This window comes from Quyinboa mangrovi (assembly GCF_042219825.1).
Lineage (GTDB): Bacteria > Bacteroidota > Bacteroidia > Bacteroidales > UBA5342 > JBHJHP01.
In genome coordinates this window covers 288,357-403,699 of sequence record NZ_JBHJHQ010000005.1, presented here as the reverse complement: position 1 = coordinate 403,699, position 115,343 = coordinate 288,357, and the positions used below count along the sequence as shown (strand labels likewise).

The 115,343-nt window shown below is 39.6% G+C and carries 86 protein-coding genes and 2 tRNA genes (2 of these 88 cut by a window edge); 40 read left to right on the top strand and 48 right to left on the bottom strand.

Annotated features, from left to right (window positions below):
• The 5 genes from ACE1ET_RS12880 to ACE1ET_RS12860 all read right to left on the bottom strand — a co-directional run.
• Nucleotides 1–1,197, bottom strand: partial view of a DUF3857 domain-containing protein gene (locus ACE1ET_RS12880; protein ID WP_375728820.1) — the 5' portion only. Its footprint begins 711 nt before the window's first position; 1,197 of the gene's 1,908 nt are visible here — the first part of the coding sequence; its start codon is at nt 1,195–1,197; the stop codon falls past the left edge of the window.
• Nucleotides 1,198–1,224: 27 nt separating this feature from the next.
• Nucleotides 1,225–3,114, bottom strand: a complete 1,890-nt coding sequence (locus ACE1ET_RS12875) for a DUF3857 domain-containing protein (protein ID WP_375728819.1) — start codon at nt 3,112–3,114, stop codon at nt 1,225–1,227.
• Nucleotides 3,115–3,529: 415 nt separating this feature from the next.
• Nucleotides 3,530–5,443: a hypothetical protein gene (locus tag ACE1ET_RS12870; protein WP_375728818.1), complete on the bottom strand. Its 1,914-nt coding sequence runs from the start codon at nt 5,441–5,443 to the stop codon at nt 3,530–3,532.
• A gap of 119 nt (nt 5,444–5,562) precedes the next feature.
• Nucleotides 5,563–8,148 carry an ATP-dependent chaperone ClpB gene (clpB, locus tag ACE1ET_RS12865; RefSeq protein WP_375728817.1) on the bottom strand — a complete coding sequence of 862 codons (2,586 nt, stop codon included), beginning with the start codon at nt 8,146–8,148 and terminating at the stop codon, nt 5,563–5,565.
• Between the two features lie 227 nt (nt 8,149–8,375).
• Nucleotides 8,376–8,951: a hypothetical protein gene (locus ACE1ET_RS12860; RefSeq protein ID WP_375728816.1), complete on the bottom strand. Its 576-nt coding sequence runs from the start codon at nt 8,949–8,951 to the stop codon at nt 8,376–8,378.
• 158 nt (nt 8,952–9,109) lie between these two features.
• On the opposite strand from ACE1ET_RS12860, the gene ACE1ET_RS12855 reads away from it, so the two are divergent.
• Nucleotides 9,110–9,184, top strand: a tRNA-Val gene (locus ACE1ET_RS12855).
• A 118-nt stretch (nt 9,185–9,302) separates the two neighbouring features.
• On the opposite strand, the gene ACE1ET_RS12850 is transcribed toward ACE1ET_RS12855, so the two are convergent.
• The 3 genes from ACE1ET_RS12850 to ACE1ET_RS12840 form a co-directional block, all read right to left on the bottom strand.
• Complete coding sequence (locus ACE1ET_RS12850; protein WP_375728815.1) at nt 9,303–10,871, bottom strand: DHA2 family efflux MFS transporter permease subunit; 1,569 nt, start codon at nt 10,869–10,871, stop codon at nt 9,303–9,305.
• Between the two features lie 6 nt (nt 10,872–10,877).
• Nucleotides 10,878–11,924, bottom strand: a complete 1,047-nt coding sequence (locus tag ACE1ET_RS12845) for an HlyD family secretion protein (RefSeq protein ID WP_375728814.1) — start codon at nt 11,922–11,924, stop codon at nt 10,878–10,880.
• A 169-nt stretch (nt 11,925–12,093) separates the two neighbouring features.
• Complete coding sequence (locus ACE1ET_RS12840) at nt 12,094–12,702, bottom strand: TetR/AcrR family transcriptional regulator (protein ID WP_375728813.1); 609 nt, start codon at nt 12,700–12,702, stop codon at nt 12,094–12,096.
• 327 nt (nt 12,703–13,029) lie between these two features.
• Between ACE1ET_RS12840 and ACE1ET_RS12835 the strand changes: the two genes are divergently transcribed.
• Nucleotides 13,030–14,139 (top strand): MBL fold metallo-hydrolase, encoded by a 1,110-nt coding sequence (locus tag ACE1ET_RS12835; RefSeq protein ID WP_375728812.1) that lies wholly within the window; start codon nt 13,030–13,032, stop codon nt 14,137–14,139.
• Nucleotides 14,140–14,148: 9 nt separating this feature from the next.
• Here ACE1ET_RS12835 and ACE1ET_RS12830 read toward each other — a convergent pair whose 3' ends face one another.
• Entirely contained in the window at nt 14,149–15,462 is a 1,314-nt protein-coding gene (locus ACE1ET_RS12830; RefSeq protein ID WP_375728811.1) for a multidrug effflux MFS transporter, read from the bottom strand.
• A 147-nt stretch (nt 15,463–15,609) separates the two neighbouring features.
• On the opposite strand from ACE1ET_RS12830, the gene ACE1ET_RS12825 reads away from it, so the two are divergent.
• Nucleotides 15,610–18,393: a glycoside hydrolase family 2 protein gene (locus tag ACE1ET_RS12825; protein WP_375728810.1), complete on the top strand. Its 2,784-nt coding sequence runs from the start codon at nt 15,610–15,612 to the stop codon at nt 18,391–18,393.
• Between the two features lie 49 nt (nt 18,394–18,442).
• Here ACE1ET_RS12825 and ACE1ET_RS12820 read toward each other — a convergent pair whose 3' ends face one another.
• The gene (locus ACE1ET_RS12820) at nt 18,443–19,378 is read right to left on the bottom strand and encodes a hypothetical protein (RefSeq protein ID WP_375728809.1); all 936 of its coding nucleotides are present in this window, start codon (nt 19,376–19,378) and stop codon (nt 18,443–18,445) included.
• A 242-nt stretch (nt 19,379–19,620) separates the two neighbouring features.
• On the opposite strand from ACE1ET_RS12820, the gene ACE1ET_RS12815 reads away from it, so the two are divergent.
• Together ACE1ET_RS12815 and ACE1ET_RS12810 are read left to right on the top strand one after the other, a co-directional pair.
• Entirely contained in the window at nt 19,621–23,511 is a 3,891-nt protein-coding gene (locus ACE1ET_RS12815) for a BNR-4 repeat-containing protein (protein WP_375728808.1), read from the top strand.
• Between the two features lie 99 nt (nt 23,512–23,610).
• The gene (locus ACE1ET_RS12810; protein WP_375728807.1) at nt 23,611–26,190 is read left to right on the top strand and encodes an alpha-L-arabinofuranosidase C-terminal domain-containing protein; all 2,580 of its coding nucleotides are present in this window, start codon (nt 23,611–23,613) and stop codon (nt 26,188–26,190) included.
• A gap of 317 nt (nt 26,191–26,507) precedes the next feature.
• On the opposite strand, the gene ACE1ET_RS12805 is transcribed toward ACE1ET_RS12810, so the two are convergent.
• The 8 genes from ACE1ET_RS12805 to ACE1ET_RS12770 all read right to left on the bottom strand — a co-directional run bounded on the left by ACE1ET_RS12805 (nt 26,508) and on the right by ACE1ET_RS12770 (nt 37,376).
• Nucleotides 26,508–27,428, bottom strand: coding sequence for a pectinesterase family protein (locus tag ACE1ET_RS12805; protein ID WP_375728806.1), 921 nt, complete (start codon nt 27,426–27,428; stop codon nt 26,508–26,510).
• A 100-nt stretch (nt 27,429–27,528) separates the two neighbouring features.
• Complete coding sequence (ftcD, locus tag ACE1ET_RS12800) at nt 27,529–29,223, bottom strand: glutamate formimidoyltransferase (protein ID WP_375728805.1); 1,695 nt, start codon at nt 29,221–29,223, stop codon at nt 27,529–27,531.
• Between the two features lie 5 nt (nt 29,224–29,228).
• Nucleotides 29,229–30,464 (bottom strand): imidazolonepropionase, encoded by a 1,236-nt coding sequence (hutI, locus tag ACE1ET_RS12795; RefSeq protein ID WP_375728804.1) that lies wholly within the window; start codon nt 30,462–30,464, stop codon nt 29,229–29,231.
• 219 nt (nt 30,465–30,683) lie between these two features.
• On the bottom strand, nt 30,684–32,354 hold the full coding sequence (hutU, locus tag ACE1ET_RS12790; RefSeq protein WP_375728803.1) for a urocanate hydratase: 1,671 nt from the start codon (nt 32,352–32,354) through the stop codon (nt 30,684–30,686).
• Nucleotides 32,332–33,906 (bottom strand): histidine ammonia-lyase, encoded by a 1,575-nt coding sequence (gene hutH / locus ACE1ET_RS12785; protein WP_375728802.1) that lies wholly within the window; start codon nt 33,904–33,906, stop codon nt 32,332–32,334. Before hutH ends, hutU begins: the two co-directional genes overlap by 23 nt.
• Nucleotides 33,907–34,280: 374 nt before the next feature.
• The gene (locus tag ACE1ET_RS12780) at nt 34,281–36,140 is read right to left on the bottom strand and encodes a glycoside hydrolase family 2 protein (protein WP_375728801.1); all 1,860 of its coding nucleotides are present in this window, start codon (nt 36,138–36,140) and stop codon (nt 34,281–34,283) included.
• A 136-nt stretch (nt 36,141–36,276) separates the two neighbouring features.
• On the bottom strand, nt 36,277–36,879 hold the full coding sequence (locus ACE1ET_RS12775) for an SET domain-containing protein (RefSeq protein WP_375728800.1): 603 nt from the start codon (nt 36,877–36,879) through the stop codon (nt 36,277–36,279).
• A gap of 62 nt (nt 36,880–36,941) precedes the next feature.
• Nucleotides 36,942–37,376, bottom strand: a complete 435-nt coding sequence (locus ACE1ET_RS12770) for a cupin domain-containing protein (RefSeq protein ID WP_375728799.1) — start codon at nt 37,374–37,376, stop codon at nt 36,942–36,944.
• Between the two features lie 206 nt (nt 37,377–37,582).
• Between ACE1ET_RS12770 and ACE1ET_RS12765 the strand changes: the two genes are divergently transcribed.
• From ACE1ET_RS12765 to ACE1ET_RS12745, 5 genes are read left to right on the top strand one after another with little or no spacing between them, the layout of a single operon-like run.
• On the top strand, nt 37,583–38,272 hold the full coding sequence (locus ACE1ET_RS12765) for an ABC transporter ATP-binding protein (RefSeq protein WP_375728798.1): 690 nt from the start codon (nt 37,583–37,585) through the stop codon (nt 38,270–38,272).
• A gap of 2 nt (nt 38,273–38,274) precedes the next feature.
• Nucleotides 38,275–39,543, top strand: coding sequence for an ABC transporter permease (locus ACE1ET_RS12760; RefSeq protein ID WP_375728797.1), 1,269 nt, complete (start codon nt 38,275–38,277; stop codon nt 39,541–39,543).
• A 3-nt stretch (nt 39,544–39,546) separates the two neighbouring features.
• Nucleotides 39,547–40,830: an ABC transporter permease gene (locus ACE1ET_RS12755; RefSeq protein ID WP_375728796.1), complete on the top strand. Its 1,284-nt coding sequence runs from the start codon at nt 39,547–39,549 to the stop codon at nt 40,828–40,830.
• Between the two features lie 41 nt (nt 40,831–40,871).
• A complete protein-coding gene (locus ACE1ET_RS12750) occupies nt 40,872–41,999 on the top strand; it encodes an efflux RND transporter periplasmic adaptor subunit (protein WP_375728795.1) in 1,128 nt (375 codons plus the stop codon).
• 7 nt (nt 42,000–42,006) lie between these two features.
• Nucleotides 42,007–43,323 carry a TolC family protein gene (locus ACE1ET_RS12745; RefSeq protein WP_375728794.1) on the top strand — a complete coding sequence of 439 codons (1,317 nt, stop codon included), beginning with the start codon at nt 42,007–42,009 and terminating at the stop codon, nt 43,321–43,323.
• 17 nt (nt 43,324–43,340) lie between these two features.
• On the opposite strand, the gene ACE1ET_RS12740 is transcribed toward ACE1ET_RS12745, so the two are convergent.
• Nucleotides 43,341–44,813, bottom strand: coding sequence for a glycoside hydrolase family protein (locus ACE1ET_RS12740; protein WP_375728793.1), 1,473 nt, complete (start codon nt 44,811–44,813; stop codon nt 43,341–43,343).
• Between the two features lie 388 nt (nt 44,814–45,201).
• Between ACE1ET_RS12740 and ACE1ET_RS12735 the strand changes: the two genes are divergently transcribed.
• The 4 genes from ACE1ET_RS12735 to ACE1ET_RS12720 all read left to right on the top strand — a co-directional run bounded on the left by ACE1ET_RS12735 (nt 45,202) and on the right by ACE1ET_RS12720 (nt 49,670).
• Entirely contained in the window at nt 45,202–45,675 is a 474-nt protein-coding gene (locus ACE1ET_RS12735; protein WP_375728792.1) for a T9SS type A sorting domain-containing protein, read from the top strand.
• Between the two features lie 10 nt (nt 45,676–45,685).
• The gene (locus ACE1ET_RS12730; protein WP_375728791.1) at nt 45,686–46,774 is read left to right on the top strand and encodes a fibrobacter succinogenes major paralogous domain-containing protein; all 1,089 of its coding nucleotides are present in this window, start codon (nt 45,686–45,688) and stop codon (nt 46,772–46,774) included.
• Between the two features lie 159 nt (nt 46,775–46,933).
• A complete protein-coding gene (lysS, locus tag ACE1ET_RS12725) occupies nt 46,934–48,670 on the top strand; it encodes a lysine--tRNA ligase (protein ID WP_375728790.1) in 1,737 nt (578 codons plus the stop codon).
• Nucleotide 48,671: 1 nt separating this feature from the next.
• Complete coding sequence (locus ACE1ET_RS12720; protein WP_375728789.1) at nt 48,672–49,670, top strand: NAD(P)H-dependent glycerol-3-phosphate dehydrogenase; 999 nt, start codon at nt 48,672–48,674, stop codon at nt 49,668–49,670.
• Between the two features lie 94 nt (nt 49,671–49,764).
• Here ACE1ET_RS12720 and pgi read toward each other — a convergent pair whose 3' ends face one another.
• Both pgi and ACE1ET_RS12710 read right to left on the bottom strand, forming a co-directional pair.
• Nucleotides 49,765–51,414 (bottom strand): glucose-6-phosphate isomerase, encoded by a 1,650-nt coding sequence (gene pgi / locus ACE1ET_RS12715; RefSeq protein WP_375728788.1) that lies wholly within the window; start codon nt 51,412–51,414, stop codon nt 49,765–49,767.
• Nucleotides 51,415–51,620: 206 nt separating this feature from the next.
• Nucleotides 51,621–51,980 carry a hypothetical protein gene (locus ACE1ET_RS12710; RefSeq protein ID WP_375728787.1) on the bottom strand — a complete coding sequence of 120 codons (360 nt, stop codon included), beginning with the start codon at nt 51,978–51,980 and terminating at the stop codon, nt 51,621–51,623.
• Between the two features lie 188 nt (nt 51,981–52,168).
• On the opposite strand from ACE1ET_RS12710, the gene ACE1ET_RS12705 reads away from it, so the two are divergent.
• Both ACE1ET_RS12705 and ACE1ET_RS12700 read left to right on the top strand, forming a co-directional pair.
• Complete coding sequence (locus ACE1ET_RS12705) at nt 52,169–52,903, top strand: LytR/AlgR family response regulator transcription factor (protein ID WP_375728786.1); 735 nt, start codon at nt 52,169–52,171, stop codon at nt 52,901–52,903.
• 10 nt (nt 52,904–52,913) lie between these two features.
• On the top strand, nt 52,914–55,028 hold the full coding sequence (locus ACE1ET_RS12700) for a sensor histidine kinase (protein ID WP_375728785.1): 2,115 nt from the start codon (nt 52,914–52,916) through the stop codon (nt 55,026–55,028).
• Nucleotides 55,029–55,256: 228 nt separating this feature from the next.
• Here ACE1ET_RS12700 and ACE1ET_RS12695 read toward each other — a convergent pair whose 3' ends face one another.
• A complete protein-coding gene (locus ACE1ET_RS12695; RefSeq protein ID WP_375728784.1) occupies nt 55,257–56,627 on the bottom strand; it encodes a T9SS type B sorting domain-containing protein in 1,371 nt (456 codons plus the stop codon).
• A gap of 192 nt (nt 56,628–56,819) precedes the next feature.
• Between ACE1ET_RS12695 and ACE1ET_RS12690 the strand changes: the two genes are divergently transcribed.
• Nucleotides 56,820–58,898, top strand: coding sequence for a putative porin (locus ACE1ET_RS12690; RefSeq protein ID WP_375728783.1), 2,079 nt, complete (start codon nt 56,820–56,822; stop codon nt 58,896–58,898).
• A 91-nt stretch (nt 58,899–58,989) separates the two neighbouring features.
• On the opposite strand, the gene gldB is transcribed toward ACE1ET_RS12690, so the two are convergent.
• Entirely contained in the window at nt 58,990–59,997 is a 1,008-nt protein-coding gene (gene gldB, locus ACE1ET_RS12685; RefSeq protein ID WP_375728782.1) for a gliding motility lipoprotein GldB, read from the bottom strand.
• Between the two features lie 235 nt (nt 59,998–60,232).
• Between gldB and gdhA the strand changes: the two genes are divergently transcribed.
• Nucleotides 60,233–61,570, top strand: coding sequence for an NADP-specific glutamate dehydrogenase (gene gdhA / locus ACE1ET_RS12680; RefSeq protein ID WP_375728781.1), 1,338 nt, complete (start codon nt 60,233–60,235; stop codon nt 61,568–61,570).
• 29 nt (nt 61,571–61,599) lie between these two features.
• Here the strand turns inward: gdhA and ACE1ET_RS12675 are convergent, their stop codons facing one another.
• Together ACE1ET_RS12675 and ACE1ET_RS12670 are read right to left on the bottom strand one after the other, a co-directional pair.
• Entirely contained in the window at nt 61,600–62,262 is a 663-nt protein-coding gene (locus ACE1ET_RS12675) for a DUF3267 domain-containing protein (RefSeq protein WP_375728780.1), read from the bottom strand.
• Complete coding sequence (locus ACE1ET_RS12670) at nt 62,259–62,651, bottom strand: hypothetical protein (RefSeq protein WP_375728779.1); 393 nt, start codon at nt 62,649–62,651, stop codon at nt 62,259–62,261. Before ACE1ET_RS12670 ends, ACE1ET_RS12675 begins: the two co-directional genes overlap by 4 nt.
• A 301-nt stretch (nt 62,652–62,952) precedes the next feature.
• Here ACE1ET_RS12670 and porU point away from each other — a divergent pair, with 301 nt between their 5' ends.
• The 9 genes from porU (at nt 62,953) to ACE1ET_RS12625 (ending at nt 77,708) form a co-directional block, all read left to right on the top strand.
• Nucleotides 62,953–66,771 (top strand): type IX secretion system sortase PorU, encoded by a 3,819-nt coding sequence (gene porU / locus ACE1ET_RS12665; RefSeq protein ID WP_375728778.1) that lies wholly within the window; start codon nt 62,953–62,955, stop codon nt 66,769–66,771.
• Between the two features lie 86 nt (nt 66,772–66,857).
• A complete protein-coding gene (gene porV / locus ACE1ET_RS12660; RefSeq protein ID WP_375728777.1) occupies nt 66,858–68,012 on the top strand; it encodes a type IX secretion system outer membrane channel protein PorV in 1,155 nt (384 codons plus the stop codon).
• A gap of 136 nt (nt 68,013–68,148) precedes the next feature.
• On the top strand, nt 68,149–68,643 hold the full coding sequence (ispF, locus tag ACE1ET_RS12655; RefSeq protein WP_375728776.1) for a 2-C-methyl-D-erythritol 2,4-cyclodiphosphate synthase: 495 nt from the start codon (nt 68,149–68,151) through the stop codon (nt 68,641–68,643).
• Nucleotides 68,644–68,649: 6 nt separating this feature from the next.
• Entirely contained in the window at nt 68,650–69,393 is a 744-nt protein-coding gene (locus ACE1ET_RS12650) for a polyprenol monophosphomannose synthase (protein WP_375728775.1), read from the top strand.
• A gap of 1 nt (nt 69,394) precedes the next feature.
• Complete coding sequence (locus tag ACE1ET_RS12645; RefSeq protein ID WP_375728774.1) at nt 69,395–70,753, top strand: dihydroorotase; 1,359 nt, start codon at nt 69,395–69,397, stop codon at nt 70,751–70,753.
• Nucleotides 70,754–70,786: 33 nt separating this feature from the next.
• Nucleotides 70,787–71,689: a 1,4-dihydroxy-2-naphthoate polyprenyltransferase gene (locus ACE1ET_RS12640; protein WP_375728773.1), complete on the top strand. Its 903-nt coding sequence runs from the start codon at nt 70,787–70,789 to the stop codon at nt 71,687–71,689.
• Nucleotides 71,690–71,818: 129 nt separating this feature from the next.
• The gene (locus ACE1ET_RS12635; RefSeq protein WP_375728772.1) at nt 71,819–73,468 is read left to right on the top strand and encodes a diphosphate--fructose-6-phosphate 1-phosphotransferase; all 1,650 of its coding nucleotides are present in this window, start codon (nt 71,819–71,821) and stop codon (nt 73,466–73,468) included.
• A 161-nt stretch (nt 73,469–73,629) separates the two neighbouring features.
• A complete protein-coding gene (locus ACE1ET_RS12630; RefSeq protein WP_375728771.1) occupies nt 73,630–74,007 on the top strand; it encodes a YccF domain-containing protein in 378 nt (125 codons plus the stop codon).
• Between the two features lie 230 nt (nt 74,008–74,237).
• Nucleotides 74,238–77,708: a PPi-type phosphoenolpyruvate carboxykinase family protein gene (locus ACE1ET_RS12625; RefSeq protein WP_375728770.1), complete on the top strand. Its 3,471-nt coding sequence runs from the start codon at nt 74,238–74,240 to the stop codon at nt 77,706–77,708.
• Nucleotides 77,709–77,794: 86 nt separating this feature from the next.
• On the opposite strand, the gene ACE1ET_RS12620 is transcribed toward ACE1ET_RS12625, so the two are convergent.
• From ACE1ET_RS12620 to folE, 9 genes are all read right to left on the bottom strand, one after another.
• A complete protein-coding gene (locus ACE1ET_RS12620; RefSeq protein WP_375728769.1) occupies nt 77,795–79,405 on the bottom strand; it encodes an OmpP1/FadL family transporter in 1,611 nt (536 codons plus the stop codon).
• A gap of 149 nt (nt 79,406–79,554) precedes the next feature.
• On the bottom strand, nt 79,555–80,028 hold the full coding sequence (locus ACE1ET_RS12615; RefSeq protein ID WP_375728768.1) for an ExbD/TolR family protein: 474 nt from the start codon (nt 80,026–80,028) through the stop codon (nt 79,555–79,557).
• 1 nt (nt 80,029) lies between these two features.
• Nucleotides 80,030–80,608: an ExbD/TolR family protein gene (locus ACE1ET_RS12610; protein ID WP_375728767.1), complete on the bottom strand. Its 579-nt coding sequence runs from the start codon at nt 80,606–80,608 to the stop codon at nt 80,030–80,032.
• Between the two features lie 48 nt (nt 80,609–80,656).
• Nucleotides 80,657–81,106: a hypothetical protein gene (locus tag ACE1ET_RS12605; protein WP_375728766.1), complete on the bottom strand. Its 450-nt coding sequence runs from the start codon at nt 81,104–81,106 to the stop codon at nt 80,657–80,659.
• Nucleotides 81,107–81,122: 16 nt separating this feature from the next.
• The gene (locus ACE1ET_RS12600) at nt 81,123–81,953 is read right to left on the bottom strand and encodes a MotA/TolQ/ExbB proton channel family protein (RefSeq protein WP_375728765.1); all 831 of its coding nucleotides are present in this window, start codon (nt 81,951–81,953) and stop codon (nt 81,123–81,125) included.
• Between the two features lie 81 nt (nt 81,954–82,034).
• Nucleotides 82,035–82,122 (bottom strand) — tRNA-Ser (locus tag ACE1ET_RS12595).
• 373 nt (nt 82,123–82,495) lie between these two features.
• Complete coding sequence (locus ACE1ET_RS12590; RefSeq protein WP_375728764.1) at nt 82,496–83,533, bottom strand: asparaginase; 1,038 nt, start codon at nt 83,531–83,533, stop codon at nt 82,496–82,498.
• Complete coding sequence (locus ACE1ET_RS12585; protein WP_375728763.1) at nt 83,533–84,300, bottom strand: TatD family hydrolase; 768 nt, start codon at nt 84,298–84,300, stop codon at nt 83,533–83,535. Before ACE1ET_RS12585 ends, ACE1ET_RS12590 begins: the two co-directional genes overlap by 1 nt.
• Nucleotides 84,301–84,912, bottom strand: a complete 612-nt coding sequence (gene folE, locus ACE1ET_RS12580) for a GTP cyclohydrolase I FolE (RefSeq protein ID WP_375728762.1) — start codon at nt 84,910–84,912, stop codon at nt 84,301–84,303. It lies immediately after the preceding gene.
• Nucleotides 84,913–85,070: 158 nt separating this feature from the next.
• Between folE and rfaD the strand changes: the two genes are divergently transcribed.
• Both rfaD and ACE1ET_RS12570 read left to right on the top strand, forming a co-directional pair.
• Nucleotides 85,071–86,039, top strand: a complete 969-nt coding sequence (rfaD, locus tag ACE1ET_RS12575) for an ADP-glyceromanno-heptose 6-epimerase (RefSeq protein WP_375728761.1) — start codon at nt 85,071–85,073, stop codon at nt 86,037–86,039.
• Nucleotides 86,040–86,101: 62 nt separating this feature from the next.
• Nucleotides 86,102–86,830: a hypothetical protein gene (locus ACE1ET_RS12570; RefSeq protein WP_375728760.1), complete on the top strand. Its 729-nt coding sequence runs from the start codon at nt 86,102–86,104 to the stop codon at nt 86,828–86,830.
• 3 nt (nt 86,831–86,833) lie between these two features.
• Here the strand turns inward: ACE1ET_RS12570 and buk are convergent, their stop codons facing one another.
• Together buk and ACE1ET_RS12560 are read right to left on the bottom strand one after the other, a co-directional pair.
• Nucleotides 86,834–87,901 (bottom strand): butyrate kinase, encoded by a 1,068-nt coding sequence (buk, locus tag ACE1ET_RS12565; RefSeq protein WP_375728759.1) that lies wholly within the window; start codon nt 87,899–87,901, stop codon nt 86,834–86,836.
• An 87-nt stretch (nt 87,902–87,988) separates the two neighbouring features.
• Nucleotides 87,989–89,296, bottom strand: coding sequence for a sensor histidine kinase (locus tag ACE1ET_RS12560; protein ID WP_375728758.1), 1,308 nt, complete (start codon nt 89,294–89,296; stop codon nt 87,989–87,991).
• Nucleotides 89,297–89,406: 110 nt separating this feature from the next.
• Between ACE1ET_RS12560 and ACE1ET_RS12555 the strand changes: the two genes are divergently transcribed.
• Both ACE1ET_RS12555 and ACE1ET_RS12550 read left to right on the top strand, forming a co-directional pair.
• The gene (locus tag ACE1ET_RS12555) at nt 89,407–90,651 is read left to right on the top strand and encodes an aminotransferase class I/II-fold pyridoxal phosphate-dependent enzyme (RefSeq protein ID WP_375728757.1); all 1,245 of its coding nucleotides are present in this window, start codon (nt 89,407–89,409) and stop codon (nt 90,649–90,651) included.
• Between the two features lie 9 nt (nt 90,652–90,660).
• Entirely contained in the window at nt 90,661–91,644 is a 984-nt protein-coding gene (locus tag ACE1ET_RS12550; RefSeq protein WP_375728756.1) for an aldo/keto reductase, read from the top strand.
• A gap of 52 nt (nt 91,645–91,696) precedes the next feature.
• Here the strand turns inward: ACE1ET_RS12550 and ACE1ET_RS12545 are convergent, their stop codons facing one another.
• The 7 genes from ACE1ET_RS12545 to ACE1ET_RS12515 form a co-directional block, all read right to left on the bottom strand.
• Nucleotides 91,697–93,301: a fumarate hydratase gene (locus ACE1ET_RS12545; protein ID WP_375728755.1), complete on the bottom strand. Its 1,605-nt coding sequence runs from the start codon at nt 93,299–93,301 to the stop codon at nt 91,697–91,699.
• Between the two features lie 280 nt (nt 93,302–93,581).
• Complete coding sequence (locus ACE1ET_RS12540; RefSeq protein WP_375728754.1) at nt 93,582–94,406, bottom strand: ion transporter; 825 nt, start codon at nt 94,404–94,406, stop codon at nt 93,582–93,584.
• 47 nt (nt 94,407–94,453) lie between these two features.
• Nucleotides 94,454–95,095, bottom strand: a complete 642-nt coding sequence (locus tag ACE1ET_RS12535) for a TatD family hydrolase (protein WP_375728753.1) — start codon at nt 95,093–95,095, stop codon at nt 94,454–94,456.
• Nucleotides 95,095–95,574, bottom strand: a complete 480-nt coding sequence (locus ACE1ET_RS12530) for a WbuC family cupin fold metalloprotein (RefSeq protein WP_375728752.1) — start codon at nt 95,572–95,574, stop codon at nt 95,095–95,097. Before ACE1ET_RS12530 ends, ACE1ET_RS12535 begins: the two co-directional genes overlap by 1 nt.
• A 238-nt stretch (nt 95,575–95,812) precedes the next feature.
• Nucleotides 95,813–97,138, bottom strand: coding sequence for a THUMP domain-containing class I SAM-dependent RNA methyltransferase (locus ACE1ET_RS12525; protein WP_375728751.1), 1,326 nt, complete (start codon nt 97,136–97,138; stop codon nt 95,813–95,815).
• Nucleotides 97,139–97,149: 11 nt separating this feature from the next.
• Complete coding sequence (locus ACE1ET_RS12520) at nt 97,150–98,076, bottom strand: serine O-acetyltransferase (RefSeq protein WP_375720816.1); 927 nt, start codon at nt 98,074–98,076, stop codon at nt 97,150–97,152.
• Nucleotides 98,077–98,279: 203 nt separating this feature from the next.
• Complete coding sequence (locus tag ACE1ET_RS12515) at nt 98,280–99,170, bottom strand: T9SS type A sorting domain-containing protein (RefSeq protein ID WP_375728750.1); 891 nt, start codon at nt 99,168–99,170, stop codon at nt 98,280–98,282.
• 181 nt (nt 99,171–99,351) lie between these two features.
• Here ACE1ET_RS12515 and ACE1ET_RS12510 point away from each other — a divergent pair, with 181 nt between their 5' ends.
• The 5 genes from ACE1ET_RS12510 to ACE1ET_RS12490 all read left to right on the top strand — a co-directional run bounded on the left by ACE1ET_RS12510 (nt 99,352) and on the right by ACE1ET_RS12490 (nt 106,313).
• A complete protein-coding gene (locus ACE1ET_RS12510; RefSeq protein WP_375728749.1) occupies nt 99,352–101,757 on the top strand; it encodes an FtsK/SpoIIIE family DNA translocase in 2,406 nt (801 codons plus the stop codon).
• Between the two features lie 172 nt (nt 101,758–101,929).
• Entirely contained in the window at nt 101,930–102,562 is a 633-nt protein-coding gene (gene lolA1, locus ACE1ET_RS12505; RefSeq protein ID WP_375728748.1) for an outer membrane lipoprotein periplasmic chaperone LolA1, read from the top strand.
• A gap of 23 nt (nt 102,563–102,585) precedes the next feature.
• Nucleotides 102,586–103,584, top strand: a complete 999-nt coding sequence (trxB, locus tag ACE1ET_RS12500) for a thioredoxin-disulfide reductase (protein ID WP_375728747.1) — start codon at nt 102,586–102,588, stop codon at nt 103,582–103,584.
• Nucleotides 103,585–104,127: 543 nt separating this feature from the next.
• Entirely contained in the window at nt 104,128–105,936 is a 1,809-nt protein-coding gene (locus ACE1ET_RS12495) for a sensor histidine kinase (RefSeq protein WP_375728746.1), read from the top strand.
• Nucleotides 105,933–106,313 (top strand): VanZ family protein, encoded by a 381-nt coding sequence (locus tag ACE1ET_RS12490; protein WP_375728745.1) that lies wholly within the window; start codon nt 105,933–105,935, stop codon nt 106,311–106,313. Before ACE1ET_RS12495 ends, ACE1ET_RS12490 begins: the two co-directional genes overlap by 4 nt.
• A 120-nt stretch (nt 106,314–106,433) precedes the next feature.
• On the opposite strand, the gene gcvH is transcribed toward ACE1ET_RS12490, so the two are convergent.
• The gene (gcvH, locus tag ACE1ET_RS12485) at nt 106,434–106,811 is read right to left on the bottom strand and encodes a glycine cleavage system protein GcvH (RefSeq protein WP_375728744.1); all 378 of its coding nucleotides are present in this window, start codon (nt 106,809–106,811) and stop codon (nt 106,434–106,436) included.
• Nucleotides 106,812–106,956: 145 nt separating this feature from the next.
• On the opposite strand from gcvH, the gene ligA reads away from it, so the two are divergent.
• The 4 genes from ligA (at nt 106,957) to ACE1ET_RS12465 (ending at nt 111,575) form a co-directional block, all read left to right on the top strand.
• Entirely contained in the window at nt 106,957–108,966 is a 2,010-nt protein-coding gene (gene ligA, locus ACE1ET_RS12480) for an NAD-dependent DNA ligase LigA (RefSeq protein WP_375728743.1), read from the top strand.
• Complete coding sequence (locus ACE1ET_RS12475; protein WP_375728742.1) at nt 108,966–109,508, top strand: DUF6913 domain-containing protein; 543 nt, start codon at nt 108,966–108,968, stop codon at nt 109,506–109,508. The genes ligA and ACE1ET_RS12475 overlap by 1 nt, the downstream gene beginning before the upstream one ends.
• Nucleotides 109,509–109,546: 38 nt before the next feature.
• The gene (gene dapA, locus ACE1ET_RS12470; RefSeq protein ID WP_375728741.1) at nt 109,547–110,428 is read left to right on the top strand and encodes a 4-hydroxy-tetrahydrodipicolinate synthase; all 882 of its coding nucleotides are present in this window, start codon (nt 109,547–109,549) and stop codon (nt 110,426–110,428) included.
• A 265-nt stretch (nt 110,429–110,693) separates the two neighbouring features.
• Complete coding sequence (locus tag ACE1ET_RS12465; RefSeq protein WP_375728740.1) at nt 110,694–111,575, top strand: hypothetical protein; 882 nt, start codon at nt 110,694–110,696, stop codon at nt 111,573–111,575.
• Nucleotides 111,576–111,749: 174 nt separating this feature from the next.
• On the opposite strand, the gene ACE1ET_RS12460 is transcribed toward ACE1ET_RS12465, so the two are convergent.
• The 4 genes from ACE1ET_RS12460 to ACE1ET_RS12445 all read right to left on the bottom strand — a co-directional run.
• Nucleotides 111,750–112,346, bottom strand: a complete 597-nt coding sequence (locus ACE1ET_RS12460) for a ribonuclease HII (RefSeq protein WP_375728739.1) — start codon at nt 112,344–112,346, stop codon at nt 111,750–111,752.
• Nucleotides 112,346–113,359, bottom strand: a complete 1,014-nt coding sequence (locus ACE1ET_RS12455) for a M28 family peptidase (RefSeq protein WP_375728738.1) — start codon at nt 113,357–113,359, stop codon at nt 112,346–112,348. Before ACE1ET_RS12455 ends, ACE1ET_RS12460 begins: the two co-directional genes overlap by 1 nt.
• The gene (cysS, locus tag ACE1ET_RS12450) at nt 113,344–114,819 is read right to left on the bottom strand and encodes a cysteine--tRNA ligase (protein ID WP_375728737.1); all 1,476 of its coding nucleotides are present in this window, start codon (nt 114,817–114,819) and stop codon (nt 113,344–113,346) included. The genes ACE1ET_RS12455 and cysS overlap by 16 nt, the downstream gene beginning before the upstream one ends.
• Before the next feature lie 96 nt (nt 114,820–114,915).
• Nucleotides 114,916–115,343 carry the final stretch of an ATP-binding response regulator gene (locus ACE1ET_RS12445; RefSeq protein ID WP_375728736.1) on the bottom strand. Its footprint extends 1,066 nt past the window's final position, so 428 of the gene's 1,494 nt are visible here — the last part of the coding sequence; the start codon falls outside the window, past its right edge; the stop codon is at nt 114,916–114,918.

Below are 115,343 nucleotides of genomic sequence, written 5' to 3'. Positions count from 1 at the left end.
GGAAAGATAACCAGCCGGCATTTTCATATCTGTACATTCCAACCATATTGTATCGTTTTGATTGGGAATACAAAGAATGACATGATTAAACTGGTTGCTCACAAAATCTGCATTAAAATCCGGCATGTCCTCACCTGCTTTTATGACCGTATAATAGGATTTTATTCCGATTACATCCAGTAAACTTTTGGTGTAATTTGAAAGTGCTTTACAGTCGCCATAGCCAACTTCATCCACTCTTTTGGCTTCAATGGGCTGCCACCCTCCAATATCTTCCGACACATTTACGTAATGACATTTATCCTGCATATACCGGTACACGGTTTCAACTTTTCCCCTTACATCTTTTTTATCTTTTGTAAGATCCGTAATTTCGGTGACCGTTTTTTCCGGGAGTTCATTTCTTCCGTCTATTAAGGTATATCTCCACCGGGCAAAGGAATCCCAGTCATGAGAATTCCCCTCAACATGGTATGCTTCGAATTCATTTAATGCAGTAAATACTGTTGGAAACTCTTTTGTGATGCTCGTTGATAAAGGTTCATATTTAGGCGCCGGCTGATTGGTAACTTCCCAGTAGTAACTTGTTGAGTTATTCAACGCTTCAATTTTTGCCGGTTTAGTTACGGCTTGTTCTTTGTATTTAAAATCCAGGCCTTCGTTTACAATTACTTTGAATACTGATTTTTCCAAAGCAACATTATATCCTTCGTAAGAGGTCCAGGTTGGGAGAAACATGGTTCCATCATACGTTTCTTCATATGAATAGGCTATAGTAAATGGTGTCGTCTTCAGCGGTGGTTCATAAATTTTTATTCTGCTGTCATCATATAATGATGTTTCGGTTATGGCGCTTACATCATACACGTCACCGGCTTTGATTGATTTATATTTCTTTCCATCTGCTTTGTAAATAGCACCTGAAGGATACGAAACCTTAAACAGCGATGAATAGGGAAGCATAATGTTCGCTGCTTCCAGCCCTCTTTCATTTAGTATGGTTATTACCCTGTTGTATTTGATTTTAACTCTGGTTTTGGAATACACCATACATTCCGTTTCATCCAACCTGATGACTACATCTGCATTCTCCTTCAGGTTATCCGGAATTGTGCGGATGTCATAATCTGGATCTGTTCCCAACGCATGATTTGTGGTTAGCAGGATTGCCAATATTACTATAAATAATGATTTCATAATTCAGAATTTATTTGTCCCCGGATTTTATAGATCAGCAGATTCACTTCCTTCTTCCAACTTAATAATCAGATTTTCAGAATGTTTTTCGAGCAGTAATGTGAAAAAATTCTTTATATAGGTATAATTTTCCTGACTTATTACAGGATTATTGACGTTGAACTTATACAAAGCCTGAATCATACTACCATTTTGTATAACATTGTAAATTGCTGTGACGCTCTTGTCAGGCATAACCAGTTTTAAAGGTTTTGGTAATTCCTCAACAACCGCATTTGGTGGAAGCTGCATAGTCACAATTAGCTTTTTTTCAAAGGGATAGGTAAAATCAATCGGGTATAAACGTTTTTCAAGCTTAAATGGATTTTCACTTATCTTCTCTTCAAACAGGGGATTTAATAATACCATTGATCCAACCATACTACCTCGCGTATCAATTTCAATGTTGTATTGTTCCTGAGTAGCGTCTTCCGAATCTCCGAAACCTTTTAAATCATAATCTTTTACAGAAAAAGTTGAATTTCTTTTCTCAAAATCGATTACATAATCCTCTTCTCCATTAAACGAATAAAACCTGTTTCGTTTATCACGAGCTGAATATCCGGATGACACTAAAGTTATTTTACCATCAATTTTTCCTGTAGAATCCATTTTAAGGTTGTATATCGAACTTTTTTTGTCAACCGCTCCTGCATTCAGACTGATCCACTCATTACTTATGTCAGTTATTAACCTTCCACGGGTGTTCAAACAGTACTTCGGAATCAGGAAGGGATGAAGGTATTGATCTGTTGCATCAAGTAAAAGGTCTCCGTGTTCATCTGTAACTCTTGCCACTACGTAGTTGAGTTTGTCAAGGCTTGGATTGAATAATGACAACATGCCATTGTCTCTTGTGCTCAATACAACAGGATTGGCTTCAATTCCCAGTTCATTAAGCAGGTTAATAAGCATAATATTAATTTCTGCTGAATTTGCAAGCTTTTTATCGTATCGGTCTTTAAGCGAAAATGATGTACAACCTAAACGTTTTGTTTCATCCCATTTTACTTCTTTTATACTGCTTACCGCCATCATTATTTTTTGTTCCCTCGTAAGCTCCTGACTATTGATTTCTTTAGCAATATCTTTTATGAATCCGTTACCTCTCATTTTACCACCGAAGTAGGAGGATTTGTTCAACAGATTTGCAATTGCATCCCACGATGTTGCATAAATTTTTCTATAACCGATTTCAGGAATGATGATTGAGGTAATTTCGAAATAGAACTTTGAAACATAGTTTGAAGGATCGTTCATATATTTTTCGGCTCTGAAAGCAGGTACATCAAACATGGCCCAGCGATTTGGTTGATATACATCCAGTTTCTCAAACCCGGTATATGACTTTGTATAGTTAACATAAGGATTATCATATATTACCAGTTCACTGTGAGCAACCGGTATTTTGTATTGAAACTTCCATGTATCAGGTAGTCCGAACACTCCATATTCTATATCTATGACCGAGCCCACTTTTACATTGGGCATTGAAACTCTCAACTGATAATAATCATCGTAAATGTGTTCTTTGTACACATCGTCGGATTTGTTGAGTTTGGTTTCCTCAATTTTGCCATCAACAATATTGAAAGTTTTACCCCTGATCATTCCTTTTTCGCTGGTTGGAAATGTCCAGTTTGCCCAATCGAGACCATCCTTTTTTAATATTTTTACTCTTAGTATCCTGTTAAACTGATATTCATCCGGATCAAATTCTCCATAGTCACAAAGGATCACGGCGGAAGCTGTTGTATCTTTTTCATAGACAGTCATTTTAAGGATATCCATTTCAACTTTGCCAAACTTAATAGGTGCTTTGGCGGAAAGAAAGAGGGTGAACACCATAAAAATTGAAACCCCAATTAGTTTTTTCATTTTAATCATATTTTGTTGTGGTTAATGTATTGGATGCTTAGTGTTCTGATCAGTTGTAATAATCTGATATTATGAAGATAAATAACAGGTGTGAAACTAATTTTCATATATTCTTTAAAACAGGTTATTCAAAGGTAGAAATTTAAGGCATAAAAAAAAGCCGCAAAACGTGGCTTTTATGAATTTGTATCTGTTCTAAATAAGAAGTGTGTCGATATTTTCAAAGTCACACCATGCGTTTTTCTGATCACATGTTCTCTTGTTAGGATATTTTTTGATTAAGAGCTAAAGAAGCAGTGTTGTTTAGATATATTACTGGATGCTGGTTGCTATAATGAGCTATTTAAAAGGTTTTCAGTCCAGCATTGTCAAATGATGATAAATCATCCTTTTCCTTATATAGCAAATAGTAGTATTAGGAATTTATAGTCAGAACATTTTGTTTATTCACTTTTGCCTTCTTTTCATCCTGAAAATTTATAATCAGTTTTTCAGCATGTTTTTCGACCAGAATCCTATAGAAATTCTTGATATTTTCATACTTATCCTGGTTGATAAATGGCTCTTTTACACTTAGTTGGTATAATACCTGTACCGTGTTTCCTTTTTGGTCAACACTGTAAAATGCGGTAATACTTTTATCAGGCATTTCAAGTCTCAGTGCTTTCGGTAGTTCTTGAATAACCGCATTATCAGGTAGTTGTATATTTACAAGCAGATTTTTTTCAAAGGGATATATAAAATCAATCGGGTATAAACGTTTTTCAAGTTTAAATGGGTTTTCATCGATCTTTTCTTCAAACAAAGGATTAATTAGCAATACTGATCCAATCCTGTTGCCTTTGTTTTCAATTTCAATAGAATATTTCTCAGTAGTTGCCGATTCTGAATCCTCAAATCCCAGTAAATCATAGTCTTTTACCGTAAATGAAGTGTTTCTGTTATCAACGTCAATTACATAATCTTCAGCTGAATTATATGAATGGTATCTGGCTTTTTTGTTACGTGCTGAATAGCCTGCAGCCTGGAGCTTTACTACTCCATCCATTTTTCCTGTTGAATCCATTTTCAGGTCGTAGATGTAACTACTCTTATCAATAGCTGATGCACCTACATAGATCCAGGAATTTGTATGCATTTCCAACAGCCTGCCCTTACCGTTAATGCAATACTCAGGAACCAGATATGGATGAAGGTATGGATCCGTTGCGTCCAGCAGTAGATCACCATATTCATCTTTTACATGCGCTACAACATAGTTAAGTTTATCGAGGCTGGGATTAAATATGGGCAGCATTCCATTGTCTCTTGTACTTAGCACCACCGGCGATGCATTTATTCCAAGCTCATTTAAAAGGTCAATCAACATTATGTTAATTTCAGCTGAATTTGCCAGCTTTTTCTCATATTGGTCTTTCAGAGTATATGCGCTACAGTATAGGGTTTTATTATTATCCCATTTGACATGTTTAATGGATTTGACTGCTGCTTTTATCTTTTCAGCCTGAGTTAATTCCTCCTGATTTATTTCATCTGCCAGATCTTTGATGAAGTTTTCACTTTGTAATTTCACTCCAAACCGTTCTGAGTGTTTGAGGTGATCTGCAATATCATTCCATGAATTAGCATAGATTTTTCGGTAATTTAATTCGGGAATTATAACAGATGTTATTTCAAACTGAAATTTTGACAAGTAATTTGAAGGATCGTTCATGAATTTTTCAGACCTAAAGGCTGGCACATCAAACATGGCCCAACGGTTAGACTCAAGTACATCCAGTGTTTCGAAACCTGTGTAAGATTTGGAAAAATCAATGTATGATGACTCATAAAATTGTAGTTCACTGTGAACTACCGGAATTGTATTTTGAAAGTACCAATATTGAGGGATACCGTTCATGTGATATTCAATGTCAATAACTGATCCGACCTTTACATTAGGCATAGAAACCCTTAGTCGAAATTCATCATCGATTATATGTTCTTTAAATACATCTTCCGTGCGGCTTAGTTTGGTTTCCTCTATTTCACCGTTAACAAGATTAAATGTTTTTCCCTTAATATCGCCTTTGGCATTGGTAGAAAATGTCCAGTTTGCCCATTTCAGACCATCTTTTGATAAAATCTTAATTCTTAAGGTGCGTTGAAAGTTGAATCCATCGAGTTCTCCATAATCACAAAGTATCACAGCTGCTGCTGTTGAGTCTTTTTCATAATGCGTCATTTCAAGCATTTCAATGGTTACATCACCAAACTTGATAGGAGATTTTGATGATGCCGAATAAGCCCCCCAGAGCAGGAATATTAAAATTGATAATTTTTTCATCATAGTTAATTTAGATGCAGATTGCTTTATATCTGATTTAAATAAAACAGGTTATTCAAAATTATAAAATTAAGGCATAAAAAAAAGCCGCATAAAGCGGCTTTCGAAAATTTGTATCCGTTCTAAATAAACCGGATTTCACCATTTTTATAATCCACGGTTATTTCCTCGGTATCACCAAGGCTTCCTTTCAGGATCTCTTTCGATAACCTGTTAAGAATTTCATGTTGTAGCATACGTTTTATAGGCCTTGCTCCAAACTGCGGATCAAACCCTGCTTTTGCAATATGCTCAATAGCAGCGTCTGTAAATGACAGGGTCGTATTGTTGCGGGACAACAGTTTATTAATGTGTTTCACCTGCAATTTTACAATTTCCTTAATCTCGCTCAGATTAAGCGGTGTAAACATAATGAGTTCATCAATCCTGTTCAGAAATTCCGGCCTGATGGTTTGTTTCAGCAGACTGAATATCTCATTGCGTGTGGATTCAACTAATCTGTCCCTGTTCTCATCGTTTAATCCCTCCAGTCGTTCACGAATAATGTTCGATCCTATATTTGACGTCATGATAATGATGGTATTTTTAAAATTGGCTACCCGGCCTTTATTGTCAGTTAACCTTCCATCATCCAGCACCTGCAGCAGAATGTTAAATACATCCGGATGTGCTTTTTCAATCTCATCGAACAGGATCACGCTGTATGGCTTACGACGAACAGCTTCGGTCAGCTGACCTCCTTCATCATACCCCACGTATCCGGGAGGTGATCCTATCAGCCTTGTAACTGCAAATTTTTCCTGGTATTCGCTCATGTCGATCCTGGTCATGGCATTTTCATTGTCGAACAAATACTCAGCTAACGCTTTGGCCAACTCTGTTTTACCAACACCTGTAGTTCCAAGGAACAGAAATGAACCGATCGGTTTATTCGGATCCTGTAATCCCGCACGACTCCTTCTTACAGCATCAGAAACAGCTGCGATAGCCTCTTCCTGACCGATGACGCGCCTGTGTAGCTCATCTTCAAGATGAAGCAGTTTTTCGCGTTCTCCCTGCAATAAACGTGTGACAGGAATGCCGCTCCAGCGGGACACCACTTCTGCAATATCTTCCGCATCAATCTCCTCTTTAATCATCGGATCATCGCCCTGTAGCGTAACCAGTTCCTGCCGGGCTTTTTCAATACTGGCCTCTTCCTCTTTGATTTTGCCATACCTGATTTCAGCTACACGACCATAATCACCGCCACGTTCAGCACGTTCAGCTTCCAGTTTCAGTTCTTCAATACTGGCCTTGCTTTTCTGAATTCTGTCAATCAGGTCACGCTCGCTTTGCCATTTGGCTTTCAGTTCCGTTTCCTGTTCTTTCAGGTTTTCAATTTCCTGCGTCAGGTTGGTCAGTTTTGCCTTGTCGTTTTCACGTTTAATAGCTTCACGTTCAATTTCAAGTTGTTTGATTTTACGGCCAAGTTCGTCCAGCGATTCCGGCAGAGAATCCACTTCCAGACGCAGTTTTGCAGCTGCTTCATCCATAAGGTCAATGGCTTTATCCGGCAGGAATCGTTCGGTAATGTACCTCTGACTAAGCTCGACAGCAGCAATAATGGCCTCATCCAGAATCCTGACTTTATGATGGTTTTCGTACCGTTCTTTTAAGCCTCTTAATATAGAGATGGAGCTCATGGTATCCGGTTCGTTCACCATAACCGTCTGAAAACGACGTTCAAGTGCCTTATCCTTCTCAAAATACTTTTGATACTCGCTCAATGTGGTTGCTCCGATGGCGCGCAATTCTCCACGGGCCAGGGCAGGTTTCAGAATATTGGCTGCATCCATGGCACCTTCACTTTTCCCGGCTCCCACCAGGGTATGGATCTCATCAATGAATAGGATAATCTGTCCATCAGATGCAATAACCTCGTTGACAACGGCTTTCAGACGCTCTTCAAATTCACCTTTGTATTTGGCACCTGCTATCAGTGCACCCATATCCAGCGAATAGATCTCTCGTGTTTTCAGATTTTCCGGCACATCACCTCTGATGATACGATGGGCCAGACCTTCTGCAATTGCAGTCTTACCGGTTCCGGGTTCTCCAATTAATACCGGATTGTTTTTGGTTCGTCTGGAAAGAATTTGAAGAATACGCCTGATCTCTTCGTCCCGTCCAATAACCGGATCCAGTTTGCCGGATCTCGCTTTTTCATTCAGGTTGATTGCAAACCGATTCAGTGAATCGAAGGTGTTCTCAGCATTCTGATCTTCTACTTTTGATCCTTTTCTCAATTCCAGAATAGCTTTCTTCAATTCTACTTCGGAAACACCTGCGTCTTTCAATAATCTGGCTGCCCCGTCTTTAGAGTGCAAGATACCAAGTAACAAGTGTTCCACCGATACATATTTATCGCCCATTTTTCCGGCATGATCCGAAGCTTTTTGGATCACTTCAGATGATTCGCGGGATAAATAGGGTTCTCCGCCCGAAACTTTCGGGTAGGATTCTAAATGGCTTTGAAGAGCCGATTTTATGGCAGTTTTATTCACTCCCAGCTTGTTGAACAAAAAATCAGTCATGTTTTCTGCATGTTGCAGTATGCCCTGCAAAATATGTCCTGGTTCAATGGCCTGCTGATGATATGACTGAGCAATCTGTACAGCCTGCTGAACCGACTCCTGTGCCTTAATGGTTAAATTATTCAGATTCATAACTCAATTGTTTTTTTACGCCATGAATCCACCAAAAGGTTTGCCATATTTTTAAACCGTTTTATAAACTATTGATAGTCAGTGTAAATGTTAAATGAGAGATTTTGGAGGTTGTCAAATTGACATTTTATTTATCGAAAAAAGGACTTAATGTCATGATATTGAGTCTCTTAGGTGACAAAAAGTCCGGTGCGTTAACCTAGGCAATCACCTATGAATTAAAATGCTTACAACTGATGGGTTTGAAATATGATGAACCCGTAAACAATAAATCTCAGAATTCGGAAGAATGCGACATATAAAAACCGGTTCAAACGATATTCAGTTGAGCCAACAAGAATACTGATGGCTGCCCAGGGAATGGGGGTAAGCGCTGCTGCAATGATTAATGCCGAACCGTATTTCTTAAATTGCGGCCAGTACCGTTGAAAAAATTTTCGCCCCATATATTTAAAAATTACAGTCTTTCGCAAAAAACGACCGATCATAAAACCAAGAACGCCAGCACCGTATGACACTCCTGCAAAAAAGGCTACATTCAGAATATATCCAACAAGATCATTATTCCCATAAGCCCAGAGCATAAAGAACTCAGGTGGAATGATACCAAAGAAAACCTCTGAGCCTATATATATTAGATAAATCACTGCAGGGTTGCTGTAAAAAATACCCTGCCATAATTCTTCGTTGGTCCGGATGAAAAATTTATTAAACAACAAGTAGGCAGCTGCAATGATGAGTGAATAGATAAAACCCCTAAACAGGTTTTTTAACAGGAAATTTATTTTGGTATCGTTTTTCATGAAAAGCAAAAGTACAAAGACAGAAGGGATAATTGTATACTTTTTGTATAAAAGTATGGTCTAATATTAATTATCAAAAAAATGTGGCCTTATATTTTTACAGGGCGGTTTTACTATTTTGAAAATCAAAATTTCCTTCTACTTTTGTAGCTCTTTATGGGACGTTAGCTCAGTTGGTTCAGAGCGCTTGCTTGACAGGCAAGAGGTCACTGGTTCGATTCCAGTACGCCCCACAACTAAGTTAGTCCTGTATTTAATTCTATTTAAGGCAAGAGGTCACTGGTTCTCCCGATACTTCGGGACAGTACGCCCCACAGCGTTAATTAAACCAAGCCAAATAACTTTTTAAAATTATTCAATTACTTGTTCTGTTTTCAATGCAGCATTTTCTCCTTTTTTCCCTTTCGTCCTGAAAAGTAATAAGAAGGGTATACAGGCGGCAAAAAACACGCCTACAATTATAAATACATCGTTGTAAGTCAGGATCATAGCCTGTTTCATCAGACTGCCTTTTAGGGCTGCTGCTGCTTTTGTGTAAGATGTCGCCAGATCACTGCCTTTGGACATAAACAAATGTGCGTATCCCTGTAAGCGTTCATAAGACACAGGATTGTATTTGCTGATGTGTTCACTCAGAATGCTATAATGGAATACACTGCGAATGCTGATGTAGGTGGTTGCCATGGCTATCCCAAATGCGCCGCCAAGTTGTCTGACCATGGTGGTAAATGCGGTTGCCTGTGGCACATCTTTATTATGTAACGGGTAGATTGTAATGGTAAGTAAGGGGATAAACAATAAACCCAAACCAACACCCCTCAGGATTAAAGGCCAGAAAAAGTCTCTGGCTCCGGTATCCTGGTTCATTCCCGAAAGTAACCATACAAAAAGTACAAAGGACGAAAATCCTATTCCTGCAAGGACAACCGGAGAAATTTTCGTTTTTTTCATCACTGTGGCTACTACCGGCATCATAACACCTGCTGCAAGACTTCCCGGAAGCATTAACCATCCGGTATCTTTGGCCGTGTAATCGAGCATGCTCTGGCAAAAGATCGGGATCACAAATACGGAAGCATACAAGCCAATGCCCTGTACAAATCCGAAACTCGTGCCGATGGCATATTGCCTGTTTTTCAACAGGCGCAGGTTAAGAATTGGATTTTCAACCTTTAATTGTCGGAACACAAAAAGAATACCTGCTACTATTGAAATAGCGGTTAGTGCGGAGATAAATGAAGATTGAAACCAGTCTTTTTCCTGACCTTTTTCGAGTATTATCTGTAATGATCCTATGGTCAATATCAGGAGTATCAGGGCTGCCCAGTCCATTTTACCTGTTTTTAACCGGTATTCTGAATCTTTTACATACAGGATTGAAAGGATGGATGCTACAATGCCAACAGGAATGTTGATGAAGAATATCCAGTGCCAGGACAGATGATCTGTGATATAACCTCCCAGGGTTGGACCTATTGACGGGCCAATAATAACACCCATGCCGAATATTGCATTGGCCGTTCCCAGTTCTTCACGTGGAAATGTATCAATCAAAATCGCCTGTGCGGTAGTCAGCAAGCCTCCGCCACCAATTCCCTGGATAATTCTGAACAGGATCAACTGCGAAATGGAAGTAGACAAACCACAAAACACAGAGGCGACTGTAAAAAGAATGATGGATGCCGTAAAATAAACCTTGCGTCCAAGCTTCGCACTCAACCACCCCGAAAGGGTTATCATAATAATGGTTGATGTGGTATAGCCTGTGACTACCCAGCTGATATCTCCCAGTGTCGCGCCAAGGTTCCCCATCATCTGCGTCAGCGAAACATTTACGATGGATGAATCGATGAGTTGCAATAGCGCACCGGCAACAACTGTTATGATTACTAATATTTTGTTGAGCCCAATTTTTGACATTCAGGATCAGTTTAAAATTACCTTTACAAAAACATTCATGCCCGGTTTGATGTGTTTAAATAATGGATTGTTTTTGTCCAGATCAATATGAACCGGGATTCGCTGCACCACTTTTACATAATTGCCGCTTGCATTATCGGGAGGAATCAGAGAGAATTTAGAGCCTGTTGCCGAAGAGAACGATGCGACTCGCCCTTCAATAATTTCATCCGGATAGGCATCCACGCTGACATCCACTTTCATCCCTTCTTTGATATCTTTTATTTTGGTTTCCTTAAAGTTTGCGGTCACCCAGATATTATCGTTGGAAATAATGGAGCACAATGCCTGACCTGCCTGAATCAGCTGTCCTTCCACAGCATTCTTTTTTGACACAATGCCGTCAAAAGGTGCTGTAATAAATGCGTAGGAATGATTAAGTTTTGCATATTTCAGTTCAATGCGACGCTGTTCGACCACTGTTTCAGAAACAGAAATCTGCTGGTCTGCTGCACTGATCCTCGAGTCCACTTCTTTCGCAGTTTGTTGGGCTGCCTCAATACGTTTTCCCAGAGTTTCTTTTTCTGTCCGGATTTTGTCAAACTGTTGTGGTGTTACTGTCCCTTCTTCATATAATTTCTTATACCTTTCAAAATCTTTGGTGGTGTTTTCCATAAGGATCCTGAGTTCATCGATCTTAATTGTGCTGGTCTGGCCACTTTGTCTGACAGAACGTGTATTTTCCCGGGTTGTATTAAGCAGCGCTATGGCATTCTCCAGTGACACTTCGGCCTGCGCTTCTTTTAAAGCCAGCTCCCTGTCATCAAGAATGATCAGGGTATCGCCCTTATGTACATAGGCGTTGTCATCAAATCTTACCTGCGCGATGTAACCCGGTACATGCGAGGTAAGTGAAGTAATATCGGTATCTATCTGCGCATCGTCGGTTGTCTCGAATCGTAAAGAACGATAATATACCGCTGCGGCAATTACAGCCCCAATACCCAGGAGTGCAAATACAATGATTCTGCTCTTTCTGCTCTTCTTGTTTTTATCAGGCGTTTCCTTTTCCATATATTATTTCCTTTTCCTTTGTTGAATCCTATATGTATCAACAGTGATTTGATTTTTGTTTATTAATACTTTTTGGGGGTAAAAAATGTGTATTTGTGACTGGTTGCTTGTTCAGTTATCCGGACAATTCAGGATAACCACAAATGTTTGCGATTCTGTTGCCTTCATGTTATACTGAAATACCTTTTATAAATACTTCGGTAAACAACTGAGATTGTTGTTTTACCTGTTTTATGGCTTCAAATTGCAGATTATTCAATGCAACTTTTCCTGAACTATAGTAAGCATTCTTACGCAAGCCCATAAGCACATCAAGGTAGAGCTCTGCAAATTCCGGTGGATTAATGTCACCTATTTCCTTTTTTTCAATTGCAATAGACAGGATTCTGGTTACCAGATCAGTTTCCTGCTTCCGGAAATCAGTCAGAATTGAAGAAAACAATGTTTTTATGGATGAATAGGTTCCTATATTCATGCTGCTTAACGTGAGATGGCGCTGTAATAGTTCCACACGTTTCCCCGCATAGGAAAGAAGTTTTTCCTTCGAACTTGAAGCCCCGGCGGTAATCGTTTGTATTTCATTTATGAACTGCTCCTGTTCTCTTATTGCAAGCGATTTAATAATACTCTCTTTATCTGTAAAATAATAATAGAGCGATGCTTTGGAAATTCCCAGTCGTCTGGCAATGTCAGTCATTGTCGTTTTCTCAAATCCAAAAGTTGAGAACAGTTCCTGAGCTGCATTAATAATCTCAGATTGTTTGGTTTCCTGTTTCATTAAAGATCTAATATCTGACTAATTTACTTTATTGGTCAAAATTACAGTTTTTTATTTTATCGGCAATCAGGAAATGAGTTTGTTCTAAAGGTTATTGATTTAAATATCAGTATATCAGACGAATACCCATATTTTAAAAAAGGTTAATAATGGAGGTGTTATTTTAGAATACAATTTATTCAGTAATTAAGGTAGGTAAAACTGTAATGCAGATAGTTTAATTTGATTAAAGATAACAATATTTGCAAGGCTTTAATCAATGAACTGTTAAATAGAATTTCTGTTATAAAAGGGGAATTAACTATTGATAGTCGGGAAATACATCATATGAAGAGGCTTTTAATAATACTGTTTTCACTTGCATTAATTATAACACTAACGGGTATGACACTATTGAATCTTTCCAGGTTCGGACAATCACCTAAAGGAGAACGCCTGGAACGGGTAAGAAAATCTGCAAATTACAAAGATGGGGAATTTAAAAATCTGAGTGAAACGCCTACATTTACATCTGATAAAAGCAGGTTTCAGGTAATGAAGGATTTTATGTTCCGAAAGAAGATTCGCGTTACTCCTGAAGACAGTATTCCTGTAATTAAAACAGATATAAAAGCCTTAAATCCTGATGATGATGTGTTGGTTTGGTTCGGGCACTCTTCGTATTTTATCCGTTTAAAAGGGAAAACATTTTTGGTTGATCCGGTATTTAGTCCGTATGCTTCACCGTTTTCATTTATCAACAAAGCATTTAAGGGGACTTCGGTTTTTAAGGCTGAAGATCTTCCTGCTATTGATTATTTAATCATTACGCACGATCATTGGGATCATCTGGATTATCAAACCGTACTCGGTTTGAAGCCAAACGTGAAACATATCGTCTGTGGTTTAGGAGTAGGGCAGCATTTTGAGCACTGGGGATTTGATCCGGAGCTTATTTCCGAACTGGATTGGTATGATGGAATGGATATAGGTGCTGGTTGGAAATTAACAGCCACACTGGCACGGCATTTCTCCGGAAGAGGATTAAAACGCAACAAAACCTTATGGGCTTCATTTGTGCTTAAGGCTCCGGACTATAACTTATTCATAGGTGGTGACGGAGGGTACGATACACATTTTTCTGCAATAGGCGAGAAGTTTGGGCCGTTTGATCTGGCGATAATAGAACAGGGACAATATGATGAGAACTGGAATCTGATACACTTGCTTCCGGATCAGGTATTTAAGGTTGCAGAGGATTTGAGAACTAAACAGATCTTACCGGTTCATAATTCAAAATTTGCTTTGGCAAACCATCCATGGGATGAACCTTTGAATAAAATAACGGAAAATCAATCCGGCTCAGATATTCCTGTGTTAACACCACAAATTGGCGAACCGGTTTTTCTGAATGACAGTGCACAAACCTTCACCAAATGGTGGAAAGGACTTAAGTAAATACGGTTACTATTTCTCCACTACTTCCACTCCTATGGACTTCATTCGTTTTAGTCCGAAGGTCATGATGATAAGCGATACAAATGCCGTGGCAGAGATCATGCCGGCAACAGGAATACTGTTGGTGGCATTGAGCAGGCCGATGCTTGCAGAGGTTAGACCTGCAACGCCAATACGAATCATTCCAACCAGGGCAGAAGCACTTCCCAGATTTTTATGAATGGGGGCAAGCGCCAGTGCTATGCCGTTCGGTGATGTAAAACCAATACAGAGCAATACTAAGAATAGAAATGCGATATTCAGGTTCTCATCAAACCATTGATTGGCAACACCTGTAAAGTAGATTATGCCAATTATAAACTGACTAATCAGGGCAAAACGAAATATTTTCTGACTGCTGAAATATTTAAGCATCAGGATATTTAACTGACTGCCACCGATGAACCCAATCGCCAACCCTGCAAATACATAGCCAAACGTTTTAGGTGTAAAATGGTAATGTTCCATAAATATAATGGGTGAACCAGCCACGTAGATAAATAAGGAGGCAAACGAAAATGCTCCTCCAATGGCATAAATTAAAAACTGTGGATTGGTAATAATATCTCTGTAATTTATGAGGACAGTTTTAATTCTTAGGGTCGCAGTATCGTTGGGAATATAACCGGTTGGTAGTGCAAATTTTACCAGTAACATCACAGCAATCCCCATTAGTATAAGAAATGCAAATATCCAGTGCCAGTTAAAAAATTGCATGATATGGCTCCCTATATACGGCGCCATAAGAGGAGAAGACCCGATGACAAGAACCAGTAAGGAGAATATTTTTGAGCTTTCTTCCGGAGGAAAAAAATCACGAACCATGGCCAGCGCAGATACTGAAGCTACCGACGCACCCAGGGCTTGTAAAAACCTGAAAAGGATAAACGAGGAGGCACTCCATGAAAAGATGCAGGCAATACTAGCTATAATACTGATCGTTACACCAAAGTAAAGCGGCTTTTTTCTGCCAAACCGATCGAGGAGTGGACCATAAATAATCTGACCAAGCGAGAATCCAATAAAGAAAGTTGTGAGGGAAAATGTCATACGGGCTGTACTTGTTCCAAAATATTCTGCAATATTTGGTACAGCAGGTAAATAAGAGTCGATAGAAAACGGGACATAAGCGGTTAGAATGCCCAGAATAAGTATGGTTTTAAACCTGTTTTTTACTTTTTCGTTGCTTAAGCTTTCCGGTATATTTGTCATTCTAAACATAACAATAAGTGCGTTTAAAAGTTTTGATCCGGACAGATATATCCATTTTATATTTTTTGTCATGTATTAGTCGTATATTTAAAAATTTCGAATTAATTTCAGGGAATCGTACTAACTGTATTCGGGTAAGACTTAAATATTTTATGGTAAAAAGTATTTAAATGTGAATGTTATGTATTTTTACATCTTGATCTTTATAAATTCATTCAAATGAAAAAATTTTCTATTATTCTTTTTCTGGCCTTTTTCTATGCTGTAAATGTTGCTTATGCGCAGGAAACCGGGAAAATGATGTTGTCCGGCAACAGTACAGAGGATAATGTGACTTGGGATTTCTTTTGTACTTCGGGAAGAAACAGTGGAGAATGGACAAAGATCAGGGTTCCGTCCTGTTGGGAGCTGGAAGGTTTCGGAGAATATAACTATGGCTACGAACGACATAAATCTTCAGAAAAAGGATTATACAAAACCACATTCTCTATTCCGGATGCCTGGAGGAATAAACGCGTTTTTATTGTTTTTGACGGTTCAATGACCGATACAAAGGTTTCAATCAACGGCAAGCAGGCGGGCGATATTCATCAGGGAGCATTTTATCGGTTCAAAAGAGAAATAACCGATTTACTGAAGCCGGATTCAGAGAACAAACTGGAGGTTGAGGTGAGCAAGCAATCCGCGAATTCAAGCGTAAACAGTGCGGAACGTGATGCCGATTTCTGGGTGTTTGGAGGTATTTTCAGACCGGTATACCTGGAAGCTGTTCCGGAAACTTTTATTGAGTACACTGGAATTGATGCCAGACATGACGGTACGATCAACATGAATGTCTTCCTGGATAAAGAAGTATCCGGCGCAGATTTTACTGTTGATATTTTAGAAGCAGTATCCGGAAATAAGGTCGGATCATTCCATTCGGAATCAAAAGGTAAGCATAAAAAACTAACAGCTTCTTCAGTAATAAAGGATATTAAACCGTGGTCAGCAGAAACGCCAAACCTGTATGATGCTGTTATCACAGTGAGAAGGAAAGGGAAACAGCTTCATTCTGTTACAGAACGGTTTGGGTTCAGAACGATAGAAGTACGTGAAAGAGACGGGGTTTATATTAACAATAAGCGCATCATGTTTAAAGGCGTAAATCGTCATTGTTTCTGGCCTTCTACAGGACGTACAGTCAGCAGAGCACACAGTCTGGAGGATATTAAGCTGTTAAAGGAGATGAATATGAATGCGGTTCGTATGTCGCACTATCCACCGGATAAGGATTTTCTGGAAATGTGTGATTCTGCAGGGATATATGTTATTGATGAGCTTTGTTCCTGGCAACGTCCGCCTTATGATACTGAGGTGGGTACCATACTGGTTCATGAAATGCTGAAAAGAGATCTGAATGATCCTTCCGTCATATTCTGGGCAAATGGGAATGAGGGCGGATTTAATTTTGATCTTGATCCGCTTTTCAAGGAACTTGATTTGCAGAAACGTCCCGTGATACATCCGTTTGGATTGCATGATGACATTAATACGGTGCATTACATATCCTTTAATTCAGGGATTAAAAACATGTTTAACGGACGCGATATTTTTATGCCCACAGAATTGTTACATGGATTATACGATGGCGGTCATGGTGCCGGCCTCGATGATTACTGGAATCTGATGCTTTCCAACCCCTTGTCTGCGGGTTTATTTTTATGGGATTTTTCTGACGAAGGTGTTGTGCGAACCGATAAAGAAGGCATACTTGATACCGATAACGCTTCAGGTGCCGATGGTATTCTAGGGCCTTACAGAGAAAAGGAAGGCAGCTTTAACACCATTAAGGAAATCTGGTCGCCGGTTTACATTGAAAAGAAATACATAACACCCGCCTGGGATGGGACACTGAATATTGAAAACAGGTATGATTTTACCAATACAAAGCAGTGTGGTTTTTCGTATGCCCTGAAAAAGTTCAGTTCTTTGAATAGCTCTGTCAATGAAGTGGAAGGTGAAATTGAGGCTCCGGATATCGAACCCTGGAACAAGGGCAAACTGAATATTTCGTTACCTGATGACTGGAAAGATTATGATGTGCTTTATGTCACGGCAAATGCCCCCGATGGCAGTGAACTGTTCACCTGGAGTTTTGAATTAAACTCCCCTGCATTTTTTGCACACAGAATGATGAAGAAGCAACCTTCCGGGCAAAAGGATGTGCTCATTAGCGAAGATGATTCTTTATATACTTTGTCTGCATCCGGCGTATCTGTTAAAATAAGTAAGACTTCCGGTTTGCTTCAACAGGTTGACAATGCTGATGGGATGATTCCACTTTCTAATGGTCCTGTTTTCATCACGGATCAAAAGTTAAGATGCAAGAGCGTAAAGCTGAGAACTGAAGATGGAGTTTCCTCAATAGATGTTGTTTACAGTTATCCAAACAGATGGGATGCCTATCGTTTTTCGTGGACTATGCAGAAAAACGGAATCCTGCAGCTGGATTACAGTTACCGGCCTGCCGATAAGATTAAGATGAGCGGGATAACCTTCAGTTTCCCCGACCAGGAAATAACCGGAGCAAAGTTGTTTGCCAATGGACCGTATCGGGTTTATAACAACCGGTTAAAGGGTGGTTCGCTTAATATATGGGATAAAACTTACAACGATGCCATAACGGGAGAGGTATGGGAATATCCTGAATTTAAAGGGTACTACTCCCTGTTTTACGGTATGAAACTGGAATGCCCGACACCGTTTGAAGTATACTGTGCCTCAGAAGATGTTTTTCTGCATTTGTTTACACCGACTATTCAACAGCATTATGATCCGAAACGGAATTTCACATTTCCACCGTATCCTTCCGGTGATATCTCATTTTTGGATGCCATACCCGCTGTAGGGACTAAATTTCAGACCGCAGAAAATTTTGGTCCGCAATCTCAGCTGCACCGTTTTAAGGGATTCAGTGCGACGCCCGACATGCAAAACAGGTTATATTTCAAATTTAATTAAACAGCCAGTTCTGATATAGCCGGAAGTAATTGTAGATCACTGTCTGTATTTAATTATTGAGTTCGGGATGAACCGTTTTAATGCGCAACTGCTTAACCAGTATAAAGATCCAGACCGCAACAATGGCACTGATAATTCTTGGTATTGTGACCCAGAATAAGGGGGCTCCGATGACAACAAATATCAGGGTTTCCTGGATTAAGGAGTGGCTGATGCCAATGGAAATATGCAGTTTATTCAAATCATAGACCGACAGCTTTTCCTTATCCTGTGAGAGGATTATTCCGGATCCGTAAACCAAACCAAACAGGTTTGCTGCAAGCCAGACAACAGTTGTCTCAGATGAGATGCCAAACAAAGCCATTAGTGGTTTAAATAGTCCTGATATTGTTCTGATGATGCCGTAATGATCCAGAATGCGGTTTAGTACAGTCAATACATTAATGATGACCAGAATTTTCAGAATAAGTATTGAATTGGTACTCAACCATAACAGCAAAGTTCCTGTGAGGCTTAAAGTGGCTTCCGGGGAAAAATTGCGGTGCAGAATTTCACCGCTCTCCGGGATAATAAGATTCAGGATATAACCAAGAAAAATACTCATTACCAGCCGGATAATTGTAATAAGCAGAGCATTTGCACCTGCTTTTTTCTGGATCATGGACTCAATGGGCATATTATGCGCAATCAGCAGAATGGCGGCAAGAATGGTAATCTCCTTTAAGGTGAGTGGCATGGTTATCACAATGGCAATAGCTGAATAACAGTTTACCAGAACGCCGGTAAAATATACGATCACTGTTTCACCAGATAAACCCAGATGTTTGAAGAGTGGAGTAAAAGGAACAGCCAGTTTATCGATGATGCCGTAAAACTGCAGGACGGTTATGGCAAAAGATATTGGGATCATAAACAAAAGGATACTGCCCGATATTTTTAATCCGGTTTTAAAGCCTTCCCATATGATGTGCTTCAGATTTGCCAAATGATGCCTGTTTATTCCGTGCGGCTAAAATAGAAAATATACTGCGAATCATTTCATGAATATTGTATAAATAAGCGATGGACTTTTTAACGGTTCATTATTACAGATTCTGCAAAAACTAGCATGAAATTGTAAATTCAAGACTTCAGTTTTATTTCTCATCCGGTAGTGGTTATATTTGTATGTTGTTAAAATACATCCCTTTAATTGAGAGGAATAAGAACAGGATAAAACAGATAAAAATGAGACTTAAGTTATTTATAAGCAGTGCGCTGTTTGCTGCATATTCAGTATTGAGTTTTGCACAGACAAACCTTGTTGCGGACTGGGACGGAAACGGTGATACAGATCAGTCTACATCATATCCCGACCAGTATGGCTGGGCTGTGATTCCGGGTGAGTTTAACTATGCCAATTCGAATGGAGGTGTTCGTTATATGGATGTAAGCTCCGTTCATACTTTAGATGGTTCAAATTACATCGGGCGTCTGATGATGATTCGCTGGGATGGTGCAGGAGCCACAACTTCAGGCTCAGTGTTTAGCTATCCTGTAAACCTTGAACAGGGCAAACGCTATAATTTTTCCTGGATTTACGAATGGTGGAATAACGGAGCTTCTCCAACGCTGACCGTTGGAATCAGTAAGGATAAACAGGCGACAGTAAATGAAACAACGAAAGACTTTACCTGTAGTCCGACACGGAATGTATTACTGAACGGTGAAATGGATTTTAGCGTCTCGGAAACAGGAACATACTATATTACAATAACAGGAGGATCCGGTACGCTTTGTGCTTTGGGAGAGCTTTCTGTAAAGGAAATTCCACCCGCGTTGAACTGCAGTGTGTCATCTTTAAGTTTTAACAACTTTGTCAGCGAAGCCGAAATCAGCGTATACCCAAACGGATCAGCCGATATAATTACTATTGATGCTCCGGCTTACGTGACCGTAAATCCGGCAGAACTTCCTGCTGAAGGTGGTACACTTACAGTGAGTTCAGGTAACAGTTCTGATTTTTCCGGAGATATCCTTATTGCTCAGGGTGATGAACAGATCACTGTACCTGTTACCGGAACCTATTCAGCCAGTGATGATCCGGTTGAGGTAAACGTGGTTGCTGAAGAAGGTGCCTGGTGCTGGTTTGCAGATCCCAGGGCGCTGCATTATGAAAATGAAAGCGGAACCATTAACAGCACCTACATCGGATATATAGATGTGCACGGAGCCATTAAAGCAACACAGGTTGATCATCTGAAAAATGAGAGCAATGAAGTTTTGGTACGTTCTTATTTTCAGCCTGATGATCATGATAATCCAACGTTTCTGGTACTCCCGGATGAACGAATCATGATTTTCTATACCCGCCATACGGATGAAGCCTGTTTCTACTACCGTATTTCACAAAAACCCGGAGATATAACAACGCTTGGAAGAGAAGTCCGGTTGGAAACCTCGGCCAATACAACATACCCTTCACCGTTTATTATGTCAGATGATCCGGACCATATTTACATCTGCTGGAGAGGTATTAACTGGCATCCGACAATTGGGCGTATCACTATTCCTGATGAAAATGATGATGCTTCATTCGATTGGGGACCAAAACAGATTGTGCAGTCCACAGCAGCCCGGCCATACGCTAAATATGCGTCAAACGGTAAGGATAAGATCTATGTGACCTATACCACCGGCCATCCGGATAATGAGGCCGTCAACTATGTGTATTTTAATTATATTGATATAAATGATATGACTCTGCACGATATTACCGGGACGCAGTTGTCATCCATTGAAAACGGAGTGCACAATATTGCTGCTACTACCACATATTACAATGCACATCCCAATGCTGTTGTGGATAATTCGCCTTACCGTAACTGGGTCTGGGAAGTATCGATGGACGACAATGATAATCCTGTCATTGCCATGGTTCGTATCAGTAACGATAAGTCTTCTCACGATTATTATTATGCCAGATGGACGGGCAGTGCATGGCAACGCACATTCCTGGAGAACGGAGGTGGTCATTTTCATCAGTCAGCCGGGCTGGAAGAGTGTTACAGTGGCGGCATGGCACTGGACGATGCAAATCCTGATATTGTTTATTGTTCTGTACCGGTTGACGGGAATAACGGTAAGGTGTATGAGCTTAAAAAATACACTGTAGGGCAGGATGGAACCTTGTCTGCAGTAGCGCAGGTGACAGGTGCTTCAGCGAAAAATAATGTCCGGCCATATGTTATTCCCGGTTCAGGAGATAAACTGGTATGGATGAACGGTGATTATTATGACTGGATTGTAAGTTCGGCAAGACCTGAAGGATTTGCTACCGGCATTCGCGCCAGTTTCGATATTCCACACCAAGCGGTTGAACTGGAGAAAGATCTTATCAATCATGAGACGTTTGATACATCTGATGGGTTCACGGGTGATGCTTCTGTTCGAAATGGTTTGTTGTTCGTTAATGAAGGTCAGGATGCAACGTTTGCCATGAATCAACAGGACTCATTCTCGATTGTATTGTCTCCATATGTGGACCACAGTAGCTATTACGGTGATCTGCTGACAACGGACAATCTGACCTGCGGTTTAGCCGTTAACGGGAATACATACCCATACATTAAAATAGGAGATGATACCTATACCAGCAGCAATGTGCTCGGAAGCTCGGATGTCTGGCAGACCCAGAGCAGAGGTACAGGCGGAAACTGGCCCACACCGACGAAATTTGATTTTTTCAGTCTGGCTGTTACCTACGGAGACGGAGTGCTGAAAACCTACATCAATGGTCTTCTTGATCAGTACATTGAAGTAGATGGTTTAACACTTTCTGACATAACCATTGGTGGGTTTACCGGAGCCGTTGATGATTTACGAACATACAGCCGTGTATTGTCACAGGATGAAATCAAGAACATTTCAGCAGTAAACAAGGTAAATACAGAGAATAAGGGCAGCCTGGTGGAATTTGGAATGCTTACAATACCGGAAGATGTGTACACGGATATCGTTCTTCCTGACCTGGGAAATTCTGTTACCTGGTCCTCTTCCAATACTGGTTTGATCACGAATAACGGACTTGTAAATCTTCCTGAACAGGAAACAACTGTTGTACTTACCGCGACACCCGATGAAAGTGGACTTGAGCCGCGGACATTTAATGTCACGGTTCATCCCAGGAGCATTACCCATAATAAAATGCTGTACTATGGTTTTGAGGCTTCTGATGTCTATACTTCTGCCGGAATCAGATATGTGACGGATAAAACCGGAAACGGGAATGATGCGGCCATATACGGCAGTGCCGGTGTAAATGGAGTTTTGGATTTATCTGCCAATACCAATACAGGGTTTTCTACAAATGGTTATGCTGTTGCACCGGCTGGTTTACTGGATAATTTAAGAAGTTACACCTTTGTGATGAAAGTTAATCCTGTCAGGCTTGAAAACCAACCCAGAATTTATGATTTCGGAACCGCGGCATCAAACAGTGTGTTTGCTCGTCTGAATACCTTTGTGGCAGGTCTGAAATACAATGGCGGAACTACAGTCATGATAAATTCTTCAGTAGCACTTTCTTCAGGAATTGATTCAGGACTGGCGTTTACTTATGATGCCAAATCGGGTACAACTAAAATTTACGTTAATGGTGAAGAGAAAGGCAGTTCGACAAGTATTCAATACGAACCGTATCAGCTGGTATTGTCAGGTTCGGATAACAGGAATTACATCGGTAGAACACAATGGTGGGATTCAGGTGTAGCCAATGATAATGCAGATTACTGTGGAACCGTAGATGATTTTTACCTGTTTGATATTGCCTTAACCTCATCAGAAATCAAATCACTGGAACAGGCTACCTCACTTTATACGCCAAAAAATAATCTTATTTCTGTCTATCCCAATCCGGTTCTTAAAGGGCAGAATATGGTTATACATTCTTCGTCTGTAGCTAAAGAAAAAAATGGAATTGCAGTAAAGATGCTAAACATGGAAGGACAGATCCTCCTGTCTATGCATGCCGATAATTTTCCCCTGGAATTAAAAAATGAATTTGACGGTGGTGTTTATTTCGTAAGGGTAACTACGGATTCCGGCAATGTAATGCAGGGTAAATTTATTGTGCGGTAATGCTTTCCCGAATGGATACAAAAAACATTGTTACGTTTCCTCATTTATCATAAAACAGCTATCTTAACCACGGATATTGATCAACTAATTATGGTATTCATGAAAATAAAATCTTATCTTTTTGTTATAGTATTGGCAATCAGTTCTTTCATATATGCAAATGAACCGGATTCTGCCTATGTGTTTTCTTACACAAACGCCGATGCAGACGGACGGAGTGGTTTGCATTTTGCGTGGAGTATTGACCAGGAAAACTGGCATGCTATTGGTCCCGATTTCAGTTTTGTAAAAAGTGACTTTGGTAGCTGGGGTTCGCAAAAGCGTATGTTTGATCCCTATGTCTTCCTTGATCCGGATGGGAAGTGGCATGCCGTATGGACTCTAAACCACAGGGTTAATCAGTTTGCACATGCAGCATCTGATGATCTGTCTTTCTGGTGGAGACAGTCGTATCCATATGTGATGGAATCAGGGAACTGCCTGCTTCCGGAAGTATCCTACGATAAGGCCAACGAAAGGTTTGTTGTGACCTGGATGAGTGACAGAGGCGATGAACAAGGAATATACATGGTTACCACACCGGATTTTGTCAATTACAGTGATACTCAAAAAGCATCAGAAAAAGATCGGATCAATAACAGGAGGGAGTTTAAGGTTAATGAAAAGCCTGAGACCGGAACAGTATATAAAGTGGCATGGTCAACCATAGATGGCTTAACAACTGATATGGAAGCTCAGAAATACCGGGATGAACTGAATAATGAACGTGCTGAGGATGATCCGGAAAGATTCAGGTATTTAAAAGCAGTGGATGCTGAGATTAAAGTAAAAGCCGACGACAACAAGCAGATTTCAGACATGCTGATCGGTATCTTTTTTGAAGATATCAACTATGCTGCTGACGGCGGTTTATATGCAGAGCTTGTACAAAACAGGGATTTTGAATACAATTCAGGCATCAGACGGGAATGGAATCATAAATCATACTGGTCGCTTGAAAATGAGGCTGATGTGGAGTTTTCCATTGATACCGTAAATCCGATTCATGCGCATAACAAATATTATGCTGTGCTTGATGTGAAGAAAACAGGAGCCGGACTTGTAAATCCCGGATATGATGGGATGGGTATAACAGCCGGTGAAAAATATGACTTCTCTGTTTTTGCTAAAAGTCTGGATGGCTCAAAAAACAGTTTGCTGATTCAACTGCTTAACCAGAATGATGAAGTGATTGGAGAAGCCAGAACAAAACCATTATCTGCCAAATGGAAGAAACTGAGCGCGGTAATTAAGGCAAAGGAAAACTGCGTTAAAGCTAAAATTGTCGTAAAACCAGCCAAGGTTGGTAAGGTCGGTTTGGACATGATTTCACTGTTCCCTGAGAATACCTTTAAAGGAAGACAAAACGGTTTGCGTCAGGATCTGGCTCAGACGATTGCTGATATGCATCCCCGGTTTGTCCGTTTCCCGGGTGGTTGTGTGGCTCACGGAAATGGCATAGACAATATTTATAAATGGAAAAATACAATTGGTCCGCTGGAATCGCGTATACAGCAAAGAAATACCTGGGGCTATAACCAGTCGGGTGGTTTGGGTTATTTTGAATATTTTCAGTTTTGTGAGGACCTGGGTGCTGAACCCGTTCCTGTACTTGCAGCCGGTGTGCCATGTCAGAACTCCAGTATCGGTGGCGACGGACAACAAGGCGGAATACTAATGTGCGATATGGATGATTATGTACAGGATGTGCTTGATCTGATAGAGTGGGCCAACGGAGATAAAAACAGTGAGTGGGGCAGAAAAAGGGCTGAAGCCGGACATCCGGAACCTTTCAACTTAAGATATATCGGTATAGGGAATGAGGATCTGATTACAGACATTTTTGAGGAACGCTTTACCATGATCTATAAAGCAGTGAAAGAGAAGTATCCTGAAATGAAAGTGATCGGGACAGCCGGACCGTTTTATTATGGTACGGATTATGAAGAAGGCTGGAAAATTGGGAAGAAACTTGGTGTGGATCTGTTGGATGAGCACTATTATGTGCCACCGGGATGGTTCATTTACAACCAGGATTATTACGATAAATACGACCGCTCCGGTCCGAAGGTATATCTGGGCGAATATGCATCACATCTGCCGCGCAGACCTTTGAATATTGAAACAGCTCTGTCTGAAGCTTTATATCTGACAGCCATAGAACGGAACGGGGATGTTGTACACATGACCTCTTATGCACCGCTTCTGGCAAGGGAACACCGGACGCAATGGAATCCGGATCTGATATACTTTAACAGTTCTGAAGTTAAGCCAACAACCGATTACTATGTACAGAAAATGTACGGGCAAAATTCAGGGACAACCTATTTTGCATCGGATGTAAAACTGTCTGATCAGAATGTGAAAGTACAAAACAGGGTTGGCGTGTCAGTTGTAAAAGATGAGAAAAATAATGAGCTGATCGTTAAACTGGTCAACATGCTGCCGGTTGAGGTGAATTCCAGCCTGGACTTATCGGATTTTGATCTGGCAGCAGCAAATGCTAAACTGTCGGTGCTTGAGGGTGATCCGAAAGATCGTGATGCCAAACCTGCCGATAGTTCCATTGAAGTGGATAAACAGTTCACTTATAAAATGGATCCATACTCGTTCTCTGTGATCCGTATAAGTTTGAGATAAAGGGTTAAAACTCATAGATAATATACTATGAATAACTCCGCCCTGATGGGCGGAGTTATTTAAATGATGACAGTTCTATGTAAGGATATAATTTGATTATTACTGTTTATAACTGGTGAAAAATCCCCCGTCATGATGTTCCATTCATGACACCCCCTTTTTCAAAGGGGGACTTTGAAATCCGCAATTCATTAGGTGAGTGTCCTCCTTGCCCGAAAGGAGGTGGATCCCGACCAAAGCGTCGGGAGACGGAGGATTTAACGCTATTAAGATCTAATTTTTATGTCGAACTCACATTAATTATTTCTTACCGGACTTTAGTCCATATCGTGTACTGCTTCCCAGTCAGGGAATACCTTTTCCAGCGTGATCTTTTTAGCCTTTGATTTTTTGAGTTCACCTGACCATGCCACACGTTGTGACCGATCGGCACCGGGACCATTGTTGTTATATTCCAGATACCGGGTTGTTTTTTCCCGTTCAGGATCACCCCAGTTATGCCAACCTTCTGGACGGATATGGTTGCCCATATAGCTGTTCATGAACAACACGGCAGCATATTTGCGCCAGGGACGACCGAGATAGACCTTGTCAATCCCTTCTGCTGCGGTCAGCATACATTTATTAAAGATATAGCCATAAGGTCTGAATTCCGGTGTTGAGGCAGCGGTGATATAAGAATTCTTTTTGCTGTGAATATGGCAGTTTTCAAACCAGACTGTGGCCGGGCCAAAAATAAAGTCCGTAGTTCCTTCAATGTAGCAGTCTTTGAAAAATTCAGTACCATATTCATTGCCCGTAAACAAGGTGTCCTGATTACCCAATAGGTTACAGTTAATAACCATCAGGTTTTTACCTTCCACATGTAGCGCCACAGCCTGTCCAAGCATTGGGGCATTATTCTCTATTGTTAAGTTTTTCAGGGTGATCCGGTCTCCGTCAATCCGTAACGTTGACGTTTTAAAGGTTCCCATGTCGTTCATATTGGCATGATCTGCCCAGGTAATGATGGTGTTGTCCCTGCTTTCACCGATCAGTGTTATATCGCATTTATCACTTGAAATCAGAATTTTTTCTTTGTAAATGCCATTTTTAATGAAAATTGTTTTGGGTTCCGGGGTATATGATCTGACGGACTGAATCGCTTCCCGTATAGATGTAAAATCGCCGCTGCCATCTTTGGCGACCGTGATATCATATTCTTTGGCTTGAACCGCAACTGAACATAAAAGAAACATTGAAAGGATGATTTGACTTATAACTCTCATAGTAAATTCTGATTTCTTTGGTATATAGTGCAAGGTAGCAATATAAACGGTAATGAAGAAACGAATTTATTCAGGCATTTATTTTCCTATCTACTATCTCCATAATTTCAACTTCCAAACTTTCGGCGGCCCTGTCAAGTTCTTTAGCTTTCTTCAGAATGTCGTCCACGAATGCTTGATCCGAAAAATTCTTTGCATTGATCTTTACATTCAAGTAGGCTCCACGGACGCCGGCCCGTGCAGCCAGTGCACCTACGCTGGCATCAGATACACTGTTAGGATTGCCGGTTTCAGTCATGGCTTTCATTACTTCCATGGATTTGTAGCACAGATTCATAACCTTAAAAGGTACTTCTATGGCATATTTAGTAGCGTCATCAACAGCTTTTTGGCGGGATTTTTTTTCAGCTTCTGTCGTTTTAGGTAATCCAAATGCATCCATTATAGCATTAAATGCATTCGTGTCCTCGTCCACCAGCTTCAGCAGCTCATCGTGGTAATATTTGCCTTTATCAGCCCAGTTTGAAAACTCTTCCCAGCGTTCATCCCAGCCGCGTTTGTGCGCAGAAAGATTGGCCACCATGGTTCCCAGTGCTGCACCCATTGTACCCATGTAGGCCGAAATGGAACCACCACCCGGTGCGGGTGATTCAGATGCCGTTTCTTCTGCGAAGGCTTTCAGGTTCATGTCAATCAGCTTTGGCTTGTGTTCAGCAATTATGTATTCAATGATCTTTTTCTTCGGATCAAAAGGATTCAGTTCATCCAGGCCAAGTGATTTAACAGCGATTTTTATGATTTCATCATCCGAAATACCGGTGGAGCGCTGTTGTTTTTTCAGGAAATACTTCCCGGCATCCAACATCGCTTTTAACGGAATCACCCCAACCAGTTCTGAACCTGTAACACGTAGTCCCCTTGCCTGAGCTCTCTGGCAGGCAGCATCGAATACTTCATGAACAGAGGTTACTGTAGTATCGGTCAGGTTAAACGAAAGTTGCGCAATGCCATATTCCTCAATGAACCATCCGATACCTTTTACACACTTCAGCAGGCCGGGCTCATAAACCGGTTTGCCGTTTTTGTCCAGGACTTTTTTACCGGTCAGTGTTCCTCCTTCTCGTTTGATGCGGCCTTTTTCACGAATATCAAACGCAATAGCATTGGCCCGACGGGTTGAGGTGGTGTTCAGGTTCACATTATAGGCCACTAAAAAGTTACGTGCACTGACAGCCGTTGCTCCGGATTTGGCGACAGATGTGTTATACTCTGCCGGGCCAAAATCAGGTTCCCATTCAGGGTCTGCCAACTTTTTTGCCAAACCTTCGTATTCACCTGATCGGCAACTGGCCAGGTTTTTCCGTTTGTCTTCTCTTGCTGCAAATTCATAACAGTAGATGGGGATATGTAATTCCCTGCCGATGCGTTCAGCCAGTTTATGTGCATACACAACTGTTTCTTCCATGGAGATGCCGGAAACAGGAACCAATGCTAACACATCAGTGGCTCCAAATCGCGGATGAGCTCCCTTGTGTTTGCTCATATCGATCAGCTCTGCAGCTTTTTTAACAGCCTTGAAAGCTGCCTCGCAAACTTCTTCAGGTGTTCCCACAAAGGTGACAACGGTACGGTTCGTGGCTTTTCCTGCATCCACGTCAATAAGCTTCACGCCTTCAACGCTTTGTATCTTATCTGTGATTTGTTTGATGATTTCCATGTTGTTCCCTTCACTGAAATTGGGAACGCATTCTATCAGTTGTGTCATACTATTTAATTTTCAAATGTCAGTTTGTTGCCATTTTTCCAGACGAAATCCGGTTTCAATTTACCCTGCCGGTAGATAATTTCCCTGTAATCATTTATGCTGAACGCGATAATATCGGCCTTATTCCCTTCTTTAAGAATGCCACGGTCGTCCAGACCTAATGCATGGGCTGCACGGCAGGTAATACCTGCTAAAGTTTCTGTCACGCTTAGCTTTTCATATGAGCTAAGAATGGATGCCTGAATTAGCAAGTCTCCCATTGGTGCTGAACCGGGGTTCCAGTCCGATGCGATCGCCAGCGAAGCACCAGCGTTTAAAAGCTTCCTTGCCGGGGCAAAAGGTAAGCCTAGTCCAATGGAAGCGCCGGGTAACACTGTAGCACTTACTTCGCTTTTCCCAATCATTGAGATGACTTTGTCATCGCTGGCTTCCAGATGATCCACACTTCTGGCGTTCAGGTCAACTGCCAAAAGGCTGCCTCCCAAACTAAACTGGTCACCATGAACCACGATATCAAATCCCAGATCTTTAGCTGCATTCAAATAAGACCTGGCTTCATCAGCTGAGAATGCTGTTTTTTCTATGAAAATATCTACCCGCTGTGAGAGTTCCTGATTTTTAATTTCAGGCAGGAGTTCCTTTGCCAATACTTTAAGATAAGCTTCATTCGAACCTGAAAAATCCTTTGGCCTGATGTGTGCAGCAAGACAGGTTGCAAGTAGGTCAGCTTTCGTGTCTGAACTTTGTATTGCTTTGAGAATTTTGAGTTCCTGATCAACGGATAATCCATATCCGCTTTTAACTTCAATGGTGGTAATGCCATCCTTCAACATGACATCTGCATGTTTCGTAGTTATCCGACTCAGTTCCTCCTGCGATGCTTCTCTGGTTTTCTGAACAGTATTCCATATGCCACCACCGGCTTCTGCAATTTCCAGATAGGTTTTACCGGCCAGTCGTAAGGCAAAGTCGTTGGCCCGCGATCCGGCATAGCAAATATGTGTGTGACAGTCAATCAAACCCGGTAATGCCACATGATTGCCATGAATCCATTCAATTTCGGTTGTGGACCGGTCTATTTGTGCGGCCAGCTCCGTAAAGTCACCGATAGCGATGATTTTTCCCTTGTCAGACAGAATTCCACCGTCCGGAATAATTTCCAGCTGATCATCGTTTAACGGACCTTTAACCGGAAGTTTATCCATGGTTATAATTTGCCGGAACGGACCTGTTAGTTTCATAATCTTGTTATTACGATCTTTCGTTATAAATGTAAGGTAAATTGTTAATATACAATTAAAACCATGTGCTATCAATTCTACCCCTAACCCCTAAATGGGAATATCTATGTACATCTGAATTTTCTCCCCTTCAGGGGAGTCAGAGGGGTAATTGAAAAAACTTGTTTTGTCGTTTAAAACGACCAACCATGAACTCCTCGTTGCAAACGAGGAGTAGTTTTACAGTGACAAACCAAATTTATCCCTGTTTTCTACTGCCTTTTCATATCCCGCGTCTGCGTGCCTGAAGATGCCCATGGCAGGATCGTTGTGCAGCACCTGTGATATGTTGTTAGCGGCCTGTTCAGTTCCGTCAGCCAGTATCACCATGCCGGCATGTTGTGAAAATCCCATACCCACGCCGCCACCGTGATGGAACGATACCCAGGTGGCTCCACCGGCCGTATTTGCCATAAGGTTAAGCAGCGGCCAGTCCGACACCGCATCACTGCCATCCAGCATGCCCTCTGTCTCCCGGTTCGGTGAGGCTACCGATCCACAATCCAGATGATCGCGGCCAATGACAATCGGCGCTTTCACTTTGCCTGTTTTTACCAGGTCGTTAAAGATCAGACCGGCCTTTTCGCGCTCACCGAAACCCAACCAGCAAATCCGGCTCGGCAAGCCTTGAAATGCCACCTTTTTCTGTGCCTCTTCCAGCCATTTGATCAGATGTGTGTTTTCCGGAAAAGCTTCCATCAGGGCACGGTCGGTTGTGTAGATATCTTCCGGATCACCCGATAAGGCTACCCAGCGAAACGGCCCCTGTCCATCACAGAAAAGCGGACGGATAAACTCCGGTACAAAGCCATTATAGTCAAATGCATTGGTTTCACCACCCCGACGGGCAAATTCCCGTAGGTTATTGCCGTAATCAAAAACCACACTGCCTTTGGCTTTCATTTTCAACATAAAACCCACATGTCGAGCCATGCTCTTTAAGGCTTTATCCTTGTAAGCTTCCGGATCAGATGCCCTTAATTTACTGGCTTCCCCCAGTGTCAGTCCATGGGGTATATAGCCATGAACCGGATCGTGAGCAGATGTCTGGTCCGTCAGAATCTCAGGGATTATATCATCCTGAATCAGTTTTTCCAGCACATCGCCAATGTCGCCGACCAGACCGACAGAAAGGGCTTCTCCTTTTGTTTTTGCATCTAAAATCCATTGTGTGGCTTCTTCGTAATCAGAGGTCATACGGTCCACATATTTGGTTTCGAGGCGTTTTTTTATGCGTTCGGGATCAATATCCACACCCAGAAAAGTAGCACCGGCAAGTGTTGCCGCGAGGGGCTGAGCACCACCCATGCCACCTAAACCACCGGAAACAATCAGTTTGTGTCTGAGGTCACCGTTGAAGTATTTCTTACCGCATTCTGCAAAGGTCTCGTACGTACCCTGCAAAATCCCCTGGGTGCCGATATAGATCCAGCTTCCGGCAGTCATCTGACCGTACATCATCAGTCCGCGGGATTTCAGTTCTTCAAAATGTTCCCAGTTGGCCCAGAATGGCACAATGTTACTGTTAGCAATTAGAACGCGTGGTGCATGGGGATGGGAGCGGACCATACCAATCGGTTTCCCCGATTGAACCAAAAGGCTGTGATGCTCATCCAGCTCGAGCAGGGCTTTGATGATTTTCTGAACAGCTTCCACGTTACGAGCAGCCTGTCCGGTTCCACCATATACGATAAGGTTTTCCGGGTCTTCTGCTACCTCTGCATTCAGATTATTGAGCAGCATCCGCAAAGGTGCTTCCGTTTGCCAGGATTTGGCATGGAGCGTACTTCCAACCGGTGCTTTGTAATTTGGATGTGAAGCATATGTCTTAATAAATTCCGAATAATTCATGCGTGTCGTTTTTAAAATCAATATGGTGTTCCTGAGCCAGATAATCTGTCAGGCGTAACAATTCTTTGGACTGAATAATTTCAATTGCTTTATTAATATCAGGATAAAAGAGCCTGTCGCTTTCTGCAAACTCAATTTTTGACCGTATGAAATCGTAGCAGTGATCCATGAGAAATCCTGATTTCATGGGTCTTCTGAATTCAAAACCCTGGGAAGCTGTCAGCAATTCGATCGCCAGTATTTTCTCCAGATTTTCAACTATTTTCAAAGTTTTCCGTCCGCTAATGGATCCCATGCTTACATGATCTTCCTGTCCCAGAGATGTTGGAATGCTATCTGCACTGGCTGGGAAGCAGAGACTTTTATTTTCACTGACCAGGGCTGCGCTGGTATATTGAAGGATCATAAAACCGGAGTTTAGGCCGGTGGTCTTCATCAGCAGTTTTGGCAAACCCGGTACGCTTTCAATGAGTGATAGATAGATGCGACGGTCAGATATATTCCCGATTTCGGCAGCAGCAAGCGCGGCATAATCCATGGGCAGTGCGATGGGCTGACCGTGAAAATGGCCTCCTGTTATGGTCTTTTCTTCGCTGAAAATTATGGGATTATCAGTCACCGAATTCATCTCAATCTCAACCGTTTCCTTCAAGTGCAACCAGGCGTTTCTGGAAGCCCCGTGAACCTGTGGGATACATCGCAGGGAATACGGATCCTGAACGCGGGTGCAGTTTTCATGAGATTTTTCTATCTCCGAATGTTTCAGCAACGTACGGATGCGTTTTGCCACATATTTATTGCCTTCATAGGGCCGAAGTTCATGCAGGGCTTCATCAAAACTTTTAAAGGAACCCATCATGGCTTCCAGGTTCATTGCAGCAATGATATCGGCATGATCCAAACAGTTTTTGAGCCGCTCTGTGATCAGCGTGGCATGTGCCAGCATAAACTGTGTACCGTTGATCAGGGCCAGACCTTCTTTGGGACCCAGTTCAATGGGTTCAAGTTTGAAAAGTCTGAATATTTCTTCAGTTGGATATTCCAGACCATCGTATATCACACTTCCGAGGCCGATTAAAGGAAGGAACAAATGGGCCAGTGGAGCAAGATCGCCCGAGGCACCAACAGATCCCTGGGAAGGAACAACCGGAATAACATCGTGTTCAATATGCCACATTATACGTTCAATGGTTTCAAGCGCAATCCCGGAAAAACCCTTCGCCAGTGCATGAACCTTGAAGATCATCATGAGTTTGGCGATCTCCGGATCTACCGGTTCACCAACGCCTACACTGTGACTTTTCAGCAGATTGTATTGAAGTTGCCTGGTGTCTTCTTCGTTGATCAACGTGGTGCAGAGTGGTCCAAAGCCGGTATTAATACCATAAACCACCTTTTTATGGTGGACGATATTAAGTACAACCTGACGGTTTTCATTGACTATGTTTATTGTATTTTCGGACAGGATTCCGTTTGTAGTGCCCCGGGCCAGTTCAAGTGCAAGCCCAACACTCATATGATCCTCTCCATACCGAAATTTTTGTTTAGACATTCCTGTTATTTTAATTTCTGATATAAGACATCAGAAAATAAATATACGGCTTTGAACAGGCTCGAAAAATGATAAAAATTAGGAAGGATATATGATTTTAAACAGCTTGGAAAACAGTGAGGCTGTCCAAAAAGACAAATAAAAATATTTTGAACTTATAAATTGTAAGCAATCTTTCTTTTACCCCTCCAAACCTCTCCGTCAGCTGACGGAAGGCTTTAAGTCCCCTTCAGGGGATTTAGGGGTAATTTCGTAAAAACTACTTACAATCCGTAAGTAAATATAATTCTGATATCACTTTTGGGACAGCATGACTCAAATTATATATTACCAATATAGACTTTCGTATATTACAAATATAAACCTTCGTTCTGCTATTTCTGATACTCCTTCTTTTTGCGTTTGTAGTAATCCTGAAGAATATAAAAGGCCTTCTTTTTAGCTCCGGTTTCTGAAACCAAACCCTTACGGTTCCATCCATCCTGTACATCGGGAAGTTGTCTAAGTGGCGACATGAAATCCACCAGAATCCAGGGTGTCATACCCGAAAGTCCAGGGACCCGATCAAACATGGCAATATTTTCTTTATACATAAATTCTTGGTATTCTTCACTCCAGCGCGTCAGTGAGTCAGCATGAAATCCCTGGATTGCTCCACCGCCAAATTCACTGACGATAACGGGTTTGTCATAGTCGATCACAAATGTTTTCTTACGGCATTCCAGTGGACTGCCACCATACCATCCAAGATATTCATTGAAACTGATGATGTCCAGTTCCTTGCCTATCGGATCACTCACCACATAAGTGCTGTCCGGATGTCCATCCACGGCCTGATCTTTTTTACAGGCAGCACTCAATAAACGGGTTGGATCCTGTTCCCGTACATGATGCGCAACAGCAGTCAGAAATGCATTACGCGCTTTGGTCGGTCCGGTTTCATTGGCAATAGACCAGATAATGCTCGATGCCCGGTTTTTATCTCTTCGGATCATCTCTGAATACTGGGTTTTCGCTTTCTCCAACACCTTGTCATTAGACCATTCAATCCCCCAGTAAAGCGGCAACTCTTCCCATAGCAGAATTCCCATTTCATCGGCCAGACGTACAATGTTTTCCTGATGAGGATAATGTGCCAGACGTGCAAAGTTACAGCCCAGTTCCTTAGTCCAACCCAGTACAAGTTTTGCATCATCAATGCTATGTGCCCGGTCCCTGCGAATCGGGTTCTCATCGTGAATGGAGATCCCTCTTAAAAAGATCGGTTCACCGTTTAAAAGAATCTCTTTCCCTTTTGTTTCAATCGTCCTGAATCCTATTTTATCTGAAATTTCATCATCACCGGCTTTTAAGGTTACCTTATATAGTTTCGGGTTTTCGGGTGACCACAAACTTAATTTACCCGATTCCAGTGTGAATTTTGCTGCTCCGTTTTCATCGAGCTTAACCTCTTTGCTGATCTTTAATTCAGGGATAGAAATAGTTGCATGATCCGGCAGATCTTTTCCTTTCAGTTGAATACTTCCCTGAATTGTTTTCTTTTTACTGTTTAATGAAGCTTTATCAAGATACAGGAAATAATCATCGATATAAGTTTGTGGTACTTCAACCAGGTATACATCGCGGGTTATGCCGCCGTGGTTATACCAGTCTGTTACTTTTCCTGGAATGTAATCACTTTCCCTGCTGTTACTAACACCAAGAATAAGAAAGTTATCCTTGTCTTTTATCAGGTTTGTTACCTCGAAACTGAAGGGTGTAAAACCACCTTCATGGTAACCCAAACGCCTACCGTTGAATGTGTAGGTTGTTTTGTAATTGGCTGCTCCAACATATATAAATACCCTGGAGTTTTTCAGTTTAGGTTGAAAATCAAATGTTTTGCGGTACCAGATGCTGCCTTCATAGTAATACAGTGCTTCTTTCTGCGAATTCCATGAACCGGGAACCCAAAGGTTTTGTGCATAGTCAAAACTATATTCCACACGATCAGATTTGTCTTTTGGTTTAGCATTTCTGTAAATAGGGCTGAAACCTATTTGGCCGGTTTCATACTGGTCCATTACATATTTCCATTTACCATTGAGCGACTGTGTGGTCCGGTTTTGGATGTTAGTGATGAAATTATCCTGTCCAACTGCATTGTGAGGAATAATTAAAACCGCCATTATGAAAGCTGAGAGCCATAAAATGTTTTTTCTGATTATTCCGGAAGAGGTTGTTACTGATGCCATTTTTAATACGTTAATTAATTTTACAGTGAATAAAGATAGAGGTTTTAGTCAGTTCACACTATAACAGATTGTACAGATTCTGTAAGGAATTGGATAAATTCAGATACTGAAAAACGGTTTGGAAACGAATTTGAGATTATTCCTGAAGTTTTTGTGCCGGATCAAAATAATTGTTAAGGATGGAATCTGCCTGCAATTCACCTGATATAATTTTTTCTACTTTTTCCCACGTTCCGTTTGCGATCAACGGTTTTAAAGGTTGGTCAAGTTTTGTAATCTTGTTAAAAACTCTGGCGATTTTCTTATCCCAGGTACGATGATAGCGAAGCAGATCATCAGGATAGACCATTTTGCGTTTTGTACCTTCGTTGGCTGCCCTGAAAGGTTCTAAAATGTTCAGATAACCATAATCATCTGTTAATTCTTCTCCCGGTTGAATATCACGTATGGCGATCTCAAAATCGTAGGCTGTTGACAGGCAGTTGGATTTGAAACTGTGATTTATGAACCGGCCGTTGTCCCAACAAAAAATATAGTTGCCCTTGTTATTCCTGAATGTGTAATTTAATATAACGGACTGGTAAACCGGTTCCATATTCTGAATTTCCTGAAGCGTAAATTCCCGGTCCAGTTTATCGTGAATCCATATTATGGTTCCGGCTGGTATGGTTTTGGTGGCAACAACTCCATAGCCAATTTCTTCGCTAATGAACTTTAATTCGGTATGTGGGTGTATCATAACAGAACATCAAATATGGTCTTAATATTTACTGATGGCAGGCACAAATATCTGTAAAATGTTTATCTCTGATACTTTTTAATGACTAAATATTTTAGTTCGGTATCACCCACATTTTTAATGCCATGCTCAGTGTTCGGCGGACAATAGAAACTGGTATATGGTCCAGCCACTTTTGTTTTACCATCCAGATAAAATTCTGCTGTTCCTTCCAGGACAAAAAAGAACTCATCTTCAACGTGTTTATGTGGTGGATGAGTTGCCGAATGGGGTGCAACCACACTCATTTTTAATGTCCGTCCATCGAGAAAATCCTTGTCAGCAAACCAAAACTGATAACCAACTTTTGTTTTGACCGTATCTTCCCATGAAAATTGGGAGACACAGTTTTCAATGGTAAATTCTCTTTGCGATATTGCTGTATCAGCCCTTTCCTGAGCACTTAATAATGTGCAGACTGAAAATGTAAGAATAAATGTGATGAGTATATTTTTCATATTGAAAAAAAATAAAAAATAATTTTTTCGAATTTACGTTTTTTTAAGGTTAGATGTTGCATGCACTGGAATTTTAATAGACGTCGTTTACCGACGAAAACCTGTTGTTTACCTTATTTGATTGTGGCCTTGATTGATGTTGGATTATTTTTGAGGTAAATTGTAACAAATAACTATAATCAACGTAATTCTGTAAAACTTATCATATGGTTACGCTAACCAATATTCATAAATCTTATATTACCGGACATAATCGTCTTCATGTATTAAAGGGCATAGATATGCACATTGATAAGGGGGAACTTGTGTCAATTATGGGATCGTCAGGATCAGGAAAATCAACGCTGCTTAACATACTCGGGATATTGGATAATTATGACAAAGGGAAATATGTTCTGGGAGGGAAACACATTATTAATATGTCGGAAACGATGGCCGCGCGGTACAGGAATAAGATGGTTGGCTTTGTGTTTCAATCGTTTAACCTGATATCTTTTAAAAATGCGCTTGAAAATGTAGCATTACCACTTTATTATAAAGGAGTAAGCCGAAGAAAACGTAATGTAATTGCCATGGAATATTTGGATAAGGTTGGTCTTCGGGAATGGGCGGAGCATCTTCCCAATGAACTGTCCGGAGGACAAAAACAGCGTATTGCCATTGCCCGTGCACTTATTTCTGATCCTCAGCTTATTCTGGCCGATGAACCAACAGGTGCACTTGATACACAAACATCGTACGAAGTGATGGAACTCCTTAAGCAGATTAACGATGAAGGTAAAACTATTCTGATAGTAACTCACGAAAATGACATCTCAAAGATGACCCGTCGTATCATCCGCCTGAAAGACGGCTTGATTGAAAAAGAAGAATTTATTGAAGCTCAAACCGTTTAATTATGTTTGATTCCAATATCTGGCAGGAAATTGCCTCAACAATAAAACAGAATAAGCTCCGGACATTTCTAACGAGTTTTAGTGTTTTTTGGGGGATTTTCATGCTCATCCTGCTACTTGGTGCCGGTAACGGATTATCAAACGGTATGAAGGAGAATTTTTCTGATGATGCCACAAACTCTATATTCTTTAATTCAGGAACCACCAGCAAGGCATATAAAGGGTTGAAGCCCGGCAGACGTATCCGGTTTGAAAATGAAGATATTGACAATATAAAAAAGAATTTTCCTGAGGTAGATGATATTTCAGGCCGGTTTTTTCTACCCTGGGGTGAAACAAATGTTTCTTATGGGAATGAATACGGGAGTTACCAGGTATTGTCTTGTATGCCCGATTATCAGAAAATTGAAAATGCTGTGATGATGGAAGGCAGGTTCATTAATGATGTGGATCTGAAAATGACCCGGAAATATGCCGTTATAGGCGAGGAAGTAGCTAACAAACTGTTTAATGGCGATGAGCCGCTGGGTAAGTTTATAAAAATAAACAGTGTAATGTTTCGGGTTGTTGGCGTTTATCATGATAAATCTGACTGGGATAATAAGCGGGTTTATGTGCCGATGACAACCGCACAGAAACTGTTTAATGGTGCGAACAGAGTCCATAACATCGCTCTCACGGTGGACGATATGTCGGTTAAACAGAATAAGGAACTGGAATCACGGTTTTTAAAGTACTTTGCTAAAAAATACCAGTTTGATCCGGAAGATAAAAAAGCACTTTATATCAATAACAGGCTTGAAAACTACACGCGTGTTCAGTCGGTATTTCTAGGGATTAAAGCATTCGTGTGGATCATTGGTGTTTTCACAATCATTGCAGGTGTTGTGGGGGTCAGTAATATCATGCTGATTACGGTAAAAGAAAGGACCAAGGAAATAGGAATAAGGAAAGCACTGGGTGCAACACCGGGGAGTATAATTTCACTTATTATACTTGAAGCGGTTATAATTACCGGTATTGCAGGTTACCTTGGGATGGTGTGTGGCATTGGCCTGCTGGAACTGCTTAATATGGCAATGGAGAAAGGTGCGGAAGCTGCACAGAGTCAACAGGGACAGGGTGGTATGCCTTTCAGTAATCCAACTGTTAACCTTACTATTGCTGGTATTTCAACACTGGTTCTGATTATTTCGGGTGTAATAGCAGGCTATTTCCCGGCTAGAAAAGCAACTAAAATTAAACCCATTGAAGCATTAAGAGACGAATAGGTTATGTATATAAGTGTTTTAGATTCGGATTTTTGGCAGGAGATATGGAGTTCCCTGAAAAAGAATAAACTACGTACGTTCTTAACGTCATTCGGGATATTCTGGGGGATTTTTATGCTTGTTGTCATGGCAGGAGCAGGACAGGGATTGGCGAATGGGATCACTGAAGGCTTTGGTAATTTTGCAACAAACAGTGCTTTTTTCTGGACTCAGCCAACAGGAGAGCCTTATAAAGGTTATAAACGGGGTCGTTTATGGGATCTTACCAACGACGACATGTCCTATATAAAGGAAAATGTAAAGGAAATACAATATATAGCTCCCCGTTTGCAGGGATGGCGACAAAGCAACGGAGATAATACACATTATAATAATAAAAGCGGATCATTTTATATCAAAGGCGATTATCCTTCTTACAGGAATATAGATCCGTTCACTGTTTTAAAGGGCCGTTTTATTAATGATATCGATATCATGGAAAAACGGAAAGTCTGCATAATTGGTGAACGTGTTGAGGAAGTATTATTTGATAAGGATGAAGATCCGGTAGGAAAATATATCAAGGTTAATGGTGTATGGTTCCAGGTCGTAGGCGTATTCACTCCTGATACACAAATGAATTTTGGTGGTGATAAAAAAGAGTCGGTTTTTATTCCTTTTACAACCTTACAGCAGACTTATAATTACGGGAATGAAGTTCACTTTTTTTCAATAACCGCTAAACCTGGCATTCCCGTTTCGACGGTGGAAGATAAAGTTGTTAAAATTTTAAAGGACCGGCATGATATTGCCCCAAATGATAAGGATGGAGTGGGGCATGTAAATGTTGAAATGCAATTTAAGCAAATTAACATGCTTTTTTCGGGCATAAATATTTTAACATGGTTTGTGGGGATAATGACACTGTTCGCAGGTGTAATCGGTGTTAGCAATATTATGTTGGTTATAGTTCGTGAACGGACACATGAAATAGGTGTCCAGCGTGCCATTGGAGCCACTCCGGCTAAAATAATTACACAAATTCTGTCTGAGTCCATTGTACTGACAACCCTAGCCGGATATGTAGGCTTGTTTCTTGCCATGATGCTTCTGGAAGGTGTTTCGTATGGATTAGAAAAGGCAGCTGAAAATCCGGATAATACGATTGTACTGCAGAATCCACAGATTAGTTTTGGTGTGGGTATTGCGTCCCTGATAATACTGATCATTGGTGGGGCATTGGCAGGATTACTTCCGGCTTACAGGGCTGTTAAAATGAAAGCTATAGACGCACTACGCGATGAATAATAATAACTTAAAAGAATAATAAACATAAAAATATAGCCATTATGAAGATCGTTAAAATTGCATTTGGAGTGATTCTTGGACTCCTTTTTATATGGACGTTCTACTTTTTGTATCAAAAATCGCAGAAACCTCCTGTTCAATACCAGATTAAGAAACCTGAGATTGGTAACATCATTAATAAAACGGTTGCAACCGGTAGTGTGGTTCCACGGCAGGAAATCCAGATAAAGCCACAGATATCAGGAATTATTGATGAGATTTATGTGGAACCGGGTGATCATGTTGAAAAAGACCAGGTGATTGCAAGGGTTAAGATTATACCGGATATGGTGAACCTAAATTCAGCAGAATCTCGCGTAAAGCAGGCCGAAATTAAACTGAATGATGCCAAGCTGGATTATGACCGTCAGAAGGAGCTGTATGACCGGGAGGTAATTTCAAAAAGTGAATTTCAAAAAGTGGTGACATCGTACAATGCCTCAAAAGAGGAACTGGCTGCAGCCAATAATAATCTTCAGCTTATAAAAGAAGGGGTAATAAAGGACTATGCCAATGCTTCGAATACTCTTATACGTGCTACAATAACCGGTATGGTTCTCGATGTGCCGGTGAAGGAAGGAAATTCAGTAATTCAGGCCAATACATTTAATGATGGTACTACTATTGCTACCATTGCCGATATGAGCGATATGATCTTTGAAGGAAAGATAGATGAAACAGAAGTAGGGAAGATCAGTAGCGGGATGGACCTGATGTTGACCATAGGTGCCATTGAAGAGAAAAAGTTTGATGCCACGCTGACCTATGTGGCGCCAAAAGGCGTAGAAGAAAACGGGGCCATTCAGTTTGAGATCAAAGCCGATGTAAAACTTAATGATAAAGATTTTGTGAGGGCTGGTTACAGCGCAAATGCTGATATTGTTCTGGATAAGAAAGACAGTGTGATGACTATTGATGAAAGTCTGGTGAAATTTGAAAACGATACAGCATTTGTGGAATTATTCAAAGGAGAGGAAGATGGAAAACAAATCTTTGAAAAGAAAGAGATAAAAACCGGGCTGTCAGACGGAATCAAAATACAGGTTTTAAATGGCCTGACTCTTGACGATGAAATAAAGGGCGAAAAGGAGTTGGCCAAAAAGGATAAACCTAAAACCGAAGAAATATAATAGTGTCATGAAGATTAAATATTTAATTATATTGCTGTTCCTTGGTGTGACGTTGCTGAGCACAAAAGCACAAAAGCTTTGGACGCTACAGGAATGCATTGACTATACCCTTGAAAACAACCTTGCGTTGCGCATGCAGGAATTGGATGTGAGGGATAAGGAGGTGCTGGTGCAGAGTGCTAGAAATCAGATGCTTCCGAATTTGTCAGGTAGTGTGAATATGACCGAGAGTTTTAATTTTTCGGGGTCGAGTGATAATACATATACGCAGGGGAATTCATTCAATACTGGTTTTGGCGCTTCAGCAGGTGTCCCTTTGTTTAATGGTTTTGCTATCCGTAACAGTATTTCGCAGGCAAAGGTAGATCGTGAAGCTGCTGAATATAATCTGGAATCCAGAAAAAACAATGTATTATTGCTTTTACTGCAAAGCTATCTGGATATACTTATGAAAAAGGAACTGGTGACTATTGCAGAGCAACAGCTCGCGAGTACACAGAAAGACAAAGAGGCTGTTGAGATTAAATACGAGGTAGGAGAGGTGTCGAAAGATATTTATCTGGAGAATCTGGCTCAGGAAGCCCGTGAAATGGCTACGTTAAATGAAGCCAAGAATAACCTGGCATATTCCAGACTGGTAATGGCTCATATTCTGGATTTGGAGAATCCTGAGGAGTTTGATGTGGTAACCCTGAAGCTTCCAGAAGTAATGGCAAAAGTTGCTTTGTATAATGCAGCCATTTTATTCAATGAAACAAAGCTGACATGGCCTGAAGTGAAAAGTGCGGAGAAAAATCTTGAAAGTTCTGAATATACGATTGCCCAGGCTAAGTCGGGATATTATCCATCTGTATCTGCATTTGCGGGTTATTCGGCCAATTATTATAATACATCAAATTTATCGTTTTCGGATCAGTTAGATGCATTTTCAAGACCATATATGGGGGTGAATATAAGCATTCCGATTTTCAGCCGGTTCACTAACCGGAATAATGTAAAACGCGCCAAATTGAATTACGATGCGATGGATCTGCAGCTGGCTCAGGTTGAAAATCAGTTAAGGGAAACCATAAAGGAAGCCTATGTTTCTGCAGTGGCCGCTCAGTCAAATTATGAATCTGCACAAAAAACGCTTGATGCTACAAAAGAATCATTTCGTTTTGCTGAGGAAAAATACAAAGTTGGTGCAATATCTCCTTATGACTATAATACCTCTAAGAGTCAGTTAATGCAGGCTGAATCAGAAATGTTACGTTCTAAATATCAGTTTATATTTTCTTCCAAAGTACTGGAATTCTATAAGAATAATACGATCACTTTTTAATATACCAATAAACCTGTTTAATTATGGGTAGAAGTAACCGGTTCAGTTTGGACCGGTTTTTTTATGGTATCTCCGTTAATTGTTATGGCAGATGTAAAATCATTCAGGTTTAGCAGAGGTGAGTTTGCATTTACCGTATCTCCCATTGTAATGATTCCTGTCAATGCAATATTATGAATCAGTTTCGTGCTGTCCCATCCTTCTATCTGAATGCGGTCATTTCCACGCTCAAACGTTTTTATATTGTAAAAAGTGATGTCGTGGATATTACCCGGCCATTTCTGAGATCCTTTAAGTCCTGCCAACTGTTCTGAGTTTTTTAAAACGATAAGCTGTCCTGACGTATATATATTTATATCTTTCATGGACACATTGTATATATCCGTACTTTGCAAAGAAAAGACAGAAATAGCTGCCTTATCTATTTCTTCATCCCGGACAAATAAAATATCACAATCTGATATTGTAACGTCAGAGATATATTCAGTCATGGTTTCCGGTCCTATGCCAATTGCATTACTGTTGTCCGACCATAACCTGCACTGCGATATGTCAATGGCCGTGTTTGGTAGTGCTGAACCGGGTTCAATTGAATCATTGGAAACTTCCCGGTTATTTCCGATGCCCTTGATTGCTATTGCATTACTCCCACTTCTGATCAGACAGTTTTTTATAGTTGTCTCCGAGCTGTTAGCTACAACTATACCTTCACTATTCCAAATTACCGGATTTATTATTGTAGCATTGCTAATATTGCTTTGATCCGATTTGTAAATAAAGATACCATCTCCTTCATGGGGCATTAGAATACTGATACCGGATACCGAAATATTGCTGCAAGCCTCAAAATCTATTGCATGTTTGTTGATGGAGTCCGACGGCGGAAGAAGAATACCCTGACCGTATACTTTAATATTCTCTGCATTTTCAGCCCGGATATATCCTTTAACTATTGCACCTGGAGATAAATATACTTTTCGGTTACTCTCAAGTGTAATTGTATTTTGTTCTTCTGCAGAAATTTCATGCAAACCCGGGCCAAAGAAAAGTGTTCCCGGACTGTTGGTATCAGGAGGGTTAATTTGTGGACCGGAGGCGACTAGATGTAAGGTTCTTCCTCTGTAATCGCCGTTGAGTATCAGGGTAAGTTTTGTTGGCTTGTACAGTTTAAAGGTAATTATACCATTCGACAAGATTTTATACTTTATGCTGTCTGTTGCAGGTAAAAATTTCCATTTAGTAAAACCTGACGACGGGAAATTTGTTGTAACCTCTATTGTGACTGAATCCGTAAACCCAAAAGTTCCATAAGATATGTTGTTTCCGTATCGTGACGGTATAGCAAATAAACCTAAAGGCTTACTGTTAACTTTAACACTGAAGGATTTGGATGTATTAACTATTGGAGGTACAGCTTGAATAAAAACTTCAGCGTTAAAGCTTTGACAAAATGTAAAAATGGTTATACCAAGTATTTTTAGGATTTTCATGAAACTTGCTTTCTGCAAATATATGAATTTGTCCTAATTCTTTGATCTTCAATTTTCTAGTTCTAAATTAATAATTCTATGTAAATAAAAATTAATATTAAATTAACAAAAAACGGCTATAATTGTTAATTAAATGTTAATTAATAGTGTTTTTAACTAATATGCCATAAGTTGTTGATAATGAGCTGTTTTAAAATAATTTATTTCAAAACATGAAGAATTGTCAAAATCGATTCATGTGCGTAAATACCATATATATAGCTGCTTAGGGTTGCTTGACCGCATGTAGATGATTTTATGTTAAATAAATATTAAAAAAATGTTTTAAAAATATTGTTTATTTTAATTTAATGATCTATATTTGTTATGTGAATATAAATAAAAGGCCATGAAAAGAATAATAGATTTAATATTGGGAATAGTTCTTTTTTCAGGGACAATGGCTGCGCAAGATATGTTTGTTTCTTCAGGAGCAGAAGGAAAATCAGCAAAAGCATCTTTAACATGGGTTGTAGGCGGTGGAATTTCTGCCAATCAAAACGATGCATCACCTGTTTTAACACCAGACATTTATGAAAACCAAAAAATAGCATTGAGTTTAAAAAACAGTCTGCCTGCTGCAGAGATTAGTGTCTATCCTAATCCAGCAACAGAATATGTAAATATTCACATGAAAAATGATCAGTTGAAGGGAGGACATGTAGTTATTTCTGATTTATCAGGTAAAAATGTGTTATCAGAAGAATTAAATTCGGATAAAACAAGTTTGTTGCTTACATCACTTGCATCAGGTGTGTATACTGTAAATACGCTGGATAAATTTGGTAATATCTCCGGATCGGTGAAAATTGTAAAAAAATAAATTTCAAAGCATGAAAACAAGATTACTTATAGTAGCTTTAATTGCAGTAACGTCATTTGCTGCTGTGGCGCAATCAGTACCTGGATTCAGTTATCAGGCTGTTGCAAGAGACGCTGGAGGTGATGTCATTGCCAATCAGAAAGTTGGCATTGAAATCAGTATTCTTAAGAATTCTGTGGATGGTGAGTTGGCCTATGTTGAGGAGTTTTCTCCAACGACCAATAATTATGGAATTATAAATCTGACTATCGGAACTGGTCATCCAACGTTTGGATACTTTGAAGATATTGACTGGTCAGTTGGTGAGTATTTTGTAGGTGTAGCAATGGACACTGAAGGGGGAACTGATTATGTGGATATGTCCACCAGTCAGCTTTTAAGTGTGCCTTATGCGATGTATGCAAAAAGTGCATCAACAGCTCAGTCTGTTGATGGTGTCGATGCAAAAACGATCACTGATCTTAAGAAAAGCCTGGCGGATGTACAGACTCAGCTTAAATCTGTAAAGAAAGAATTAATGGGTACAGGTTTGGAAGATACAAGAGATCCGAACTTAACTGTTTGGTATGATACAATTTCTACAAATGATGGCAATAACTGGATGGCAGATAATCTGAAAGCAGAGATTTATACAGATGGCACACCTATCCAGAACGTAAAATCATATAATAACGATCCATTAGTTGCTGTAGACTATGGTTACCTGTACACTTATGATGCAATTATAGCAGAAGGTAAAAATATCTGTCCTGACGGATACCGTATGCCTACCAGTGCGGAATGGAGTGTGTTGTTACAGAAATACGGTGGATCTGCATTGGCAGGAAGTTCTTTAAAAGAGACCGGGACATTTCACTGGAATGTTCAGGCGAATGGTGTAACCGGATCAGCTGAAACGGAAATTATTCCTGCCGGAATGGTGGCATCAGACGGATCAAGTACAGGGCTTGGGGCCAGAGCTTATGTCTGGACCGGTGAAGAATCTGCTGATAATCCTGATTATGCTGTCGCTTATCAGTTTAATGCGGAAAACAATCTGGTTATTAAAGTGAACATTAAAAAAGACGCAAACATATCAGTCAGGTGTATTAAAGAATAGACAATCGTTCGATGTAAAAATATATTTTGAGGGTTATTGACCTTGAGGTAGTAGGATGAGGTAGGACCGCTGGAGGGCGGTCCTTTTTTGTTGCCTTTTTTCATTTTATCATTGCAGGTTTATTATCTTTGCAAAACTTTTTTAAAAAGGGAATTGAATATGTCAAATAATCTTCAAACAGAACTAAGCGAACAGGAATTAATCAGAAGAAACAGCCTTGATGAATTAAGAAGTCTGGGCATTAATCCTTATCCGGCGGAAAAATTCGAAGTAAGCCATTACTCCGCGCAGATTAAGGAAAGTTTTAAGGATGACGAAGATTTTGGTAAGGTTACCCTGGCCGGTCGTATTATGAGCCGCCGTATTATGGGGAAAGCGTCTTTTGCCGAATTGCAGGATGCTGAAGGTCGTATTCAAATGTATATTTCCAGAGATGATATTTGTCCCGATGAAGATAAAACCTTATACAATACGGTATTCAAAAAGTTGCTGGATATTGGTGACTTTGTAGGTGTTACAGGTCATGTATTCAGGACCCAGGTTGGTGAGATTTCTATTCATGTGGAATCGCTGACCGTTTTGGCAAAGTCGCTGAAACCTTTGCCAATAGTAAAAACAAAAGAGGGAAAAGTTTACGATGCATTTTCTGATCCTGAAATGCGTTACCGTCAGCGCTATGTTGATCTGGTTGTAAATCCCGGTGTGAAGGATACTTTTGTTAAACGTACAAAACTGATCAACTCCATTCGTGATCTGTTTAACAGTAAAGGATATCTTGAAGTTGAAACGCCGGTGTTACAGCCAATTCCGGGTGGTGCTGCTGCCCGTCCGTTTGTAACACATCACAATGCCTTGAATATTCCATTGTATATGCGTATTGCCAACGAGCTTTACCTGAAACGATTAATTGTTGGCGGCTTTGATGGCGTATATGAATTCTCCAGGAATTTTCGTAACGAGGGGATGGACAGAACCCATAATCCGGAGTTTACAGCTATGGAAATCTATGTAGCATATAAAGATTACAACTGGATGATGGACCTGACCGAAGAGCTGGTTGAAAAAGTTGCATTGGATCTTCATGGTTCAACCAAATTAAAGGTTGGCGATAAAGAAATTGATTTCAAACGTCCTTATAAACGCATCACAATGCTTGATGCCATTAAAGAACATACAGGAATAGACATCTCAGGAATGAATGAGGATCAGCTTCGCGAGGTTTGTAAAAAAATTGACGTGGAGGTGGACGAAACTATGGGTAAAGGGAAGATCATTGATGAAATATTCGGTGATAAATGTGAAGGAAGTTACATTCAGCCTACGTTTATCATTGATTATCCGGTTGAGATGTCACCCTTGTGTAAAAAGCATCGTAGCAATCCTGAACTTACTGAACGTTTTGAATTAATGGTGAATGGTAAGGAACTGGCTAATGCGTATTCAGAATTAAATGATCCGATTGACCAGCGTGAACGGTTCGAAGAACAGTTGAAGCTCTTGGAAAAAGGTGACGATGAGGCGATGTTTATTGATCAGGATTTTCTGCGGGCACTGGAATATGGTATGCCACCAACGTCCGGAATGGGAATCGGTATCGACCGTTTGGTGATGTTGATGACCAATCAGCAGGCTATTCAGGAAGTGTTGTTTTTCCCGCAAATGAAACCTGAAAAACGTTCTGTGCCGGATAGCGATGAAAAATTTATTGAAGTTGGAATTGCACCGGAATGGGTGGATGTGGTTCGTAATTTAGGTTATAAAAAGGTAATACAACTTAAAGAGGTAAAGGCATCTAAATTTTTTAACGACCTTTGCGGATATAACAAAAAGAATAAACTGGGCTTAAAAAATCCATCGATAGATGAGGTAAATTCATGGTTTGCCTCATTTGAATAACATGGAAAAATCGGGTGTAAAAATAGGGATTATAGGAGGAGGTAGCTGGGCTACTGCTATTGCCAAAATGTTGCTTGAAAATGTTGAGCGCATTAACTGGTATATGCGGGATAAGGACAACCTGCAACGCTTTAAAGTACTGCAGCATAATCCGTCTTATCTTACTATGGTTCGCTTTGATACCGATCGGCTTTTTTTGAATTGCGATATCAACAAAGTCATTGAAAAGTCTGATATTCTTATTCTGGCCATTCCTTCGCCTTACCTTAAACCTGCACTCAAAAAGATTAAGGTTTCTATAAAGGACAAAATTGTTTTTTCGGCCATTAAAGGAATTGTTCCTGATGAAAATATGATTATCGGGGAATACATCAATCAGGAATTTCAGGTTCCCATCGAAAATATTGGTGTCATAACCGGGCCTTGCCATGCTGAAGAGGTAGCCATGGAGCGGTTATCTTACCTTACGCTGGCTTGCCAGAACCGTGAGACAGCACGAATGATGGCACAGATGCTTGGTAGCCATTACATTAAAGCTAATATTTCCGATGATATTTATGGAACGGAATACGCATCTGTACTGAAAAACGTATTTGCTATAGCAGCCGGTATTTGCCACGGATTGAATTATGGTGATAATTTCCTTGCCGTGCTGATCTCAAATGCTATTCAGGAGATTAAACGGTTTGTGGACACGGTTCACCCTATATCCCGTGATATAAAAGATTCGGCATATCTCGGCGATTTACTGGTGACCTGTTATTCGCAGTTCAGCCGGAACAGGTCGTTCGGAAACATGATAGGGAAGGGATATTCGGTAAAAAATGCCATATTGGAAATGCACATGGTGGCAGAAGGCTATTACGGTGTGAAATGTATTAAAGAGATTAACGAAAAGTACAAAGTTTCGATGCCCATAACTGATGCTGTATATAACATTGTTTATGAACGCATTTCACCGGCCATTGAGATCAAATTATTGCATGAGAATTTACGGTAAGTGACACATTAAGAAAAAACAGTATGTTTTATCTATATAATAAACAGAGGCGATCTTTTCAGACCGCCTCTCTCTTTTTATTGTGTGTAATCTCTTAACGCATCAATTTATAAGCATTAATCAATCCGTTGGTTGAACCATCATGAGCTGTCACTTCATCTTCTCCTGAGAGTTCTGGTAGAATCTGATTTGCCAGTTGCTTACCTAATTCAACGCCCCACTGATCGAAACTGAATATGTTCCAGATGATACCCTGAACAAAAATCTTGTGTTCGTACATGGCAATCAAAGAACCCAGAGTGCGTGGCGTAAGCTGTTTAAACAAAATAGAATTTGTTGGTTTATTTCCTTCAAATACTTTAAATGGCAGCAAGTCTGCAATTTCTTTCTCAGATTTGCCCGCAGACCTTAACTCGGCTTCAACCTGTTGAGGCGTTTTACCTACCATTAAAGCTTCTGTTTGCGCAAAGAAGTTTGCCAAAAGTTTTGGATGGTGGTCACTCAGTGGATTGTGGCTGATGGCAGGAGCCATAAAATCGCAAGGAATTAATTTTGTTCCCTGATGAATAAGCTGGTAAAAGGCATGCTGGCCATTGGTTCCCGGTTCCCCCCAGATAATTGGTCCGGTTTGATATGTAACTTTTTCCCCGGAACGATCTACATACTTTCCGTTACTTTCCATATTTCCCTGCTGGAAATACGCTGAGAAACGATGCATGTACTGATCGTATGGCAAAATCGCTTCGGTTTCTGCTCCGTAGAAGTTATTGTACCAAAGTCCTATTAATGCCAGTGTTACAGGGATGTTCCTGTTGAAATCTGTAGATTTAAAATGCTTATCCATGGCATGGGCACCTTCCAGCAATTCAATGTAATTGTCGAATCCAATGGCGCAGGCGATGGATAGACCGATAGCTGACCATAGCGAGTAACGGCCTCCAACCCAGTTCCAGAACCGGAACATGTTTTTGGTGTCGATACCGAATGCAGAAACAGCTTCAGCATTGGTAGAAAGCGCAACAAAATGTTTAGCAACAGCCTTTTCATCTTTCGCTGATTTCAGGAACCATGATTTTGCCGAATGAGCATTGGTCATTGTTTCCTGAGTGGTAAATGTTTTTGAAGCCACAATAAACAATGTTGTTTCAGGGTTGACCTTTTTCAAAGTCTCTGCAATGTGTGTTCCGTCAACATTTGATACAAAATGCAGGTTCAGATTTTCCTTCTTATATGGTTTTAATGCTTCTGTAACCATCAAGGGTCCGAGATCGGAACCGCCGATTCCAATATTTACAATGTCGGTAATAGCTTTACCACTGAACCCCTTCCATGTTCCGGAAATTATGCTTTCAGAAAAAGCTTTCATTTGATCCAGTACTTTGTTAATTTCAGGCATTACATCCTTGCCGTCAACCAAAATCGGCGTATTGCTGCGATTTCTTAATGCTACATGCAATACAGCACGGCCTTCTGTCTGATTTATTTTTTCGCCGGAAAACTCACTTTCTATGGCTGATTGCAATCCGCATTCATTGGCCAGTTGAACCAAAAGTTCCAAAACTTTGTCGTCAACTATGTTTTTTGAGTAATCGACTAATATATCTTCGAATTTCAGAGTGTATTTTTTAAAGCGATTTTCATCGTTTGCAAAAAGATCCTTCATTTGGGTCCCTTTAAATTTAGCAAAATACGCCTCTAATTCTTTCCAGGCTTTTGTGCTGGTTGGATTGCTGATTGGTAACATAATATTTATCGTTTTTATTATTTTTTATCGAACCGACAATAACAGGTTGCCCGTCATTATTTCGTGTGCACAAAGATATAACAGATTATTAAAAGTTGTGTGTTTTGGCTGTTTCAATAGAGAAAAGTAAAATTTCTTAACAGGGTTTAAGAAATTAGGTATTTGCTAAAAGTTTTATTTAGGATAAAGCCCTTAATAGTATGTGTTTAATTACAATCACCATCCAGTATTTCAGTTATCCTGATTTTGGTTTTTGGTAAACTGTCCAAGGTGCACAGGCCTGCAGTTGTGAAGCGGGAGACCTGTATATAATTCAGATTCAGTGTATCTCCTTTATGAAAATCTGTTGGAAGATTTTCTGCCAAAGCACAGTTCGAATAAGTAATTCCGGGTGATTCAAAAATATTTATCCAAGCTTCACCAAATGGTTCATTTTCACCGATAAACTGCAATACCGACCCGGCGCAGGTTGTTGCCATTACTCTTGCCGTAGGACATGTTTTTTCGGTTTTCTTTTCACAACTCACTAATGCTATCAATGCCAAAACAAAGATGATTTGCTTCATAATAAAAAATTGAAAGTATGTATTTTCAACCTTAAAGTTACAATATTATGTGGGGTGCAAAAAATGAATATAGCCGCACTTTTATATTTTGAGTTAATATGTTGTAAAACATTAGGTTGAATGGCTACATCATTCTGAAAATTGTCAGGATACTGCTATCTTTATATTGATTCAAAATAACCGGTATTATGATAAATGAAGATGATCAAACAAAAATTCGTGCCCTGCTGGTTGATGATGAATATGAAGCCAATGAATTGCTTAAAACCTTAATCAATAATACAGGTATTGCCGAAGTATGTGGTGTATTGACTGATCCCATGGATCTGGACCGTCAGATTCAGTTGCTAAAGCCGGATATCTTGTTTCTTGATATTGAGATGCCGGGCATTTCAGGGATTGAGGTGCTTAAGAAAATCCGTTCTGTAAATATGGAACTTCAGGTGGTTTATGTAACCGCTTTTGATGAATATATGCTTGATGCGCTAAGGCTAAATGCATTCGACTATTTGTTGAAACCTGTCGATCGCAAGGAACTGTATGATACGTTAAACAGAATAAAACCTCTGATTACAAAAAGAGATGAAGAGAATAAGTTTTTTTACGGAAAAATTAAAATTCCAACAAATTCGGGAATTGAATTGCTCGATCCTTCTCAGATAATTTATTTGCAGGCAGAGGGCACTTATACTCATGTTATATTAAAAGATAATGAGGTAATCTTTTCCAGTTTTAATCTTGGCAGAATAAAAAATGATCATTTGCCTGCAAACGGATTTTTACAGATCAGCAGAAGCTGCGTGGTTAATGTTTCATATCTTAAGCGTGTAGAACGGCATAACCTGGAAATAATTCTTCAGGGCGATAGTGGAGAAGATATCAATTTGAAGTACTCACGTAACTATTTACAAAACCTGTTGTAATATTTTAGCAGTGATCAGGTTTACAACCATTATAAAACATCCGTTATTCATTACATCAATTGTTGTATTGGTACTTATATGGCTTTTGCCATTTCCTTTTACACAGTATAAATTAGAAACAACATTCAAGGTTTTGAATAATGAAAGTGTCAGTCGTGTTTATTATGATCTGGACGAGGACGGTGTCTCTGAATTTTTCCGGTTCAGATCATCTGCACTTACCGGAAATGGTACCCAAATGTTCGTGTCAAAAGCTAACGGTAACATTATTTACCAAACGCAGTACGAAGAAAAGTATGGTGATGTAGCGAGTATAGATGAGTTTTACTTTGAAGATCTTTTTGATACCGGATATATAACAACGGCATTTTTTACCCGTAGCATCGATTCTGTTTATCTGTTTGTTTTTTCCATTTATGACAGTACGCATAACGTATATGGTTACCCTGTAAAACAAAATACCAGTGGTGAGCACGGACCTTCAAAAATCAGATGGTTGGGATTCAGAAAGAATGAGAAGCAGGAAGTGTTGTTATACTTTTGGGGTGACGACAGCGAAAGTCTGGGATCAAGTGAAATTATGTGTTTTAATGTGAGCACCAGACAAATGAACCGTTTTCGTTTTGACTCCATGAATCCTCAGGTAGAAGTAACAGCAAATGATCAGCATGAGTTTTCTATTGTTATTAACACAGTTTCAAATCGTCATATTCGCGAGGCTTTTGCCTGGGACTATGGCGAAATGGAATGCCGTTATATGGTTCTTGATAAGGATTTTAACTTTTTATTTGATCCTGTTATACTGGCGGAATCATATGGATATGCTGATTTAGTGGTTATGGATGATGCCGATTCAGGTTCCAAAGATGTATACTTATTCCTGTGGGATTTAAGCATTGATTCAAATAACAGGAAGCTGGTAAAGATGAGCCTCACCGGAAATGTTGTTTTTGAAGCAGATCTGAATGTTGATCAGATAATAACGGATCTTTTGCTTATTCAGGATAAGGAGGACGAGTTATATATTAAGACCGAGGGGCGGCAGTACTGGCTGGTAGATAAATCAAACGGAAGTTTAAGTCAGACCCTTTTTGCACAGGTTAATCTTGACGGATACGATTATATAACATCTGTTCAATTGGATAATAAGCCCGACAAAGAACATGTGCTTTTTAATAATATCTCGAATGAGCTGATTGTTTACCGAAAAGGATTTAAGAATCCGGCATCGATAGAAATACTGGATGAAGATTTTTATTTTGATCAGTTTTCGGTTAGAAAAGGTAGCATATATTCCATAATTATTCCCGGAGAAATTTATATTAATCGTTTGACCTACAGAAGTACTGTATGGGTATGGCTTAAATACCCTTACTGGCTCATGGTTTTCCTGTTGTTAAATCTGATTGTGTGGTTGAGAAGCCAGTTAACCCGTAAAAGAGAACTGGAACTGAAAGCCATTGAAAGTAAGATTACCGATTTGCAACTAAAAAACTTTCGTAATCAACTTGATCCGCATTTTACATTCAATGCCTTGAATGTTATTGGATCAGTTATATATAAGGAAGATAAGGATGTGGCATACGATTACTTTACGCGATTTTCCAGGTTGATGCGTTTCAGTTTGATAGACAGTACCAATATTACCCGTGAGCTGGATGCGGAAATACAATTTACCATGGATTACCTGGAATTTCAGAAATACCGGTTTAAGGATAAATTTGATTTTAAGGTAATTACCGGTTCCGGAGTTGAACGGAAAATGCAGGTTCCCAAGATGCTGATACAGGGCTATGCCGAGAATTCGGTTCGGCATGGATTTTATCAGATTGATTACCCGGGGCTGATAGAAATTAATATTAAAAAAACACCTGAAGCAACGGTAATCTTAATAAAGGATAACGGAATTGGAAGAAAAAAGGCCGCAGAACTTCATACGAGTAAGGGAAGCGGTATTGGTATGAATGTGATGCAGGAACAGATTAATCTTTTTAATAAGTATAACGTTCGCCATATTGTAATTTCGGTTACTGATCCAGAAGTGGATGGCAAGTCTAAAGGAACGATCGTAAAAGTGTCTATCCCACACCAATTCAGCTTTGTAATAGCAAAACCCACCAAATAAAGATCGTATTATTTTAATTCATTAAATGAGAACCTGTCTTCAATAAACAGATTTAAATGTTTACGGCTGATTAAAAAAAATATGTGATATTTGTTACAGTTAATAAAGGTTAAATTAGGTTATACAATACGCCTAGACCACCTTAGAAAGTAAGTTCGTCCCGGAAAGATTCGTTCAGTTTCAAGAACCCTTCAGAGATTCCAAGTCCTGAAGGGTTTTTAACTTTTATTATTTGGAGTCTTTTGAGCGAATAATGTTCAGGTCACGTTTTATTTTCCATTTTTCACCATCGGTACCGGTTGCTGTAATTACATAGTAGTAAACACCCGGTGAAACATACCTCCCGTTATAACGTCCATCCCAACCAAGTTCAGGATCAGTCCATGTAAAAACCCGGCGTCCCCAACGGTTATAAATTGCGCCACGAAATGTTTCCGGTTTCAGGGATTTATACACCACTTTAAACTGACCAGCCTCTTCACTGGCACCAAAACCAATGATCATAATGTTGGCGGCATCAAGGTACGATGAAACAATACGCACTTCTTCTCTATCACTTGCGTGGCAATAGTCGTTACTTACAGTGACCCGGACAAGATAGTCCGCTTCTTCGTTATCATTTACGTCATTTCGGAACTCATATCGGAACGAGTCGAGTGCAAACGTTATTTTCTGTGAATCGGCTTCACTCATGGCAAGAATTTCCCAATCGTAAAATTCAACCTTTGAATTAGCTCCCTTTGTTGAGAAGTCAACATTTAAAGGTGCGCTTCCTTTGATATCACCAGTAACAACTTTTTCGAACTCGTTATTATTATCCCTTTCTATAATATTGGCGACAATGCTTTCAAGTTTTACTGCAACCGGAATATATAAGGTGTCATTTTCAACTTCAGTATTAAATGAAGTAATACCTTCGAATAGTGATTCTGCAAGCGTTGCCTTTATACGTGTATCTTCGTATGGTATATTAGGCGCAAATAAATTGATTTTAAATTCTTTACTGTCAAACGTAAGTGATGGAACCGAACTCCAGTTTATGCTTTGATATCGAGTGAGCCGGACGATTTTATTCTGTATCGGATCACCAACCAGAATAGTGTCTGAGCTTGTGAAAGCTTCCACTTTAATTAATGAGCAACTGTCTGCACCATCCTTTGATTTATCATAAACCACAACAGAATCTACGCTCGGTGTATGTTCTTCAAAATCAATAACCCATATTTGTTTTGTTATGGAATTGCCTGTAGGTCCTATCTCTACCTGGTAACCTCCGGGTTCGGTTATGGGCAAAGAGGCTGTCTTTTGGTTCGAAACAATAGAAGAGGGTATTAATGAAGGAGTTGTTACAGTACCATCCTGAATCGTAAACCTGCTCCATGAAAAGTCTGTGGTGTCTGAATTGGTGTATTGCAGGATTACATTGTTGAGGTTTTGAACAACAAATATTGTATCCAGTCCTGAGGCACTTATATTATCACCTGAATTAAGAAGAGTTCCGGTGTTCAGACTAAACTGTGCAAATACTGAAGTAGATAATAAACAGAGTGTTATTAATACCGGTTTTGTCAGATTCATTATGTTGAATTGTTTACGCATAAAACGCAAATTTAGTCCTTTTATTTTTACATCAAATTACCAGTGTAAATTATCAGAGTAATATTGCATTATCATCGTTGAATTGCCAGCAGATTAAATTTAGACAGGGGCAATAATAAGTTTTTTGTTAAAGTTTTTAAAGTAAGTGTGTCACAATAAATGACAAGTGTTAATTTAATTATATTTGTGCCCATGAATTTAAGAGCCTTAATATTAGTTGGTTTATTCTTTTACAGTATTTCCGTTTTACATGCGCAGGAACTTGTAAAACCAGGGAGTGATGAACAAAAAGAAACAACATATGTCGGGCCTAAAAAACTGGAAGTAAAGGAAAAAGAGTCCCAAAGGGCAGAAATATTTTCATGGAGGATTGATCCGAACAACCTGGATACATTCCATGTTGCCTTTGATACTGCCATGAATGATTTTTTTGTTTATTACCCCACATACCGTACAAGTATTGCAAATGCTCATCTGGGAAATCTTGGCAGTCCATATCAGTCAATGATTTATTTTGATCGTCCGGTGGATCTTCCGTTTCTTTTTATGGATGTATACCGCGATTATATGAAAATGCCTGAAGATTACAGGTTTTATAATACCAAGACACCTTATACCAGCCTAAATTACTGGACAGGTGGTTCAAAGCTCCAGGCAGAGGAGCAGGTAAAGATTATACACTCCCGGAATATTCATAGGGACATTAATATCACAGGGTACGGAAATTATATTTACGGTAGGGGATTTTACGACCGGATGTCTACCAAACACCTGAATTTTTCTTTGTCAACATCCATATTGAAACCAAGGTATGTCCTTTATTTCATTGGAGGTATAAATAACCTGCAGAATTTCGAAAACGGTGGATTTACGGATGACCGGTATATCACAGATCCTGTTGCGGTAACGGGTGGTGGACCAAATCAAAGAGATTATGCGACGTTCGCTGTAAACCTGAATAATTCAAGATCGCAATTAAAAAACCGTTTTCTTTATCTGAACCATGAATACAGGATCGGGTACCAGAAGGATGTTGAACTTGAGGATACAATAGTTAAGGAATTTGTGGCTGTTAATACTGTCGGGCATACATTTAAATACTCGGAGTATTCCAAAAATTATATTGAAGGTTCTCCATTACCAACAAACGGTTTTTATCAGAATAATTTTATAAACAGTGCAAGTACTTTGGATAGTACGTATCGCAGGGTTATGGAAAATAAAATTAAGCTTAATTTTGAAGAAGGTTTAAATAAATATATGCCGTTTGGATTTGGTGCCTACATTAAAAATGAACTGATCCATCAGGAAAATAATTCATGGTCGTTCATGCCGGATTCCGTATTTAACTACGGATATTCACAGGCTAAGTCTATTTATAGCACAATGGTTGCTGATTCTTCAAAATTTGAATACATGCGGCATTCCAACGATACCACTTATGCTAATACTTCATTTGGAGGTCAGATATTCAGAAGAAAAGGGAAGAACTTCTTTTTTGAAGCAGGTGCCGAAATATATTTTCTGGGGTATCGGCAGGGAGACTACAGAGTTAAAGGTGAACTGACGAAGTGGTTTGCAGTTTTGGATTCAGCCTCATTAACCCTGAATGCTGATTTTTCTAAAACAACACCCGATTATTTTCTTAATCATTACGCATCAAATCATTTTTGGTGGAATAATAACTTTAAGGATGTGTTCGAACAACGTCTGGAAGGTGAACTTAAAATTCCTTCCTGGCATGCAGGAGCAAAGGTTAAGCTCAATACAATTGTAAATTATATTTATTATGATACTGCTTCGTTGCCGCGTCAATATACTTCTGGATTGCCAATAGTTGAGGCGACACTTTACAAAGATCTTACCATTGGAAAATTTCATTGGGACAATATTGCAACCTATCAGATAACAGGAAATTCGGACGTGTTACCATTGCCGGATTTGGCTGTCAGATCTAATATTTATTATAAAAATACTTATGCTAATGTGCTAAGGTTTCAGATCGGGTTGGATAATTATTATCATACATCTTACTATGTCCCGGCTTATATGCCTGCGACGGGAAGATTTTACAACCAGCATGAGTTGTTAATTGGTAATTTCCCTATGACTCATTTGTATGCGAATTTTCAGATAAAGCGGATGCGTTTCTTTCTTATGTATTACAATGTATTAAAAGATGTGATTCCACCACGGTATTTTTCTGCCCTTCATTATGGGTACAATCCCCGTTTTTTGAAAATAGGAGTCTCCTGGAATTTTTACGATTAGTATGGTAAATCCAAATTGGGAATACACTGTTATATTTTCCCCTGATTGCAAACTCTTAAGATAAGTTTGTATTCGTCATTTCTAATTAATTTTACGGTTTATATCCGGATTTTCCAAGGATATCTGCTCCATCGTTAATATCCAAAAGTTGTTTCAGTGTTACTTCCTTGTTGTTTTTCATGAAAGCGGATACAATTTTATACCCGATATAGGAGCCAGCTCTGGGGGATGATTCATTTCCGAAGAATTGAGTAAATGGTGCAGGATCGGTATATTTATTTATAACTAAAGGCTCTTTACTGAACAGATGTTTATATTCGATGATGTAACTCCACATTGCTTTTTCATTTGTTTCGCACCATTTCAGTTGTGGTTCGGAATAACTCAGTATTCTGTTTTGGGGTTCGTCTGGTAGAAGCTGCTCTAAAACAAACATTATCTTACCTTCGTAGATCATTTTATTCAATAGCGTCTGTTGTTCTGCCCGATATGGAAACTCACTTTTCAGCCAGCCCCATAATGCATCGGTTGGTATCTTTTCGGGATACATATTGATCCTGACATATTCATACAGTGATAACCATTGATAAAAAGGGTGATTAACGCCCAGATAATCTTCAAGGCTTATGGCAAGAATATCTTTTGCTACCACAACAGATTCATTGAATCCTGAAATCATATAATATATATCGGGTATGGCTCTTTCAGGGAAAAAATAATTGTAACGTTTGAATCCGTTTCGGATGATGAGGTCCTGCTTTTGAGTGGAACTGAATTTATGTTCTACAGTATCATAAACCTGATAGTATACTGTGTCGGTAAGATATCGATTTAGGTACTTTTCAAAATTCTTACCTGTAGGAACACCTGTTTTAATAATTTGGGAAGAGTATAAATTAAAGAATCGAGGATATTTGTTCTGGAAAGTATCAACTTTTGCAGCAGTTGCAGTTGTATCTTCTTTTCCCAATTCCTTATCAAAACGGATGAATTGAATATTTATATCAATATCGTCGGTTTTAACGGTAAATCTGTTGCTTTTTTTGCACCCAAAAAAAACTGTAAAAACCAGAATGAAAGTAAAAACAGGGTATTTCATATTCTTCAGAATTTTTGTTGAACGAAAAAACAAAATCTATCTCTTTAACCCAAAAAAATCCTTTAAATTGTTTAAGTATCAGGCAAAAATTAAAATTGATAAAAATCATACCTATATTTATACCTAATTAAGAAATTGCACGCATTTAAAACTTTAGTATCGAGACTATGAACCAGATTCAGATCAGATATTTTGTAATGATCTGATGATATGAGAACAAAAAATTAAATGGCAGATGAAAGAAAAAATGACTGCTTTTTTAGAAGATGTAAAAGCAAAAAATCCTGGTGAAGATGAATTTCTGCAGGCAGTAGAAGAAGTAGTGGAATCGGTTTGGGGTTACTACGAATCGCACCCAAGGTACCAGAAAGCAAAAATTCTGGAGCGCATCGTTGAACCTGAACGGGTTATCATGTTTCGTGTTCCCTGGATAGACGATAGTGGTGAAATACGTATCAACAGAGGGTACCGGGTTGAATTTAACAGCGCCCTTGGACCTTACAAAGGTGGTCTGCGTTTCCATACCAGTGTAACTTTAAGCGGGTTGAAATTTCTTGGATTCGAGCAGACATTTAAAAACAGCCTGACAACCTTGCCAATGGGCGGAGGTAAAGGCGGTTCTGATTTCAATCCCAAAGGAAAATCGGATAATGAAATTATGCGTTTTTGTCAGGCTTTTATGTCCGAACTCTACCGCCATATTGGTCCTCATACTGATGTGCCTGCCGGTGATATTGGTGTTGGTGGTCGCGAAATTGGTTATCTTTTCGGAATGTATAAAAAGCTGAAGAATGAATTTACAGGCGTGTTGACAGGAAAAGGAGTGGAGTTTGGCGGTAGTCTGATCCGGCCGGAAGCAACCGGTTTTGGCGCAGTATATTTTGTGAAGGAAATGCTTGAGGATGTAAATCAAACACTTGCAGGTAAAACAATTGCCATCTCAGGATTTGGTAATGTGGCCTGGGGTGCAGTACTCAAAGCAACTGAATTGGGTGCTAAGGTGGTTACAATATCGGGTCCTGACGGATATATTTATGATCCGGATGGTGTGACTGGCGAAAAAATTGATTATATGCTCGAACTTCGTGCTACCAATATGGATGTGGTTGAACCTTATGCAGAGCGTTATGGCGTAAAGTTTTATGAAGGTGAAAGGCCGTGGCGTGAGAAAGTGGATATTGCAATTCCATGTGCTATACAGAATGAGATGGACCACAAAGACGTGCAAATGCTTATAGATAATGGTTGTCTGTTAATAGCTGAGGCATCAAATATGGGACTGACAGCAGAAGCTGCAGAGCTTGCAACAGGGAATATTATGTTTGCTCCCGGAAAAGCTGTAAATGCAGGCGGTGTTGCCGTTTCTGGACTTGAAATGAGCCAGAATAGTATGCGGTTAAACTGGCCTGTAGAAGAAGTGGACGGACGTTTACAGATCATCATGCACAACATTCACCAAACCTGTATTCGTTATGGCAAGGAGCCAAGTGGTAAAATTAATTATGTTAAAGGAGCGAATATCGGAGGGTTTGTAAAGGTTGCGGATGCAATGCTCGCACAGGGTGTTATTTAAAACTGAGATATGATTTATGAAAGCTGGTATTATTCTATATCAGCTTTTTTTATGTAAAAACGTGCCAGTTTTTTCCTGCTGTCATCATAGGTATACATTTCAGATTTTTTCTGTCTCAAAAAGAAACTTATCATTGCAAAATCTCCGGCACAGAACAAGGCGTGCGCTAACAATACCACCAGAAAAAACAAAGAAAGCGGGGAATGCCAGAAGATTATAGTTAGCGGCACGCAAACCAGGTGAACCAGAATAAAAGGAGTAATTGCCACTAGAATAAGCTCTTTTCGGTTGACAACCTGCATGTGCGCATGTACATAAAAAATAAACTTTTTAATATCGGCCCCAAACTTTAACTGTTTTTTACCAAGCACAGAATACGCCAAAGCATGCATCAGTTCGTGAATTACAACCAAAACACTAAAAGAGAAAAGCAACGCGGTTAATATCCAGTAGAAGTTTTGTATGTGGTAAGCCTCATTGATTAGCGCATTGTAAATATGAAATGCCACCAGTATAATAAGTGTTGCAAGTGCAATGGTCTGGTACAGCACATAAAAGTTAATTAGTTTATCCCTTTTAGAGATTATTTTTAAAATAAATGGTTTTATTTCATGGAACCTGAGTTCTTTAATTAAGGTGTATTCAACTCCTAAGTCTAATTGTGATACGGTTGGGTTTGATTTCATCTTCATCCAAACCTGCGTTCACTGATGATCAAAAGTGCTTCATCCCGTACAGGAATGGGTAATTCTATATTACGGAGTTGCAGACTCTTTAGCCATCCCGAAACATCCTTTTCCTTTAGAGTATAAAGGATATCTTCAAATTCTGTGATATCCCCGTTGGAGTAATCATGAACATCTTTACCTGCAAAACGATCCAGCTCTTCATCTTCAAAATACACGGGTTTGTTGGTGTGGTTCATAAGCGATTCAGCTTCGCATACTTCATGTGCGCCGCAACAATCCGCGTCAGGAAGCAGAGTCGGTTCTTCCTCCGATTCATCCTTTTTAGAGCGAAAAAGAACCCCGATAAGGATCAGGACCACAAAAACTGCTAATGCTGATAATATAAATACCATTTTCTTTTCCGAATATCTTAATTTGTGTTTTATAAAAAAACAACGCTGCAAAATTACAAAAGTTGCTGTAAGATTGGATCATTTAAAACGTCTGTATTATAGTAATTATGGTATGGTGTAACGAAAGCCTTTTTCTTAAAGAGATTATTGTGAAATTAAAGTCTGTTTAAAAGGGTTTAAAATTGTAAAATATTTTTTGAATGATTGCGTTATAACTGAAATTACTCTAACTGTCATTACTCACCAGAAAAGTTTTTTGAATTGTAAAACTTATCTATTTTAGTGACCAATTTTAAATAATATGTTAAAGAGATTCATATTAATATTTTTTGTTTGTGGTTTTTCTGTTCTGAATGCTCAGATTAATGTTAGTCTTAATTGGTATAACACGCTGGGACAGGTAACAAAGGAAGATTCAATAGGTTTTTTGAACTTTGAAGGTGCGCAGAATTCGGATGAGTATGGATATTTACCACAGTATTATACCTATGTCCCAATTAATCAGGGAGATTTTGGCAATGTTGATTTTAGTGTCACCCTAAAGAATCAGAAATGGGAGCCACTGCCAGTTAATACAAACCAACAAATTCAGGGCATGGATTTTATTTCCGATTCGGCAATTATAGAGCATTATGTTACCATGTCAAGAGGGAACGGTGCGCTGGATATTACCGTTATACCATTACGTAAAAATGGAAATGTCATTGAAGGTTTAAAATCATTTACAGTTGATATTGTTAAGCAACCGGTTGTTAAACTAAAATCTGCAACGTTGGATAAGACTGACTATTTTAAACAGTCATCGGCTCTTGCCACCGGGAAATGGGTAAAAGTCGCCATTAAAAATACAGGAATTTATAAGCTTACATACAGTGATATAAACAGTATGGGGCTTGATCCGAATACCGTTAAAATTTACGGTAATGGAGGACAGGTTCTGGATAAATTTATTGCAAATTACAAATACGATGATTTGAATGAAGTGGCGGTTTGGGTTGAAAAAGGCTCGGATGGGGTTTTTAACAATGGAGATTATATCCTGTTTTATGCTGTTGGAACTTACAAATGGACCTGGGATGATGCATCGCAACAGTTTGTTCAAACACAACATCCTTTTAGTGACAAAGCCTATTATTTTTTAACATCAGGTTCAGGATCATTAAAAGAGTTGAAAACAAAACCCGACACAATTAATGATGCGGATGATGAGGTTACGACATTTGTGGATTATGCAGTTTATGAACCTATGGCAGAGAACCTTTTAGACTCAGGTGATGATTGGTATGGTCCTAAAATGGATGAAGGTACGACGCAAACAGTCTCTTTTAGTTTCCCAACAATCTCCACCAATGATGAATCGAAAGTTTACGTATCTTATGTAGCCAGATCATTAGAAGCCAGATCAAGCGTGTACGTGAATTATAATGACGGATTACTTGGATCACTGTCCATACCGTCTACGGTAAGTTCAGAGATAAGTATCTTTGCTTACACCAGAGATTTAGACAAAATATTTACACCTGTTTCATCGGATATCAACATTATTTTGCAGCTGTTTAGTGCAGATAATTCAGCTACTGGCTGGATTGATTTTGTGAGGGTGAATGTGGTTCGACCGTTACAAATGATTGGGGACGAATTACAGTTCAGGTACCCTTACAATACTGGTCAGGGTAAGTCACATCGTTTTACAGTAGAAGGTGCCAGTGCTAATACAGTTGTATTGGATGTAACTGATCGGCTGAACATTGAAAAAGTTGCAACTTCAAACACAAACGGTACAATCTCATTCATGGATGATGCTTCATCGTTGCGAAATTATGTAGCACTGAATCCGAAAGGTTCTTTTCCAAAACCAGAAGTAATCGGTGATGTTGAAAATCAGAATCTGCATGCTAAAACCGGTGTTGATATGGTTATTGTCTCAAATAAAGATTTTCTGGGTGAGGGTATGGCTCAGGACTTATACGACATGCATACATCCGAAGGCTTGAAGGTATTGATTGTGACACCGGAACAAATCTATAATGAATTTTCATGTGGTCAGCCTGATGTGACAGCTATTCGTTGGTTTATGAAAATGTTGTACGACAGAGGTACAGATAACGAAAATCGTCTTAAGTATCTGCTTATATTCGGAGATGGAACTTTTGATAACAGGCCAGGCGTGGACCTGGAGCGTAACAGGGTAATAACTTTTGAGTCTGATGAATCTTTGCATCAGGCTAATACATACGTAACAGATGATTATTACGGTATTCTTGATGATGCTGAAGGATCGCTTGGAAATAGTGATAAAGTGGATATTGGTATAGGGCGTTATCCTGTGTATACAATAGAAGAGGCCAAAGCAATGGTAGCTAAATCAAAATACTATAACGAGAATCTGAATAGAAACATGTGGAAAAATTCAGTCACCTTTGTTGCGGATGATGGAGACGGCAATACCCATATGCGGGATGCTAATCTTATGGCAGATAAAGTGATGAGACTACATCCCGATATGGTCGTGGATAAAATATTACTTGATGCCTATCAACAGGTGATTGACGCCTCTGGTCCATCATACCCTGATGCTAATAAGGCGTTGGAGAGGGATCTTCAAAAAGGGGTACTGCTGTTGAATTATTCAGGGCATGGAGGAATAACAGGACTTACAGATGAAAAGATTGTAACAAAGAATATGGTTAAGGCATTAAGCAATCTTAATAATCTGCCGGTTTGGGTGACAGCTACCTGTGAATTCAGCCGGTTTGATATGAAAGAGAGTACTTCAGCTGGTGAATGGGTGCTACTGAGTCAGGGAGGAGGAGGTGTATCACTCTTTACAACCACACGTCTTGTTTTTTCAAGTTCCAATTATACCATTAATAACAATTTTTTTGACTATGCCTTCACGTTGGATAATAGTGGAGAACCATATAGATTAGGTGATATTTGTCGCGAAACAAAAAGTCACACCGGAACCGGAGCCAATAAGCGTAAATTTATGCTTCTGGGTGATCCGGCTCTAAGGATGTTACAACCCCAACTAACCGTTAAAACTTCTTCTGTTAACGGTAATATCAGTTTTGAAACTGATAATGATACAATCGCAGCTCTTGAAAGTGCTACAGTGAGTGGATATATTGAAGATCTGAATGGCGATACGGCTACTTTTTTTAATGGTGATGTGTATATTAAAGTATACGACAAGATTTCCACGATTACAACCCTAATGAACGATGCTGCCGATTATATTAATAGTGGACCACTTACCTTCAAATTATGGGATAAAGCCATATTTAATGGTAAGGCAAAGGTTGAGGATGGAAAGTTTGAGTTTGAGTTCATGATACCCAAAGAGATAAATTACATGGTTGGAAGCGGTAGGATTGTATATTATGCAACTTCAGAAGATGCTGAAGCAAAGGGATATACGGAGGAAATAAAGATTGGTGGGTTCAATGATAACTTTATTGCAGATGATGCGGGCCCTGAGCTGTCATTGTATCTGAACAGCACTGGTTTCACCAATGGAGCTTCGGTAAGTTCCAATCCGTTGTTTTTTGCAGATATTGTAGATCAGAGTGGAATTAATACTTCAGGCTTGGGCATTGGTCATGATATTATGCTGACCCTGGATGATGATCCGTATCAGGCCTATATACTAAATGATTATTTTCAACCTTTGATAGGATCGTCTGAGGGGCAGGTTAGGTATAAACTCAGCAATCTCGATGAAGGAGAACATACGTTGCATTTCCGTGTCTGGGATATTTATAATAATTCATCTTCAGCAGAACTGAAATTTGTGGTGGATAAGAATGATAAACCTGATATAACGAAGGTTACCTGTTATCCGAATCCGGCTATGTCTTATGTGAATTTTGAATTTGATCATAACCGTCCGGAATCGGTTCTGGATATTCAAATTGACATTTTTTCTACCAATGGTCAGCTTATAAATACATTAAGCCAGATAGCATATAGTGCCGACAATACTTCAAATCCTCTTAATTGGGATTTGACGGATATGTCAGGTAGAAAAGTTAATCGGGGAATATATTTTTACAGGGTGCGTATATCTCAGAACGGTAAGGAGAGTTTGGGGGCAGCTCAAAAACTTATTGTTAATTAGTTTTTGGTTGGTTAATAAAATAATTTACAGTTTCTTTGCGTTTTAGAAAAATGTTTTTTAGAAGCGTATTAATTAAGTTAGGAAATATGAAGTTTAGATCGAAATTAATGCTTTTATTTGTTGTTGTTACAGGTGCGTTATCTGCCCAGAATACCAGCAATGTTATTACAACTGCGACACCATTTTTAACTATCGCACCGGATTCACGTTCGAGTGCTATGGGTGATATCGGTGTTTCAACATCTGCAGACTTTAATTCACAATATTGGAATGCTGCAAAATATCCGTATACTACCGACGAATTCGGGTTTACTTTTTCATATACACCGTGGTTGAGAGCGCTGGTTAATGATATTGGACTTTTCTACCTGTCAGGATATTATAAGCTAAGTGATTTACATGCAATCAGTGCATCTATGAAGTACTTCTCGTTGGGAGAGATACAGTGGACAGATGAGACGGGTTTCGGACTTGGAACCATTAAACCAAATGAATTTGCCCTGGATGCGGCATATTCCAGAAAGTTTTCTGATTATGTAACTGGAGCTGTTACATTCAGGTATATTTATTCGGACCTGAGTGGTGGTGCTACCCAACAGGGGAGTGAAGATTATCGCGCAGGTAGTTCCTTTGCTGCAGATATCTCATCATTTTATACAAAAGAAACGGAAATCAGTGGGTATGATGTAGATTATAATGTAGGATTAAGTATTTCTAATCTCGGTAACAAAATGTCTTATAATGAAACCGAGCAGTATTTTCTTCCAACCACACTTCGTTTAGGTACAACCTGGGGAATGGTTATTGATGAATACAATAAACTATCTGCTTCAGTGGAATTCTCAAAATTACTGGTGCCAACACCTGGTGGTTATGATGCTGTTGATGCTGAGAAAGATGCGCAGATTAGAAACGATATGAACGTATTGGTAGGGGCAGTACGCTCTTTTAGCGATGCTCCGGGCGGATTCAAGGAAGAGATGCAGGAGATAATGTGGTCAGCTGGTCTGGAGTATGTGTACGATGAAATGTTCTTCATTCGTGGTGGTTATTATCATGAATCTGCAATTAAAGGAAACAGAACTTTCTTTTCTGCTGGTGCAGGCTTTAAAATGAATGTGTTGAGTCTGGATGTTTCGTATCTGATTCCAACTGATTCAACCAGCCCTCTGGCAAATACTTTAAGATTTACTTTGTCCTTTGGAGTTGATGGATTGCAAAAAATGATTAACGGACAATAGCACAGATTATCAATTGGATTAATCTTTTTTAAATTGATATAACATATTTGAAATAATTTAAATTAAAGGCCGGTCAACCCGGCCTTTTTTGTATCTTCATCTTTTGCTACTTTTGCAATAACAAAATTGATGCAGTATGGATTTCAGAGTAGGTTTCGGATATGATGTTCACCGGTTAGCCGAAGGCGAATCTTTGTGGCTCGGTGGTGTTGAAATTCCTCATACAAAAGGAACAGTTGCTCATTCTGACGGAGATGTCCTGATTCATGCACTCTCAGATGCTCTGTTGGGTGCTGCCGGACTTAGGGATATCGGGCATTATTTTCCTGATACCGATGATGCATTTAAAAATGTAGACAGTAAAAAATTGTTGCTAAAAGTTGTGAGACTGCTGAGTGAATCGGGCTACGTGATAGGAAACATAGACTGTACAATAGCCGCACAACAACCAAAGCTTGCCGACTTTATGTCTGATATGAAGCGGAAACTGGCAGAAGTACTGAATATAGATAAAAACAGTGTTGGATTAAAGGCAACTACAACAGAACGATTGGGATTTGAAGGGCGGGAAGAAGGAATTTCGGCTTATGCAGTAGTCCTTATTTATAAAAAAGAAGCTAAAGACATATAAAAGCACATGGCAAAAAGTGTAGTAATCATTCCAACTTACAACGAGAAGGAGAACATTGAGAACATAATCCGCGCTGTAACAGATCTTAAAGAAGGGTTTCATATTCTTATTATTGATGATGGTTCACCCGATGGTACTGCAGACATTGTAAAAAAACTTCAGAAAGAGTTCGATGACCGCTTATTCATGGTTCAACGTCAGGGAAAACAGGGACTTGGGACTGCTTATATTGCAGGTTTTAAATGGGCCATCGAAAGAAAATATGATTTTATTTTTGAAATGGATGCCGATTTTTCGCATAATCCCAATGATCTTCCCCGGCTATTACATGCATGTGAGTCAGAAGGAGCAGATCTGGCCATTGGTTCAAGATATATCAGCGGAGTAAATGTTGTTAACTGGCCAATTGGTCGTGTGTTAATGTCATACTTTGCTTCAAAATATGTAAAAATAGTAACCGGTATGAAAGTATTTGACACTACTGCCGGTTTTAAATGTTATCGGAGGCAGGTTCTGGAAACTATCAATCTGGATGCGATCAGGTTCAAAGGATATGCCTTTCAGATCGAAATGAAATTCACAACGTTTAAGTGTGGATTTACTATTAAGGAGGTCCCGATTGTATTTGTGAACCGCGTTCTCGGAACCTCGAAAATGAGCGGTGGTATTTTTAATGAAGCCGTTTGGGGCGTATTAAAGTTGAAATTACGCAGTTATTTCAAAAAGTACCCTCAGAAAAACGCAGCCTGATATGACACATAAAATACTAATATTCAATGCAGAAATTATAAATGAAAACGAAAGGTTTGCAGGTTCTGTATTGATTGAGGATGAGGTTATTAAAGAGATTTTTAAGACTGAGGTTGATCCGCAATCATTCAAGGATATTCAGCTGATTGATGCAACCGGATTAATACTGCTCCCCGGTGTGATAGATGATCAGGTACATTTCCGCGATCCTGGTCTGACACATAAGGGTGATATCTATACTGAGGCAAAAGCAGCAGTGGCTGGCGGTATAACATCCTATATGGAGATGCCAAATACCAAACCACAGGCAGTAACAATTGAAATTCTTGAGGATAAATATAAGTCTGCCTCTGAAAAATCCCTTGCGAATTATTCGTTTTTTATGGGTGCTACAAACGACAATATTGAAGAATTAAAGAAGGTTGATCCGGAGCAGGTGTGTGGAGTGAAAATATTTATGGGTTCCTCAACAGGTAATATGCTGGTGGATAACAAGGAGACCCTGGAAAATATTTTTTCGGAAATACCACTGCTAATTGCTACACATTGTGAAGATGAAGCAACCATTCAGGCAAACATTCAAAAAGCAAAGCAGCAGTTTGGTGAGGATGTACCAATTGAACAACATCCTTTGATCCGAAGTGCTGAGGCGTGTTATTTGTCGTCATCGTTTGCTGTAAGCCTAGCAAAAAAATTCAATGCAAGATTACATATATTGCATCTCTCTACCCAAAAGGAACTTGAGTTATTCGATAATTCAAAGCCACTGAGGGAAAAGAATATCACAGCAGAAGTCTGTGTACATCATCTGTTATTCGATGATTCGGATTATAGTACCAAAGGTACGCTCATAAAATGGAATCCTTCGGTTAAAACCAAAGAGGATAAGGAGGCTTTATTGCAAGGGATTATAAGTGACAAGGTGGATGTAGTAGCTACAGATCATGCGCCACACCTGTGGGAGGAAAAGCACGGAGGAGCTTTGAAAGCAATGTCTGGTGGCCCGATGGTTCAGCATAGTTTGGTAGCAATGCTAGAGTTCGTGAAAAACAAGAAGCTTTCTTACGAAAAGGTGGTTCAGAAAATGTGCCATGCTCCGGCTGTTTTATTCAACGTCAAAGAACGCGGTTTTATAAGGGAAGGATATAAAGCTGATCTCGTCTTGGTTGACCCGGATAATGCAAGTAAAGTGACAAAAGATAATATACTTTATAAATGCGGTTGGTCGCCACTAGAAGGGATGACCTTTTCCCATTCCATAATGACCACGTTTGTTAACGGACACAAAGTTTATGATGTCGGAATTTTCGATGAATCCGTAAAAGGACAGAGGCTGCGGTTCACAAAACGGCCAATTTGATCCCGATTTATACAGCATAAAATTTATAATTTGTTGCAACGGTTAAAAAACTGGATTGAAGCGTTCAGGTTAAGAACATTATTTCTTGCCCTGGCATCAGTTATTACTGGTGGGCTGTTGCCTGTCAGAGAAGGACTTTTCAGACCTCTCGTTTTTATACTCACTCTGATTACCACTGTTTTTTTGCAGATTTTGTCTAATCTGGCAAACGATTACGGCGATTCAGAAAAGGGGACGGATAATGAGAACAGGGTTGGACCATTACGATCAGTTCAGTCCGGAAAGATCACACACCAGAAAATGAAACGGATGATAATAGCTTTTGTCCTGCTATCGTTGATTTCAGGTTTGTTGTTATTATATATCAGTTTTCCCGAAGAGAAATTTCCAGAACTTGTAATGTTCTTTTTTTTAGGTATTGCCGCTATCTGGGCAGCCATAAAATATACGGTCGGGAAAGGAGCATTTGGTTATTCAGGTTTGGGTGATTTTTTTGTCTTTATCTTTTTTGGTCTGGTTGGCGTGGCAGGAAGTTACTATGTGCAAACACTCATGCTAGATATCCGGATCTTTCTGCCTGCATTAACTTTGGGATTGTTTTCTGTCGGGGTCTTGAATCTCAACAACATGCGGGATATTGAAAACGACAAAATTCACCGGAAACATACTATACCTGTAAGACTGGGATTAAAGCGTGCTAAAAATTATCATATATCCCTGATTACGTTAGGATGGTTATCGGCAGTGCTTTATCTTTCGCTTTCATATTGCTCCGTTTTTAATCTCATTTTCTTGTTGGCTATGCCCTTGTTTGTGGTGCATTTGCAAAAGGTAATAAAGCGTGAGGGAGCTTCGCTTGATCCGCTGCTAAGAGAATTATCGTTGTCAACTTTTTTATTTTCAGTGCTTTTTGCGGTCTCATTTCTAATTTGTTAAAGTTTCTTTAGGCCGTGATCTCAGGGAGATTAATGTGAATGAAAACTTTTAAAAATCAAAAAAAATCGTAAAATTTGCACCTCCGTTAATTAAAGAAAAAATTCAGTATAAATTAATAAAGTCAGAACAATGTTAAAGAGTCCGTTACAAATTGCCAGAGCAGCATATGCTCCAAAACTGCCTAAATCATTACAGGGTCCTGTAGCGCTTGTGGTAGGTGAAAAAACAAATAGTGTGGCTGATCCGGAAGAAATAGCCAAACTTTTTCCTAATACTTATGGAATGCCGTTGTTGACATTCGAATCAGGTTCTGTTAGAGAATATCCTGTAATGAATGTAGGCGTGATTTTATCAGGAGGTCAGGCACCGGGTGGGCACAATGTGATTTCAGGATTATTTGATGGATTAAAAGCTTTAAATCCGGATAATAAATTGTATGGTTTCCTGGGTGGTCCAAGTGGATTGGTTGATCATTCATACATGGAATTAACTGCAGAAATTGTTGATGAGTATCGTAACACCGGTGGTTTTGATATTATCGGATCAGGCCGTACAAAACTTGAGGAAGAAAAGCAATTTGATAAAGGTATTGAGATTTGTAAGGAGCTCGGTATAAATGCACTGGTTGTTATTGGTGGTGATGATTCCAATACAAACGCATGTGTTTTGGCTGAATATTATTCTCAAAAAGAAGCAGGAATTCAGGTGATTGGTTGTCCTAAGACAATTGATGGCGACCTTAAAAACGAAATGATTGAGACTTCGTTTGGTTTCGATACGGCCTGTAAAGTTTACAGTGAGTTGATAGGTAACATTATGCGTGATGCCAACTCAGCAAAAAAATACTGGCACTTTATTAAGTTGATGGGACGTTCGGCTTCTCACATCGCACTGGAATGTGCACTTCAAACACAGCCTAATATTTGTCTGATTTCGGAAGAGGTGGCTCAGAAGAAACAAACGTTGGCAGAAATTGTGGCAAACGTGGCAGAGACTATTAGTAACAGGGCAGCTGAAGGTCACAATTTCGGTGTAATTCTTATACCTGAAGGATTAGTTGAATTTATCCCTGAAATGAAGATTCTTATTTCTGAATTGAACGAACTTCTGGCAGAAGGAACCGATTCAGATACGGAATTTAAGCATATTAAAAAATCTCATAGAAATGAGTGGGTTGCAGGCAAGCTTTCAGCACATTCATCAGAAGTATTTAAATCACTTCCGGATAGTATTGCTACCCAGTTAACATTAGATCGTGACCCGCACGGTAACGTTCAGGTTTCTCGGATTGAGACAGAAAAACTGTTGATTGAAATGGTTGATGCCAAACTTTCAGAAATGAAAAAAGCAAAAGAGTTTAAAGGTAAATTCTCTGCACTGAACCATTTCTTTGGATACGAAGGTCGTTGTGCTGCTCCATCTAATTTTGATGCCGATTACTGTTTTTCACTTGGTTATACCGCATCTATGCTCATAGGTGAAGGTAAAACCGGTTATATGGCATCTGTTCGCAATACAACTGCTCCTGCGGATGAATGGATTGCAGGTGGGGTTCCGGTTACTATGATGATGAATATGGAACGTCGGCACGGTCACATGAAACCTGTAATTCAGAAGGCTTTGGTTGAACTGGAAGGTAAGCCATTCCTTAAATTTAAAGAAAACAGGGAAAAATGGGCTATTGAAACTGCTTTTGTTTATCCTGGTCCTATTCAGTATTTTGGACCAACCGAAGTGTGTGACCTGACAACTCAGACATTAAAGATTGAGAAAGAATAAATTGAAATACATTATATTAAAAAGCCATTTATCGTAAGATGAATGGCTTTTTTTATATAACATAAAAAATATATTTTGAAAATATTATATTAACCTTTATTTTTAAAGTTGATTTTGATTTCTTTCAAATCATTATTTTAAAAACTTGAAATTATCACAATATGAGATTTTTGGGGAATATTATTTGGTTGATATTTGGTGGTTTTGCCGTTGCGATTGAATATTTTGTATCAGGTTTAGCACTTATGGTAACTATCATTGGTATTCCCTTTGGCATTCAATGTATGAAACTTGGAATGTTTGCATTGTGGCCTTTCAATCAGAGGATACAGGATCGCAACGAGCCGGATGGTTGCATTACAATTCCAATGAATATTTTATGGTTTATCATCGGAGGTTTCTGGATACTTGTAACCCATATTTTATTCGGCATTTTACTTTTTATAACTATAATAGGAATTCCCTGGGGGCAACAACATTTTAAAATGGCCCGGCTGGCGTTTGCTCCGTTTGGCAAGGATGTAGTCTACAAGTATTGATATTGTCCTGATTTTACTTTCATTATCACTTATTCCATCAACATTTAAAGCATTTACTCTGTTAATATGACGTAGGGTTCAAGATGACAGAAGGCTGTAGTAATTCACCGGGATTATCCGGCTTTGGGTTATTAAAATGTTATCATATTTTAACCTCTTGAAAATATGTTGTAAAACATTAATTGCCTAAATTTGTAATACGGTTCAGAAGATAAAAAAACAATATAAAAATGACAGTAAAACGCACATTTGGAATTGGTATTGATGCAAAAAAATCTGATGTATCTGACAAAAAGATGATTCAGTACATAAATTTGAAGCTCGCTGCATTGGGTTATCCTGTGTATAACAGTAACTCTACGTCAAGATTTCTGGAAATGGCGCAACCTTTGTTCGACAATTTTAAAGAACAATCCAGATTTTTACCCGGTGAAATATCCCCAATTGGGATTCGTATTGAGTCCTTCCTTGATTCCTATCTAAAAGATGTCCCCGGAGAGATAAAAATTGAATTTCCGAAACGACCACTTAATCTCGACAGACACGGAATAGCTAAAACAGTATCTGTTCCACCGGACTCTGATTTATATGAAACAGATTTAATAAAATCATATAGGATAAGCCAGGGAATTTTACATAATCCCAAAAATGACAGGCGGACTACAAAGGGCGTATTTCATGTCTGTGAGGGAGGTTTGCCTATTCCCAATGATAAAAAAGCTGTTCCTAAAATTGCGTTTGCAAAACTGCTGCAGAGTGCTTTAAATCCGCCGAAGGAAATAATGAAACTACCTTACACTGCAGGACAGGAAGAAGAGGCTGAACTATTTGTAAGTTTATTACTTCGCCCAATTGTAGTGCCAGAGGTAAAAGGGGTGAATAAGGAAAAGTCTATGGAGATTCGCTTTCTGGCACCAGGAAGCCTTGTAAGTAACCTTGATTTTGTCGAATCAATTTTTGGCAACGCCGGTGATCCTATTTTGCCTGAAAATGATGCCGCATTAAGTCCCGATTTCTGGACCGGGCATACCGGGTGTGTGATACTTGCTCCACATATTACAAAACATACCAAGAAAGAACTTGGACTTCCTCATTATGATAATGCTACAGAGAAGCAACGAAAAGATGGCATGTGCTGGAAGTCTGATGAAGAACTGTATAACGATGGCAGTGCATTTAAAATTACTGCAAGGGATGAAAGGGGAGTGGCAATAACCATTATTGCAGATAACTATTTTGGTTATTGCAAGAAAGAGGTTAAGACAATGATAAGCTATTCGGCAAACCTGTACGGACTAGCGGAAGAAGAACATGCCGGTGGTGCTTTGGCATTCAGAAGTTATAACCTTGGTGAGAAATTTTATCTGGATGAGAGGTTGCCTTCAAACGATATGACGTTTGCTGAAATGTTATATAAATTCGGCGATGTCATGGACCTTAAGCATGAAGGATACGCTATTGATAAAAATTATAACAATATTATTTATGTGCCAGAGGATGCACTGTTCGATTTGATGAACCAAAAGATATCCTGGTTGGTGAAAGGGACTGAAAGGAGCATTAAATTACTGCCATATAAGCATTATATCTATCCAACAGGATATAAGGTTGAAATGCGTAAAAGACGCGGAACCTCGCGTTGGCATCTTGTAGGAACTGTTCCGGAAGGTACATTGTGTCATAAGCCTTGTACGGTTTCTGGAGGAGGAAAATCCGAGATATCAAAGTCCATACAGGATGCTATGATCCAGGGGCCGGTTATTATTGGAGATATGCAGAAGGATCTTGATATGATTGAGGAAATCATGAATAAGGACTTTTCCAAACGATTCAAGGTTTCTGCGGATTATTCTAAAAATCCACCACGTTCTATTCTAAGTTCACGAAGATCTTTAGGTTCAGTTATCAAATTATTGACACCTGCAGAAGAGTATACAGATGAATATAACGAATGGCTCGCGTCAATTCCACAGCCGATAAAAATGTTGATGTATGTTATAAAAGGAAACTATAATGCTACCTGGGATAAAGAGAACTGGAGGAAGTATTTTTCCGTGGATAAGGTAAACGGTATTCCGGGACATGAATTAAAGTTTCATAATACAAAACTAATATCCAACTATTTAAGAGTTGGTCTGGATACTGACGGGGCGTGGAGGGTGTTCCTGTTGCGTCAGGACTTTAACGCAGCTCAGAAGGTACAGGTTGAAGATGATATTACAGCATCGGTCATTATTAAAAGTGATAAACTGGAGAATCTTAATGCGGATTATAAAAATCCGAGTGTAAAGATTGTTCAGAATGTAGAAGCAAGGCTGTTTCAACGTCCGGATGACTGTGTGATAAAAGGTTACGACAAACAAGGCGAAAAGGATATTTCAAGTCCGAATACTTTCCTTTCAAATTTTGAACCGCTCAACAGAGAACAGGTGCTCAATATAAAAGAGGATGCCATTGGCTTTGAAATGTATACACAACCGGTTAAGGATCTGATTAATAATTTTCTAAAAAGTGATAATCCGGAATATCTGGCAATATCCTCAGAACCAAGATTGGTAGATGGTGTTCCAACCAAGAACCCAAGATATTTGCAGACCCGGCCTGATTTGGTTGATGGTACAAATAAATATGTTGCCGAAATAAGTACTCGGATATTTAGAGGTATTCCATTGGATAAGCCTGTATTTTTACCGGTAAATGCGGTATTGACGGGAAGACGAAATAATCCGGCTGAGCCGGCAAATAATGTACCGCCGCTTGCTGTTTATAATCCTATTCATTACCAGGAATTACCGGAGCTCTTTATTGACTTTATGTGTAGTATAACCGGTAAATCTCCTTCGACCACCGGATTTGGATCAGAGGGAGCACTTACCAAAGGTCCGTTTAATTCCCTGCTTCCTTCGGTTGATTTAAATAATGCTTTTCTGTCGTACATATTAACAGGGTACGACGGGTTTTCATCGGCTGCCGGTTATGTAGGGCCAAAATATAAAGTGGATCACGATGTAAGTTTACTTGTACCGGAAGTATGGTGCCGAATGACGGTTGCAGAAAGGGATCCGAAATTTCTGATTGATAACGGTTATCTGGAGAAGGTGAATAATTTTGAGTATAAGGGAAAAGAAGTGGAGGCCAGCCTTCTGGGGTACAGAATTACCCTTAAATTCGTGAAGCATTTTATGGCTCGTATATTTAGTCGTCCGGACGCAGTATTTACAGAGGATATGCTTAAACCGGAACTTCAGGATATGGATGCTTTTGTGGCGTCAGTTGAGAATCTATCCATTACCCAGAAAAGAGTGGCCGAAGGATACATGACTGATGGAACATTTGAAACGTTGTGTCCTCCGCTTAAGGCTCTCGTTAGTATCATGGTTGAAGGTAAATTTGAAGGGAAGGACAGGAATCATCCGGATATAAGGAAAATGTTTGACAGAGATGTTGTTTTGAACAGCAAATGGTATAATGCACGCCTGGTTGAAAAGCAAAAACGTGATATAGATTTGTGGACAAGAAATATAGCATACCTTGAAAGTAAATTGAAACAGACCAGTTTCAAGGAAATAGCAGATAAGTTAAACATTAATGCTAATCTTGAAAATGCAAAGAGTCAATTGAATAAGGTAAAATCTCCTGCATATCTAAGGGAACTTGAAGGAACAATTGGTGTTGATCCGTTAATACCTATTATTGATTAAAGAAATTGTGTAATGCGTAAAGCGAAAAAGCCATCCGTCAATCAACGGATGGCTTTTTTATCAGTTTAGTACACCAGATTTCTGCTTTAAAATTTAAAGTTTAGCCCAAGAGACACAATCCAAACATCTTTGTCATATGTTTCTTTAACCGGAACCATGGTACCGCTTCCACCGATATCATGTAAAAAATTCTTCTCACCTTGCTGGTACATCGTATACGAACCTCCAAGATTTAATTCTATCATTTTGTTAATGTCGTATGCAAATCCTCCACCAAACGTATTGGTAGGTAAGCTGTAACTTAAGTCAGTTTGGTATGCTTCCGTGGCACCAGTACTTGTTTTGAGCCAACCAGCACTAACTAAGATTTTTTCTGTCAGGATATACTCAAGTCCCATTGCAAACTCCCAACTGTTGCCGTCCAAAAGTTGTTCTTTCCCATTCCAGTTTGCGTTCTTATCCAGGAATGTATGATATCCTGTTGAAATAAGTAAAGATTTTACAGGGCGATAGGTCGCTCCGATACTTATCTGTGTCGGTAAATCCAAATGTGCCTTCGCGCCATCCGGAAATTGTGTTACAGGAGTACCGTCAGAAGTAAATCCGGTCGTAAAGTCTTTTTTTGTGGAATTTTTAAATATAAGTTCAGTTTTATGTTCATATTTAAAAGCAAAGTTTATCTGATCGTTTAGTTTATAGTTTATACTCAAGATAGGTGTAATTCCTGAGGCTGTTTTTTCATATTCCACTTCCTGATCCTGCAAAATTGATGCTGTTGCTGTTGATTTTGCTGCAGTAGCGGTTAAATTGGTGGCTGCACCTGAATAGGCACCCTGGGCTTGTGCAAGAGTTAAACCTGTTGGAGAAATACCTAATGCTGAAAGCCCGCCTTCCAGTTGCGCTCTTGTTGTAGCGTCAATTATGCCATTATTCTGCGCCTGTTCGAATGTTAATCCGCCATAGCCGGCAGTGATAATAGGTTCCATATTAGCCGCAGCAGAACTCGCAGCTGTGGCTCCGGCACTGGCTTGAGCCGCAATACCACTTAAAACATCACTGGCAGGCATCCAGGTTCCACCCATGTTTAATTCAATATTCTTCAAATAGCCCGAATAACTCTCCTTAGCCTGAACATATCTTCCGCCAAGGGCTACTGACAGTTTATCGTTAATTTTATAAGAAACATTAAGCTGATAGCCGAAATATACAGATGAACCTTTAAAATATGCATCCAGGTTATAGCCTTGCGCACCCTGGCTGCTCAGGGAAGGTACCAGGTCCGCAACCGGATATTCAAAGGATGGAAGACCTTTCTCGTATATTCCGCCACCACCACCGCCAATTGGATTAAAACCCAGGGAAATAACAATTTTGTCAAGCTTATAGCCTGCATAGATACCTGGGAAAAAGGGTGCAGAGACTTTACCCTGATAATTGCCATCATTTAAATACATATAATCACTTTTAATGGTTCTTGTTTGACCAAGAGTTTGATTATTCAATGAAACAAAAAGCCCATTATCAGGTAGAAAATTCAGGCCAGCCGGATTATAATAAACGGCATCTAAATCAATGATTGCATCGCGTGCCTGTAATCGTGTAAACATGGCACTTTGATTTGTGTTTGTTAAAATTCCACCAGCCATGGCATAGCCGACTGTTAATAAGAAGAATGATGAGAGGAGTGTTTTTTTCATTGTACGGATTTTTAGTTAATAACTATTAAAGATATAATAATTTATATATGTAAAGAAATAATTGAAGTAAATGTCGTCCTAATTTGGAAATGACAAAAAAAGGCTGTCTGAAATTCAGACAGCCTTTTGAAGGTAATAATATATCAGTATTATTGCGTTTTTTGCGGATTACGCGCAGAATAGTTTATTTTAAGCGCCTGAGCTTTACGTAATGCGTATTTTGTATCTGATACAATCTGCATTTTTGTGTCCTTATCCACTTTAAGAGATACGGTCATTTTAGGCCTGTCCACTTCACTCATATTCTCACGTTCTGTTGCAATATATCCCATGATGTCATCAGGGGTTGCAAACTTGTCGTTTAACTGAATACGTGACCCACTTCCGTACATTCCTCTGTACTGTGGTAAAGGAGATCCTATATATATAAAACTCACGAGGGACTTCTTCTCAAGCTTATCAAGCTCTGTTGCATTCGGCAATTTGATATCAACCTTGTACGTTACTTCTCTCATGGTTGTGGAAACCATAAAGAAGAAAAGCAACATAAAGACAATGTCAGGTAAAGATGCAGTATTGATTGCCTGCTGTTCTCCGCTTTTTTTCTTCTTAAATGTTGCCATATTATTCCATATTAACGTTTTTAGGTTCAGCTTCAGAAAGTTTCATTGGATAAACTTCCCTCACTGCTTCTTGTTGCTCTTCATTCAGTTCCTTAAACTTTTTACCCCACTCATTTCTGGAGAATTCATCCCTGAGTTCATTGTATGCTGCAACCAGTTCGTTCTGGACTTCCATGTATTTGGAATATGTCGTATTCATATCGTTCTGAAGTGATATAACGGCATTTTTACATACAAATTCTTCACGGCCTAAACCTTCAATATATTTCATCTCCTTTTCCGGCAATGTTGCTTTGTTTTCAGGATTCTTTATGAACTCTTTAGCTTTTGCCTTAAGTTGTGAAATGTCAGAAGGTTCTTTTTCAATGAGTAGTTGATCCTGACTGTTGATCATTACAATGAAAACGTTCCTTTCTTTAATTGGAGGTGTATTCTGAGGATCCTCTTCAATTGGTGGAAGTTTTCTTTGCAGTCCTGTGTCAACATCCATGGTAGTGGTTACAAGGAAGAAGATCAGCAACAGGAAGGCAATGTCTGCCATCGAACCTGCATTAATTTCCTGTATTTTTCGACTCGCCATTTATTTATTTTTTAAACGGATAGTAATTAATCCGTAGATGACTTTTGTTTATTTAAACAGCTTCATAATAGAACTGCCAATTGTCATAATCAGTGCAATGACAATGAGAGCATACATGCTAAACAGAAAGGTATCTGCAAATTTCAGCATGCTTGGTACATTATCAGTACCAGTATATCCTTGTAATTTTAATGGTGTGCCATCTGACATTGCATATGCTACCACAAAAATCAGGATAATAAATACCGGTCCTGATAGCGATTTTAATGCAGATTTAGGTTCAGCAATAACTTTTTTTACGAAGTTAATAACTGAGAGTAATAATGTTACTCCTAATCCTAAACCCACTAATAAATATGTAAGACCTAAAAACTGGTCTGTATAATCCGGTCCGGGTGCTGTATCCTGAAATCCGATGCCATAAAACACAATAGTAGAAACTACTGCTAAAGCGATCAGGATATATTCAACCCATGTAGATATTTTGTGTGCTGACATTTTAAACGATATTTAATTAATTCTTAGCGTTATATTTTACAATTATATCCAGCAATGTAATGGAAGAATCTTCCATGTCATTAACTATACTGTCGATTTTTGAAACCAGATAGTTGTAAAACAGCTGAAGAATAATTGCAACGATAAGACCTGTTACAGTTGTGATCAAAGCCACTTTAATACCACCAGCAACAAGTGTTGGTGAGATTTCACCAGCTGCTGCAATCATATCAAATGCCTGAATCATACCAATTACCGTACCCATGAAACCAAGCATCGGGGCAATCGCGATGAATAATGAAATCCAGGTCAACCCTTTTTCAAGAAGACCCATCTGAACACTTCCGTATGAAACAACAGTTTTTTCAACCACATCTACACCTTCATCTAAACGGCTAAGACCCTGGTAGAAAATTGAAGCGATTGGACCACGTGTATTACGGCAAACTTCCAATGCTGCTTCAACACCTTGTTCGTTAAGTGTTGTTTCAATGTTTTCAAGAAGTTTTTTAGTGTTTGTTGAAGAAAGGTTAAGATAAATAATCCTTTCAATAACAAGAGCAAGACCAAGGATAAGACATAAAACTACAATACCCATGAATCCGGCACCACCTTCAATGAACTGTTTCTTGATTACTTTATGAATGCCTCCAGATTCAGTAGTCGTAGCCTCATTGTCAACAGTTGTATTGGCAACAGTCTCCATGGCAGCAGTAGTATCGACAGCGGCTGAATCTTCACTCATAGTAACATCATCAGTGGCTGCTTCATCTTGTGCTACAATGATTTGCGACATTCCGAAAGTAAGCAAACCAAATACTGCTAAAAACGCGAATAATTTTTTCATTTCTAAAAATTTAATTTGACTTTAGTTTCAATCTAATTTATCGATTATTAATAATTATTTCTCAATTTATTCTTTATAATGCGGAGAGAGGGGGATTCGAACCCCCGGTTCCCTTTTGAGGAACACACGCTTTCCAGGCGTGCCAGTTAAGCCACTCCTGCACCTCTCCATGATTTAGTGCAAAATGACTCAATATTTCATTCAAAGAACCTGTGTCTTTTGCATTAGTTAGTATCTGAAAGTTTTTAATTATGTGTTTTTGAGCCCTTTATGGAATCTGTCGATGCTGAATATTTGAATTTGAATATTTGGAATCAACTTCAAAAATGGGCTTATAATACTAAATAAATTAAAGAACTCTCAAATGTAAAATAAAAGAACTAAAATGTAAAAATTTAATACCATTTTACTTCAAAAATGTGGCGAAAAAAACGCGCCGTGAAGTTAACAAAAAATTTTTTCAAACAAATGGTATAATGTTTTTTATCCAATTATTTAAACGATATTTATTTAAGCTTTAGTATTTTATTGAATATGTATTTTTAACAACTCATGGAGAGTTCTCCACGGATTGATCTGGGGATCCAATATTTAACCTCTTCTAAATCATCGTATCTGCCAAGCAGATACATTAATTTTGTCAATGCTGCTTCCGTTGTAATGTCATATCCATTCAGAACGCCTTTATTTAACATATCCAGGCTTGTTTCATACTTGCCCATTTCAACTCTTCCTCCGGGGCACTGACTAACATTAACAATAAGAATTCCTCTTTTAATGGCTGATTCTATCGAATCCAGAAACCAATTGTGGGTTGGGGCATTTCCTGTTCCGTAAGTTTCAATGACCACAGCCTTCAGTTCCTTTGATTCCAAAACGGAATTGATGAAATTCTTCATTCCGGGAAATATCTTGACCAGTGCAATACGGTTATCCATTGTAGTGGATAGCTTAAGCGGAAGTGGTTCATCTATTTGATGAATAAACTGTGTGTTGTAATTAATATTGACGCCGATTTCTGCCAAGGCGGGATAGTGATGTGATTTAAAGGCATTGAATTTTTCTGAATAATGCTTAGTTGTTCTGTTGCCACGGAACAGATTATTCTCAAAATAGATACAAACTTCGGGGACTATAGCTTTCCCATTTAGTTTTGCTGAAGCTATTTCGATCGCTGTTATAATATTTTCCTTACCATCAGTTCTGAGCATACCTAGCGGAAGCTGTGCGCCTGTCAGTATGACCGGCTTCTGTAGATCATCCAGCATAAAGCTCAGTGCTGAAGCAGTAAAACTCATAGTGTCGGTTCCGTGCAGAATGACAAAGCCGTCAAATGCGTTGTAGTTTTTATAAATAAGCTCTGCAATTTTAATCCACGTATCGATGGTCATATTTGATGAGTCGATAATCGGATCAAAGGAAAGCGCTGTTATACAGCAGTCAAGCCGTTTTAATTCGGGAAGCTGAACCAGAATATTTTCAAAATCCATCGGCATGAGTGAACCGTTTTCCGGGTCCTGAACCATACCAATTGTACCACCTGTATAAATCAACAGGATTGAAGTAGGTGTTTTAACCATTATTGTAAGTTGAATAAGTCGATTGCATTTCTGGTCGTGATTTCATCAACTTTTTGAAGATCGTCACCAGTGTGTTCTGAAATATGCCTGCAAATATAATAAAGATATGATGATTCATTTCTTTTGCCCCGGTATGGAACAGGTGTAAGGTATGGGGCATCGGTTTCCAGAAGTAATCGGCTCAATCCGATATCTTTTAGAACGTTTCGTAAGTTTGAGTTTTTAAAAGTTACAACGCCATTTATACCAAAATAAAAGTTCCCGAGTTTGTTTATTTTCTGAATTTCCTCAAGACCTCCGGTAAAACTATGAAAGACACCATTTAATTTTCCCCGAGAAAACTCTTTTAACACGGTAAATATTTCTGAAAAGGAATCCCGTGCATGAATTACGAAAGGCAAATTATGCTGAATGGCAAAATCGATTTGAATTTTAAACGCTTCTTTCTGTTCATTAATATAAGTTTTGTCCCAGTAAAGGTCAATGCCAATTTCTCCGATTCCTTTAAATTCATGGTCATTTATCATCTCAAGTAAAGAATTCAGTTCCCCCCTGAAACCTGTATTTACACTTGTTGGATGTAAGCCATTTAGAATTGTAAAATAGTCCGGGTCCGATTTATATGTTGAAATAAGCTGGGGATAAGATTCCAAATCAATGTTGGGGAGGATTATTCTGTCAACTCCCACATTTTTAGATCTGGATATTACATCGGTTCTGTCCGTGTCGAATTCGCTTAAATAAATATGCGAATGAGTATCTATCATTTATTTGGTTCCGTTTATCCTGATTAATCCCATAAACTCTTCCCTGGTTTTAGCGCTTGTAAAAGCACCGGTAAAATCGGACGTGGTTGTGATCGAATTAATCTTCTGGATACCACGCATCTGCATACACATGTGTTGTGCTTCAATAACAACCATTACACCCAAAGGATTTAATGTTTCCTGAATACAGTCTTTTATTTGTGTTGTCAGGCGTTCCTGTACCTGCAGTCTTCTGGAGAAAATTTCCACGACCCTGGCAAGTTTACTCAAACCGGTAATGTACTGATTTGGAATATATGCTACGTGAGCTTTACCAAAAAATGGTAACATGTGGTGTTCGCATAATGAGAAGAAATCTATATCCTTAACAATAACCATTTGCTGATATTCCTCGTGAAACATGGCAGACTTGACTGTTTCATATGGATCAAGATCATATCCCTGTGTGAAAAACTGCATTGCTTTAGCTACCCTCTGAGGTGTTTTTAATAGTCCTTCTCGTTCCGGATCTTCTCCCAGACTTTCAATGATTTGCCGATAGTGAGTGGCCATCTCACCTGTTAATTCCTTATCGTATTTATCAATCTTTATGTAGCCTTTCCCTTCTTTCATGTACTTGTTTTATTGGGTTGAATTGTCAAAATTAAGACGTTTGAGTAATTTTTTATAAATCTTAACAATAAAATTGTATTTTTACCGTTGAAAAAAATACCAGTTAATTACATAACTATTTTTAGTGATTTTTGTTGTTTAAAGGGGAAAATTAAAACATGATAATTGTCACAGGAACAGAGGGGTTTATTGGTAGCGTATTGGTGGAGAAGTTATTAGTGCGTGGCTACAAAGATTTGGTTTGTGTTGATTTGGAGCACGTAGAAAGGAACCAATACATCAGTGAAGATCTGAATATCAAAAATTTAACCCACCGAGAATTATTTGATTTCATCGAGGATAAACATCTTTTTATTGAATTTATTTTTCATCTGGGTGCATGTTCTGATACTACCCAGACAGATAAAAGGATTTTTGATGAGTTAAATCTTAACTATACCAAAAAGCTCTGGAGTAGCTGTATTAAATACGGTATTCCGTTTTTATATGCTTCTTCTGCGGCCACTTATGGCGATGGCTCAAACGGATACTCAGATGAACATGAATTAATTCCGGAATTAAAACCTTTAAATCTTTACGGGCAGTCGAAACAGGATTTTGATATGTGGGCTCTGCAGCAAGAGGTAAAACCCTTATTCTGGGCAGGTTTGAAGTTTTTTAATGTATACGGTCGTAATGAAATTCATAAAAATTCTATGGCCAGTGTAGTTTTACATTCCTTTAATCAGATCCAGAAGCAGGGGTATGTTAATCTGTTTCGCTCACACAGAGATGATGTAAAAGACGGTGATCAGTCCCGTGATTTTATTTACGTGGATGATGTTTGTGATGTGATGATGTTCTATATGGAAGAGATGCCTGCATCAGGAATCTATAATGTTGGAACAGGTATTAATCGTACATTTTCTGATTTGGCAAGGGCAACATTCAAGGCACTTGGCCTCCCTTCAAATATTAAATATGTTGATACACCATTAAAATTAAGAGGACAGTATCAGTATTACACCAAAGCCGATATTTCAAAATTGAGATCAGTGGGCTATACAACTTCGTTCACTACACTTGAAAGTGGTGTGTCTGATTATGTGAAGCAGTATTTGATGAATGTGGCGAAAGTGGCAGTCTGATTTTAGTTGTCTAATATTTCCTTATTTTTGATGGAACTTTTCAAAATGGAGAATCAAACTCAATGAAAGAAAAGCAATCCATCATACTTTTCACACTGTCGGAATCAAATCCGGCTTCAGAATTTGCATACTATCTGAGCAAAAGGTTTGAAAGAAAGCTAATTGTTTTAGGAACCGGTGATACAGAGGATGACCGTTTGTCTGTAAAGCCGGATGTTGACTTTACGGAGCAAATTGTACGTGAATTTGATCCTGTAATGATTGTATTCAGCTATTCTACAGCAAATGCGGTTCAAAGAAAACATGTACGAAAAATTCTGCTGGCATTCAGAGAACTGAGAATTCCATATACAGGTGTTTCAGAAAACTGTAATTTGCCAGAATCGATAAAAAGAGTTACTGTTCCGGTGGGTTTTTTACCCGAAGAAAAAGAAAAAGCTCCCTGGAGCAATAGTTTTATTAAATACTGTGGCGCAGAGATAACCTTATTAAGGCCAAAGGACCGGGGAACAAGAGCAGCTAAAAATGTATTATTTATTGAAAAATTTCTTAAAAACCAGAAAAATAGTTGTACGATAGCAGATGGGGAAAAGAGTAGTTTTAAAATAGAATTTGAAGCTTTGAAGAAATTTACAGCTGATACAGATATGTTCATAATTTCTGCTTCCAGAGCATATGGCTTAGATGATAACTTCTTTGGACCAAAAGAATATCATGTGCTGAAGAAATCTGAAAAGCCTGTAATGATAATTAATCCCAGGAATGATATATATGTTCTATGTGGTGATTAGGTGTCAGTAGATTTTGCATTCTTCTTCGTTATTTAAGATCCTGAGTGTGTTTTCAGCCAGGGCTCTCATTTCTTCTTCTCCAGGATAGATTTTTACAGGAGCAAAATTTTTAACCATTTTCATAATTCTGTCTACCACATATGTATTGTTTGCAATTCCTCCTGTGAGCAGAATGGCGTCTACATCACCTTCCAGAACACTGCTCATCGAACCTATTTCCTTGCCAACCTGGTATGCCATTGCAGATAAAATGAGGTTGCTTTTGGGATCACCTTCCTGAGCCTTTTTCTGAACCAGATGTGCCTGATTTGTTCCAAGATGTGCCATTAATCCTCCCTGTCCGTTGAGCATTCGTTTTACCTCATAAAGTGTATACCGGCCTTCAAAACATAATTTAGCGAGATCACCCGCCGGTATTGTCCCTGCCCGTTCAGGCGAAAATGGTCCATAGCCGTCAACGCCATTATTTACATCTATAACACGGCCTTTTTTGTGTGCACCTATAGTAATACCGCCACCCATATGTGCTACCACCAGATTTAAATCTTCATATTTGCGACCCGTTTCCCGGGCATATTTCCTTGCCGTAGCTTTTTGGTTCAGTGCATGAAAAATTGATTTACGTTCAAAAAGCGGATGACCGCTGACCCTCGCAACCGGTTCCAACTCGTCAACTACAACGGGATCTGATATATATGCTTTGCAGTTAGGTATGGATTTTGCCAGTTCAGAGGATATTATTCCACCAAGATTACTGGCATGTTCGCCCATGACACCTTTTTTCAGGTCGCTCAACAGACGTTCCGTAACTTCATAGGTACCTGAAACCACAGGTCTGATTAAACCTCCACGCCCCACTATCGCGTTAAATTTATCAAGCTCAAAGCCTTTGTTTTTTAAAGTATTAACGATAACTTCTTTCCGGAATGCATATTGATCGGAAATCTTTTGATAAGGTTCCAGTTCAATTGCGGAGTGTCTTATAGTAATAGTAAAGACCTCATCTGTGTCACTGAAGACAGAAATCTTTGTGGATGTTGATCCGGGGTTTATGACCAGAATTTTTTTCAAGCTCTGTAATTATTCGTTGATATATCACAAACTTAAAAAATATATACGCTCAAACTTCTGATAAAAGTCGTATAACAGAAATATTTATTAATTGGATTTAAGACGTTCAGGAATGCTAAGATAAAAAGTTGTGCCGGGTTCTTCATCATTGCTTTTATACCAGATATGGCCATTTAGTTTATCTGTAAAAGCCCTGGCAAGATACAGACTGAGACCAGCACCTTCATTTAATATGTTGGTACTGATATTTTTCTCTGATTTCGAAAATATATTAAAAACATTCTGACCGATACTTTTATCGATCCCAATTCCAAAATCTTTTATCATAAAAATGATGTGTCTTTTTTCATGTTTACAGCTAAATATAATCTCACCTGAATCTGAAAACTTGACGGCATTTTCCAGTATGAAAAACAAAATCTTTTCCAGAATAAATTTGTCAGAATGAATGTGAATCTGATCTTCGGGTTTGCTAATAGTGAGTTTCAGTTGTTTTTTGCTTTCTTCGATTTTCCGTTTAATAATGTTTTCCATGCTTTTCATTACATCAGTTAAGTGTAATTCAGCAATATTAAGCTTTAACTGATTGGATTCTATTTTTGAAATTTCAAGAATGTTATCAATAAGTTTAAGAAGGGAATTCCCGTTTTCATCTATAATTTTAGCATATGCGTTTTTGGAGTCTTCATCTATTTCATCCTGAGCAATTAGTTCAGAAAAACCTAGTATGGCATTCATTGGAGTTCTTATTTCATGGGAAAGATTTGCTAGAAAGATGGATTTAAGTTTCTCAGAATTTTTTGCTTCATAGTACTGATTGATATAACTCTGTTTTGCAAGGTTCATTAATCCGAATATTAAAATCAGATACATTAATATCCCGGTATAAACATCAATCTTTCTTGCTAATATTGTTTCGTATTGGCCTGTTATCCCTGGATGGGTAATATCAATAACAGCGATAATAATAATGTTTAATACTAATACAATTGTCATTAATGTATTCTGTTTTCCATGAAGGAGGAAAATCATTACACTGTACAAAAGAACAAAGAAATAAGGAGCAGGGCCTTTACTGCCGTAATTATAGAACCATAAAAAGTTCATCATAAAAAGAGTAAAGGAAATAAAGATCCATTTCAACCATAAAATATACTTCGACCGTTTCAGTAAAATCAGGATAGCGGTATAAATAAAGAATGCTGATACAGTAAAGATTATAAGTATTGTTTGAAATCCAAGAAAAATATTAATGATACTTCCTACTCCGGAAATAAAAATACCAATAATAACGATTGACGTGAGAAAAGTTCTTTCAAACGAGCTAAATTCCTTATAATTGATAGTCTTAAATGATGATGAAAATACACTTTTTAGATTGTCCTTATCAGGCATGTTAGATCAAATTTTTTACAAATTAATAAAATAAAATTAATGATCATTAAATTGGTACTAATTAATATTATTTATCACTAATTTTACAGGTCATTTAAATCCTAAAACTTATGAGAAGAGAATTTTTTGATGAAGTATACAATGAAATAGGGAAATCCAAAAATGCCGGTATGACCCATTTGACAACAGATTTGGGTAGTTTTACAGGTAGTCCTATTGAAATTGACGGAAAATTCTATGTGAATTATACCTTATGTGATTATTTGAAATTGTCACAGGATCAACGCATAAAAGAAGGAGCTATAAAAGCAGTTGAAAAATATGGTGTCTATACGGCTGTTTCAAGAACATATGTTAAATTACATTTATATGATGAGGCTGAAGAATATGTATCACAGATTTTTAACAAGCCGGTAATTTTAATACCCAGAACAACGCTTGCACACATTGCAGTATTGCCGGTTATTATTGATGACAAGGATGCCGTAATTTTGGATCATCAGGCTCATACCAGTGTAAAACTGGGGAGCGACATCTTGAAAGCTTCCGGAAATACTATTGAATTACTTCGGCATAACAATTTGAACAGGCTTGAAGAGCGTATAATCGAACTTCGTAAAACACATAAAAAAATTTGGTACTTAACAGATGGTGTATATTCAATGTATGGAGATACATTGCCTTTCGATGGAATTAAGAGTTTGCTGGATAAATACGAAGAACTTAATGTATATGTGGATGATGCACATGGTATGAGTTGGAGAGGTGAACATGGAAAGGGCTATTTGCTGGATAAAATACCGGATCATCCACGTATTTTCTTGGTAACTTCTCTGGGGAAGGGATTCGGAGCCGGAGGGTCCGCTATTGTATGCCAAAATGAACATCAGAAAGATCGCATAGCAACATGCGGAGCTCCCTTAATATTTTCATCACCAGTTGGCCCGGCAACACTTGGTGCAATTGTGGAGGCTGCCAAAATTCATCTGTCGCCGGAAATCTACGAGTACCAGAAACTATTAGATGAAAAGGTTCAGCTGTTTAACGATTTATGCGATGAATATTCATTGCCTCTGGTTGAAAAAAGTGATACTCCGATATTTTATATGGCGACATCTTTATCTGAGTTTACAACTGATGTTGCTATCAGTATGTTAAATCATGGTGCTTATGTCACAGGCGGTGCATATCCCGCTGTTCCACTCAGGAATTCAGGAACGCGGGTTATTGTAAGTAATTATCAGAGTTTGGATGAAATAAAAGATTTTTTGAGTAATTTTAAAATTGAATATGAAAAGGGGCTCGAAAAATATCAGTTGACCCCTGAAAAAATTATGAGGTTTTTTAAAAAATAAATATTGTACATGAAAACACGTCTGTTGTGTAACAAAAAAGTATCTGAAGTTGGATTAGGTACCTGGCAGCTTGGTAGTGCAGATTGGGGAAATGTTACAGAAGAAAAAGCATTTGAGATACTAACAAAATTCGTTAAAAAAGGCGGAAATTTTATTGATACGGCTGATGTTTACGGTTCTGGTTTGAGTGAAAAATACATTGGAAAATTTATTAAAGAAACCAAAGCCGATGTATTGGTTGCCACAAAACTGGGGCGCAGGACAGATAAAGAATACGGATGGCCTGAAAATTTTACGTATGATTCCATGTTGGATCATGTGGAAGATTCACTGAAACGTCTGGGGATGAGTTCCATTTTTCTGGAGCAGTTACATTGTGTTCCAAAGGATGAGTTATATCGCGGTGTCGTGTTTGATCATCTGAGACGACTGCAGGACGAGGGGTACATTGAAAACTGGGGGGCCAGTGTTGAAAACATTGAAGAAGCATTGGTGTGTCTGGATGAGGAAGGGATTTCCACGTTACAGGTAATTTTTAATATTTTCCGGCAGAATGTAGCCGATGAGTTGTTCGAAAAGGCTGCCGCTAAAAATGTGGGTATTATTGTTAGGGTCCCTTTGGCCAGCGGATTATTGAGCGGCAAGTTTGATGAATCATCAACATTTGGCTTTTACGATCATAGAAATTATAATGCCGAAGGAGAATATTTTAATGTTGGTGAAACATTTTCCGGTTTACCATTTTATGACGGTGTGAAACTGGTGGATGGGTTACGCGGCATGCTACCACAGGGCAATATGGCACAGTGGGCTATCCGATGGATTCTGGATCATAAAGAAGTATCGGTGGTTATTCCCGGAGCTTCCAAACCATCCCAGGTGGAATCAAATATGGCTGCATCAGCGCTGAAACCGCTGCCATGGGAAACACACGAAAAACTCCGGAAATTTTATAACGATGATGTGATAAGCCTTGTGAGAGGAGAAATATAAAAAACGGGAGCTTAAAGGCTCCCGTTTTCTTTTATACTTTCTGTTTTAAGGTTTACATATTCGCAAAAAAGTCATTGCCTTTATCATCCACGATAATAAAGGCCGGGAAATTTTCCACCTTAATTTTTCTGATGGCTTCCATTCCCAATTCTTCAAAATCCACCACTTCAACCGATTTGATGCTGTCCTTTGCCAGAATGGCTGCCGGTCCGCCAATAGAGCCAAGATAAAACCCGCCGTGTTTTTTACAGGCATCCGTCACAGCCTTCGATCTGTTTCCTTTGGCCAGCATGATCATAGATCCGCCCAACGACTGGAATTCGTCCACATAGGGATCCATCCGTCCTGCTGTTGTTGGTCCGAAACTACCGGATGCCATACCCTGAGGCGTTTTGGCCGGTCCTGCATAGTACACCGGATGGTTTTTAAAGTAGTCCGGCATTGGCTTGCCTTCGTCTATCATTTGTTTGATCCGGGCATGAGCCATATCGCGGGCAACAATCAGGGTGCCTCTTAGATTTAACCGTGTTTTAATCGGATATTTTGATAACTCAGCCAGCACCTCTTCCATAGGCCTGTCCAGATCAATATCCACTGCTTTTGCCATGGTTGGTGCTTCCTTAGGCAGGTATTTTGCCGGATCCTTCTCCAGTTTTTCAAGGAAAATTCCATCTGCTGTAATTTTGGCTTTTATGTTACGGTCGGCACTACAGCTTACGCCTATTCCTACAGGACATGAAGCTGCGTGGCGTGGTAAGCGGATTACCCTGACATCGTGCACAAAGTATTTTCCTCCGAACTGGGCCCCAATTTCACTTTCCTGGCAGATTTTTAATACTTTTTCTTCCCATTCAAAATCGCGGAATGCCTGTCCACCTTCATTTCCTTCGGTTGGCAGATGATCCAGGTTATGCGCAGAAGCTTCTTTAACCGTTTTGAGGTTGGCTTCAGCCGAAGTGCCACCAATCACCAGAGCCAGGTGGTAAGGCGGACATGCAGAGGTACCCAGATCCTTAATTTTGTCTTTTACAAATTTGGTGAGGTTTTCCTCTGTCAGCAGCGATTTTGTCTGCTGGTAAAGGTAGGTTTTGTTCCCTGAACCACCGCCTTTGGTGAGGAACAGAAAGTTGTATTCATTGCCTTCTGTAGCATAAATGTCAATCTGAGCCGGAAGGTTCGAACCTGTATTTTTTTCTTCAAACATGGAAAACGGAACGACCTGCGAATACCTCAGGTTTCGTTCTTTATAAGTGTCAAAGATTCCTTTTGAAAGATATTTCGCATCTACAGATCCGGTGAATACATTTTCACCTTTTTTCCCGATTACTATGGCTGTTCCGGTATCCTGGCAGGTTGGCAGCTCGCCTTCAGACGATACCACCTGGTTCATCAGCATGGTATGCGCCACGAAACGATCGTTGTCTGAGGCTTCCGGGTCAACCAGGATATTCGAAAGTTTCTTCAGATGTTTGGATCTTAAAAAAAATGAGACATCACTGAATGCCGCTTTGGCCAAAACTTCGAGCCCTTTAGGATCAACCTTCAGTATTTTTCTGCCATCGAATTCAACCTGTTGAACGTATTCTTTGCTCAACAGCTCATACTCCGTATCATCCTTTTTAACAGGAAACGGTTTTTGATACTTAAAATCAGCCATAATATATATTGTTAATAGTTTTCGAATATTTGAGGGACACAAATTTAACGTTTAAATGAGATCGTAAAAAATTCTTATGCTTAAAAAGTTGTAAAATTCTTATGAGATATAAGATATAAGATATAAGACACAAGACATAAGATATAAGACACAAGACATAAGACACAAGACACAAGACACAAGACATAAGATTTAAGAACCAAGACATAAGATTTTGATTTAGCACGGGGTTATTTGAATATGATTTCTTTTCAGGACTTTAGTCCGTTTGTACGTGAAGTTAAAGTTTGCTGCCGCAGTATTTGCAGTGTACGGCATCATCGTCGTGTCCTTCGCGTGAGCAGACCGGACAGCTTTGGGTATTCATATTTTGTTTCTTTGCCATGGTAAATTCAGTTGTGACAATACCTGTTGGCACCGCAATAATGGCATATCCCAGGATCATTAATACAGATGCGATGGTTTGTCCGAAGACCGTTACAGGTGCAATGTCGCCGTAACCAACGGTGGTGAGGGTGACAATAGCCCAGTAAATGCTTCGCGGTATGCTGGTAAATCCATTTTCTTTTCCTTCAATAAGGTACATCAGTGTTCCGACAATGATCACAATAATGACCACGAGTCCCAGAAACACCGTTATCTTGCGCCGTGATGCCATCATAGCGGACCGGATCACACTGGCTTCGCCCATGTAACGCGATAATTTGAAGATACGAAAGACCCTGAGCAGGCGGATCGTTCTGAGAATAAGCAGCGACTGGGAACCGACAATGATCAGGCTAAGATAAGTTGGTATAGTGGACAGAAAATCAACGATACCCAAAAAACTGAAAACATACCGTGTTGGTTTGCGGATGACAATGATGCGGGCAATGTATTCAATGGTAAATAAAATGGTAAAGAACCATTCAAGATTTCGTAACAGTTCGCCATGACTGGCACGGATAGGGTCCACACTCTCAAGCATTACAACCAGAATACTGAGCAGAATGGCTATTAATAATGCCACATCAAAAAGTTTGCCTTCAAAGGTATCAGCTTCAAAAATAATTTCATGCAGTCTTGACCGCCAGCCCATTGATTTATGTGTTGTTTTTTCGCTCACCGTAAATTTTAGTGTTGCCTAAAACTACACATTTAGATGAAAAACGACTAAATTTTGAAGACTTTTTTAACGTTATGATTTATTACATCGTACAATCCCGGATTGAATGTTGCTGCCAACGAGTAGATCTTTTTTATGTCATCGACCGGTGCTTCGTCTGTTTCGAAAAAAATACGTTGTTCCGGAATACTTTCAGAAAGTTTGTTGAAATGGTCGGGTTTTTTGAGCCATGAAATTCCCAGGGAAAGTGATATGTTTTGTTGCGTTAGTTGTATCGCGAGTTCCGGCTTGCCGTTAAATCCATGCACGATCCACGGCTGTTCGGGATTCAGCTCTTTTTTCAGTTCGAGCAGAATATGATATCCTTTTACACAGTGTATGATCAGCGGCTTTTGGTGTAATTCCGATAATTCAACCTGTCCCTTAAAAACCATGATCTGTTTTTCAAGATCATTCCCTTCCAGCATATCCAGTCCACATTCTCCGATGGCTACAAGATTCGGGTGGTTTAAATATGATTTCAGCTTATCCAGCTGACTTTCCGGATCTTTAATAAACCATGGATGAATGCCAATGCTGAAATAGGATTCGGTGTTGATCTGCTTATCATCAACGGAATAGGATGTTACCGAAATGATTTCCGGGGCCTTTTTTGCCTGATGTGTATGTATGTTGTAATAGGTTGACATCAGAAATCCGCTTCGCTTATGATATTTTCAAGATAGACCCTGCATTCCGGCTTACCTTCAGATGGAGCCCAGGGCGCAAAATTCTTATCGTCGGCCGGTAGATAAGGGCCGTCCTTTAATTCGTATGCTACCGTACCTTCCTTCAGGGCAATGGCCATGTGCCACGTTCTTTCGGGAATCTCAATACCAGGATTTCCGGGAAATGGTGCCAGGACATGCTTTTCTGTAATTTTGCCATCGTCATCAAAACATACAACGCCAAGTTTACCCTTCAATACGATAAAGACTTCCCGTTTATCCGGATTTTCATGTTTATGTGGCTGGACATAGGTTCCCGGTTCAAATGCATTCAACATCCGGTTCATCGGATCAGCAAAATCAGGATGGTAATTATGGTTTTTGCGTTTCCGTTCCGATAATTTTGCCTGATGGCTTACATCGGTTAATGCTTCAGAAGATATAATGGTGCATTTGCTCATAATCAATTTTATAATGAACAATGAAAATTAATAATAAGGATGAACAAGCATTGTTGTCCGGCTAAAAATCAATATTACATAAAGATTCTTCGCTTCATTTTACTCCGCTCAGAATGACAGTCTCTTAGGTTTATATGGGGCTGGAGGATGGGTTGTCATTCCGAGTGTAGCGAGGAATCTCTGAAGCTTTAACCGGACAATAGTAATGAACGATTATTCATTGTTCACTTTTCATTCTTCATTCATTTGTGTCCCGTCTTTTTCTCTGGCCGCTTCTTACCTGGCGTTCATGTTTTTTTGCCCCATCAGCACTGAAACGGTTATTCCCGTTTGAGCCGGCATTAAACCTGGGACGCCTTTTGTCTCCGTTAAAGTTCCGGTTACCGCCTTGTCTGAAATTGCCACGATCCTGTTTGGCGGCCTTTTTAGATCCTTCGTACAACTCATATTTTCTGAACTGACAGTCAAGTGGTCCGTTTTTTAATTTAATTTTATGCGAAGGACGCAGGCCGATGGCGTAGAAGCTTTCTTCAAGATAACCAAGAATCCATGCATTGAAGCCGGAAAAATGGTGCTTCAACCGTTCGCCGATAATGCCGTACAGGTTGTTCAGATCATGAACCTTCAATCGTTCACCATACGGCGGATTGGTCACAATCATTCCTTTTTCCGATTTTGGTTCCAGGTTCTGAAACGGCAGTGTATCTACTTCTATGTACCGGTTCATGCCGGCATTTTTGACGTTTTTCAATGTTTTGTCCGTGGCAATACGGGAAACGTCGGAGCCATATATCTTATGTTCGAATTCTTTTTCTGCAGAATCGTCGTTATAGATTTCATCCAGCAAATCAGCATCAAAGTCGTTCCATTTTTCAAAGGCAAACTCCTGCCTGTAAAGACCCGGAGCTGTATTGGTTGCGATCATTGCAGCCTCAACCAGGAATGTACCGGATCCGCACATCGGATCATACAAATCGCACTGTCCTTTCCAGTTTGCCAACATTAAAAGGCCGGCGGCCAAAACCTCGTTGATAGGCGCTTCGGTCTGCTCTACACGCCATCCACGTTTATGCAACGATTCGCCCGAACTGTCGAGCGATAAGGTACACTGTTCTCCCGCAATATGGATATTAAATAGAATATCAGGATTGGTGAGACTTACGGACGGTCGCTTGCCGGTTTCCTTGTTAAAGAAATCCACAATGGCATCTTTAACCTTGTAGGAAACAAATTTGGAGTGATTGAAGTTATCCGAATGCACAACCGAGTGAATGGAAAATGTCTTATCCACCGTGAGGTATTCGTTCCAGTCCAGATGGCGTAATTTGTGGTACACCTGTTCGGGATCGCTGGCTTCAAATTCATACACCGGTTTAAGCACTTTTAAAGCCGTGCGACACCTGAAGTTTGCCAGGTACAGCATCCGGTTATCACCTACACACTCTACTGCTCTCTTTAAGGGTGTCACCTCTTTAGCACCTAAATCACGCAATTCCCCGGCTAAAATTTCCTCGAGGCCTCCGAATGTTTTTACAACAATCTTAAAATCTTTTGTTTCAGTCACTATGTTTAAAATTAAATGCCACCACCATCAATAAATAAACCATCACGGGCCTTAACCTGGGATATTTTGGATCCCGGTGCAACGCTGTTGGTGATCCAGACGTTACCACCGATAACGGAGCCTTTGCCAACCGTTATTCTTCCCAGAATTGTGGCATTGGAATAAATGACCACGTCATCTTCAACAATTGGATGCCGTGGTATACCTTTAATCGGATTCCCTTCTTCATCCAATGGAAAACTTTTAGCACCAAGGGTAACTCCCTGGTATATTTTTACATTTTTACCTATTACTGATGTAGCTCCGATAACAACACCGGTTCCGTGATCAATGGTAAATGATTCATCTATAACTGCTTTCGGATGGATGTCGATACCGGTCTCAGAATGCGCCATCTCGCTTATGATCCGTGGGATCAAAGGCACGCCTAAATCTATTAGCTGATGTGCAATACGATAACTGGCAATAGCCCTGATAGCAGGGTAACAGAAAATAACCTCGCCATAATTTATGGCAGCAGGATCTCCGTTATAAGCCGCTACAACATCGGTTACGAGCTTTCTGCGAATTTCCGGCAAAGACTCTATAAACTGAGCTGCCAGTTCTGTGGCTTTTTCACGACGTGTTTCGAGTGGAACTTTATCCGGATCTTCACAATTAAAGCATAATCCGGCAAGGATCTGTTCGCTGATCAGCTCAAAAACTTTTTCGGTGTTCACACCAATATAATATTGTACGGTTTTGGGATTCACTGAAGAATCGCCAAAATAACCCGGGAATAATATGTCGCGTAACAGGTTTACAATGTCTGCCATCTTACTGTGCGACGGCATAGGCTCACCGGCACGATGTTGATGGCACACAGATTTAACCGTTTCTGTTTCCGCCAGTTTGTCAATGGTAGAAACCAGCCGCGCAGAATATTTTAAAGGACTCATGTATTTTATCTAAATTATGTTTGCAAAAATAGTTGAAAATTGAGCGTATAACAATTTAAATGGTAAAAGTGTGCAATCAATTAGTGTATTAAAACATGATTTAACAGGAAGTTTATGGCAGTATATAGAATTCCAGGGTCGACCCTGTTACTGAATAATTGGGACGGATATTTGCGGTTGCCGGTATTTGGCTACATTAGTTCTTATTGTTTTAATAAGATTTTTTTGTGATAAATTTTATTATTGGTAGTCGATAGCACAACTAAATAAATACCCGGAGATAAGTATTCTAAATTAATTTCTTCTTCTGGCGAGAATATCTCTCGGCAAGTTATGCAATGACCTGAATAATCGTAGATTTTAACGTTCTTAATTTCACTTTCATGCTTAAAATATAGAATATTAGAAGAGTGTTTTACATATAGATCTATATTCTTATCTCCTTTTGTTACAAGTATGGAAGTATTTATGTTACATCTGTTATATAACGGATTTTGATATATCAATTGTCCATCTAAAGAAAAACACAATAACTCCTTCTTGCTTCCCATATTTAAAACTCCTCCATAAGAGTAAAAAGGGTGCAGGGTTGATCCAATTCCCTCAATCCAGTACATTGTATCGACTGTTGATTCATAGTCTTCGGGGTAAGGATACGGAATATAACACATTGTAAATCTTTTCCAATTCTTCTCAAATGTAGCGATAGAATCAATTTTATTAACCCAAAATACGGCAGTATCCGGATAATATTCATTTTTTTCATCAAATAGTCTGCAATATACGGTATCTCCAATATTCAACCCAAAATCATACATTAAAAAATCCCTATTGTTATCTTTTGACCTGTAGTATACCTTTTTATCCTGAATCCTGATGAAATCGTTATTCCAATTTAATTCATTATAAAGTTTATTTTTTATGATAGTGTCTTTATTATAGTATATTTCCTCTGTTGTATATCGAGCGGGATAGGTTGATCCTGTATATAATTCATACCAAACAGGTTTGTCAGCATAAGTTGGGAAAACATTTTGAGCAGAGACTAAAATATGTGCAAATATGAACAGTGTTAAAAGTAACATACTTTTCATGGTCTTGCATTTAGAATTTAAATACTTTGGTTTTCAGTGCGAATAAAGTTACAAAAATTGCGGATAATGTTTCATGAAAATACAGGCTTATTGAAGGTATATCTTTTATTCATACATTATTTGCACTATTTTTCGTATAACTTCGTTTCTTTTTATATTTGTGCTGATAAAGAAAAAATCTATGCCCCGGAGCAAAACTAAGAAGACCAAGAGCAAACAGAAAAAGTCATCCCATTCTTTTCGTCAGTTTTTTCAGGACGAAAAGGTGCGGTTTACCATCGGGACAATCATCATTGTATTTACCTTATACCTGACACTCTCGTTTATATCCTTCTTTTTTACAGGTGGTGCAGATCAAAGCAAACTGGATCTGCCATGGGGAGACCTGATCAAGTCACCGGATATACGGGTACAGAACTGGGCAGGGAAAACGGGGGCATTTTTAGCTGACAGATTGATTAACCGTGGGTTTGGAATTGCAGCACTGTTTTATTCCTTCTTTTTGGGGGTTGTAGGGTTCAGGTTCTTTAATGTAAAGATTGTAAAAGTCAGGCATGCCCTGGTCTGGTCACTTTTAGGCCTGATCTGGTTTAGCCTGTTTTTCGGTTTTTTCTTTATAGACAATTATGAGGATACACATCTTTTTCTGGGCGGAATTCATGGATATTACATCAGCATCTGGCTGAACGCAGCCATCGGGAAATTCGGTACATTCAGCGTGATAATTCTTACATTATTACTCTTTTTTATCTTCTCGTTCAGCAATTCAATATCCATTTTAAAGTCGCTTCCTGGCAGGTTAAAATCAGGACATAAGGAAATGAATCCGGATGTGCCGATGGAAGAGCCCAAAATTGAGGCTCAGGATGATAAGGAAGCCAAAGAGGTGGATCTTTCTGATGACGGAGAACCTGTTATCGAAGAAGAGATAGTGGAACGTGTGGTGGAGGAAACTGTTGAGCCTGAACCGGAAACCAGGGAAGAGGAAAATGAACCGGAGGATGAAGATGATGATGTGACTATGACGGTTGAGGAAGGCGAGGAGGAAGAGGTAGTTAAAAAGGCCATGAAGACGGAAGACATGGAGGACTATGATCCCACACTGGATTTGTCACGTTACAAATATCCCGGTCTTGACTTGTTGGTGGAATATAAAAATGATGAGGTTGTTACGGACGAAGAATTATACGAAAACAAAAACAAGATTGTTCGTACGTTGGAAAGCTACGGCATTTCCATTGATAAGATAAAAGCAACTATTGGTCCTACCGTAACACTGTATGAGATTATTCCGGCCAAAGGTGTCAGGATCGCCAAGATTAAGAACCTGGAGGACGATATTGCACTCAGTTTATCAGCTCTCGGAATTCGTATAATAGCTCCGATTCCCGGCAAGGGAACCATTGGTATTGAGGTGCCGAACAGCAGGCCGGAGGTGGTTTCCATGCGAAGTGTGATCGCGAGTAAAAAGTTCCAGGAAAGCAAATATGAACTTCCGGTGGCAATCGGGAAAACAATAACCAACGAAACGTTTACGTTCGATCTGGTTAAAATGCCACACCTGTTGGTTGCTGGTGCTACCGGGCAGGGTAAATCAGTTGGTTTGAATGCTATTTTAGCGTCACTGCTGTTCAAGAAACATCCGGCTCAGCTTAAATTTGTGTTGATTGATCCCAAAAAGGTAGAACTGAGTATATATACAAAAATTGAAAATCATTTTTTAGCCACACTACCGGATGCCGATGAATCTATCATTACGGATGTTCAAAAAGTGGTTCAGACCCTGAATTCACTTACCATCGAAATGGATGCGAGGTATGATCTGCTTAAAAAAGCACATGCAAGAAACATCAAGGAATATAATACAAAATTTATTAAGCGAAAGCTGAATCCTGACAATGGGCACCGGTTTTTACCCTATATTGTTGTGGTTATTGATGAGTTTGCAGACCTTATCATGACAGCGGGTAAGGAGGTGGAACTACCCATTGCACGTATTGCTCAGCTGGCCCGTGCCATCGGTATTCACATGATCATTGCTACTCAGCGACCATCAACCAATATTATTACGGGTGTCATAAAGGCAAACTTTCCTGCCAGAATTGCATTCAAGGTATCTCAAATGATCGATTCGCGGACTATTTTGGATACACCCGGTGCTAATCACCTGATTGGTCGTGGTGATATGTTGATCAGTTACAACAGCGAACTGGTGCGTGTGCAGTGTGCGTTTGTGGATACGCCGGAGGTGGAGGAGATTGTAACCTACATCGGTGATCAGCAGGGCTATCAGATGCCCTTCCAACTGCCGGAATATGAGTCTGAGGAAGTTACGCCGGGAAGCGCTGAAGATTTGTTGGCCTCTAAGGATTCGCTGTTCGAGGAAGCTGCCCGCATTGTGGTGGCACACCAATCGGGATCAACATCCCTGTTGCAACGGCGTTTTTCCATTGGCTACAACCGGGCAGGTCGCATTATGGACCAGCTGGAAGCCGCCAGCATTGTCGGCCCCTTTGAAGGCAGCAAAGCCCGGAAAGTACTGATTCCGGACGAGATATCGCTTGAGCATCATCTGAATGCCCTGTGATAGACATAAGACATAAGATACAAGACATAAGACTCAAGAATCAGGTATTAAGACAAAACAATTCACAATTTCTAATTCTTCATTCATAATTCCTAATCCATAATTAGGTTACTGAGCCTGTCGAAGTATTTTGGCCTGCTTTTTGATATATGTAAAAAACTAAATATTAATTATGAAGCATCTGTCATTCACCATAATATTTCTGTTGGCTTTTTTTCAGCTAAGTGCTCAGTTTAATCCTGAGGCGGTTGAAATTATTAAACCGGTATCTGAATCGATCTTGAATTCAAGTGGCGTATCTGCTGATTTTGTGTTCACTCTTGAAAACAAGCAAAAGGAGCTGAGCGAAACAGATTCAGGAAAACTGGTGTTGCAGGGGAATAAATATCACCTGTCCGTGATGGGAACCGAGACTTATTTTGACGGAACAACACAATGGGTTCATATGGTGGATGAAGAGGAGGTGAATATTTCCAATCCTGATCCGGATGATAAAATGGAGCTGACACCGGTTAATCTTTTTACATTGTATGAGCAGGGATTCCGGTTCAGAATTGTGGAAGAAAAAGGAAATGAGGTGACTATTGACATGTTCCCGGATGATAAGGAAATGCCGTATTATAAAATCAGGCTGGTGATTGACACGGCAGCAAAACTGTTTAAGGCAGTGGAAGCTTATGGCCGGGATGGTGTTGATACCAAAGTTGAGATAAAAAACATGCAAAAGGGGTTGAACCTAAACGAAAGTGAGTTTGTTTTCAATTCGGCTCAGCATCCGGATGTTGAAATAATTGATATGCGATAAATAGTAACTAAAACATAAGACAAATGGACTTTAAGAAAATGAATCTCTCCGATGCTCCTAAAGTATCAAAAGATGAACCAAAGGAAACAGAAAAAGTAAAATGTCTGATCATTGGTTCGGGACCTGCGGGGTATACTGCAGCCATTTATGCTTCAAGAGCAAACCTTTCGCCGGTGATGTACGAAGGCATGCAGCCCGGTGGACAATTGACAACTACGACTGAAGTAGAGAACTTTCCCGGTTATCCATCAGGAATTACCGGTCCTGAAATGATGGAAGACCTGAAAAAGCAGGCAGAACGTTTTGGCGCTGATATTCGTTTTGGAATGGCTACTGAAGCTGATCTGAGTAAGCGTCCGTTCAAGGTAACCATCGATGATAATAAGACAATAGAAGCCGAGGCACTGATCATAGCAACCGGTGCTACTGCAAAATATCTTGGTCTTGAAGATGAGGATAAATATGCCGGAATGGGTGTGTCTGCGTGTGCAACCTGCGATGGTTTCTTCTACCGCGGAAAAGATGTAGCTGTTGTGGGTGGTGGTGATACGGCTGCTGAAGAAGCATTGTATCTGGCCGGACTATGTAAAAAAGTTTATATGGTGGTGCGTCGTGATGAATTGCGTGCCTCGAAGGTGATGCAGGATCGTGTATTTAAAGCAAAAAATATTGAAGTGCTATGGGAGCATCAGACCAAGGGATTATTCGGTGAAAATGGTGTAGAAGGTGCGGTACTATGGCATAAAAAGGGAACACCTGAAGAGAAGGAAGTGAAGATTAGGATCGATGGATTTTTCCTTGCTATTGGTCATACACCAAACTCACACATCTTTAAGGATTATCTTGAAACGGACGAAGTTGGTTATATAAAAACCGTTAGTGGTACACCAAAAACCAATATTCCAGGGGTGTTTGCCTGTGGCGATGTTCAGGACAGAATTTACCGTCAGGCTGTAACTGCTGCAGGTTCAGGTTGTATGGCAGCTATAGAATCAGAACGCTTCCTGGCAGAACAGGAATAAGAAAGACTTTTACTTATAACAACATAGCTGACGGCTCCGGATTTTTGCGGAGCCGTTTTTGTTTTTTGTGGAGGGTATGTATTTAATGTCGGTTCCGGGGGTGAGTCATATTTCATGTGTTTGCATTAATATGCGGCCTTGCTGTGTCTGTATTTCAATAAACGCAACCAACACAGGCCTTGAATTACATTTTGTTCAATAACCCGGGGTTGCACTCGCAATGCTCATTTACCCCGGGTTATTTGCTTAGCCCCCTTCAGGGGCTTATCGTTGTATTAGAAGAAGTCAGTCAAAGTTGTGAGTTCTACCCCTCTTTGTTTTGCAGTGAAACGGAAAAAGAGAGAGGGGTCGGTATGCCAGTAGCAATTTCGTATTTAGAACCGGGGTGAGTCATTTTTCATGTATTCGTTTTAATTTGCGGCCTAGCTATGTCTGTATCTTAATTGACGAACTCATTGTGTCAGTTGAGGTGGGTAAATAATGAATTTATAAAAGGTTCTAAAAAAGTTATATATTTGCAATTGTTAATTTTTGTAAAAATCAATGCCCGAAAATTTTTCATATTTTAAACGGTTAACCATCTATTTTCTGCTTTTGCTGTTTCCGGTAGTTGTGGTGGAATATACTTATTACAACAGCCGTATCCAACGCTTTAATCTTTCTGTTCGTAAAGAGCAGGAAAAGGAAGTTGAACTGAATGTTCGACAGCTTTCTGACTATTTCCGGTTCATGGAATCTGAAATTCTGACTATTTCACAGCAGGAACATGTGACCGAGATTTTTTCTAAGAATAAAAAGGAGCAGGAAATATCCCGAAAATATATGGAGAACTATTTTTCAGGGATGATTAAGAACTCAAATTTTTTCGATCAGGTACGCATTGTGTGCGCCTCGGGTATTGAACATGTCCGGGTAAATAATATTAATGGTAAACCTCATGTAGTTGATCCAAAGGATTTCAGGGATATCAGTAGCCGTTATTATTTTCAAAAAGCAAAGGAGTTGGGCGAAAATGAGATATATATTTCACGGTTTGATCTGGATCCGGAAAAGAATGCGATAACCTATCCCGTAAAACCGATACTGCGTATAGCTACACCCATTATCAGGGATGGTAAATTGTACGGTGTGTTTGTGGTTAATATAAAGGGACATGAGTTTTTTGAAAACCTGCGCGTAATTGGCAGTGAGTACGGTTGGCAGACCTATTTTCTGAATCAGAGCGGTAACTTCCTGATGGGGCCGGATCCGCTGAAAGAGTGGTTGTCATTTAAGGACAGTATCAATGCACCGCGTTTTCAGGATGAATTTAAAAACGTGAATATTCTGGCTAATCCAAATGAAAAGGCAACCTTTTTGACACCGTACGGTTTATTTACGTTCCACAGGATAGATAAAAATAATTTTGCTTTGTCGCAAAATGGCGAAAAGGTGATGGAAGAGAACTGGTATATCGTGTCGCTTCTGCCTATGCAAAAGTTGAAGGAGCTCAGGTCGCATGTGTTTGAACCCAAAGATTTGGCTATGATAATCACCGGCTTTTTTCTGGTTTTACTCTTGAGCATCATTATTACCAATAACGTGAAAAAAAGGTTCGATTTTGAGAACCAGCTTATTAATTCTGAACGCAATCTGAAACTGGCTAATAAAACCAAGGACAAGTTTATTTCTATTCTGGCACACGACCTTAAAAATCCAATTGCATCGATTACCGGATTCACGGAAATCATGAAAACCAACTACGATTCCATGTCACATCAGGGACGGGAAAAAGTGCTTTCTGCCATGGAAAATGCAACACAGGTTCTTATCCGGCTGATCGATGATGTGCTGACATGGGCAAAGTCGCAGAGTGGTTCTATGGTGGTTGACCCGGAAATTATCTTCCTGAATAAAGTGATTGATGATGCAATTAAATTTTCGGGTTTACAAGCTGCCAAAAAAGAAATTAAGCTTGAACAGGATTGCACTGAAGAGGTGTTTGCCATCGCAGATCAGAAAATGGTGGATACGGTATTACGGAATCTGATCAGTAATGCTGTCAAGTTTTCTTACCGGGGTAAAAAAGTTATTGTGGGTATCAAACATTTCAGGGATGAAGGGAAAGCAGTAATTTTTGTGGAAGATTTTGGACTGGGAATACCATCAAAAGATAAAAAGTCGTTATTTTCGCTGGACGCTGTTAAAACCACACCGGGAACTGAAAATGAATCGGGCACCGGAATGGGATTGATTCTCTGTAAAGACTTTATAGAGCGTAATGGTGGAGAATTATGGTTTAAATCGCAGGAAGGGAAAGGGTCAACGTTTTATTTTTCTTTGCCTGCATATCTTGAAGATGACGAAGAATGAGACAGTTTTTTAAAACCTATTGGAGATCACTGCTTTGGTTTAGTGTAATCACATTTGCCAGTCTTGTGAACAAAATACCGCTTGAAGCACCGGAGACCGGAAAAATCGGAATAGATAAACTGGTGCATTTTATGTTTTATTTTTCCCTGTCTTTTGTAATTTTTATCGATGGTCACCGGTTCAAACCTGAAAAGGCCAAATGGTACGTCATCCTGTTATTTCCTATTATTTGGGGCGGATTAATTGAACTGATGCAAAGTGCGCTAACTTCAGGCCGTTCTGCCGAATGGGGCGATTTTGTGGCCGATGCTTTGGGCAGCTTAATTGTTTGGTTTGTAATAATTCCGGTTTACAGGAACAGGGCTGAAAGCGAATAATATTAGAATATGCATATATGTTATTGTAGAGACGCGATAAATCGATAAATTAAAACCGAAGCCCTCGCTATTTAAAAGATGTACATAGCGAGGGCTTCGGTGGTATAATGTTATAAAAAATTATCCAATCATTTCCTTGTAAGCATCTGCAGAAAGCAGGTCATCCAGTTGTGCTGCATCGGCAATTTTAATTTTAATGATCCAGCCATCTTCGTAAGGATCTTTGTTGACTATTTCCGGATCATCTTCTACTTTAGTGTTCAGTTCCAGAACCTCGCCACTCACGGGCATGTAAAGATCCGATACCGTTTTAACGGCTTCTATTGTACCGAAAACCTCTTCCTTTTCAATTGTTTCGCCAACAGTCTCCACTTCAACAAACACAACATCGCCAAGTTCTCCCTGTGCAAAATCAGTAATTCCGATCAAGGCTTCATTACCATCAACCTTAATCCACTCGTGATCTTTAGTGTACTTTAATTCTTGTGGTATACTCATGTTTTTCAGCTTTTGATTTTAATTTTTATCAAAATTAGAAAAAATATGCGGTTAAGCTTGAAAAATAATGATTTTTGTAACTCTTGAATCTTGTATCTTATGTCTTGTGTCTAATAATAATTTTTAATTTTGTTGATTACGAAACATGAATACGGAGATAAAACAAAGAATAGAGAAACTCAGGGAGCAACTCAATCATTATAATTATCGTTATTATGTATTGAACGATCCTTCAATTGATGATTATCAGTACGATATGATGATGAAGGAGCTTCAGGCGCTGGAAGAACGGCATCCGGAGTTTGATGATCCTTCCTCGCCGACAAAAAGGGTGGGGAGCGATCTGAACCAGAGTTTTACCAGTGTGAAGCATAAATACCCGATGTTGTCGTTGGGTAATACTTATAACGAGGAAGAGCTGGCCGATTTTGACGGACGTGTGCAGAAAGCACTTTCTGATCCGTACGAATATGTATGCGAGTTAAAATTTGATGGCACCTCCATCAGTCTGACTTACGAAAATGGATTATTAGTCAGGGCTGTGACAAGGGGAGATGGTGAGCAGGGTGATGACGTGACTGAAAATGTAAAAACAATCCGTTCTATTCCGTTAAAATTGCATGGCAACGATTATCCCGATGAGTTTGAAATTCGTGGTGAGATTGTGATGCCGTTCAAGGTGTTTGAAGCGATTAACCGGGAACGCGAGGAAAACGGTGAACCTCAGTTTGCCAATCCGCGAAACTCGGCAGCCGGATCGCTGAAAATGCAGAATTCGTCAGAGGTTGCCAAGCGTAAGCTGGATGGTTTCTTTTACTATATGCCGGGCGACAGTGTACCATTTGACGGACATTATGAAAACCTTCAGAAGGCAAAAGAATGGGGTTTTAAGATTAGTGATCATACCCAAAAATGTAAAACCCTGGATGGAGTATATGCCTTTATTCATACCTGGGATACCAAACGGCATGATCTTGAATTTGCCATTGATGGCATTGTGATTAAAGTGAATTCTATCCAACAGCAAAAGCAACTTGGATTTACTGCCAAATCTCCGCGTTGGGCCATTTCGTATAAGTTTAAGGCTGAGATGGTCAAAACACAGCTTTTAAGTGTGTCATTTCAGGTTGGGCGTACAGGTGCGGTTACTCCGGTTGCCAATCTTGAACCGGTTCAACTGGCTGGAACCACTGTAAAAAGGGCTTCGTTACATAATGCTGATATTATTGAGGGACTGGATCTTAGATTGAATGATGTTGTATTTGTGGAGAAAGGCGGAGAGATTATTCCCAAAATAGTTGGGGTTGATAAGGAGTCCCGGTTTATGGAGAATGTCCCGGTGCAGTTCATTAAAAACTGTCCGGAATGCGATACAGAACTGATCCGTTATGAAGGCGAAGCTGCGCATTACTGTCCGAACCAGAATGGATGCCCACCGCAGATAAAGGGTCGGATAGAGCATTTTATCAGCCGCAAGGCCATGAATATCGAAGGCATAGGCGCCGAAACAGTGGACTTGTTTTATAAGCAGGATTTGGTGAAAAATATAGCCGATTTGTATCGGTTGAAAAAAGAAGATATAGCATCGCTTGAACGTCTTGGAGAAAAGTCGGCAGAGAATATTGTAGCTGGGGTTAAAGCATCGCTGGAAGTGCCCTTCGAAAAGGTGTTGTATGCCCTGGGGATTCGGTTCGTGGGTGCAACGGTTGCCAAAAAACTGGCTTATGCCATGACCAGTATTGATAAACTGATGCAGGCCTCAGAAGATGAACTGGTTGCCGTTGATGAAATCGGAACGCGGATTGCTCAGTCTGTAATCGCCTGGTTTCAACAGGACGATAACCTTGAAATTATTCGCCGTTTAAAAGAATATGGGGTTCAGTTAGCTTTGGATCAATCGGTACTGGAAAACAGAACCGAGTTACTAAAAGGTAAGACCATTGTAATCAGCGGCACGTTTGAAAAGTATTCACGTGATGAACTGAAAAAAATGATTGAAGATAATGGCGGTAAGAATACCGGATCAATATCTAAAAATACAGATTTTCTGCTCGGTGGCGATGGTATGGGACCAAGTAAACTCGAGAAAGTTGAGAAACTGGGGATTCCCATCGTGAGTGAGGATGATTTTCTGAAAATGATAAACCGGAATTAGTGATACAGGCGATTAAAACATATCTGAAAAACAAGGCGTTGAAAGATGTCTGTGCACAGCATAAATCACAACGGCAATATCGTTCATTGAGCGATATCAGTCGTGTTTTAATCATTTTTGACGGAACAGATATTTCCAAGTACGGGAGAATAAACAATATCATCAAGTCGTTGCAAGGGGATGGAAAAACAGTTACCTGTCTGGCTTTTTTTGATAAAAAGGAACTGGATGACATTTGCCTCACCCAGAATAACATTCAGTTTATCAGCAGAAGTGAATTTGACTGGAAAGGCTTGCCAAATTCTGATTTTACGGATGAGTTTTTAAAATTCAGATATAATTTATGTCTGAACCTTAATCTTCTGAAGTCTGACCTTGTGGATGTCTTGTGCCAGATCGCAGATGCAGAGCTAAAAGTAGGGAAGAATTTTGGTAAGGGAACTGTTGCCGATCTGGTAATTGAGGTGACCGATGATAAAGACGAAACATTTTTAGCTGAACAAATAAAGTATTATCTTCGCAGCGTGAAATCCACTGTATAATAAGTGTTTCACTGATTAAAACAACAAACTGTAACTTTATGGATCCTAAGAGACTACGAGGATTAGGTGTGGCAATGGTAACACCGTTTAATGAGGACGAAACAGTAGATTTTGCGGCATTGGGAAATTTAACTGACCATCTTATAAGTGGCGGTGCAGATTATCTTGTTGTGCTTGGAACTACAGCAGAAACCCCAACCCTGAATAAAGAAGAACAGAAGAAGATTGCGCAGTTTGTTATTGAAAAGAATAAAGGTCGCTTGCCGGTAATGATGGGGCTAGGTGGCAATTGTACTAAAAATGTGCTGGACCAGATTGCAACTACTGATTTTGCCGGTGTGGATTGTATTCTGTCGGTTGTGCCGTATTATAACCGTCCGGTTCAGGAAGGAATTTATCAGCATTTTAAAGCCATTGCCGATGCGTCGCCGGTGCCGGTTGTGTTATATAATGTGCCGGGAAGAACGGCTGCCAATATTGCTGCAGAAACCTGTCTCAAACTGGCGCAACATCCTAATATTATTGGTGTTAAGGAGGCTTCCAGTTCGGTTGAACAAATGAAGGCTATAATTAAGGGCCGACCGGCCGGTTTTATGATGATCTCCGGTGATGACGGACTGACATTACCCTTAATCAAACAGGGAGGCGATGGTGTGATCTCTGTTATTGGTAATGCATTCCCGGAACGGTTTTCAAAATCGATTCATGCAGCATTAAACGGTGATATGGAAAAGGCAGAAGAGCTTTATGCTGAAATTGGTAAGTTCACGGATTATCTATTTGTGGATGGCAATCCTCCAGGCATTAAAGCCTTACTACACGAAATGGGAATGATTAAAAATGTGGTGCGTTTGCCAATTGTTCCTGCCACAACTTCTACGCAGAACAAGCTCAGGGATTTACTGAAGGGGCTGAGCTAAAACTTACATCATTTTAGAACTCCGCAGATTTCGCGGATATGCGCGGATCTGTTTAATTCTTACATCAGGAATCGTAAGCCGAGAGTCGTTAGTCGTGAATCGTTAAACGTGAAACGTAAGTCTTAAATCGTTTGTCGTACTAAATCATATCTGCGTGATCTGCGGGAGCCGGAAAAGGGTTTGCCGTGAGTCGATAATCGTCATTCATAATTCGTAATTAATTTAGTAACTTTGTTTTAATCTGTTACTCATAAAACTATTTACCATGCCTAAAACAGTCATTACACTTGTATTATTCCTGTTAGCTCTGTGTACAGCTTCAGCACAATTGACCCTTGATCTTGGACCGGATACTGCATATTGTATTGCTTCAGATCAAAATGCCTCTTATCGTTTGGGAGATAAAATGCAACTTTCAGGTGGTGTGGAACCCTATCGCTTCGCCTGGCACACCACGTATGATATTGGTCTTAGCGACATATATACTGCAAGCGCTTTTCTGAATGATACAACAGCGCAGTTTCCGGAATTTCTGGATTATCCCCTTGCCAACGAATGGAACCCGTTTTATCTGACTGCTTATGACGCCAATGGCGATAGTGTTACAGATACGATCAATGTATGGTTTACAAATTATGCTTTTGTATTAGGTTATGAGGTTTTTTATATTGAACCGGGTGACAGTATATTGTTACCCTATTCAATGCATGGAAACGGAGCAGGCGGTATTGAACCAGTGACAGCTTACTGGGTGCCGGACGAAAGTATATATGACGCTTCGGAGGGTTACGCCTGGTTTAAACCGGATACTACAACTATATACAATATTTACAGGGTAGACAACACAGGTTGTAAATCAGCTGAAAATACAGTTTACCAGATTTATGTTAGTCCTAAGGCTCAACTAAATGAAATTCATCATAATACTGAATTACGGATTGTGCAGAAAGGAAATAACATTGCATTTTCAAATCCATTGGGAGAAAAGGCAGAGGTAAATATCTACACCTTGAATGGAAAGCTGATTGAAACCAGTAAAACACGTAAAAGTGAGATCAATTTATCTTCATTTTCAAGTGAAAAAACATTAATTGTAAAGGTTGTACTTGGAGACAAAAGCGGAAGCTGTCTGTTTGTTAATCAGTAGAGGTGAGCCGTCAGTCGTGAACCGTAATTCGTGAATCGTTAGTCGTACTTCATTATCTCTGCGTAGATCAGCGTTATCTGCGGGAGCCGGAAAAAGGCTGTCGTGAATCGTGAATCGTTAACTGTAGGATGTAAATCGTTAATCGTTATTGATTATCTCAGCGAGAACACTTGATTAAAACAACTTCATCTGACGGTCCAGAAGCTGGAATGATTTACGGTGTTGAGGTGTGATCCCTTTTTCTGCAATGGCTGTCCGGTGCGCTTTAGTGGGATATCCTTTGTTTCGGTCCCACGCATAATCCGGAAAATCCCGATGCAGTTTCAGCATATAATCGTCCCTGTAGGTTTTAGCCAGGATGGATGCTGCAGCAATGGATAAGTACTTCCCGTCACCTTTAACCACACACAAATGTGGAATCTCTTTGTATTTTTTGAACCGGTTGCCGTCAATAATCAGATGTTCCGGAATAACCGTCAGTTTTTCAATGGCACGGTGCATGGCTTTGATAGATGCATTCAGAATATTAATCTGGTCAATTTCTTCAGGAGAACACGAAGCAACAGCCCAGGTTAAGGCTTCTTTTTCAATGATTTCACGCAACTTGTAGCGGTTCTTCTCTGAAAGTTGTTTGGAATCGTTAAGCACAGAGTTTTTAAAGTCTGGTGGCAGAATGACGGCTGCCGCAAAAACAGGGCCGGCAAGACAACCTCTTCCGGCTTCATCACAACCAGCTTCAGGAATTCCTTCTTTATAAAATGGCTCAAGCATTAAAACGGTTGTTGATACAGATGCTCCAGTAATACACTTCCTACGGCATATAACGTTGGTTTGTAAATAATATCCATGGTATCATCGTGCGTATGCCAGAAATCTCCGAATCCGTGAATATTAGACTGATGATAATGAATGATATCGATGCAGGGGATGCCACTTCCTTTGGTTACATAGTAATGATCGTCAGTTACCGGGGCAGATCGTTCAAATAAGAAATACTGACTATAGCCCATATTTGAAGCAAGGTTCCATATTTTATTTACCAGGTCAGGTGCGGTCTCCATCGAAAATCCTTCCATTGGAAATACAGCATTTTTTGCACCGACCATATCCAGAAGGATACCGTATTGTGCCCAGTAATTTTCTTTATGTGGATGTTTAGCCCAGTATTGGGATCCAAGACACCATGTATCGGCAGAATTATTGGATGCTGGTAAAAAACGGGGTTGTCCCTGATCTTCAGCATCAAAAAATATAATGTCCACGCCAAAAGGAAGCTTGTGTAGTCCGATCTGTCTTGCAATTTCCAGTAATACGCCTACTCCGCTGGCACCATCATTGGCCCCGTCAATGGGTTTTCTCATCAGTTCTTTGTCCCTTTCCTGATCGGCAAACTGACGGCTATCCCAATGCGCGCATAACATAACGCGTTGCGTCATGTCGGGATTAAATGAGCCAATAATATTACGTGCTTTGTAAATTGTATTATCAAAAGCAGTCAGGTCGGCTCTTTGTTCGTAAACCCTGGCACCAAATCTGTTAAGTTGTTTTACCAGATAGTCCCCACAGGCTTTGTGTGCTTCGCTGTTCATTACCCTGGGTCCAAAAGCCACCTGATCGGCAGTGTAGGTGTAAGCAGAATCCGGGTTAAATGGAGGCGTAACTAAAACCTGCTTTTTCTCCGTTTTTTGTTCGGATATTTTGTGAACAGACTTGCTTTTAGGGCATCCAGTTAAAAAAAACGGAAGAGCTATTAAGAGAAGTAATTTATTTATTTTAAGTTCCATTCAAATCCTTCTTTAGTGTCTTTGATTTCAAAACCAAATTCGCTCAGCTTATTGCGGATAAGATCGGCAGTTGCCCAATCTTTGTTTTTCTTGGCTTCCATACGCATTTCCAACAGCATATCCACCGCCTTATTAAATGGCTCTGACCCTGAATCACCTGCCTGTTCTTTAATTTCTGTCAATCCCAGAATTTCAAAAACAAATGTGCGAAACAGCTGCTTCAGTTTGTCAAGATCAACTTGGTTTATTATATCCTTTCCGGCCATCAAGCTGTTGATCATTTTTACGCCATCGAACAGGTTTGCAATAACAATCGGACTGTTAAGGTCATCGTTAATGGCATCATAACATGCATCTTCCAGCTTTTGAATATCAACCGTTGATTTGTCGGAAGCCTGAAGTTTGCTAAGGTTTGTTGCGCCATCAAGCAAACGGGCAAGTCCCTTTTCGGATGCCTGTAATGCTTCATTAGAAAAATCCAGTGTGCTTCTGTAATGCGCCTGCAAAATAAAAAAACGGATGGTCATCGGATCATATGCTTTTTCCAGTCTGTTGTGGTTCCCCGAGAACAGTTGTTCCAGTGTGATGAAATTTCCCAGCGATTTTCCCATCTTTTGGCCATCAATGGTAATCATATTATTGTGTAACCAGTATTTTACCGTTTCATGACCTTTTGCCCCCACACTCTGTGCAATCTCACATTCGTGATGCGGAAATAGTAAATCCATTCCACCGCCGTGAATATCGAAAGTGTCACCCAGGTATTTGGTGCTCATTACTGAACATTCAAGGTGCCAGCCAGGGAATCCGTCACTCCAGGGTGAAGGCCAGCGCATGATGTGTTCAGGAGATGCTTTTTTCCAAAGTGCAAAATCCACGCTGTTATGTTTTTCTTCCTGTCCGTCAAGTTCGCGTGTTGTGTTCAGAAGATCCTCGATTTTTCTTCCTGACAACTTTCCGTAATGATGCGATTTATTATATTTTACAACATCAAAATAGACTGAACCGTTCGATTCATACGTCCAGCCGTTATCCTTAAGCGTTTTAATGAACTCAATCTGTTCAATCATGTGCGCAGATGCATGTGGTTCAATCGATGGCCGTTCCACATTGAGTTTGTCCATCATATAATGATAGCGATTGGTGTAATACTGCACAACTTCCATGGGCTCCAGTTGTTCCAGCCTGGCCTTTTTTCCAATTTTATCTTCGCCTTCATCAGCATCATTTTCAAGGTGGCCAACATCTGTAATGTTACGCACATAGCGCACCTTGTAATCCAGATGTTTTAAATATCTGAAGAGCAGGTCGAATGTAATGGCAGGGCGTGCATGTCCCAAATGCGGATCACCGTATACGGTAGGACCACAAACATATAGTCCGACATATGGCGGGTTTATCGGTTCAAAAACTTCTTTTTTACGTGATATTGAATTGTAAAAAGTGAGCTTACTTGTCATTTTACCTGCTTTAATAGAGCGCCAAAAATACAAATAAAAGCCGGAAAATTCAATGAGTTTCCCGGCCTGATATTTTGTGTGAAGTTTTACTGTAGCTTATAAAAATGCTTTTAGTGTTTTAAACAGATCATTTTGCCGGATGGGTTTGGAGATATACTCATTAAACCCCATTTCAAGGAATTTTTCTTTATCACCGGTGAGAGCAAATGCTGTTAACGCTATAACAGGTATAGATAATTTCCTTTTCCGCATCTCCTGAAGTGTGTCCGAGCCGCTTTTTCCGGGCATTTGAATATCCATCAAAATAAGATCGATGTCCGAAATGGTTTCCATGATCTTAATGGCAGAATCTCCTGAATTGGCAAATAAACAGGTTACATTGGAGTTTCGTAAGGATAACCGGATGTATTCATATATCTCTTTGACGTCATCCACGATTAGTATCTTTTTATTTGTCCAGGGACTTACAGGCTTTTTATATTTATTTTTTCTGGCCTTACTGAGAGGTGCATTAACCTGTTCAT

Excerpts from the sequence above, each read along its gene's own strand:
- ACE1ET_RS12875 (WP_375728819.1), bottom strand. The coding sequence starts at position 3,114 with ATGAAAAAACTAATTGGGGTTTCAATTTTTATGGTGTTCACCCTCTTT.
- ACE1ET_RS12870 (WP_375728818.1), bottom strand. The coding sequence starts at position 5,443 with ATGATGAAAAAATTATCAATTTTAATATTCCTGCTCTGGGGGGCTTAT.
- clpB (WP_375728817.1), bottom strand. The coding sequence starts at position 8,148 with ATGAATCTGAATAATTTAACCATTAAGGCACAGGAGTCGGTTCAGCAG.
- ACE1ET_RS12860 (WP_375728816.1), bottom strand. The coding sequence starts at position 8,951 with ATGAAAAACGATACCAAAATAAATTTCCTGTTAAAAAACCTGTTTAGG.
- ACE1ET_RS12850 (WP_375728815.1), bottom strand. The coding sequence starts at position 10,871 with ATGTCAAAAATTGGGCTCAACAAAATATTAGTAATCATAACAGTTGTT.
- ACE1ET_RS12845 (WP_375728814.1), bottom strand. The coding sequence starts at position 11,924 with ATGGAAAAGGAAACGCCTGATAAAAACAAGAAGAGCAGAAAGAGCAGA.
- ACE1ET_RS12840 (WP_375728813.1), bottom strand. The coding sequence starts at position 12,702 with ATGAAACAGGAAACCAAACAATCTGAGATTATTAATGCAGCTCAGGAA.
- ACE1ET_RS12835 (WP_375728812.1), top strand. The coding sequence starts at position 13,030 with ATGAAGAGGCTTTTAATAATACTGTTTTCACTTGCATTAATTATAACA.
- ACE1ET_RS12830 (WP_375728811.1), bottom strand. The coding sequence starts at position 15,462 with ATGACAAAAAATATAAAATGGATATATCTGTCCGGATCAAAACTTTTA.
- ACE1ET_RS12825 (WP_375728810.1), top strand. The coding sequence starts at position 15,610 with ATGAAAAAATTTTCTATTATTCTTTTTCTGGCCTTTTTCTATGCTGTA.
- ACE1ET_RS12815 (WP_375728808.1), top strand. The coding sequence starts at position 19,621 with ATGAGACTTAAGTTATTTATAAGCAGTGCGCTGTTTGCTGCATATTCA.
- ACE1ET_RS12810 (WP_375728807.1), top strand. The coding sequence starts at position 23,611 with ATGAAAATAAAATCTTATCTTTTTGTTATAGTATTGGCAATCAGTTCT.
- ACE1ET_RS12805 (WP_375728806.1), bottom strand. The coding sequence starts at position 27,428 with ATGTTTCTTTTATGTTCAGTTGCGGTTCAAGCCAAAGAATATGATATC.
- ftcD (WP_375728805.1), bottom strand. The coding sequence starts at position 29,223 with ATGACACAACTGATAGAATGCGTTCCCAATTTCAGTGAAGGGAACAAC.
- hutI (WP_375728804.1), bottom strand. The coding sequence starts at position 30,464 with ATGAAACTAACAGGTCCGTTCCGGCAAATTATAACCATGGATAAACTT.
- hutU (WP_375728803.1), bottom strand. The coding sequence starts at position 32,354 with ATGAATTATTCGGAATTTATTAAGACATATGCTTCACATCCAAATTAC.
- hutH (WP_375728802.1), bottom strand. The coding sequence starts at position 33,906 with ATGTCTAAACAAAAATTTCGGTATGGAGAGGATCATATGAGTGTTGGG.
- ACE1ET_RS12780 (WP_375728801.1), bottom strand. The coding sequence starts at position 36,140 with ATGGCATCAGTAACAACCTCTTCCGGAATAATCAGAAAAAACATTTTA.
- ACE1ET_RS12775 (WP_375728800.1), bottom strand. The coding sequence starts at position 36,879 with ATGATACACCCACATACCGAATTAAAGTTCATTAGCGAAGAAATTGGC.
- ACE1ET_RS12770 (WP_375728799.1), bottom strand. The coding sequence starts at position 37,376 with ATGAAAAATATACTCATCACATTTATTCTTACATTTTCAGTCTGCACA.
- ACE1ET_RS12765 (WP_375728798.1), top strand. The coding sequence starts at position 37,583 with ATGGTTACGCTAACCAATATTCATAAATCTTATATTACCGGACATAAT.
- ACE1ET_RS12760 (WP_375728797.1), top strand. The coding sequence starts at position 38,275 with ATGTTTGATTCCAATATCTGGCAGGAAATTGCCTCAACAATAAAACAG.
- ACE1ET_RS12755 (WP_375728796.1), top strand. The coding sequence starts at position 39,547 with ATGTATATAAGTGTTTTAGATTCGGATTTTTGGCAGGAGATATGGAGT.
- ACE1ET_RS12750 (WP_375728795.1), top strand. The coding sequence starts at position 40,872 with ATGAAGATCGTTAAAATTGCATTTGGAGTGATTCTTGGACTCCTTTTT.
- ACE1ET_RS12745 (WP_375728794.1), top strand. The coding sequence starts at position 42,007 with ATGAAGATTAAATATTTAATTATATTGCTGTTCCTTGGTGTGACGTTG.
- ACE1ET_RS12740 (WP_375728793.1), bottom strand. The coding sequence starts at position 44,813 with ATGAAAATCCTAAAAATACTTGGTATAACCATTTTTACATTTTGTCAA.
- ACE1ET_RS12735 (WP_375728792.1), top strand. The coding sequence starts at position 45,202 with ATGAAAAGAATAATAGATTTAATATTGGGAATAGTTCTTTTTTCAGGG.
- ACE1ET_RS12730 (WP_375728791.1), top strand. The coding sequence starts at position 45,686 with ATGAAAACAAGATTACTTATAGTAGCTTTAATTGCAGTAACGTCATTT.
- lysS (WP_375728790.1), top strand. The coding sequence starts at position 46,934 with ATGTCAAATAATCTTCAAACAGAACTAAGCGAACAGGAATTAATCAGA.
- ACE1ET_RS12720 (WP_375728789.1), top strand. The coding sequence starts at position 48,672 with ATGGAAAAATCGGGTGTAAAAATAGGGATTATAGGAGGAGGTAGCTGG.
- pgi (WP_375728788.1), bottom strand. The coding sequence starts at position 51,414 with ATGTTACCAATCAGCAATCCAACCAGCACAAAAGCCTGGAAAGAATTA.
- ACE1ET_RS12710 (WP_375728787.1), bottom strand. The coding sequence starts at position 51,980 with ATGAAGCAAATCATCTTTGTTTTGGCATTGATAGCATTAGTGAGTTGT.
- ACE1ET_RS12705 (WP_375728786.1), top strand. The coding sequence starts at position 52,169 with ATGATAAATGAAGATGATCAAACAAAAATTCGTGCCCTGCTGGTTGAT.
- ACE1ET_RS12695 (WP_375728784.1), bottom strand. The coding sequence starts at position 56,627 with ATGCGTAAACAATTCAACATAATGAATCTGACAAAACCGGTATTAATA.
- ACE1ET_RS12690 (WP_375728783.1), top strand. The coding sequence starts at position 56,820 with ATGAATTTAAGAGCCTTAATATTAGTTGGTTTATTCTTTTACAGTATT.
- gldB (WP_375728782.1), bottom strand. The coding sequence starts at position 59,997 with ATGAAATACCCTGTTTTTACTTTCATTCTGGTTTTTACAGTTTTTTTT.
- gdhA (WP_375728781.1), top strand. The coding sequence starts at position 60,233 with ATGAAAGAAAAAATGACTGCTTTTTTAGAAGATGTAAAAGCAAAAAAT.
- ACE1ET_RS12675 (WP_375728780.1), bottom strand. The coding sequence starts at position 62,262 with ATGAAGATGAAATCAAACCCAACCGTATCACAATTAGACTTAGGAGTT.
- ACE1ET_RS12670 (WP_375728779.1), bottom strand. The coding sequence starts at position 62,651 with ATGGTATTTATATTATCAGCATTAGCAGTTTTTGTGGTCCTGATCCTT.
- porU (WP_375728778.1), top strand. The coding sequence starts at position 62,953 with ATGTTAAAGAGATTCATATTAATATTTTTTGTTTGTGGTTTTTCTGTT.
- porV (WP_375728777.1), top strand. The coding sequence starts at position 66,858 with ATGAAGTTTAGATCGAAATTAATGCTTTTATTTGTTGTTGTTACAGGT.
- ispF (WP_375728776.1), top strand. The coding sequence starts at position 68,149 with ATGGATTTCAGAGTAGGTTTCGGATATGATGTTCACCGGTTAGCCGAA.
- ACE1ET_RS12650 (WP_375728775.1), top strand. The coding sequence starts at position 68,650 with ATGGCAAAAAGTGTAGTAATCATTCCAACTTACAACGAGAAGGAGAAC.
- ACE1ET_RS12645 (WP_375728774.1), top strand. The coding sequence starts at position 69,395 with ATGACACATAAAATACTAATATTCAATGCAGAAATTATAAATGAAAAC.
- ACE1ET_RS12635 (WP_375728772.1), top strand. The coding sequence starts at position 71,819 with ATGTTAAAGAGTCCGTTACAAATTGCCAGAGCAGCATATGCTCCAAAA.
- ACE1ET_RS12630 (WP_375728771.1), top strand. The coding sequence starts at position 73,630 with ATGAGATTTTTGGGGAATATTATTTGGTTGATATTTGGTGGTTTTGCC.
- ACE1ET_RS12625 (WP_375728770.1), top strand. The coding sequence starts at position 74,238 with ATGACAGTAAAACGCACATTTGGAATTGGTATTGATGCAAAAAAATCT.
- ACE1ET_RS12620 (WP_375728769.1), bottom strand. The coding sequence starts at position 79,405 with ATGAAAAAAACACTCCTCTCATCATTCTTCTTATTAACAGTCGGCTAT.
- ACE1ET_RS12615 (WP_375728768.1), bottom strand. The coding sequence starts at position 80,028 with ATGGCAACATTTAAGAAGAAAAAAAGCGGAGAACAGCAGGCAATCAAT.
- ACE1ET_RS12610 (WP_375728767.1), bottom strand. The coding sequence starts at position 80,608 with ATGGCGAGTCGAAAAATACAGGAAATTAATGCAGGTTCGATGGCAGAC.
- ACE1ET_RS12605 (WP_375728766.1), bottom strand. The coding sequence starts at position 81,106 with ATGTCAGCACACAAAATATCTACATGGGTTGAATATATCCTGATCGCT.
- ACE1ET_RS12600 (WP_375728765.1), bottom strand. The coding sequence starts at position 81,953 with ATGAAAAAATTATTCGCGTTTTTAGCAGTATTTGGTTTGCTTACTTTC.
- ACE1ET_RS12590 (WP_375728764.1), bottom strand. The coding sequence starts at position 83,533 with ATGGTTAAAACACCTACTTCAATCCTGTTGATTTATACAGGTGGTACA.
- ACE1ET_RS12585 (WP_375728763.1), bottom strand. The coding sequence starts at position 84,300 with ATGATAGATACTCATTCGCATATTTATTTAAGCGAATTCGACACGGAC.
- folE (WP_375728762.1), bottom strand. The coding sequence starts at position 84,912 with ATGAAAGAAGGGAAAGGCTACATAAAGATTGATAAATACGATAAGGAA.
- rfaD (WP_375728761.1), top strand. The coding sequence starts at position 85,071 with ATGATAATTGTCACAGGAACAGAGGGGTTTATTGGTAGCGTATTGGTG.
- ACE1ET_RS12570 (WP_375728760.1), top strand. The coding sequence starts at position 86,102 with ATGAAAGAAAAGCAATCCATCATACTTTTCACACTGTCGGAATCAAAT.
- ACE1ET_RS12560 (WP_375728758.1), bottom strand. The coding sequence starts at position 89,296 with ATGCCTGATAAGGACAATCTAAAAAGTGTATTTTCATCATCATTTAAG.
- ACE1ET_RS12555 (WP_375728757.1), top strand. The coding sequence starts at position 89,407 with ATGAGAAGAGAATTTTTTGATGAAGTATACAATGAAATAGGGAAATCC.
- ACE1ET_RS12550 (WP_375728756.1), top strand. The coding sequence starts at position 90,661 with ATGAAAACACGTCTGTTGTGTAACAAAAAAGTATCTGAAGTTGGATTA.
- ACE1ET_RS12545 (WP_375728755.1), bottom strand. The coding sequence starts at position 93,301 with ATGGCTGATTTTAAGTATCAAAAACCGTTTCCTGTTAAAAAGGATGAT.
- ACE1ET_RS12535 (WP_375728753.1), bottom strand. The coding sequence starts at position 95,095 with ATGTCAACCTATTACAACATACATACACATCAGGCAAAAAAGGCCCCG.
- ACE1ET_RS12530 (WP_375728752.1), bottom strand. The coding sequence starts at position 95,574 with ATGAGCAAATGCACCATTATATCTTCTGAAGCATTAACCGATGTAAGC.
- ACE1ET_RS12520 (WP_375720816.1), bottom strand. The coding sequence starts at position 98,076 with ATGAGTCCTTTAAAATATTCTGCGCGGCTGGTTTCTACCATTGACAAA.
- ACE1ET_RS12515 (WP_375728750.1), bottom strand. The coding sequence starts at position 99,170 with ATGAAAAGTATGTTACTTTTAACACTGTTCATATTTGCACATATTTTA.
- ACE1ET_RS12510 (WP_375728749.1), top strand. The coding sequence starts at position 99,352 with ATGCCCCGGAGCAAAACTAAGAAGACCAAGAGCAAACAGAAAAAGTCA.
- lolA1 (WP_375728748.1), top strand. The coding sequence starts at position 101,930 with ATGAAGCATCTGTCATTCACCATAATATTTCTGTTGGCTTTTTTTCAG.
- trxB (WP_375728747.1), top strand. The coding sequence starts at position 102,586 with ATGGACTTTAAGAAAATGAATCTCTCCGATGCTCCTAAAGTATCAAAA.
- ACE1ET_RS12495 (WP_375728746.1), top strand. The coding sequence starts at position 104,128 with ATGCCCGAAAATTTTTCATATTTTAAACGGTTAACCATCTATTTTCTG.
- ACE1ET_RS12490 (WP_375728745.1), top strand. The coding sequence starts at position 105,933 with ATGAGACAGTTTTTTAAAACCTATTGGAGATCACTGCTTTGGTTTAGT.
- gcvH (WP_375728744.1), bottom strand. The coding sequence starts at position 106,811 with ATGAGTATACCACAAGAATTAAAGTACACTAAAGATCACGAGTGGATT.
- ligA (WP_375728743.1), top strand. The coding sequence starts at position 106,957 with ATGAATACGGAGATAAAACAAAGAATAGAGAAACTCAGGGAGCAACTC.
- dapA (WP_375728741.1), top strand. The coding sequence starts at position 109,547 with ATGGATCCTAAGAGACTACGAGGATTAGGTGTGGCAATGGTAACACCG.
- ACE1ET_RS12465 (WP_375728740.1), top strand. The coding sequence starts at position 110,694 with ATGCCTAAAACAGTCATTACACTTGTATTATTCCTGTTAGCTCTGTGT.
- ACE1ET_RS12460 (WP_375728739.1), bottom strand. The coding sequence starts at position 112,346 with ATGCTTGAGCCATTTTATAAAGAAGGAATTCCTGAAGCTGGTTGTGAT.
- ACE1ET_RS12455 (WP_375728738.1), bottom strand. The coding sequence starts at position 113,359 with ATGGAACTTAAAATAAATAAATTACTTCTCTTAATAGCTCTTCCGTTT.
- cysS (WP_375728737.1), bottom strand. The coding sequence starts at position 114,819 with ATGACAAGTAAGCTCACTTTTTACAATTCAATATCACGTAAAAAAGAA.